Source organism: Pseudomonas sp. LP_7_YM (assembly GCF_004364435.1).
GTDB lineage: Bacteria > Pseudomonadota > Gammaproteobacteria > Pseudomonadales > Pseudomonadaceae > Aquipseudomonas.
This window is the reverse complement of sequence record NZ_SOCT01000009.1, coordinates 1-115,343: the sequence shown is the minus strand read 5'-3', so window position 1 is coordinate 115,343 and position 115,343 is coordinate 1. Positions and strand designations below refer to the sequence as shown.

Sequence of the window (115,343 nt, the reverse complement as noted above, 5' to 3'; positions counted from 1 at the left end):
TCCGGCCACACCGAGTTTCTGGCCGAACTGACCCGGACCGAGCAGGTAGTCATGATGCTCGCCACCGGCGACTTGCGCGTGGCACTGGTGACCACTCACCTGCCTCTGCGCAACGTTGCAGATGCCATTACTGCTGAGCGGCTGGAGCGGGTTACACGCATCCTGCATGCGGATCTGGTCAACAAGTTCGGCATCTCCCACCCAAGGATTCTGGTCTGCGGACTGAATCCCCATGCGGGCGAAAGCGGCCATCTGGGTCGCGAAGAAATCGACATCATCGAACCCACTCTGGAGCGTCTGCGCAGCGAGGGCCTTGATCTGCGCGGCCCGCTGCCCGCCGATACTCTGTTTACCCCCAAATATCTGGAGCACTGCGATGCAGTGCTGGCGATGTACCACGACCAGGGCCTACCGGTGCTCAAGTACAAAGGCTTCGGCGCCGCCGTCAATGTCACGCTCGGCCTGCCGATCATTCGCACGTCTGTGGATCACGGTACTGCGCTGGATCTGGCCGGCAGCGGCAAGGTCGACACCGGCAGCCTCAAGGTCGCTCTGGAAACCGCCTATAAGATGGCTGAGACCCGTAAATGACTGAGCAATACCAACACAAGGCGCGTAAGCGCTTCGGCCAGAATTTTCTGCACGATGCGGGGGTGATCGACAAGATCCTGCGCTCGATTCGTGCCAAGGCCGATGACCGCCTGCTGGAAATCGGCCCGGGTCAGGGTGCCTTGACCGAAGGCTTGCTGGGCAGCGGCGCACAACTGGATGTCGTGGAGCTGGACAAGGACCTCGTACCCATCCTGATGCAACAGTTCGGCAGCATGCCGAATTTCAACCTGCACCAAGGCGACGCGCTCAAGTTCGACTTCACTAGCCTAAACGCAGCGCCCAACAGCCTGCGCGTGGTCGGCAACCTGCCCTATAACATCTCCACGCCGTTGATTTTCCATCTACTGCAAAACGCACACCTGATTCGCGACATGCACTTCATGCTGCAGAAGGAAGTGGTTGAGCGTCTGGCAGCAGGCCCGGGCGGTGGCGACTGGGGGCGGCTGTCGATCATGGTTCAGTACCATTGCCGCGTCGAACATCTGTTCAATGTCGGTCCCGGCGCGTTCAATCCACCGCCCAAAGTCGACTCGGCGATTGTCCGGCTAGTCCCTCACGAGACCCTGCCCCACCCGGCCAAGGACCACCGCACGCTGGAACGCGTCGTTCGCGAGGCGTTCAACCAGCGCCGCAAAACCCTGCGCAACACCTTGAAAGCGCTGCTGACCAGCGAAGAGATCACGCAAGCAAGCGTGGACGGCAGCTTGCGCCCCGAGCAGCTGGATCTGGCTGCATTCGTGCGTCTGGCTGACACGCTCACCGATAAACCTGTCGTCGGTTGATACCCTCAGGACATGCCCGGCCGAAGCACCAATTGGTTGTTAAGCCGTCACATGTCCTAGACTCATTCTTCTCCGGGCTTTTCCGGCTTTTTCCGCCCCCGCTTTTAAGGCCTCTTGCATGTCCGATCCTCGTTACCAGGTCGACGTCAGCGTCGTCACCCGCTTCCTTACAGAACAGTCAGAGCCGGAGCAAAATCGTTTTGCCTTCGCCTATACCGTCACGGTTCACAACAGCGGCGAGCTGTCGGCCAAGTTGTTGTCGCGCCACTGGGTGATCACCGATGGCGACGGAAATGTCGAAGAAGTTCGCGGTGAGGGTGTGGTGGGCCAGCAACCGCTGATTCAAGCGGGACAAAGCCATACCTACAGCAGCGGCACAGTCATGACCACCAAGGTCGGCAACATGCAGGGCACGTATCAAATGCTCGCCGAAGACGGTGAACGCTTCGACGCGATCATCGCGCCTTTCCGGCTGGCTGTACCAGGGGCGCTTCACTGATGTCAGTGTACGCAGTCGGCGATCTGCAAGGTTGTCTCGAACCGCTGAAATGTCTGCTGCGACACGTGTCGTTCGATCCGGCGAAAGACAAACTGTGGCTAGTGGGCGATCTGGTGAACCGAGGACCACAGTCTCTGGAAACCCTGCGCTTTCTTTACGCCATGCGCGACTCCATTGTCTGCGTGCTCGGCAACCATGACCTGCACCTGCTCGCCGCTGGCCGCAATATCGAACGCCTGAAGAAAGGCGATACGCTGCGGGAAGTACTCGAAGCTCCTGACGCCAATGAATTGCTCGAGTGGCTGCGCCATCAAAAGCTGATGCACTACGATGCCGAGCGCGATATGGCCCTCGTGCACGCCGGCATCCCGCCGCAATGGACCCTGAAAAAGGCCCTGCGCTGCGCCGAGGAAGTCGAAGAAGCCTTGCGCGATGACAACCTGCTCAAACCATTCCTGGACGGCATGTACGGTAACGAACCCGCCATATGGGACAAGGATCTACAGGGCGTCACCCGGCTGCGCGTGATCACCAACTACTTCACGCGCATGCGCTTCTGTACAAGCGACGGCAAGCTCGACCTCAAGAGCAAGGAAGGTCTGGACAGCGCACCTGCCGGATACGCGCCCTGGTTCAGCCACCAGGATCGCAAGACCAAGGGCTTGAACATCATCTTCGGGCATTGGGCTGCATTGGAGGGTCGCTGCAGCGAGCCCGGCGTTTACGCGCTCGACACTGGCTGCGTATGGGGTGGCGCGATGACGATGCTCAACGTCGACACGCGAGAACTGATTCATTGCGATTGTGATGGACAGGGCAACCTCGCCTCCCCTGCAGCGTATGACTCAACGGCTAAGGACCGTGCCGACCCGCAACGTTAGAATATTTCTTCCCGTTCTCGGCAATCCGGGAACATAACGGCCCAGGAGCCCACCTCATGACCGATTTCAAACGCATTCCGCCGGAGCAGGCCCAGGCCCTGCGTGAAAAAGGAGCCGTGCTGGTCGACGTCCGCGATGCACAGACCTACGCCAGCCACCACATCCCGAATTCGCACCATCTGGACAACCACTCCATCGCCGACTTCATTCGCCAGGCTGACCTCGACAAACCGCTCGTCGTCCTTTGCTACCACGGCAATTCAAGTCAGAGCGCAGCGGCCTATCTTGTCGGCCAGGGCTTCTCCGAGGTCTACAGCATGGATGGTGGCTTCGAACTGTGGAAAAACACTTTTCCGGACGAAACCGCGCAAGGCTGATCGAAAAATATTTTTTCGATGCGCGGAGCCGCGTCCTGTGCGGCCTCGCGCATACAACTGTCGCACGGTACCCCCACATTCATCCGCCTTCCTTCTTTCTGTGCGCGAATCCGAACTATCCTTAGCCTCAGGCCATCCGAATCAGGGGAGAGCCGGTACACCGGCGCGTGGGTCATCGGTAGCTACTTTTAGGGTGTTTGGGGGGTAAATGACCGCTGAGTCATCAGCGGTCATCCAGCATCGACTGACGATCCGCCGCCGGCTCAACGTATCGAGCGAGGTGACGTCATGAGTATTTTTAGCCACTTCCAACAACGCTTTGAATCTACACGCCAGGAAGAGCTCTCGTTACAGGAGTACCTGGAGCTCTGCAAACAGGATCCCAGAACCTATGCCTCTGCGGCAGAACGTCTTCTGCTGGCCATTGGCGAGCCTGAGTTGCTCGACACGTCGACCAATTCGCGTCTTTCCCGAATTTTCTCCAACAAGGTGATCCGACGCTATCCAGCCTTTGCCGATTTCCATGGCATGGAAGAGTGCATCGAGCAGATCGTTTCATATTTCCGCCATGCCGCTCAGGGTCTGGAGGAAAAGAAACAAATCCTCTACCTGCTTGGTCCGGTCGGTGGCGGTAAGTCTTCCCTGGCCGAAAAGCTTAAACAGCTGATTGAAAAAGTCCCTTTCTATGCCATCAAGGGTTCGCCGGTCTTCGAGTCACCGCTTGGGCTGTTCAACGCCACGGAAGACGGCGCGATCCTCGAAGAAGACTTCGGCATCCCCCGTCGCTACCTGAGCACCATCATGTCGCCCTGGGCGACCAAACGCCTGGCAGAATTCGGTGGCGATATCAGCCAGTTCAAGGTAGTCAAACTGTATCCGTCGATCCTCAATCAGATTGCTGTCGCCAAGACCGAGCCGGGTGACGAAAACAACCAGGACATCTCCGCGCTGGTGGGCAAGGTCGATATCCGCAAACTCGAAGACTATTCACAGAACGACGCCGACGCTTATAGCTATTCCGGCGCGCTGTGCCGGGCCAACCAGGGCCTGATGGAATTCGTGGAGATGTTCAAAGCGCCGATCAAGGTGCTGCACCCATTGCTCACCGCCACTCAGGAAGGTAACTACAACAGTACCGAAGGCCTGGGGGCTATCCCGTTCAACGGCGTTCTGTTGGCCCACTCCAACGAATCGGAATGGCACAGCTTCCGCCACAACAAGAATAACGAGGCCTTCATCGACCGGATCTACATCGTCAAGGTGCCGTACTGCCTGCGTGTTAGCGATGAGATCAAGATCTACGACAAGCTGCTGTTCAACAGTTCCCTGTCCAAGGCCCACTGCGCCCCGGACACCCTGAAAATGCTGGCGCAGTTCACCACCCTGTCGCGCCTCAAGGAACCGGAAAACTCGAACATCTATTCCAAGATGCGGGTTTACGACGGCGAGAATCTCAAGGACACCGATCCGAAGGCCAAGTCGATTCAGGAGTACCGTGACAGCGCGGGCGTCGACGAGGGCATGAATGGACTGTCCACCCGTTTTGCGTTCAAGATCCTCTCGAAAGTCTTCAACTTCGACCCACACGAAATCGCAGCCAACCCGGTGCACCTGCTGTATGTGCTCGAACAGCAGATCGAGCAGGAACAGTTCCAGGCAGAAACCCGCGAGCGGTACCTGCGCTTCATCAAGGAATACATGGCCCCTCGCTACATCGAGTTCATCGGCAAGGAAATCCAGACGGCATACCTGGAGTCCTACAGCGAGTATGGGCAGAACATTTTTGATCGCTACGTCTTGTATGCCGACTTCTGGATTCAGGATCAGGAATACCGCGACCCGGAAACCGGCGAAATTCTCAACCGCGTCGCACTCAACGAAGAACTGGAGAAGATCGAAAAACCGGCAGGTATCAGCAATCCAAAGGATTTCCGTAACGAAATCGTCAACTTCGTCTTGCGTGCACGCGCCAACAACAATGGGAAGAATCCAACATGGCTCAGCTACGAGAAGCTGCGCGTGGTGATCGAGAAGAAGATGTTCTCCAATACCGAGGACCTTCTTCCCGTCATCAGTTTCAACGCCAAAGCCAGTAAAGAGGATCAGCAAAAGCACAACGACTTCGTTACCCGGATGGTCGAGCGGGGCTACACCGATAAACAGGTACGTCTGCTGTCCGAGTGGTACCTGCGCGTCAGGAAGTCGCAATAAAGCAGCTGTAAGCTACAAGCTTCAAGCTTCAAGCTTCAAGCTTCAAGCTTCAAGCAGCAGGCTGAAGGGGTCAGCGTCCGAATACCTGGCCAGGATCAGCTTGCAGCTTGTGGCTGTTTTTTTCTTGTAGCTGCCCGGAGGGCCTATGAGCTATGTGATCGACCGACGTCTCAATGGCAAGAACAAGAGCACGGTAAATCGGCAGCGCTTTCTGCGTCGTTACCGTGATCACATCAAGAAAGCAGTCGAAGAAGCAGTCAGCCGCCGTTCTATCACTGACATGGAGCATGGCGAACAAATCAGCATCCCTGGCCGCGATATCGACGAGCCAGTGCTGCACCATGGTCGCGGCGGTAAACAAACCGTCGTTCACCCCGGCAACAAGGAATTCACCAGCGGCGAACATATTGCCCGCCCGCAAGGCGGCGGCGCAGGTAAAGGGCCCGGTAAGGCGAGCAATTCCGGCGAAGGCATGGATGAGTTCGTGTTCCAGATCACTCAGGAAGAATTCCTCGAGTTCATGTTCGAGGACCTGGAACTTCCCAATCTGGTCAAACGCAATCTGGCAGGCACCGAAACCTTTAAAACCGTACGTGCAGGCATCAGTAACGAAGGCAATCCCTCGCGGATCAATATCGTTCGTACGCTGCGCTCGGCACACGCCCGACGTATCGCGTTATCGGGCAGCAGCCGCGCCAAACTCAAAGAGATACTCACCGAAGTTGAGCGACTGAAGCGCGAAGAACCCGACAATTTTGGCGACATTCAAGCCTTGGAGCTTGAGGCACAACGCTTGCAGGCGCGAATCAAGCGCGTTCCTTATCTGGACACGTTCGACCTCAAGTACAACCTGCTGGTCAAACAACCCAACCCCAGCTCCAAGGCAGTGATGTTTTGCCTGATGGACGTCTCTGGCTCCATGACTCAGGCCACAAAAGACATCGCCAAACGATTTTTCATTCTGCTTTACCTGTTTCTGAAGCGAAATTACGACAAGATCGAAGTCGTGTTCATCCGCCACCACACCAGCGCGCGCGAAGTCGACGAGGAGGAGTTTTTCTATTCGAGGGAAACCGGCGGCACAATCGTGTCCAGCGCTTTGAAACTGATGCAGGAGATCATGGCCCAGCGCTATCCGGCCAACGAATGGAACATCTATGGGGCGCAGGCATCAGACGGTGACAACTGGAACGACGACTCGCCCATCTGCCGCGACATCCTGATCAAACAGATCATGCCCTTCGTGCAGTACTACACCTACGTCGAAATTACCCCGCGCGAGCATCAGGCGCTGTGGTTCGAATACGAACGCATCGGCGATGCTTTCGCTGACACGTTTGTCCAGCAGCAGCTGGTCTCTGCCGGTGATATCTATCCGGTTTTCCGTGAACTCTTCCAGCGCAGGTTAGTGACATGACCGCCAGAGAGCATAAACGCCAACCCCTTTCCACGGGTTCAGAGTGGACATTCGAACTGATCCAGGCGTACGACCGGGAGATAAGCCGCATCGCCGAGCGCTACGCCCTGGACACTTACCCCAACCAGATCGAAGTGATCACCGCCGAGCAGATGATGGATGCCTACGCATCGGTCGGCATGCCGCTGGGTTATCACCACTGGTCTTACGGCAAGCATTTTCTCAGCACCGAAAAATCCTACTCACGCGGTCAGATGGGACTGGCATACGAGATCGTCATCAACTCAGATCCGTGCATCGCTTATCTGATGGAAGAAAACACCATTTGCATGCAGGCGCTGGTCGTGGCGCACGCCTGTTATGGCCATAACAGCTTCTTCAAGGGCAATTACCTGTTCCGCACCTGGACCGACGCCAGTTCGATTATTGACTACCTGGTGTTCGCCAAGCACTTCATCATGCAATGTGAAGAACGCCACGGCATCGACGCCGTTGAAGACCTTCTCGACTCCTGCCATGCGTTGATGAATTACGGCGTGGATCGCTACAAACGGCCCTATCCGATTTCGGCGGAAGAAGAGCGCCAACGGATGAAGGACAGGGAAGAGCACCTGCAAAAGCAAATCAACGATCTATGGCGCACCATTCCCAAGAATGCCAACAAGAACGACAGGGAAGACAACGCCCGCTTCCCTCCCGAGCCTCAGGAAAACATCCTTTACTTCATCGAGAAGCACGCTCCTTTGCTGGAGCCATGGCAGCGGGAAGTCGTGCGCATCGTGCGCAAGATCGCCCAGTATTTCTATCCGCAACGCCAGACCCAGGTGATGAACGAGGGATGGGCCACCTTCTGGCATTACACGTTAATGAATGATCTGTACGACGAAGGCCTGGTGACTGACGGATTCATGCTCGAATTCCTGCAGTCGCACACCAGCGTGGTTTTCCAGCCCGGTTTCGACAGTCCCTATTACAGCGGCATCAATCCCTACACGCTGGGTTTTGCGATGTATCAGGACATTCGACGGATGTGCGAGCACCCAACCGATGAGGATCGCCAATGGTTTCCGGATCTGGCGGGCACCGATTGGCTCACGGCAATCAAATTTGCGATGAGCAGCTTCAAGGATGAGAGCTTCATCTTGCAGTACCTGTCGCCTAAGGTGATCCGCGATCTCAAGCTGTTCAGCATTTTGGATGATGATCAGAAGGACGATCTCATGGTGCCTGCCATCCACGACGAAACAGGCTACAGGACGATCCGGCAGACCCTCGCTGCGCAATACAACCTGGGCAACCGCGAACCTAACGTGCAGATCTACAGCATCGACCGCCGTGGTGATCGCTCGCTGACCCTGCGCCATCAGCAACACGACCGTAAGCCACTGGGTGATTCAACCGACGAAGTGCTCAAACACCTGCACCGCCTTTGGGGCTTCGATATCCATCTGGAGACGCTACAAGGCGATCAGGTGATGAAAACCCATCACGTGCCACCGAAAAGCGAGCATGCCGACAGTGACTATCCCCGGCTCGATATGGCGGTCGTTCACCTATAGAGACCAAAGCGGGACCTGAGAAAAATGCACCTCCACAGGCGCGACGTTAGGTTTATCCTGTCGCGCTCACGGAGGTTTTTTATGCAGATCTATAAAGTTGGCGGCGCCGTTCGCGATCGCCTGCTTGGTAAAACGGTTGCGGACACTGATTGGGTCGTGGTCGGCGCGACGACCGATGAAATGCTGGTCAAGGGCTATCGCCCCGTAGGGACGGACTTTCCGGTATTTCTGCATCCTCTGACCGGCGAGGAATATGCGCTAGCGCGCACAGAGCGCAAGACCGGACGCGGGTATGGCGGGTTTGTGTTTCACGCCTCCCCAGACGTTACCCTGGAACAGGACCTGATCCGCCGCGACTTGACGATCAATGCCATCGCCGAAGACAAAGAGGGTCATCTGACAGACCCCTACCAAGGGCAGCGCGACTTGCAGGAACGCATCTTGCGCCACGTTTCTCCAGCGTTCGCGGAAGACCCTTTGCGAGTGTTGCGGGTCGCCCGCTTTGCAGCCCGGTATGCACCCGAAGGTTTCATCATCGCCCCCGAAACGCTGTCCTTGATGCGCCAGCTCAGCGCATCGGGTGAGCTGGAAGCGCTGACCCCGGAGCGCAGCTGGAAAGAGATTTCCCGCGCACTGATGGAACGGGAGCCGCAGGTGTTTATTCAGGTTCTGCGCGAATGCGGGGCGCTCAAAGTGCTGATGCCGGAAATCGATGCGCTGTTCGGCGTGCCTCAACCCGAAGCCCATCACCCGGAAATCGACACCGGCCTGCACGTGCTTGGCGTTGTGCATCAGTCAGCGCTGCACCACCAGCCGCTTGCGGTCCGCTGGGCCTGCCTGCTGCACGACCTGGGCAAAGGACTGACTCCTGAGGAGGAGTGGCCCCGGCATATCGCACACGAGCAAAAGGGACTCAAAGCCATCAAGGCCGTTAGCCTGCGCTTCAAGGTGCCAAGGGATTGCCAGGAACTGGCGCTACTGGTCGGCGAATATCACACCCACGGTCATCGCGCGCTGGAATTGCGGCCTTCGACCTTGCTCGACCTGTTGCAAAGTTTCGACGTCTACCGCCGTCCCCAGCGTTTCGAGGAGTTCATCGTCGCGTGCGAAATGGACGCGCGAGGCCGTAGGGGATTCGAGTATCGCAGCTATCCACAGGCTGAATACCTGCGAGGCGCGGCCGATGCAGCCAGACGAGTATCCGTGCAGCCGCTGCTGGACAAGGGTTATCAAGGGCAGCAACTGGGCGAGGCGCTTAAACGGGAGCGGCTGGATACGCTGACGGTTTATAAGGCGACATATCAAGCTTGAGTGCATGACACTGCGGGATTTCGCGGCCCCGTGTGGCAGTGACCTCACTGCCAAGGTGAACGGGGGATGCCGGCTAAATCGGGGGCAACATCGCAGCCGGCGTCAGCTGCTCACCTCGCCACTCAAACCCGACCGGCCAAAGCTGCTGGTCAATTTGAGCGTTTTCCCACAAGCGGGCGACCGTCATGCCTGCTGCCGGGTGCACTTGTTCAGGCGCGATCAGAGACAAAGGCCACAGCACGAAGGCATTCTTCAGAATCTCCGCACGCGGCAGAATCAATCCGTCGAAGTTGCCCACCTGGTCGCCATACAGCAACACATCGATATCCAGCGGCAAACCCTTACGGGCCGGCGCATAGCGACCATTGTCGGCTTCGATGAATTTCAGGCGACGATCCAGTTCGATCAATGGCAGATCAGTCAGCGCCGATACCACCAGATTGATAAAGGGCCCACTCTTGATCCCCACCGGATGACTCTCGAATACCGGCGAGCAGGACATATCGGTGAGGATCTCGGCTAGCGCATCGAGTCCGGCACACAGGTGCTGGTGACGGTCGATATTGCTACCCAGGCCCAGAAAAATTCGTGTCAGCGACATCCGCGCTCAATCTCCACGCCTACACCCTTGGCCGCTGGCACGGCTCCGGGCTTGGTCAGCTTCAAGTGCAGCCAGGGGATATTGAATTCACTCATCAACACCTCGGTCAGACGCTCGGCAAAGGTTTCGACCAACTGGAATTGCGAGACCTCGGCAAAAGCCTGAATCCGCGTGGAGACGCTGGCGTAGTCAAGTGCCTTGCTCAGGTCGTCACCCGCCGCTGCCGGCCGAATGTCCCAGGCAAAACTCAGGTCCAGACGCAGGCACTGACGAATGCCGCGCTCCCAGTCGTAGGCACCGATCACCGTATCGACCTCCAGACCCTCAATGAAAACTCTGTCCAAGCCTTTCTCTCCGCTGCACGACAAGGGCGCAATGCGCCGTTAGAATCAGGGCATCCCCGCCCGGAATGGTTAGCATGTTTTGGTTACTGGCGATCCTCGCCTACCTGCTCGGCTCGCTGTCCTTCGCCATCCTGCTCAGCCGCATCACTGGCAGTCCGGACCCACGTGTCAGTGGCTCGGGCAACGCAGGCGCCACCAACATGCTACGTCTGGCCGGCAGGAAGCTCGCTATCCTGACCCTGATCGGCGACGCCTGCAAAGGTTTGCTCCCGGTGCTGATCGCCGCAGCAGCCGGGCTCGACCCTCGTCAGCAAGCCTGGGTCGGACTTTATGCCGTGCTCGGCCATCTCTTTCCACTGTACTTTCGTTTCCGTGGCGGCAAAGGCGTCGCCACCGCTGCAGGCATGCTGTTGGGTCTTTACCCGCCTGCCGCCTTGCTTGCGATCACGACCTGGCTGCTGACCTTTTATCTCACTCGAACCAGTTCTCTGGCATCGCTGATCGCCACGCCGTTAACCCTGCCGCTGCTGGCCTGGCAGGAGCCTCATGCGCTGATGCCCATGAGTCTGCTGACCTTGCTGATCGTATGGCGCCACCGCGGCAATCTACGCGACCTGTTTGCCGGGCGCGAACGGCATTTCTGAATGCAAAAACTGAAAAAGGCTCATTCGAGCCTTTTTTCATCACACTGTTATTCATCAAAGACCTGGCAATTGCTCCATCGGCCAGCGAGCCTGAACGCTGATGCTCAGGCTTTCTTTCTGCCCCGCCTGCAGGCGCTGGCACCCAGCGAAGGCGATCATCGCCCCGTTGTCGGTGCAGAACTCGGGCCGGGCGTAATACACATTGCCACCAAGGCCACCGAGCATCTGCTCAAGGGATTGACGCAAAGCCTTGTTCGCGCTTACGCCCCCGGCGATTACCAGACGCTTGAGCCCAGTTTGCTTAAGGGCACGTTTGCACTTGATGGTCAGAGTCTCCACCACCGCCTGCTGGAAGGCCAGCGCGATGTCGCAACGGGTTTGCTCGCCGTCGTCCCCAGCGCTTTGGCATTGCTGCCAGGTGTTCAGCGCGAAGGTTTTCAGACCGCTGAAGCTGAAATCCAGACCGGGGCGATCGGTCATGGGTCGCGGGAAGGTAAACCGACCAGCCACTCCGCTGAGCGCCAGCCGGGAAATCTCGGGACCACCAGGGTAATGAAGGCCCATCATCTTCGCGGTCTTGTCGAACGCTTCACCGGCAGCGTCATCCAGTGTCTCGCCCAAAAGCTCATACAGGCCGATGCCATCGACCCGCACCAGCTGTGTGTGACCACCTGAAACCAACAAAGCGACGAACGGAAACTCAGGTGGTTGCGCTTCCAGCATGGGGGCCAGCAAATGGCCTTCCATGTGGTGAACGCCCAGCGCCGGAATATCCCAGGCAAAGGCCAGCGCCTGGGCACAGGAAGCCCCAACCAGCAGCGCTCCGACCAGGCCAGGACCTGCTGTATAAGCAATCGCATCGATCTCGGTGGCGGCACAGTCGGCCTCGGCCAAAACCTGACGAATCAAGGGCAGCATGCGTTTTACGTGATCGCGGGAGGCCAGTTCAGGCACCACACCGCCATAAACGCGGTGCAGGTCGATCTGGCTGAATAATGCATCGGCGAGCAGGCCGCGTTCGCTGTCGTACAGCGCAACGCCGGTCTCGTCGCAGGAAGTTTCCAATCCCAGTACTAGCATGGGGTACGCCTTGTAGAGGCTAAATTCGAAGGCGCGCATAATAGTCGCCGCTCAGGCCTGCGACCAGCGGTTTTCGATCAGAGGCTTTGCATTCCTCGCGCCGAGGGGTTAACATCCGCAACCCTTAAAACCGGCGTACTTAGTGCAAGTGTTGTGCGAGGCGTCGACCCCGGTAATGAATGAAGGTAGCTCTGGATGCCAGCCGTCAAAGTTAAAGAGAATGAACCCTTCGACGTAGCTCTGCGTCGTTTCAAGCGCTCCTGCGAGAAAGCCGGCACTCTGGCCGAAGTTCGTAGCCGCGAATTTTACGAGAAGCCAACTTCCAAGCGTAAGCGTATGGCAGCTGCTGCTGTTAAACGTCACGCCAAGAAAGTTCAGCGCGAACAGCGCCGCGCCGTTCGTCTGTATTAATACAGGCGTCCGTTGCAAGCTTCTGCCTTGCCCGGTCTTAAAGCCGGGCTGTCGGCAGTTGCAGTTTTAGCTCCACGCAGCACAGATAGAGACTGTCGATGTCGCGGATGCGGCAAGACAAAATCCGTCTAACTCTTTCAGCCTGATTCAGGCAGCGTTAACCGTCTACACTGACCAAGCACCGTCGTTACGCTTTGGATTCGCCATGATCTTTCTGGCGGGGCGCCTGATGATGAGAACGCCATGGCCGGACTGATTCCCCAAGGTTTTATTGACGACCTTCTGAACCGCACCGACATCGTCGATGTTGTCAGCTCTCGCGTTCAATTAAAGAAAACCGGCAAGAATTTCAGTGCCTGCTGCCCTTTCCACAAGGAAAAGACACCCTCGTTCAGCGTCAGCCCTGACAAGCAGTTCTACTACTGTTTTGGTTGTGGCGCAGGTGGCAATGCCCTTGGCTTCATCATGGACCACGACAATCTGGATTTCCCCCAGGCAGTCGAGGAACTGGCCAAAGCCGCTGGCATGGAGGTACCCCGCGAACAGGGCGTCAGAGGCCAAAAGCCCCGACAGCCTACTGATTCGCCGCTTTACCCGCTATTGACTGCTGCCGCCGACTTTTACCGTGCCGCACTGAAAAGTCACCCGACACGCAAATTCGCAGTGGACTACCTGAAAGGCCGTGGCCTCTCGGGCGAAATTGCCCGCGATTTCGGGCTGGGGTTCGCCCCGCCCGGCTGGGACAATCTGTACAAGCATTTGAGCAGCGACACTCTTCAGCAAAAGGCCATGATCGATGCCGGCCTGCTGATTGAGAATGCCGAAACCGGCAAGCGTTACGACCGCTTTCGCGACCGAGTGATGTTTCCCATTCGCGACAGTCGGGGTCGGGTCATTGCTTTTGGCGGTCGCGTACTGGGTGACGACAAACCGAAGTATCTGAACTCGCCCGAGACGCCGGTATTTCACAAGGGCCAGGAGCTGTACGGCCTGTTCGAGGCGCGCAAATACAATCGCAACCTTGACGAAATCATCGTTGTTGAAGGCTACATGGACGTCATTGCGCTGGCGCAGCAAGGCTTGCGCAACGCTGTCGCAACATTGGGCACCGCCACCAGCGAAGAGCACCTTAAAAGGCTGTTTCGCGTAGTGCCAAACGTTCTGTTCTGCTTCGACGGAGACCAGGCAGGGCGCAATGCCGCATGGCGAGCGCTGGAGGCAACACTTACCAGCCTTCAGGATGGTCGCCGCGCGCGCTTTCTGTTTTTACCCGAAGGTGAAGACCCGGACACGCTGGTTCGCGCCGAAGGTACCGATGCGTTCAAGGCAAGGATCAACCAGCACGCGCAACCGCTGGCCGACTATTTTTTCGAGCAGTTAACCAAAGAAGCAGATCCACGCTCGCTGGAAGGCAAGGCGCATATGGTCACCCTGGCTGCGCCACTGATCGAAAAAGTCCCGGGCGCCAACTTGCGCGAGCTTATGCGTCGCCGGCTTAAGGAAATTACCGGGCTGGACACCGCAGCGGTAAATCAACTGGTGCAAAGCGCTCCGCCGGAGACACAACCGGTTTACGATCCGGGCTTCGACTACGATTCGGTGCCTGATTACGGCGACTATCAACCCCACGATGCGTATGAGTCGCAGCAGCAATGGACACCTGGCGCAACGGGTGGGCAACAGACGAAATGGGATAAAAAACCGTGGGACAAGCGCAAGAAGTGGGACAGGAACGGTAAACGCCCGGACTACGAACCACGTGCCCCGCGGACACCGGCAACCGTCGAACCTCCTACACTGACAGCACTCAGGACGTTGCTTCATCATCCTGACCTGTCGCAAAAGGTGGAAGATACCAGTTACTTTGCGGCCGAAGACAACGTTTACTCGCAGTTGCTGGTGGCATTGCTCGAAGCGTTGCAGAAAAACCCCAAGCTGCGATCGCTGCAATTGATCGCTCGCTGGCATGGAACCGATCAGGGACGATTATTACGACAACTTGCGGAAAAGGAATGGCTTATCTCGGCCGATAACCTTGAACAACAGTTTTTCGACACTATAACTAGCTTGTCCGCCCGCCAACGCGAGCGAAGCCTGGATCAATTGATCAGGAAGGAACGGCAGACCGGGCTGAGCGCAGAGGAAAAAGTTCAGCTGCTCAACCTGTTAAATCGCAAAGTTCCTGCACAAACCCCGACCTCAACTGGCGCGTGAGGTCCGAGCTCGGGTATAATCCTCGGCTTGTTTTTTGCCCGCCAAGACCTTCAGTGGATAGGGTGTTATGTCCGGAAAAGCGCAACAACAGTCTCGTATCAAAGAGTTGATCACCCTGGGTCGTGAGCAGAAATATCTGACTTACGCAGAGGTCAACGACCACCTGCCGGAAGATATTTCTGATCCGGAGCAGGTGGAAGACATCATCCGCATGATTAATGACATGGGGATCCCGGTACACGAGAGCGCTCCGGATGCGGACGCCCTTATGCTTGCCGATGCCGACACCGACGAGGCGGCCGCTGAAGAAGCGGCCGCAGCGTTGGCGGCGGTTGAAACCGACATCGGCCGTACGACGGACCCGGTGCGCATGTATATGCGCGAAATGGGTACTGTCGAGCTTCTGACACGTGAAGGCGAGATCGAAATCGCCAAACGTATCGAAGAAGGCATCCGTGAAGTCATGGGTGCGATTGCGCACTTCCCTGGCACGGTCGAGCATATTCTCTCCGAATACACTCGGGTTACCACCGAAGGTGGCCGGCTGTCCGACGTCCTGAGCGGCTATATCGATCCGGACGACGGCATCGCACCGCCTGCCGAGGCACCGCCACCTGTCGATCCGAAAGCCGAAAAAGCTGATGCAGCTGACGACGACGATGACGAATCTGACAGCGATGACGAGGAAGAGGCCGAAAGCGGCCCGGACCCGGTCATTGCAGCTCAGCGCTTCGGTGCGGTCTCCGATCAGATGGCAATCGCCCTCAAGATCCTGAAAAAGCACGGTCGCGGCAGCAAGCAGGCCAACGAAGAGCTACTGGCTCTGGCCGAGCTGTTCATGCCGATCAAGCTGGTTCCTAAACAGTTTGAAGGTCTGGTCGAACGCGTTCGCGGTGCTTTGGAGCGTTTGCGTGCACAAGAACGCGCCATCATGCAGCTATGTGTGCGTGATGCCCGCATGCCGCGTGCCGACTTCCTGCGCCATTTCCCGGGCAACGAAGTCGATCAGAGCTGGACCGACGCGCTGGCCAAAGGCAAAAGCAAATATGCCGAAGCCATTGGCCGCCTGCAGACCGATATTCAGCGTTGCCAGCAGAAGCTGACCGCACTGCAAGAAGAAACCGGCCTGACCGTGCTGGAAATCAAGGACATCAACCGTCGCATGTCGATCGGTGAGGCCAAGGCCCGCCGCGCGAAGAAAGAGATGGTTGAAGCGAACTTGCGTCTGGTGATCTCGATCGCCAAGAAGTACACCAACCGCGGCCTGCAGTTCCTGGATCTGATTCAGGAAGGCAACATCGGTTTGATGAAGGCGGTGGACAAGTTCGAATACCGTCGCGGTTACAAGTTCTCGACTTATGCCACCTGGTGGATTCGTCAGGCGATCACTCGCTCGATCGCGGACCAGGCTCGCACCATCCGCATTCCGGTGCACATGATCGAGACGATCAACAAGCTCAACCGTATTTCCCGCCAGATGCTGCAGGAAATGGGTCGCGAACCGACGCCGGAAGAGCTGGGCGAACGCATGGAAATGCCTGAGGACAAGATCCGCAAGGTATTGAAGATCGCCAAAGAACCGATCTCCATGGAAACGCCGATTGGTGACGACGAAGATTCGCATCTGGGTGACTTCATCGAAGATTCGACCATGCAGTCGCCTATCGACGTCGCCACCGTTGAGAGCCTGAAAGAAGCGACGCGTGAAGTTCTCTCGGGCCTTACCGCCCGTGAAGCCAAAGTGCTGCGTATGCGTTTCGGCATCGACATGAATACTGACCACACCCTTGAGGAAGTCGGTAAACAGTTCGATGTAACCCGTGAGCGTATTCGTCAGATAGAAGCGAAGGCGTTGCGCAAGCTACGCCATCCGACGAGAAGCGAACACCTGCGTTCGTTCCTCGACGAGTAAGCTTAACGCGCCTACCACAAGATCCCCGGCATGCCGGGGTTTTTTGCATTTCAGGGAACACGTATTTGGCAGTGTGCCACCTTCCTGAAGCACAGCTACACTCGAGGCTGAGCTGCCGCAGGTGGACTCTGAAAAACCGGCGATAAGATCGCGCTTTCGAACCGACCCGATTCTGGCGGGCGCTCGTGATTTACGAGCTTGCAGGGCTGCTGCTAGCGACCGTTCTGGCGGTGGTGGTCCGAACCAATCGCGGGCTCATCGAGAGCACGGCCGAAGGGGTACTATCACCGACACGCGTCAACATCAACGCCGTTAATCGTGCTACCAGTGAAATCACTGGCTACAGCGAGGCCGAAGCCCTCGGTAAGACTCCCCACCTGCTCGCCTCCGGACTGCACGACAGCGCATTTTACGCTGCCATGTGGTATCAACTGACTGCAGAAGGCCACTGGCAGGGAGAAATCTGTAATCGTAGTGAAGAACGGTGAAATTTACCCTAGCTGGCTAACCATCAGCGCGGTGCGCAACCGCGACAGGTTCATTACTCATTTCGTCGCAGTCTTCACCAATATCTCAAGCCTTAAACACGCTCAAGCGCAGCTCGACTATCAAGCGCACCACGACCCACTGACCGGTCTGCCGAACCGCACACTGTTCGAGAACCGCCTGCAGGCAGCCCTTGCTCACAGCACCGAATCGCAAAGCGTCGGCGCAGTGCTGTTTCTTGATCTGGACCGTTTCAAGCACATCAATGACAGCCTTGGACACCCGGTCGGGGACTTGCTGCTCAAGGGCATCGCCCAACGGTTGAAGGAAAACCTGCGCGATATCGACACCGTCGCCCGACTGGGCGGCGATGAATTCATTATCTTGCTCCCGGGCCTGCAAAGCGGCAGCGACTCCAAAGCCATTGCCACCACGCTGCTGAACAGCTTCTCGGCGCCCTTCCAGGCCGGCGAGCACGAGTTTCCATCAGCACCAGTATCGGCACCGCGCTGTTCCCCTCTGACGGCGCCGAAGTCGCCACGCTCATCAAAAACGCCGATGCCGCGATGTACCGCTCCAAGGCAAAAGGCCGCAACCGCGTCGAAAGTTACACCCGTGATCTCACCGCCAAGCCAGCGAGCGCATCGCGCTGGAGCATGAACTACGACGCGCCATCGAGCGCAACGAATTCACCCTCTCCTACCAGCCTAAAGTCAGCCTGCTGACACAACGTTTGGTCGGGGCTGAAGCGCTTATTTCGCTGGACCCATCCCACGTTCGGCGAAGTCTCACCCGAGCGGTTCATTCCTCTGGCAGAAGAAAACGGCATGATCCTGCAGATCGGCGAATGGGTGCTGGAAACAGCCTGTCAGCAACTCCATCAGGGGAACCGGGCCTACGACGTCTTCGGCTCGCTCTCGGTTGACCTGGCAGGGGCCCAGCTGCGTCAGCCCAATCTGCTCAACCGTATCGAGCAACTCCTTACCCGGTACGAATTGCAACCCGAGTGCCTGCAACTGGAAATCACCGAAAACTTCATCATGTCCCAGACAGAAGAAGCACTCTCGGTGCTGCACCGCCTCAAAACACTCGGCGTGCAACTGGCAATCGATGACTTCGGCACCGGCTATTCTTCGCTCAGCTACCTCAAGCGCCTGCCATTGGATAGCCTCAAGATCGACCAGTCATTCGTGCGAGGCTTGCCGGAAGACCCTCACGACGTCGCCATCGTGCGCGCCATCATCGCGCTGGGTCGCAGCATGCAACTGACCGTCATCGCCGAAGGCGTGGAAACCGTCGAACAACAGCAATTTCTCGCCGACGAGGGCTGCGAACAGATCCAGGGCTACATCGTCAGCCTGCCCTTACGCCCCGAAGAATTCTGCTCGACGTTTCTTCGTATGACCGTTTCAGACTTTTCGGATAGCACAGCACGCAAACCATCGTTATAATCCGCCGCCTGACTGAGGGCCTATAGCTCAGTTGGTTAGAGCAGAGGACTCATAATCCTTTGGTCCACGGTTCGAGTCCGTGTGGGCCCACCACCTTCAAAAGCCGCGCATTGCGCGGCTTTTGTGTTTCTGGGTGGTTCTCCACAAATACAGTCCTATGGTCCAAAGGTACAAAATCGGTACAGTGCTGGTGTGCCAGTACACCTTTGGAGTCCTTTCAGATGGCAACACTAGTCAACCCCCCTTCCGGCACACGGAAGACACTCATTCTCAAAACTGGCTGGCCCACCCTGTAGTGGTCGACTAATCCCGGACACGACGTTAAGTTTTTCCTCGGCCCGAGCTGGCGCCAGCCCACCGTTGAACTGGTGAGGCCGAATCCAGTTGTAACGATGCATCAAGAAATGGCTGATATCCCGCTGGGCTTCTTGAGCAGTTCGATACCCCAGGGTCGGTATCCATTCTGTTTTCAAGCTGCGAAATACCCGCTCCATCGGAGCATTATCCCAGCAATTTCCTCGGTGGCTCATGCTCTGGCGCATGCGGTAGCGCCACAACCGTTGGCGAAATTGGCGGCTTTCGTATGCGATCCTTGATCCGAGTGAAACAGTAACCCTTGAGGCTTTCCACGTTGCTCGTAAGCGACGTCCAGTGCCTTGACCACTAGGTTTGCATCCGGCTTTTCTGATAACGCCCAGCCCACCACTCGGCGGGCGTAAAGATCCATAACAACCGCAAGGTAGTACCATTTTCCCTGTGCCCAGATGTAGGTGATATCGCCGCACCAAACCTGGTTCGGCGCTTCGACGTCAAACCCCCGGTTCAAGACATTTGGTATATCAGGCCGCTCCACTGTCGCCTTTTTATAGGCGTGTGATCCCGGCTGTTTGCTGACTCCAGTTCACGCATCAGCCGGCGTACCTTGAAACGTCCAATTTGCTCACCCTCTTCTTGCATCATTAACATGATGCTTCGACTGCCCGGAGCACTTCGTCCCTGAGTGAACAACTCGTTTACTCGGCTACGCAGCCTGAGTCGCTCAATGTCTGGTGTTCGCCGCCTTAGACGATGCGCGTAGTACCCCGAGCGAGCGACCTCAAACGCCTCGCACAAGCAGTCAACAGGCTCATGGACACTTAGCTGATTGATCAGCGCGTACGCTCGAGATCTTCCGACATCAAGAGCGCGGTAGCCTTTTTTAATATTGATTTCTCGCGTTCAAGGCGAGCAATCCGAGCTTCCAACTCCTGGATTTTTTGCTGCTCTGGTGTCAGGGCCTTGCTTTGGGCCGTGACGCCGGTGCGCTCTTGCTGAAGCTGGTCGACCCAACGACGCAGCGCCGACTCACCCACGCTCAGTGAGCGACTGGCTTCGATGAAACTGTAGCTTTGCTTGAGCACGAGGTCGGCAGCCTCGCGTTTGAATTCAGGGGGAAAAGTACGGCGTTGTTTGCTCATTTGACACCTCAGTCTGGCGGGTATTCTCGCCTAAATGGGTGTCCGGTTTCATTAGACCACTACAGAGCCACCCGATCAGCCACAGTAGGAATACCCAGCTTGCATTTGCCTCCTGATTGCTTCGGAATCTCTACCTGCCGAACCGGCGGCGGTAAGTAGGAACCTGATGACATCCGATTCCACAGCTTGTAGAGGTTCCGTTGCAGCTTCTGCTCGAACTGGGCAATAGATTGTTCGTCTATCCCAGCGGCTCCTCGATTGGCTTTCACACGCTGGTAAGCCTCCCAAACTGTCAGTTTGGAAATGCTGTACGACTTTGCTGTACTCATGCCACTCCTCCCCACCAAAGCGGGTTGATGGCATGAGCCAGCTGGGCAACGCCATCCCTTCGCTCCATTCTCATTACAAGAATTTCATCACTACTACGAATGGCTCCGCCCCTCGGCCTTTGCATCGGTATTCTTCCTTGCGGTGGTAGCCGCTTGTCATTTCCCTTGGCATCAAAGGCGAGGTTCTCACGTTCCGAATCAAAGCCTGTATTGAGTTCATGCCGCCTATACACCGGCTGCCATCTGGACAGTAGACAGGTAGCTTCCAGACTGATCCCGAGGCTACTGGGCGACCTCGGCTTTGACAGCATTTGAATACTTAACGATGCGTCTTCGGACGGTTTGCTTTCGCTCATCTTCTCAATACGTACCTGACACTATCATTGGCGCCTTTTCCAACGGTCGCTCACCACCACGCCTTTTGAACGCAGCAGCACCGGGTGGTTTGAAGCCAGCTCCTGCAAGCAGACTCCGGGAGACCTACTCCCATCTTTGATACAGCATCGCTGACTGACGTCAGCGTTCGTGACACACCCCAATACAGCACTTTGACTCGGTTGCGGTGGCGATTCAGGAAAACGAAAAGTACGGGGTCAAACACCGCCACTTTAATATCGAGTTCGACCAGCGCAGCCAAGCCGTCGATGGATTTTCTAAAGTCGACGGGTTTCGGGTAGAGGTACACTTTTTCGACTTTGGCGTCGGGTCGCATCATGGCGGATGAGCTCCTGAGAAAAATCAGGAGTACAGCATCCGGCATTAGCCAAGCGGATTGAATGTGGGGTTCATGGAGCGCTTACGTTTCTACGCTGGCTGTGAGCGGGTATTTTGCCCTGATCTAGTTAAAACGCCGATCGTTGTACTGAGTAATAATGACTCATGTGTAATTGCCCGCAGCTGCGACGCCAAGCCCCTCGTGAAGAGGTCGCACCCGCGTGTCGAGAGCCGATTCATCGAGTCGGCTCTCGACAATCACAGATACGCTGGAAAAGTCCGGGGCTGCAGGATACTTGGAGTTAGACCTATTCAGACATGTTTCTTGGAGGCCCCGCCGTCGAACGTGGGGCCGAGCCGTAGGAGAGACGCGGTTTTGCGTCCATTGAGCGAGAGAACGATGATGCGAGTTTTGATTTCGATTGTTAAGGCGGTACTCGGAATTTCAGGAGTGATTGCCTATGCCGTTGGTTTTACCGTCTTGCTGAACTCGATAGCAATTGTTGCTCACCTTGCGGATGGATTCTGGTTCGGTAAGAACATGATCGGGAGTGTAAAGGCAATAGCCGGTATTTTTACTGGTGTAGCATGCGCTTGTTTTGCTTGGGTCGTGTGGCATGCTGACCGGCTAATAAAACCGAAGATTATTGAGCATCAGACCAGATAGGAAATGCTCATCTACGCGAAATACAGCGACAAAGCGCAGCTCCATAGCGATGGGCCACTCGGTTTTCCTGATGCTACGCGATAGCAAAAACGGGCGATTTGCAGCCGCAGGCTGCCAATTTCTTAAACCAAGGCGATCGCCATTCTGGCTTGAGTACGTTTTTAACGCCACCTTTGTTGCGCTCTTTGCGGAACTCCAAGTCCAGCGCGACCACACACCATGCTATTCCAGTGTTTCAGGATATAGTCATGATCAATTCAGCATCGCGTTTCAACCCCGCTCAAATGCCGACGCTCGCAGTCCCTGTCAATGCCGAGGGGCAGGAGCCAAAACATGCCAGCGCTGGCGCCACGAACGTTTTATCTGCGCCTGCGGCAGCAGTGGAGCGCAATCCGGAGCGTGCTCGTTTGGGCAAGATGGTTTACAGGCTCAAGCATCGTGATCACGGTGAGATGACATTGACACGCCGGCCCAAAGATTCGGCAAGCAAGGCAGTGACATTCGACCTGGCGTTATGCAGTCCGTCGGGCAAGAAGAGTCGAGCGACGCAGTCTGTTTATGTCACAGAGCAGGATGATGATCACTCTGGCCAGTCGACCATCGGTTACGGTGATATATGCTTCCCTTCCCAAATGCAAGGCAAGGGCATGAGTTACGCGTTTCATCGAGCCCTTGCTGATGCGGGCGAGTTGCTGGGGGTGGATAAGGTAGCGATCGACAGCGTCGTGTCGCCCCATCTCGAGGCCGCCTGTGACAAGATGCGCATGGGATATGGCGACAATCCAGGCAGTTATAATCTGTCCCCAGAACAGTTGAAAAAGAACTGCGACGCTATCCTGTCGGAGAAAAACTGGAGCACTGAGCCTGAACAGGCATCACGCACACGGCTGTTGCCGAAATCCATCGCGGCACTGGACGACCTTTTCGCAGACCTGGACGCGAACCGCGGATGACCACAGTTCGCCAACCCGCCACTTCAAGGTGTGGAGTCAGGGCTCCAGTGGCGCGCTGACCCAACCTTGAACTCCGCACATAATTGCAGGTGCTATGCGCTCATCAGGCGCTTGATATCGCTTATCTTGAGGTCAGCAGGTGAGTCGCGATTCAGCCGGGCGAGCAGGACTTGCACGATTTTGTTCGCCCGAAGGGTCATTTCGGCCGGTTCAAGTCCGCCTAATTCGTAGATGCGTCCTGCAATGGCATGCGCAAGATTGCTCGCGCCGAAGCCGTCATAGCCCCACGCATGGCCACCCTGGCATTGGAACAGATCACGTCGGGTTGGCAGTAGCTCAGCCGCGGTGGCTTCCGACGATACACGGCGACGCCTGCACCCTTGAGAATTTTCTGGAGGATCACACGCCTATAAAAAAGCGACAGTCGAGCGGCCTGATATACCAAATGTCTTGAACAGGAAGTTTGGTATCGAAGCGCCTAACCAGCTCTGGTGCGGCAACATCACCTATATCTTGGCAGGGGGGGAAATGACACTACCTTGCGGCTGTCATGGATCTCTACGCTCGCCGAATGGTGGGCTGGGCGTTATCGGAAAAGCCGGATGCAGACCTGGTGATGAAGGCGCTGGACGTAGCTTACGAGCAACGCGGCATGCCTCAAGGCCTGCTATTTCACTCCCACAAGGGATCGCAATATGGCAGCCGCAACTTTCGCCAACGGCTGAGGCGCGACCGCATGCGTCAGAGCATGAGTCGCCCAGGAAACTGCCGGGACAATGCGCCGATGGAAAGGGTGTTTCGCAGCTTGAAAACAGAATGGATACCAGCCACCGGCTACATGACCGGCTAGCAGACTCAGAGCGACATCAGCCAGTACTGATGCATCACTACAACTGGATCAGACCGCATCAATTTAACGATGGGTTGGCCCCGGCGAAAACTGAAGAAAAACTTAAAACCGTGTCTGGGATCAGTTGACCACTACAGGCTTTCAAATCGTCGGCCGTGCAGCGCTTGCTTTCGCTGTACTCCCGCGATCCCATTGAAAGCAGCTTTACGAGAGCGATTGCTTCGTCGCGGCTTTTGCGTTCGGCGAAAGATTCCACGACATAGGCCGGAATGCCGTTCTGAGTGATCACCATGGGCTCTTCCAGATCGAGATCGGCAGCATGGCCTTTCAGGTAGCCAATGGTCTCAACTCTCATTGGCCGGTACCGCATTTTCTTCGAGATCTATGAAGAGCAGCGCGACGTCGTCGTCCACTTGGTACTCAGGCATAAACAAAGCTCAGGACAGGCATTGATCCGCTACTGCCTCATCGGTCCCATCTTCTGGTAACTGCCCGCTCGCCGTGGTTCGTGCAATGCAGCGTTGCACACTAGGCGGCGAGCATTTGCATTTGTCACGCGACGGTGTAGGCCTCAACTGGAAAAAACTTGCAGTGCACATAAGGAGCTTTCAGGTTCGAGACGTCCGTTCGAAAGCGGCGAGCGAAATTGAACACCTGACCCTCGCTAGCGAGGCGTGGGGCACTTCTACAGACGCAGCATACATACCGTGTATCGACGTGTGGGCGAGATCGTCGCACCAACGAAATAGCCCTCGGCAATCGCAGAATTTTGGAGCGCGTCCATTAATTTCGGAACGCCGCCCCGTTGGACGCGAGGCAAAGCCCAAACGCCAGAAACGAAAAAGCCCTGAAAAATCAGGGCCTTGACGTACAAAATATGGCGGAGGCGCAGAGATTCGAACTCAGGGACCTGTTACAGTCGGCAGTTTTCAAGACTGCTGCCTTAAACCACTCGGCCACACCTCCATTGCGTTGCGGGCGTCATAATACCGGAATGAAACAAGCTGTCAAACTCTCTGACTCGCGTCTGAGTGCAGCTCTGTTATGATCTTTGCAACTTGAGATTTCAGACCACCCTTTCAGTCATCAGGAGTAGCGCCATGCGCGAACAGGATTACGCAGTTAACAACCGCGTGCAGGTCGAGCAGCTAGAGGTTAGCCGCGTCCTGCGCAACACGTACGGCCTTCTGGCCCTTACCCTTGCTTTCAGCGGGATCATGGCGTTCGTCGCGCAGCAGATGCACGTGCGCTACCCGAACGTCTTCGTGGTGCTGATCGGCTTTTACGGCCTGTTCTTCCTCACCAACAAGCTGCGCGATTCGGCGTGGGGTCTGGTCTCTGCATTCGCGCTGACCGGCTTCATGGGTTTCATCCTCGGTCCGATCCTCAACCGCTACCTGGGCATGCAGGGCGGCGCAGAAGTCGTTGCTTCGGCCTTCGCAATGACGGCTCTGGTGTTCGGTGGCCTATCGGCTTACGTGCTGATCACCCGCAAGGACATGAGTTTCCTGGGCGGCTTCATCACCGCAGGCTTCTTCGTCCTGCTGGCGGCAGTGTTGGCGAGTATGTTTTTCCAGATCAGCGGTCTGCAACTGGCGATCAGCGCAGGCTTCGTGCTGTTCTCTTCGGTGTGCATCCTGTTCCAGACCAGCGCCATCATTCAGGGCGGTGAGCGTAACTACATCATGGCGACCATCAGCCTGTATGTATCGATCTACAACCTGTTCATCAGCCTGTTGCAGATCTTCGGCATCATGGGTCGCGACGACTGATAACGGTCACAGCCTTAACAAAAAGCCCGCTTCGGCGGGCTTTTTGCTGCCTCGTGCCTTTGAATTCTTTATCATTGGCCACATTCACCCTGTCACCCTGCTGAACGAGCCGCCCCATGAAGTTCGCCATTGTCCTCCATTCACCGGCCCACGCGCCCTCTTCGCGCCGCGCGTTGCTGTTCGCGCAGGCCGTGCTGGCAGGTGGGCATGAAATCGTACGGTTGTTCTTTTATCAGGACGGGGTTCACAGCGCGTCGACCAATGTCGTCACACCTCAGGACGAACTGGACATCCCTGCACAGTGGCGAGACTTTGTTGTCTCTCATCACCTCGATGGCGTGGTTTGTATTGCCGCTGCCCTGCGTCGCGGGGTGCTGGATGAAACGCAAGCCGAGCGCTACGCCCGTCCTGCGGCCAATATCGCTGCTCCGTGGGAGCTGTCGGGCCTGGGGCAATTGCACGATGCGGTGCAAACCGCAGACCGTTTGATCTGCTTCGGAGGGCCTTGAAATGCCCAGGTCATTACTGATTATCAGCCGCCAGTCGCCTTGGTCCGGGCCGAGCGCACGCGAAGCGCTGGACATCGCACTGGCCGGTGGCGCATTCGATTTGCCTTTGGCCATGCTGTTTCTGGACGACGGTGTTCTGCAGTTGTTGCCCGCCCAGAGCGCCATCCAGTTACAACAGAAAGACATCACGGCCAATCTGCAAGCGCTGTCGATGTTCGGGGTCGAAGACCTCTTCGCCTGCCGCACGAGCCTCGCCGAACGCGGCATGCTGCCGGACGAACTGAGCATGGAGCCGCTGCACGTCTTGCGCGATCAGGAAATCGCTGCGCTCATTGACCGATACGACCAGGTGATCACGATCTGATGTCGACCTTGCATGTGTTATCTCACTCCCCCTTCGCAGATTCACGCCTTAGCAGCTGCTTGCGCCTGCTCGGCAGCCAGGACGCCGTTCTGCTGTGCGGCGATGCGACTTATGCATTAACAGCATCCACAGCTGCGCGCCAGACCTTGGACACCCAGGCCGACCACCTCAAGCTATTCGTACTCGCTGAGGACCTCAAGGCGCGAAACCTGACGCTGCCCCACTGGGTGGGCAGTGTTGATTACACAGGATTCGTAGAATTGTCAGTGCACTACGACAAGGTCAACACCTGGCTATGAAGCAGCTGATCGTCAACGAGCGAATCATCGTACTGGACAAAGACGGCTACCTCACAGACCTGCACGAATGGTCCCACGATGTCGCCGGGGCTTTGGCGCTTGGAGAAGGAATCGCCCTGACCCCTGAACATTGGGAAATCCTCGAACTGCTTCGGGCGTTCCATGCTGAATTCCAACTGTCTCCAGCGACCCGCCCGCTGGTGAAATACACGGCTTTGAAGCTCGGTACGGAGAAAGGCAACAGCCTGCACCTGAATCGTTTATTCAACGGCACTCCTGCCAAACTTGCCGCCAAGCTGGCGGGCCTGCCAAAGCCGACCAACTGCTTATGACCGACTACATTCCCCTCGTTACCGAAACCCCTGCCGAGCACCCGTTTGCACAGTTCGTGCGCATTCTAGGCAAGGGCAAACGCGGCGCTCGCAATTTGACCCGCGAAGAAGCCCGCGAGGCGATGGGCATGGTGCTTGATGAGCAAGTTGAGGACACCCAGCTAGGTGCGTTCCTGATGCTGCTGCGCCACAAGGAAGAGAGCCCTGAGGAGCTGGCAGGCTTTACCGAAGCAGTGCGTGAGCGTTTGACTGCACCGCCCATGGTGGTGGATATCGATTGGCCCACCTATGCGGGCAAGAAAAGGCATCTGCCCTGGTATCTGCTGGCCGTCAAATGCCTGGCGAACAATGGGGTGAAAGTACTGATGCACGGTGGCGGCGCGCATACTGCCGGACGGCTTTATAGCGAACAATTGCTGGGGTTGCTTGGCATCCCCCTCTGCCGCACCTGGCAATCAGTGGGTGAAGCGCTGGATCAGCACAACCTTGCGTTCATCCCGCTGGGATATTGGGCGCCACAGTTACAGCGGATGATCGACCTGCGCAATACCCTGGGGTTGCGTTCGCCAATTCACTCTCTGGCCCGGATTCTCAATCCCTTGGGCGCACGATGCGGTTTGCAAAGTATTTTCCATCCGGGTTATCAATCCGTGCATCGCGACGCCAGCAGTCTGTTGGGCGATCACGCCATCGTGATCAAAGGCGATGGCGGGGAGGTGGAAATCAATCCTGACACGATTAGCCACCTGTACGGCACCACCGAGGGACAGCCCTGGGATGAGGAATGGCCAGCACTGTCGGACCGCCGCCACGTCAAACCGGCGACCCTCGATCCTCAACAGCTCGTCGCCATCTGGAAAGGCGAAATCGTGGACAGTTATCCGCAGCTCGCGTTGATCGCCACCATGGCCCTCGCGTTGCGCGGTCTGGGAATGTCCCGCGAGGAAGCCTTCCAACAGGCCGAGCAATACTGGGCCACCCGAAACCGATCTATTTAGCCGATCATTACTCCCGAGTCTTTGCGTTAGTCGCTCGAACGATTGCCTTTACACTGACCTCCAACGCACGAATGAACACCTTCTGGAGTCGGAAAATGGGCCTTCTAGTCGAGGGACGCTGGCAAGACCGGTGGTATGAAAGCAGCAAAGACGGGGCATTTCAGCGCGAGCAGGCCCAACGCCGCAATTGGGTAACCCGCGACGGTAGCCCAGGCCCTTCAGGCGAAGGCGGCTTCAAAGCCGAGGCCGCTCGCTACCATCTCTATGTTTCGCTGGCATGCCCCTGGGCGCACCGCACGCTGATTGTGCGCAAGCTAAAAGGCCTTGAAGGGCTGGTCGACGTGTCAGTCGTTAGCTGGCTGATGCGCGAAAACGGCTGGACGTTCGACACCCAGGCCGGCTCGACCGGTGATCCGCTCGACAGCCACAGGTTCATGTACGAGCGTTATCTGGCGGACACCCCCACCTACACGGGTCGTGTGACCGTGCCGGTGCTGTGGGACAAAAAGCTGCAGCGCATTGTCAGCAACGAGTCTTCGGAAATCATTCGGATGTTTAACTCGGCGTTCGACGATATAACCGGAAATCGTCTGGATCTCTACCCTGAAGCGTTGCGTTCCGAGATCAACCGCTTGAATGATGCGATTTACCCAGCGGTGAATAACGGCGTATACCGCGCAGGCTTTGCGACCTCGCAAGGTGCCTATGAGGAAGCCTTCGACCAGGTGTTTGCCGAGCTGGACAGCCTGGAAAAACTATTGAGTGCAAAGCGCTATCTGACCGGCGAATACCTGACCGAGGCCGATGTGCGCCTGTTCACCACACTGATCCGCTTCGACGCCGTCTACCACGGCCACTTCAAGTGCAACCTACGCCGCATCACTGACTATCCAAATCTTAGCAACGGGGTGCGAGAGCTGTATCAGTTGCCGGGTGTGGCCGAGACTGTGGACTTCGTGCATATCAAGCACCACTACTACGCCAGCCATGCCACCATCAATCCAACCGCAATCGTGCCCAAAGGGCCCGCCCAGGATTTCAATGGTGAGCATGATCGCGAGCGTTTGAACGGGGGCGGGATTTGGCAGAACGCCTGAGCAAGCCCCTCTGCGACCTGCTTCTGCCAAAGGCGGGAGCCTGGCTTGCTGCGAACCGGCACAGCGCAAACAAGCTAGCTCCCACGGCCCGAATCAAAACGACCTGCACCCTACCGTGTCAACGACCGTTATGATCAAACGCTCGCCTGAGCCCCTTCGAACCACGCCAGCTTGTCCCGCAACCTCACCACTTCGCCCACGATTACCAGGGTCGGCGCATGAACCTCATGCTCCGCCACAAGCTGCGGCAGGTTGGCCAGCGTGCCGGTGAAAACGCGCTGGTTCATGGTAGTGCCTTGCTGAATCAGCGCCGCAGGGGTGTCAGCCGAACGTCCATGCCTGATCAGCTCACTGCAAATGATCGGAAGACCAATCAGGCCCATGTAGAACACCAGGGTCTGGGCCGGAGAAACCAGATCTTGCCACGGCAGATCAGTGGTGCCGTTTTTCAAATGCCCGGTCACGAATCGCACTGACTGCGCGTGATCACGGTGGGTCAGTGGAATCCCGGCATAAGCCGCACAACCACTGGCCGCAGTGATGCCAGGCACCACCTGAAACGGAATCCCGTGGGCCGCCAGCTCTTCGATTTCCTCGCCACCACGGCCGAAGATGAACGGATCGCCCCCCTTGAGCCGAACCACGCGCTTGCCCTCTTTGGCCAGCGTAACCAATTGCTGGTTGATCTGCTCCTGGGGCAACGCATGATCCGCGCGCTGCTTACCGACATAGATCCGATCAGCATCGCGCCGACACAATTCGAGAATCGCTGGCGCAACCAGCCTGTCGTAGAGCACAACATCCGCCTGCTGCATCAGACGCAAGGCCTTAAAAGTCAGCAGATCCGGGTCACCAGGCCCCGCACCCACAAGGTAAACCTCACCCGCATCGCTCGGTGCGTCGCCTTCGATCTTGGCCCTGAGCAGACGCTCGGCTTCGCCGCCCTGCCCCGCCAGTTGACGATCGGCGATCGGCCCCTGGAAGACGTCTTCCCAGAATGCTCGGCGCTGCCGTACGTTTGGAAAAAGGTTTTTTACCTGATGCCGGAAGCGTGCCGCCAGCCCGGCCAGATGACCATAGGTCGGCGGAATCCAGGTCTCCAGCTTGGCCCGGATCAGGCGTGCCAGCACCGGCGCATCGCCGCCGCTGGACACTGCAATCACCAAGGGCGAACGGTCAACAATGGCCGGGAAGATCACGCTGCACAGGGCGGGCGCATCCACCACGTTCACTGGCACGCCGCGCCGACGAGCGTCAGCGGAAACCTGAGCATTGAGCGATTCGTCATCCGTGGCAGCTATGATCAGCACGCAGTCGTCAAGATCCACTTCGCTGTAGCCCCGTAGAATCTGTTCGCCACCGCTGCTGTTAATCAGCTCGCGCAGTTCTGTTCCGATCGCGGGTGCAACCACCCGCAGCACCGCACCGGCATCGGCCAGCAGGCGAGACTTGCGCAAGGCAATCTCGCCGCCGCCCACCACCAGCACCCTGGCACCGCGCAGGTTGTGGAACAGTGGCAGGAATTCCATTTAGCCGATGACCTCGATGCCGCCCATCCAAGGTTTGAGTACTTCCGGCACACGGATCGAGCCGTCGGCCTGCTGGTAATTCTCCAGCACCGCGACCAGCGTACGACCGACCGCCAGGCCAGAGCCGTTAAGGGTGTGAACCAGCTCAGGCTTGCCGGTTTCCGGATTACGCCAGCGAGCCTGCATGCGGCGTGCCTGGAAGTCGCCGCAGTTGGAGCACGACGAGATCTCGCGGTATTTGTCCTGGCTTGGAATCCAGACTTCCAGGTCGTAGGTCTTCACCGCACTGAAGCCCATATCACCTGTACACAACGCCAATACGCGGTACGGCAGCTCCAGCAGCTGCAGGACACGCTCGGCGTTGCCGGTCAGGCTTTCCAGCGCTTGGAGGGATTTTTCCGGCGCGACGATCTGCACCATCTCGACCTTGTCGAACTGGTGCTGACGGATCATGCCGCGGGTATCACGACCCGACGCTCCGGCCTCGCTGCGGAAACACGGGGTGTGCGCGACGAACTTCAAGGGCAACTGTTTGGCATCGAGGATCTCGCCAGCGACGATGTTGGTCAGCGACACCTCTGCAGTGGGGATCAGATACAGGTCGGCTTCGCCTTCGCGAGCGATCTTGAACAGGTCTTCTTCGAATTTTGGCAGCTGGCCGGTGCCTTGCAATGCAGGCGCCTGGACCAGATAAGGCGTGTAAGCCTCTTCGTAGCCATGCTCATTGATGTGCAGGGTGATCATGAACTGCGCCAGTGCGCGGTGCAGGCGGGCGATGGGGCCACGCAGCAGCGCGAAACGGGCACCGGACAGCTTGGCGGCGGTTTCGAAATCCAGCCAGCCGAATTTCTCGCCCAACGCAACGTGATCCTTGACCTCGAAGTCGAACGAAGCAGGCGTGCCCCACTTGCGCACTTCAACGTTTTCTTCTTCGTCAGCGCCAACCGGCACCGACTCGTGCGGCAGGTTCGGCATGCTCAGGAGCATGGCGTCCAGTTCGGACTGAATGGCGTCGAGCTCTTTCTTGCCAGTGCTCAACTCTTGCGCCATGCGGTCGATGTCAGCCATCAGCGGGGATATGTCTTCGCCGCGCTGCTTGGCCTGGCCAATGGATTTGGAACGGGCGTTACGCTCGGCCTGAAGCTGCTCAGTGCGGGTCTGCACGGTTTTGCGCTGGTTTTCCAGCGCTTCGATGCGAGCCACGTCCAGTGTGAAACCACGGGAAGCCAGGCGATCCGCTACGTCCTGAAGCTGGGTACGTAACAGTTTGGAATCGAGCATATCGTTCTCTCGTCTATTAAATTCGGGTCAAAGACAGGCCGGCCCAGGTTGCGAGCAGCCCGCCAACCACACTGATGGCTGCGTAGCCGATGGCCAGTGGTGCCTGCCCGCTTTCCAGCAAGCGCAGCGTATCCAGGGAAAACGACGAAAAGGTCGTCAGTCCGCCGACAAAGCCGACGATCAGACCGGCTCGAATTTCAATCGGCACTTCCGGGCGCAAAAGAAACCAGCCATACAGCAGTCCGATGATCAGGCAGCCAACCAGATTGACTGCCAGCGTCGCCGTGTAGAAATATTTTGGCCAATTGGCAGACACCCAGGTGGCTGCCGCAAAACGCAATAATGTACCAGCGATGCCCGCAAGCGACACCGCAAGAATGGTCTGAATCACTATTTTCTCCGCTGACGGGGACTGGCACGATCGAGGGAGGCCAGATGTTTGAGTTTTTCGCCGATCTTTAGCTCAAGACCGCGAGGCACCGGCTGGTAATACTGGCGCGGCTCGAGCTCGTCAGGAAAGTAGTCTTCGCCCGCAGCGTAGGCATCCGGCTCGTCGTGGGCGTAACGGTATTCTTCGCCGTAACCGAGTTGTTTCATGAGCTTTGTCGGGGCGTTGCGCAGGTGCAGAGGCACCTCCAGCGAACCGTGTTCGGTCGCTTCGCGCATGGCCATTTTGAAGCCCATATAAACCGCATTGCTTTTCGGGGCACACGCCAGATAGACGATGGCCTGGGCGACGGCCAACTCCCCTTCCGGGCTACCCAGTCGCTCCTGAACGTCCCATGCGGACATGCAAAGCGGCAACGCACGCGGATCGGCGTTGCCGATGTCCTCACTGGCCATACGCACCACACGCCGAGCCAGATACAAAGGGTCGCAACCGCCATCAATCATGCGTGCGAACCAATATAGCGCTGCGTCAGGGTTCGATCCGCGAATGGATTTGTGCAACGCGGAAATCTGGTCGTAGAACGCTTCGCCCCCCTTGTCGAAGCGACGCCGACTGTCGCCTAGCAGGCTCTGCAACAGCGCGGGCTCGATTTCGCTGCCATCCTCGGCCAAATCCGAAGCGTTCTCCAGCAGATTGAGCATCCGACGCCCGTCGCCATCGGCAGCAGCAAGCAGGGTCTTGAAGGCTTCATCGCCCAATGTGAGATGACGATTGCCCAATCCGCGCTCTTCAGTCAATGCGCGGTCGACCAACTGACGCAAAGCCGCCTCATCCAGGCTTTTGAGGACATATACCCGCGCGCGGGAAAGCAGCGCGTTGTTCAGTTCAAAGGAAGGGTTTTCAGTGGTCGCACCGATAAAAATCAGCGTGCCATCTTCGACGTAAGGCAGAAACGCATCCTGCTGCGACTTGTTGAAGCGGTGCACTTCGTCGACGAACAGGATCGTACGGCGACCGTATTGCCCTGCCTGCTGCTTGGCGATTTCCACCGCCTGCCGGATCTCTTTCACCCCCGCCAACACCGCCGAAACAGTCTCGAAGTGCGCGTCCGAAACTTTCGCCAGAAGCCGCGCCAGCGTGGTTTTACCGACGCCGGGCGGGCCCCAGAAAATCATCGAGTGCAGCGCACCTTGCTCCAACGCCTCGCGCAGGGGCTTGCCGTGAGCGAGCAAGTGCTGTTGACCTACGTATTCATCCAGATTGGCCGCCCGCAATCGGGCTGCCAGGGGCTGGGCAATCGGCTCACTGCTGAACAGGTCCATGCTGGACTCTCGAACCTCTTATTCCTGAATGACGTCAGCGCCCTTCGGGACCTGGAACTGGAATTTGCTCGCCGCGACGGGCTCGTTGGCCTTGACGCCAGTGAACAGGATATTGGTGCGCTGACCGACGCTGTCGATCAGTTGCATGTCGTTGATCATGCCGTTACGGAAGGACAGGCGCAGATTATCGAACAGCGTGTCCTTGGATTTGGGCTTGAGCACGAAATCAATTACGCCGCCCGCTTCCTTGGCGCTGATATCGAAGCTTTCACTGATTTTCGACACGTCGCCGGACAGCAGCAAGGCTGGGGTCTGGGTCAGGCGCTGATCGAGGGTCTTGATGGTGACCTGTTCAAGATCCGGGTCCCAAAGAGTGACCTTCTTGCCATCTGAGACCATCGTTTGTTCCTGAGGCGCGTTGGTGTGCCAGTAGAACAGACCGGGACGCTGCAAGGTCATCTCACCCGAGGTCTCCTGCAACTGTGTGCCGCCACCATCGAGCGTCAACTGCGAGAAGTTACCGGTGAGGGTTTTCGAGTTTTCGAGAAGCTGAGTCAGGCGCGCCACGTCCTTGCTGTCGGCGTGGGCCGGGAGAGCGGAAATAGCCAGTGCAGATACCAACAACATGCGGATAAGACGCATGGGATTCCTCTTTGAGTTCGGTTAAGGCCGAATAGCGCCTGTTCAGGCGCCATCGGCCCATGAACGCGCAAAAACCACTACGCGAGTGACGTTTTTACACGCGCTGGTCCATATAGATGAAGTGTCAGTCACGCATCGGGGCTGGCGCAATGACTTCCCGCGAGCCATTGGTGTTCATCGCGGTCACAACCCCGGCCATTTCCATGGATTCAATCATCCGCGCTGCGCGGTTGTAGCCAATCTTGAGCTTGCGCTGCACGGCCGAGATTGAGGCGCGGCGGCTTTCCAACACGAATTTGACCGCTTCGTCGTACAAGGCATCGCTTTCGCTTTCTTCGCCATCGCCACCGCCCCCCTCAAAGCCGCTGCCAGCCTCTTCGACGCCTGCGAGAATGTCATCGTTATAGTTCGGCGTGCCGCGCAATTTCCAGGCCTCGACGACACGGTGAACCTCGTCATCAGACACGAATGCGCCGTGAACCCGGATCGGCAGGCTGGTGCCCGGAGGCATATAGAGCATATCGCCGTGGCCAAGCAGTTGCTCGGCGCCACCCTGGTCGATGATGGTCCGAGAGTCGATCTTGCTCGACACCTGGAATGCCATACGGGTGGGAATGTTGGCTTTGATCAAACCGGTGATGACGTCGACAGACGGACGCTGGGTCGCGAGGATCAGGTGAATACCCGCGGCCCGAGCTTTCTGTGCGATACGGGCGATCAGCTCTTCGACCTTCTTGCCCACGATCATCATCATGTCGGCGAATTCGTCGACCACCACGACAATGGTTGGCAGCTTGGTCAGCAGCGGCGCTTCGTCGTGAATGCTTTCGCGGTGATAGAGCGGATCCGAGAGTGGCGTCCCGGCCTCCTCGGCCTCCCGGACCTTTTGGTTGAAGCCAGAGAGGTTACGCACGCCCATCTTGGCCATCAATTTGTAGCGCCGCTCCATTTCGGCCACCGACCAGCGCAAGGCATTGGCGGCATCCTTCATGTCGGTCACTACCGGACAGAGCAGATGCGGAATGCCTTCATAGATCGACAGCTCAAGCATTTTCGGGTCGATCATGATCAGCTTGGCGTCTTCCGGACCAGACTTGAACAGGATCGACAGGATCATCGCGTTCACACCCACCGATTTACCGGAACCGGTGGTACCGGCCACCAACAGGTGCGGCATCTTGGCCAAATCGGTGATGACCGGCTTGCCACCGATATCGTGGCCCAGGGCCAAGGTGACCGGGGATTTGGCGTCATCATACTCGGGCGTCGACAGGACCTCCGAGAAGCGCACGATCTGCCGGTCCTCGTTGGGAATCTCGATGCCTACGGTGGTCTTGCCCGGAATCACCTCGACCACCCGCACGCTGGTCACCGCCAGAGAGCGCGCAAGGTCTTTGGCCAGATTGGAAATGCGGCTGACCTTGACGCCAGCGGCCGGCTGGATTTCGTAACGAGTGATCACAGGGCCCGGATGGATCGAGTCAACCGAAACCTCGACGCCGAACTCCTTGAGCTTGATCTCCAGCAGATGCCCGACAGCCGCCAGGGATTCAGGCGAATAGTTGAGTTGTTTCTTTTCTGCAGGATCGAGGATGGAGATCGGAGGCAATGTGCCTTCCACGGCGCTGTCGACGAACAACGGAGCCTGTTTCTCCTTCTGCACGCGCTTGCTCGGCTCAGGCGCCTTGGCTGGAGCGGGAGCAATCACCGCCGGAACATGCTTCTCACGAGCGCTCATGTGCTCGCTCAAGGCCTGTTCGCGCTCGATCAAACGCTCCTTCGCTCTGGCCTGCTCACGGCGATCCGGCACTACCGGTGCAACCACTTCATCGACACGCATATCGACTTCGCGCAGTTGGGCAACCATTTGCTTGCGTTCGCGACGCTCGGTCCACCACCGATTGAGGGCACCCTGAAATACCTCGAAAAGGTCCAGAGTGATTTTGCCGGTAGTGTCCATGACCTTGAACCAGGACAAATCGGTGAACACCGTCAGGCCGAACAGAAACAAGGCAATGAACAGCAAAGTGCTGCCCTGTACGTTCAGTGCACGTTTGGCCAGGTCGCCAAGTACCTCGCCCAGCACGCCGCCCGCAGAGCCCGGCAGGCCCGTAGCGGAATGGAAGTGGATATGCGCCAGCGCGGCACCGGCCAGAATCAGGAACACCAGACCGATCATTCGCCAGGAAAACAGCCAGCCGCTCCACTGCCACGGCTCATGACGATGCCGGAATACCTGGTACGCCTTCACGCCCAACAGGATCGGGAATATGTAAGCAAAGTAGCCCAGCACCATGAACAGAATGTCGGCGGAGAACGCCCCGGCACGCCCGGCGGCGTTCTGCACCTGCACAGAGCTACTGGTGTGGCTCCAGCCCGGATCGGCCTGGTCGTAGGTCACCAGGGCCATCATCAGGTACAGACACAAGAAACCAAATGCGATCAGGGCACCTTCCTTGAGTCGGTAGTGCAAATGCTGCCGCCAGAGCGGTACGGGGCTGGGTGCTGCGGTGGATTTCTTCAAAACGCTTCAATTCCTGCGCGCTAGCGCGAACATCTGATGGTGATTGACTATGTATGACTGCATCGACAAACAGGGCCGAGTGATTCCTGATCATCGCGAAACGCGAACCAGGTTAAACGCACGCTCGACAGGTGACTTGAAATGAGGTTAAACAACATCGGGCATTGTACGGATTTGCACGCTGCGCGCCACGATAGTCTGGCGTGGAGCTTGCAGATCTTCAAGTATCGATGAAAACAGGTAATTTCATCACGTATTCTGTTTTCTGACAAAAGCTTATGAGCTTTTCTTCTCGCACCCTATAACTGTCGAATGGCCATGATTCCATTGAAAAGATTCCATCTGCCCCGCGCACTCCGTTGCTGCAATGGTCAGCGGCTTGTGACCACGTTAACGGCGCGTAGTTGCACCTGCGCCGGCACTCCCCTCCCCTCTTGGAAAGTCGGAACGCCATGCTGACCTGGTTACAACGCGACACCCTGGATTTTCCGCCGCTGGACAAGGCTATGCGCGAACCCAATGGACTTCTGGCAGGGGGCGGTGATCTTTCGGCGGATCGACTTATCCGGGCTTACCGTCACGGCTGCTTTCCGTGGTACCAGCAAGGTCAGCCCATTCTCTGGTGGTCACCGGATCCACGCACAGTGCTGTTTCCGGACGAATTGCACGTTTCTCGCAGCCTGGCAAAAGTACTGCGCCAGCAGCGTTACCAGGTGACCTTCGATCAGGATTTTCCGACCGTGATACGCGCCTGCGCTGAGCCGCGCGCCTACGCCGATGGCACCTGGATCACCGGCTCGATGCAAGCGGCTTATATCGAACTGCACGCGAGGGGTCACGCCCACAGTGTCGAGGTTCGGGAAAACGGAGAACTGGTGGGCGGTCTGTATGGCCTGGCCATGGGGCAGCTGTTTTTTGGTGAGTCCATGTTCAGTCGGGCTGACAACGCCTCCAAAGTCGGTTTTGCGATACTGGTCGAACATCTCAGGGACTGGGGATTCGTCCTGATCGATTGCCAAATGCCTACTCAGCACTTGCAAAGCCTCGGAGCCCGTTCGATTCCCAGGCAAAGCTTTGCAGCCTACCTGCACAATCACCTGGATCTGACAAACTCAGCCGACTGGTTACCCAGGCGAGTTTGATTGGGCTGGCATACACTCTTATCTATAGTTTTCCTCGAGGGTTGATCATGACCGAGCTGGCGCGGCTTAAGTTTTATGCCACTCAACCCCACTCCTGCAGCTACCTGCCCGAAGAGCAAGCCACAACGCTGTTCCTCGATCCCAGCCAGCCAATGGATGTCGAAGTCTATGCCGACCTTTCCGACATGGGGTTTCGCCGTAGCGGCGATCATCTCTACCGCCCGCACTGTCAGAACTGCAGTGCCTGCGTACCTGCCCGGATCCCGGTAGGCATCTTCGCCCCCGACCGCCAGCAAAAACGTATCGTCAAGAAGAACACCGACATTGAAGTCACCAGCGTCAAGCCTCACTTCAACGAAGAATATTTTGACCTGTACCAGCGATACATTGAACAGCGGCATGCAGACGGCGATATGTATCCACCGAGCCGCGAGCAGTTCTCGACCTTTCTGGTCCGCGACCTGCCCTTCTCCCGTTTTTACGAGTTCCGCCTGGAAAACCGGCTTCTCGCGGTCGCGGTAACCGACTTGCTACCCAATGGCCTGTCAGCGGTGTATACCTTTTACGAGCCAGGCGAAGAACGGCGCAGCCTGGGACGCTATGCCATCCTCTGGCAAATAGCCGAAGCGGCACGCCTGCAGCTGCAAGCGGTGTACCTGGGTTACTGGATAAAGAACTGCAAAAAGATGAATTACAAGACCCAATATCGCCCCATCGAACTGCTCACTAATCAAAGATGGGTCACTCTTTACTGAATCCCTTGGCTTGAACCCCATTTTTCGGGCACAATGCAGCCCGCTTTTGCCTGGCTGCCGTTTGCACCGGGCCATTCACTGGATACCGAGGGCTTTACTGCATGTCGAAAGAAGACAGCTTCGAAATGGAAGGCACTGTCGTCGACACCCTGCCCAACACCATGTTCCGTGTGGAGTTGGAAAATGGGCACGTCGTAACCGCGCACATCTCCGGCAAGATGCGCAAGAACTACATTCGTATTCTTACCGGCGATAAGGTTCGGGTTGAACTGACGCCCTACGACTTGAGCAAAGGGCGCATTACTTACCGCGCTCGCTAACAGGTCTTAACAAAAACGCCCGGCATCTGTCGGGCGTTTTTGTTGCTGCAATTTATTGGGCGCTTGAGTTCACTCCAGTATTTCAAGTGCTTGCAGATAGTGACAGGCAATAAAAAGGCGCCTGAATCGGCGCCCTTTTATCGTGCTTCAATGAAACGTCAGGCCATTTCCGCCGTGGTTTCATAGTCGAACGTGATCTCGCCATCCTTCAGGTCGATGTGTACGACACCGCCATGTTCGGACAACTCGCCGAAGAGAATCTCTTCAGCCAGTGGACGCTTGATCTTGTCCTGAATCAGACGTGCCATTGGGCGAGCGCCCATCTGCGCATCGTAACCACCTTCCGCCAGCCAGCTGCGCGCTGCATCGGAGACTTCGAGCAATACCCGCTTGTCCTCCAGCTGCGCCTGGAGTTCGGTGAGGAACTTGTCCACCACACTCTTGATAACCTCGTGGCTGAGACGACCAAATTGAATGATAGTGTCCAGACGGTTGCGAAACTCCGGCGTGAAGCTCTTCTTGATGACTTCCATGGCATCGGACGAATGATCCTGATGCGTGAAGCCGATCGAAGCGCGCGCTGCGGTTTCTGCACCGGCATTGGTGGTCATGATGACGATCACATTGCGAAAGTCCGCCTTGCGGCCGTTGTTGTCGGTCAAGGTGCCATGGTCCATCACCTGCAGCAGCAGGTTGAAGACCTCCGGGTGCGCTTTTTCGATCTCATCGAGCAGCAACACGCAGTGAGGCTGCTTGGTGATGGCTTCGGTCAGCAGACCGCCCTGATCGAAACCTACATAGCCCGGTGGCGCACCGATCAGACGCGATACGGTATGACGCTCCATATACTCGGACATGTCGAAACGCACCAGCTCGATGCCCAGCGCCTTGGCCAACTGACGCGCAGCCTCAGTCTTGCCAACGCCGGTCGGGCCTGCGAACAGGAACGAGCCTACAGGCTTATCCGGCGATTTGAGGCCTGCACGGGACAGCTTGATTGCAGTGGACAACGAATCGATCGCCGCGTCCTGGCCAAACACGGTCAGTTTGAGGTCGCGTTCAAGGTTACGCAGCAGCTCCTTATCGGAACTGTTGACGTGCTTCGGCGGAATCCGCGCGATTTTCGCGACGATATCTTCAACCTGGGGTACTTCTATACGCTTGACGCGAAGCTCAACTGGCTGCAAACGCTGGTAAGCACCCGCCTCGTCGATGACGTCAATTGCCTTGTCCGGCATATGGCGATCATTGATATAGCGTGAGGCAAGTTCAGCCGCCGCACGCAGCGCTTCATCACTGTATTCAATGCTGTGGTGCTGTTCGAAACGACCTTTCAGACCACGCAGGATGCCGATGGTGTCTTCAACCGAGGGCTCAGATACATCGACTTTCTGGAAGCGACGAGCCAGCGCACGGTCTTTTTCGAAGATCCCGCGGAATTCCTGGAACGTGGTCGAACCGATGCAACGGATATCACCCGAGGACAGCAGCGGCTTCAGCAGATTGGAAGCATCCATCACACCACCCGACGCCGCCCCGGCACCAATGATGGTGTGGATTTCGTCGATGAACAAAATGGCATGCGGACGCTTCTTCAACTCACCGAGCAGCGCCTTGAAGCGCTTCTCGAAGTCACCGCGGTACTTGGTACCGGCCAGCAAGGCACCCAGATCCAGGGAATAGACGACGCTGTTAGCCAGCAGGTCGGGCACCTGATTGTCGACGATACGCTTGGCCAGACCTTCGGCGATGGCGGTTTTACCGACACCGGCCTCGCCGACCAGCAGAGGGTTGTTCTTGCGACGGCGCGCGAGAATCTGAGCAACGCGCTCGACTTCCAGCTCACGACCGACCAGAGGATCGATGCGGCCCTGACGGGCCAGCTCATTCAGGTTGCTGGCATAGGCATCCAGAGGATTGCCCGAAGAAGATGACTCACCGCCCTCATCATCCTGCATATCTTGCTCACCTTCAGAGTGATCGCCATGCCCAGGCACCTTGGATATGCCATGAGCGATGTAGTTGACTACATCGATACGAGCAACGCTCTGCTGCTTGAGCAGAAACACCGCCTGACTCTCCTGCTCACTGAAAATAGCCACCAGAACATTGGCACCGGTGACCTCACGCTTGCCGGAACTCTGCACATGGAACACGGCACGTTGAAGCACACGCTGAAAGCCCAAGGTCGGCTGGGTCTCGCGATCCTCGTCGTGTACGGGAATCAGCGGCGTGGTGGAGTCGATGAACTCCTGAAGGTCGTGTTTAAGTTTGTCGAGGTTTGCGCCGCAGGCACGCAGAACAGTGGCGGCAGCCTCATTGTCCAATAGGGCGAGCAAAAGGTGCTCTACGGTCATGAACTCATGACGTTTGGAGCGGGCCTCCTTGAAAGCCAAATTGAGGGTGACTTCGAGCTCACGGTTTAACATAGCTTCACCTCATACCCAAGTGTCCGGCGTTAACCGTCCTTCTCGATCTCACAGAGTAGCGGATGCTGGCTTTCCCTGGCGTATTGGTTGACCTGCATTGCCTTGGTCTCGGCGATGTCGCGGGTAAACAATCCGCAGACTGCCCGTCCCTCTGTATGGACGGCCAGCATGACCTTGGTTGCCAGCTCACGATTCAGGTTGAAGAACACCTCGAGCACTTCGACCACAAAATCCATCGGGGTGTAGTCATCGTTGAATAAAACCACCTTATACATCGGTGGCACCTGCAATGTCGGCTTGGCTTCCTGTACAGCGATGCCCGCAGCTTCGTCCTCATGGGATTGCGGATCATCCTGATTGAATGTTAGTCGAATCTTGCTGATTGCATGCATGGTAAAGAAGGTTCGTAGGGGACGTAATTGAAATAAGTAGTCACGGCCATGCAGGTTTTCAACTGGACCGCCGCGAGACCTTGACTATCGGCTAATCGGTGTTACAAAGAATAGAACCCACATTGGGTAAAAAGGGTCCGCGCAGTCAACCAAAATTTTTTAGGTCCGGCGGATGAGAGTTGATGATACTCCCCATCGGAGTCCTTTGCAGAGGGATGTGACTATGTCAAGCGGTAAGGTCAAGTGGTTCAATAACGCCAAGGGGTATGGCTTCATCAATGAGGAGGGCAAGACCGAAGACCTCTTTGCTCACTACTCGGCGATCAACATGGGTGGCTACAAGACGCTCAAGGCTGGCCAGTTGGTTAAATTCGAAATCATTCAGGGCCCGAAGGGACTGCACGCCGTCCAGATCGAGGAGGATAAGGATAGAGTAGCGTCCAGTCCGAATCAGGAAGCACCGTCCCCCCATCAACAGCAGCATGAGCATAGCTAAACTTTCCACCTGAGCCAGACCGTTCAGCGCGAGACCCGGGAAGCCGGTCATCACCTACCCTGTGCTGACCGGTTTTTTCTTTCTCCCTCTCCACTTCTACGTCTATGGGACGCGAACGAAGACGGATGCTATTCCCCGCTGACTCATCACAGGTTCAGGTCCGAGTACGCCTTTAGTCGAAATCCGACTTGTGATTCAGTTCCCCTTCGCCAAGCTCGAATCACTGCGACAGTCTGCCGCAGGCCCCATGGGACGCGGGCTTCAAGGATTCGCGGATTTTTCAAGGTGGCACTCAGGCCGATTAATCGCTCAACACGAGTGTCAAGCGTTCACGCTGCTATCGTATTAATGGGCGGGACCGGTGGTATACTTGCCGCCGGTGACCATTGGGTCATCGGGGGCCGAGCCATCTGAAACGAGACTTTCAGCCCTCGAAAGGCCGCACTCTCAACCGGAGTCCGGCCGCTTGATGCTCGACTGATGCACCCCATATCACGCGACGAAATTCTCGACTTTCGGCTCATCGATATCTTGGGCGAAAGTGCCTATTCTGCGCATCTCGAAATTTTGTGTACGCTCAGCAAAGAAGAGAGTTATCCCGAAAATGTCCAACCGCTCGAAGATCATCTATACCTTCACCGACGAAGCTCCTGCCCTCGCCACCTACTCACTGCTTCCTATCATCGAAGCGTTCACCGCCTCCGCAGACATCACCGTCGAAACCCGCGACATCTCTCTTGCAGCCCGTATCCTGGCCAGCTTTCCCGAGCGCCTGGGTGACAAGAAGGTTTCCGACGATCTGGCAGAGCTTGGCGAACTGGCGACGACTCCAGAAGCGAACATCATCAAGCTGCCGAACATCAGCGCTTCGGTCCCGCAATTGAAAGCGGCGATCAAGGAACTGCAGGCCAAGGGCTACGATGTCCCGGACTATCCGGATGAAGTCGTGACCGAAGCTGACAAGGTCGCTCGTGCTGGCTACGACAAGGTAAAAGGCAGTGCCGTAAATCCGGTTCTGCGTGAAGGTAACTCTGATCGCCGCGCACCGCTTTCCGTCAAGAACTACGCACGCAAGCACCCGCACAAGATGGGCGCCTGGGCTGCAGACTCCAAGTCCCACGTTGCTCACATGGACAACGGTGACTTCTACGGCAGCGAGAAATCCTCGCTGATCGAAGCTGCGGGCTCGGTCAAGATCGAATTGGTCGGCAACAACGGCAGCACAACCGTACTCAAGGACAAGACTTCGGTGCTGGCCGGTGAAATCATCGACTGCGCCATCATGAGCAAGAAAGCTCTGCGCGCATTCGTGGCCAAAGAGATCGAGGACGCCAAGAAACTGGGCGTACTGTTCTCCGTTCACCTGAAAGCCACCATGATGAAGGTCTCCGACCCGATCATGTTTGGCGAATTCGTTGCCGAGTACTATCAGGATGCGCTGAACAAGCACGCTGACGTCCTGAAGGAAATCGGTTTCAATCTGCACAACGGCATCGGCGATCTGTACACCCGCATCAAAGACCTGCCAGCCGATCAGCAGGCGCAAATCGAAGCGGACGTCAAAGCCGTCTACGCCACCCGCCCTCCTCTGGCAATGGTCAACTCCGACAAGGGCATTACCAACCTGCACGTGCCAAGCGACGTCATCGTCGACGCCTCGATGCCTGCGATGATTCGTGATTCCGGCAAGATGTGGAACAACGACGGTGTCCTGCAGGACACCAAGGCGGTGATCCCGGATCGCTGCTACGCCACGATCTACCAGGCGGTCATCGAAGACTGCAAGAAACACGGCGCCTTCGATCCGACCACCATGGGCAGCGTGCCGAACGTTGGCCTGATGGCGCAGAAAGCCGAAGAGTACGGGTCGCACAACAAGACCTTCCAGATCGAAACCGACGGCGTGGTCCGCGTCACCGATGACAAAGGTCAGGTGCTGATGGAGCAGACCGTCGATGCCGGCGATATCTGGCGCATGTGCCAGACCAAGGACGCGCCGATCCAGGACTGGGTCAAACTGGCGGTCAACCGTTCGCGCCTGAGCAATACGCCAGCTATCTTCTGGCTGGATCCGGAGCGGGCCCACGACGCCGTCATGATCAAGAAGGTCGAGCAATACCTGAAGGATTACGACACCACGGGCCTGGACATCACCATCAAATCACCTGACGACGCGATGAAGGTTTCCCTGGAGCGTATTCGCGCTGGCAAGGACACCATCTCGGTGACCGGTAACGTGCTGCGTGACTACCTGACCGACCTGTTCCCGATCATGGAACTGGGCACGAGCGCCAAGATGCTGTCGATCGTCCCTCTCATGAATGGCGGCGGTCTGTTCGAAACCGGCGCTGGCGGTTCGGCCCCCAAGCACGTTCAACAGCTCAACGAAGAAAACTTCCTGCGCTGGGACTCGCTGGGTGAATTTCTGGCGCTGGCGGCTTCGCTGGAGCACTTGGGCAACAACTACGGCAACAAGAAAGCACTGATACTTGCCACTGCCCTGGACAAGGCCACCGGCCAGTTCCTGGACAACAACAAGTCGCCATCGCGCAAAGTTGGCGGGATCGACAACCGTGGCAGCCATTTCTACCTGGCGACTTACTGGGCCCAGGCCCTGGCTTCCCAGACCGACGATACGGAACTGCAAGCCAAGTTCACCGAGCTGGCGAAAACCCTGGCGGACAACGAAGCGACCATCGTCGCCGAGCTGAACAGCGTACAGGGCAAGCCTCTGGACATTGGCGGTTACTATTTTGCGACGCCAGAACTGGCCAGCAACGCCATGCGCCCTAGCAAGACCCTGAACGATGCGATCAACGCGCTGAAGTAAGGCTTGCTGGATCGACGGTTAATGCCGCCGAACGCAACATGAAAGCCCCGGCCCTGCGCCGGGGCTTTCTTTTAATGTGTACACGACTACGGCCAACCTTGATCCTCGGTGCAGCTTGCACAGGTTACGACGGTGGCGAATGCACCCGGTCAGGTGAAAATCCGGTGACTGACCCGCCGCCTTCGCTGCCGTCGTAACCTCCGGTGTCTCTCCTACTAGGAACTGCGTCGGATTGGAGATTTTGCCGCCGCATACGATCCGCACGAGCACTCATGGAGATTTGCAATGACCTGGCAACCTCACATCACAGTCGCCACCGTTATCGAAGACAACGGCCTTTTTCTGTTCGTCGAAGAATTGAAGAACAACAAGCTGGTGCTGAATCAGCCCGCCGGACACCTTGAACCTGACGAAACCCTGCGCGAAGCGGCCATACGCGAAACGCTTGAGGAAACCGGCTGGGACGTCGAACTGACCGGCGTGGTCGGCATTTACCTGTACACCGCTCCGAGCAACGGCGTGACGTATCAGCGGGTCTGCTTTGCTGCCAAAGCCGTCAAACACCATCCCGAGCGCGCTCTGGACACCGGCATCATCGGCGCTCCGTGGCTCACCCGCGAGGAGCTGGCCAGCCAGCCCGAACGCTGGCGCAGCCATCTGGTTCTGGATTGCATCGACGATTACCTCGCAGGGCCCGTTCATAGCCTGGATGTCGTGCGCAAATGAATAGCTTTTAGCCTTGGGGCCGACACCCTGCTAGAATCGCGTCCTTTTCCAGGCTACCCATCGAATACCTATGTCTGATTCAGCCTTTTCCAATCCAGAGAAGAAGCGCGTCATCGTCGGCATGTCCGGCGGCGTGGATTCTTCGGTCTCCGCTCTTCTGCTCATCGAGCAGGGTTATCAGGTGGAAGGCCTTTTCATGAAGAACTGGGAAGAAGACGACGGAACGGAATACTGTACCGCCATGGACGACCTCGCGGACGCCCAAGCCGTGTGCGACCGGATCGGTATCACGCTGCACACGGTGAACTTCGCCGCCGAGTACTGGGATAACGTCTTCGAGCACTTTCTCGAAGAGTACAAGGCCGGGCGCACACCGAACCCGGACATCCTGTGCAACCGTGAGATCAAGTTCAAAGCCTTTCTGGATTACGCCTTCATGCTCGGCGCCGACCTGATCGCCACCGGCCACTATGTGCGTCGTCGCGACATTGATGGTTGTACCGAACTGCTCAAGGGTCTGGACCCGAACAAGGACCAGAGCTACTTCCTGCACGCTGTCGCTGGTGAGCAGATCGCCAAGACCCTGTTCCCGGTCGGCGAGCTCGAGAAACCCGAAGTCAGGGCGATTGCAGAGAAGTATGAACTGGCGACCGCCAACAAGAAGGATTCCACCGGAATCTGCTTCATCGGCGAGCGTCGCTTTACTGATTTCCTAAAGCAGTACCTGCCTGCGCAGCCGGGCGAGATCAAGACCACGACTGGCGAAGTCATCGGCCGTCACGCTGGCCTGATGTACCACACCATCGGCCAGCGTCAGGGCTTGGGTATCGGCGGGCTCAAGGATGCCGGCGATGAGCCGTGGTACGTGCTGAAAAAAGACCTGGCACGCAACGAACTGATCGTCGGTCAAGGCAATGAACACCCATGGCTGTTCTCCCGCGCCCTGCTGGCCTCGGAAATCTACTGGGTCAATCCCGTCGACCTGAGCACGCAGCGCGCGCTGACCGCCAAGGTTCGCTATCGCCAGGGCGACCAGAGCTGCACGTTGGAACGCACCGCCAACGGCTACCGCGCCACCTTCGATGAGCCGCAACGAGCCGTGACACCCGGCCAGTCGGTGGTGTTCTACGATGGGGAAATCTGCCTTGGCGGCGGCGTCATCGAAACTGCCGAACCTTGGCACAGCCAGGACCTTCACTGATGAGTCCGATCCAGGAGCAACTCACCGCGCTGGGCGGCGTCTTCCAGGCTGCCGTACTGGTGGACCGGATTGCCAAGACCGGCCAGGCCAGCGAAGCCACTGTTGGCTGCCTGCTCGGGGGGTTGCTGGTGATGGACCCCAAGGACACGCTGGACGTGTTCGGCGGCGACGACCTCAATCTGCGCGAAGGCTATCGCGCCCTCGCCAGCGCCCTGGAGCGCGACCCCGGCACCCTGCAGCGTGAGCCGCTGCGCTACGCTCTGGCGATGCTCGGCCTGGAGCGTCAACTGTCCAAGCGTGACGACATGCTCGACACCATCGGCAGGCGCCTGCCGCAGATCAAATCCCAGGTCGAACACTTCGGTATCGTTCACGAGAACGTTATCGCCGCCAGCGGTGCGCTGTATCAGGAAACCCTCAGTACCTTGCGCCAGCGGATTCAGGTCCATGGCGACATGCGCAACCTGCAGCAACCCAACAATGCCTCGAAAATCCGCGCCCTTCTCTTGGCCGGTATTCGCTGTGCGCGACTTTGGCGACAAGTGGGCGGTCATCGTTGGCAGTTGGTCCTCAACCGTCGCAAGTTATTGAAAGAATTGTATCCCTTGATGCACGGCTGATTGCCGAGCGCCCAGAAACAACGGATTTTACCCATCATGGCGCGGTGGATCTGGCTCAGTCGGTCTCGGCTGATCAGGATTTTCATGTATGATACGCGCCCCATTTCGTTGCCCGACTGTCCGAGAACACCCCATGCAGCTTTCTTCGCTCACTGCGGTTTCCCCTGTAGACGGCCGCTACGCCGGCAAAACCCAGGCCCTGCGCCCTATTTTCAGCGAATACGGCCTGATCCGTTTCCGCGCTATGGTAGAAGTCCGTTGGCTCCAGCGCCTGGCGGCTCACCCGCAAATTCCGGAAGTCCCAGCGTTTTCTGCCCAAGCCAATGCTCTGCTCGACATACTGGCCACAGACTTCGCGCTGGAGCACGCCGAGCGTGTGAAAGAGATCGAACGCACCACCAACCACGACGTCAAGGCCATCGAGTACCTGCTCAAGGAGCAGGCGGCCAAATTGCCGGAACTGGCCAAGGTCAGCGAATTCATCCACTTCGCCTGCACCAGTGAAGACATCAATAACCTGTCCCATGCGCTGATGCTGCGTGAAGGCCGCGACACTGTGCTGCTGCCGCTGATGCGTCAGATTGCCGAGTCCATTCGCGAGCTGGCGATCCGTTTCGCCGCCGTGCCGATGCTCTCGCGCACCCACGGTCAGCCTGCTTCGCCCACCACCCTGGGCAAGGAACTGGCCAACGTCGTCTATCGCCTGGAGCGCCAGATCGCGCAGGTCGCTGCCGTGCCGCTGCTGGGCAAGATCAATGGCGCCGTCGGCAACTACAACGCACACCTGTCGGCCTACCCGGATATCGACTGGGAAGCCAACGCCCGCGCCTTCATCGAAGACGAACTGGGCCTGGGTTTCAACCCCTACACCACGCAGATCGAACCGCACGACTACATTGCCGAGTTGTTCGACGCGATCGCCCGCTACAACACCATCCTGATCGACTTTGACCGCGACATCTGGGGCTACATCTCCTTGGGCTACTTCAAGCAGAGGACCGTCGCAGGCGAAATCGGCTCCTCGACCATGCCCCACAAGGTCAACCCGATCGACTTCGAAAACTCCGAAGGCAACCTGGGTATCGCCAATGCACTGTTTCAGCACCTGGCCAGCAAACTGCCGATCTCCCGCTGGCAGCGCGACCTGACCGACTCCACCGTGCTGCGCAACCTCGGCGTGGGCTTTGCTCACAGCGTGATTGCGTACGAAGCGAGCCTCAAAGGTATCGGCAAGCTGGAGCTGAACGAGCAGAAAATCGCTGCTGACCTGGACGCTTGCTGGGAAGTGCTTGCCGAGCCGATCCAGACCGTCATGCGTCGCTACGACATCGAAAACCCCTACGAGAAACTCAAGGAATTGACACGCGGCAAGGGCATCAGCCCTGAAGCGTTGCAGACTTTCATCGATGGGCTGGATATGCCGCCCGAAGCTCGCGCGGAGCTGAAAAGACTCACCCCTGCCAATTACATTGGCAGCGCAGTTGCTCAAGCCAAGCGCATCTGATCCTACGCATTTGCTCTGCACGCCCGGCTGAGCCGGGCGTTTTTATTCCAGTCTGGAAAATACGTTTTTTCAATAGGTTACACATGAATCCTGATATTCCTCTGCAGTTGCTTGGTGGCATTACGGCGCGCGAATTCCTGCGTGATTACTGGCAGAAAAAACCGCTGCTTATTCGTCAGGCAATCCCTGACTTCGAAAGCCCGATCGATCCTGACGAGCTGGCAGGCCTGACCCTGGAAGAAGAGATTGAATCGCGCCTGATCATCGAGAACGGTGTGCGTCCCTGGGAGTTGCGGCGCGGCCCTTTCGCCGAAGATGAGTTCAGCAAGCTTCCAGAGACCGAATGGACCCTGCTGGTTCAGGCCGTTGATCAATTCGTTCCGGAAGTCAGCGAACTGCTGGACAACTTCCGCTTTCTGCCAAGCTGGCGCATAGACGACGTGATGATCAGCTACGCCGCGCCAGGTGGCAGCGTGGGCCCACACTTCGATAACTACGACGTGTTCCTGCTGCAAGGCCACGGTAAGCGTCACTGGAAGATCGGCCAGATGTGCGACACCGACAGCCCGCTGCTGGAGCATGCGGACCTGCGCATCCTCGCCGACTTCCAGGGCAGCGACGAATGGACTCTGGAACCGGGCGACATGCTCTACCTGCCGCCGCGACTGGCTCACTGGGGCGTTGCGGTGGATGACTGCCTGACATATTCGGTAGGTTTCCGCGCACCGAGTGCCGCCGAAGTTTTGACCCACTTCACCGACTTCCTCAGTCAGTTCATGTCTGACGAAGAGCGTTACACCGATGCTGATGTGCAGCCGGTCAGCGATCCGCACCAGATTCAGCGCGATGCCCTTGATCGCTTGAAAGCGCTGCTGGCCGAGCACATGGGCGATGAGCGCTTGCTACTGACCTGGTTCGGCCAGTTCATGACCGAGCCGCGCTACCCGGAAATGGTAACCGGCCCGGAACTGGACGAGGCCGAACTGCTCGACAGCCTGGAGCAGGGTGCAATCCTGATTCGCAACCCGAGCGCACGCCTGGCCTGGTCCGAGGTCGACGAAGACCTGCTGCTGTTCGCCAGCGGCCAAAGCCGATTGCTGCCCGGTCGTCTGCGCGAGCTGTTGAAACTGGTCTGCGCAGCCGATGCACTGCATATCGATAATCTGGGCCAATGGCTGGCAAATGACGATGCTCGTAACCTGCTCTGCGAGCTGGTCAAACAAGGAAGTCTGGGGTTTGCTGATGAATAAGATCCATGTACGGGTAGCCGACTGGCAGAAAGAAATCGCCGATATCCGGCGTATTCGCGAAGCCGTCTTCATTGCCGAACAATCGGTACCGCCCGAACTGGAATGGGATGCCGAGGACGCGGGCGCCCTGCACTTTTTGGCCCTGGAAGGCGATTATCCGATCGGCACGGCACGCCTGTTGCCGGACGGTGAAATTGGCAGGCTGTCGGTCCTCAAGGACTGGCGCGGCTTGAATGTCGGTGATGCGCTGTTGCAGTTCGTGATCACCGAAGCGGAAAGCCGCAACCTCAAGCAGCAGAAACTCAGCGCCCAGGTATATGCCACTGCTTTCTATGAGCGTTTTGGCTTCACCGTCGTCAGCGAAGAGTTTCTCGAAGCCGGCCTCCCCCACGTGGACATGGTGCGTAACTCACCTTAAGCGATGGACCGCCACGCCATAGAACGCCCCGTCGTTATCGCCTCAGCGGGCTATGCTGAAACGAAGATGCCGGGGCGTTCTGCTGCCTGCGATTCAATTTGTTCATAGACAGGCCGACAAACTGGCACACTCAACGCTTTGACGCGCCCCTTTCGGAGATCACCCCGATGTCGTTACGCACCCTGCTCGCTTCTGTTCTGTTGGCTTGCAGCTTCACGACCGCTGCCGCCACCGAAGTCATCCCCTTGAACTACCGCACCAGCGATGATCTGATGCCTGCCGTCAAATCATTCCTGGGTAACGAAGGCAGCGTCAACGCCTACGGCAACAAGCTCATCGTCAATGCAGAGCCGGGAAAAATCAGTGAGCTTCACGATCTTCTGGCTCAACTCGATACCGCGCCCAAACGCCTGTTGATCAGCGTCGACACCAGCGATAACACCCTGCAGAGCGACCAGGGCTATTCGGTCAACGGCACGGTACGCTCGCGGAATGGCGGCGTCACTGCCGATGGCAATACCCGAATCATCAACTACGGCACTGCCAGTCGCGATGGCGGCGTGCAGCAGGTTCAAGCCAACGAAGGCACTCCTGCGCTGATTCAGGTCGGGCAGAGTGTCCCGATCACCAACGTACAGACCGACTCGTACGGTTATGCGCAAACCAACACCCAATACCGCAACGTCACCCGTGGCTTCTATGTCACCGCGAGCATTACCGGTGATGTCGTTCACCTGAACATCAGCACCAACAACGACCGCATGAGCCAGCAGCAGGCCGACGCGATCAAGGTGCAGAGCACCGACTCTCAGGTCAGCGGGCGTCTGGGCGAGTGGATCACCCTGGCAGGCGTGAGTGACCAGTCTCGCGCTGACGAACAGGGCGTAACCCGGCGCTATTCGACTCAGGGTCGCGATGACATGACGTTGCGGGTTAAGGTCGACAGCCTCGATTGAGGCGACCTAAAAGAAACGCTGCATCTTTGGGCGTGAGCTTGCCCATTCCCACAGATTCTCATTCCTCGCCAAAAAATGTAGTGCCCATACAAATCGCTACATATCCCGCATCCCTCCTGAACGAACAGTACCGCAGCTGACGTGCCCTTCCCTGGACCTAAAAGCCTGAAACTGACTGATGAGTCGGCCCAGACAAATATGTAGTGATCATAAATAACCACTACAAAATATTTGACGACGAAAAAAAGCCGAGGCATGATGGCCTCGCTCTCACTGATAGGCGCACCTGCAGAAAGACTCTAAATCGTGCGACAACGCTACCAAGTTGAGCCTATTTGATGCTTTTAAGCCCAAAAGGCAGTTTCAGCGTCTCATCATCGTGAGGCGTAAAAAATCCCGATCCGACGCAATGCTTTCCAATCCAGTGAGCAGCCTTAAGTGCGTCCTGGAAAACCCCAGGCGCCCGTACCGCGAACAGTTTCACCTCAAGACCCACAAGACCAAGCGACGAGGTTTACCCCATGGCACAGACACGCGAACAACAAATTGCAGCCATCGAGAAAGATTGGGCCGAGAACCCACGCTGGAAAGGCGTGACCCGCACCTACTCCGCTGCAGACGTCGTCCGCCTGCGTGGCTCGGTTCAACCTGAACACACCTTCGCCAAGCGGGGCGCTGAAAAGCTCTGGAATCTGGTCACTCAGGGCGCCAAGCCGTCTTTCCGTCCCGACAAGGATTTCGTCAACTGCATGGGCGCCCTGACAGGCGGGCAGGCGGTACAGCAAGTCAAGGCGGGCATCCAGGCAATTTACCTGTCCGGGTGGCAAGTGGCGGCGGATAACAATTCGGCTGAGTCGATGTACCCGGATCAGTCGCTATACCCGGTGGATTCGGTTCCGACAGTGGTCAAGCGCATCAACAACTCGTTCCGCCGCGCAGACCAGATCCAGTGGAAAGCCGGGAAGAATCCGGGGGACGAAGGTTATATCGACTACTTCGCGCCAATCGTGGCCGACGCAGAAGCCGGTTTCGGCGGCGTATTGAACGCCTATGAATTGATGAAGAGCATGATCGAGGCAGGTGCTGCTGGCGTGCACTTCGAAGATCAACTGGCCTCGGTGAAAAAATGTGGCCATATGGGCGGCAAGGTGCTGGTGCCTACCCAGGAAGCGGTGCAGAAACTGGTTGCAGCGCGTCTCGCAGCTGACGTCGCAGGCGTTCCGACCATCATTCTGGCGCGCACCGACGCAAACGCTGCCGACCTGCTGACTTCCGACTGCGACCCGTACGACAAACCATTCGTGACCGGCACTCGCACCCCGGAAGGCTTCTATAAAGTACGCGCCGGTCTGGACCAAGCCATCGCTCGCGGCCTGGCCTATGCGCCCTATGCCGATCTGATCTGGTGCGAAACGGCCAAGCCGGATCTGGATGAAGCCCGTCGCTTCGCCGAAGCGATCAAAAAGGAGTACCCGGACCAATTGCTGTCCTACAACTGCTCACCTTCTTTCAACTGGAAGAAGAATCTGGACGACGCGACCATTGCCAAATTCCAGCGCGAGCTGTCGGCGATGGGCTACAAGCATCAGTTCATCACCCTGGCGGGCATTCACAATATGTGGCACAGCATGTTCAACCTGGCGCACGACTATGCCCGCAATGACATGACTGCCTACGTGAAGCTGCAGGAGCAGGAGTTCGCCGACGCTGCCAAGGGCTACACCTTTGTGGCACACCAGCAGGAAGTGGGCACTGGCTATTTCGACGACATGACCACGGTGATCCAGGGCGGCAAATCCTCGGTCACCGCCCTGACCGGTTCCACCGAAGAAGAGCAGTTCCACTGAGTTTGCGCTTCTGCCAGAGGCCGCCTTCGGGCGGCCTTTTTGTCATTCAAAAGCCTTAATACCCTACCAAAGTAGTCGGTTATTGCCCGATAGGCGCCCTGAATCGACATGCGAATGTTAATTAAAGACGCTGCTTAATAAGTCTTTCTTTTGACAGCGTGCAATAACGCCAACTTCGTCACCTTCCACCGATATCCCCCAAACAAACTTTCAAATGATATTAATTATCATTTCTTCTGGGCGTTTTTCGTTACCGTTTAGAGGAAATATAATTAGTTAAAAGCGCCGTAATGCCCGCCTGGTAAGGGCTCAATCAAAGAAAGCGTGATCTGGCTCATTAATCCTGTGAATAAATTTCATGTAGAAAATTTACTTGCTCTTCTTTTGCACATAAAATCCCGGAATTGATCGCACTGCGACATATCGTCACTGCTTCTAATCTTTTCAAGCTCAGAGACCTTTGCTCTCTGTTAAGGACTGCCAGCATGCCCGAATCGACAGGTTTGATTGCCCACAACTGGGGCTTCGCCATTTTCCTTTTGGGCGTCATCGGCCTTTGCGCCTTCATGCTCGGCCTGTCCAGCCTGCTGGGTTCCAAAGCCTGGGGCCGGAGCAAGAACGAACCTTTCGAATCCGGCATGCTGCCCACCGGTGGCGCGCGCCTGCGACTGTCCGCAAAGTTTTATCTGGTCGCGATGCTCTTCGTGATTTTCGATATTGAAGCCCTCTTTCTGTACGCTTGGTCTGTGTCCGTCCGCGAAAGCGGCTGGACCGGCTTCGCCGAAGCGCTCGTTTTCATAGCAATTCTGTTGGCAGGTCTTGTCTACCTATGGCGGGTAGGGGCGCTCGATTGGGCTCCCGTTGGTCGTCGTAACCGGCAGGCGAAGCTAAAACAATGAGGCTTTGGCAATGCAATACAATCTCACCAGGATCGACCCGGATGCTCCTAACGAGCAGTACCCCATCGGCGAGCGGGAAACCGTTGCCGATCCGTTAGAGGATCAAGTCCACAAAAACATTTTCATGGGCAAGCTTGAGGACGTATTGAGCGGTGCTGTCAACTGGGGGCGCAAGAACTCCCTTTGGCCGTACAACTTCGGTCTGTCCTGCTGCTACGTGGAAATGACCACCGCTTTCACGGCACCCCACGACATTGCGCGCTTCGGCGCGGAAGTGATCCGGGCATCGCCGCGTCAGGCGGATTTCATGGTTATCGCCGGTACCTGCTTCATCAAGATGGCGCCGATCATCCAGCGTCTCTACGAGCAAATGCTTGAGCCTAAATGGGTCATTTCCATGGGTTCGTGCGCCAACTCCGGTGGCATGTATGACATCTACTCCGTCGTACAGGGCGTGGACAAGTTCCTGCCTGTGGATGTTTACGTGCCCGGCTGCCCGCCCCGTCCAGAGGCGTTTCTGCAAGGCCTGATGCTGTTGCAGGAATCCATTGGCAAGGAGCGTCGCCCTCTCTCCTGGGTCGTCGGCGACCAAGGCGTGTACCGCGCCGAGATGCCTTCGCAAAAGGAACAGCGCCGCGAACAGCGTATTCAGGTCACAAACCTGCGCAGCCCCGACGAAGTCTGATCCAGTTTTCTTTTACAAAAAGAAGCCTGAACCTGGGTTCATTCTGTACGTTGACCGATAGCGATCGAGACCTATGACTGCAGACACCGCTCTGTACATCCCGCCTTACAAGGCTGACGACCAAGATGTCGTCGTTGAACTGCACAACCGTTTTGGTGCAGAAGCATTTACCGCTCAACCCACTGTTACCGGCATGCCTGTGCTGTGGGTCGCTCGCGCCAGGCTGTTCGAAATCCTCAACTTCCTGCGCAACGTGCCAAAACCGTACTCGATGCTGTACGACCTGCACGGCGTGGACGAACGCCTGCGGACCAAGCGCCGTGGCTTGCCGGACGCCGACTTCACTGTGTTCTATCACCTACTGTCGATAGAGCGTAACAGCGACGTCATGATCAAGGTGGCCTTGTCCGAGAGCGACCTCAGCGTGCCGACCATTACCAGTATCTGGCCGAATGCCAACTGGTACGAGCGCGAAGTGTGGGACATGTTCGGGATCGACTTCCCGGGCCACCCGCACCTGAGCCGCATCATGATGCCGCCGACCTGGGAAGGTCATCCGCTGCGCAAGGACTATCCTGCTCGCGCTACCGAATTCGACCCGTACAGCCTGACGCTGGCCAAGCAGCAACTGGAAGAAGAAGCCGCGCGCTTCCGTCCGGAAGACTGGGGCATGAAGCGTTCGGGCACCAATGAGGACTACATGTTCCTCAACCTGGGGCCGAACCACCCTTCCGCTCACGGTGCGTTCCGAATCGTGCTGCAATTGGATGGTGAAGAGATCGTCGACTGTGTGCCTGACATCGGTTACCACCACCGTGGTGCCGAGAAGATGGCCGAGCGTCAGTCCTGGCACAGCTTCATTCCGTACACCGACCGCATCGATTATCTGGGCGGGGTGATGAACAACCTGCCGTACGTGCTTTCGGTCGAGAAGCTGGCGGGCATCAAGGTGCCGCAGAAGGTCGACGTCATCCGCATCATGATGGCCGAGTTCTTCCGTATCACCAGCCACCTGCTGTTCCTGGGCACCTACATCCAGGACGTGGGTGCGATGACCCCGGTGTTCTTCACCTTCACCGACCGGCAGAAAGCCTACACCGTGATCGAAGCCATCACCGGTTTCCGCCTGCACCCGGCCTGGTATCGCATCGGCGGCGTCGCCCATGACCTGCCGCGCGGCTGGGACAAGCTGGTCAAGGACTTCGTCGAGTGGTTGCCGAAACGGCTGGATGAGTACACCAAGGCTGCTTTGCAGAACAGCATCCTCAAGGGCCGTACCGTCGGCGTCGCCGCCTACAACACCAAAGAGGCCCTGGAATGGGGCGTCACCGGGGCCGGCCTGCGTTCTACCGGTTGTGACTTCGACCTGCGTAAGGCTCGCCCGTACTCCGGGTACGAGAACTTCGAATTCGAAGTGCCGCTGGCCGTCAATGGCGATGCCTATGATCGCTGCATGGTCCGCGTCGAAGAGATGCGTCAGAGCATCAGGATCATCGACCAGTGCATGCGCAACATGCCGGAAGGCCCGTACAAGGCTGATCACCCGCTGACCACGCCGCCGCCCAAAGAGCGCACCCTGCAGCACATCGAAACCTTGATCACGCACTTCCTGCAGGTTTCGTGGGGCCCGGTCATGCCGGCCAACGAATCTTTCCAGATGATTGAAGCGACCAAGGGCATCAACAGTTATTACCTGACGAGCGACGGCGGCACCATGAGCTACCGTACCCGGATTCGCACCCCAAGCTACCCGCACCTGCAGCAGATCCCTTCGGTGATCAAAGGCAGCATGGTCGCGGACTTGATTGCGTATCTGGGTAGTATCGACTTCGTTATGGCCGACGTGGACCGCTAAGCATGAACAGCACGCTTATCCAGACAGACCGTTTCGCCCTGAGCGAATCCGAGCGCTCGGCCATCGAGCACGAAATGCATCACTACGAGGACCCGCGGGCGGCGTCCATCGAAGCCCTGAAGATCGTTCAGAAGGAGCGAGGCTGGGTACCGGACGGCGCCATCTACGCAATCGGCGAAGTGCTGGGCATTCCTGCCAGCGACGTCGAAGGCGTTGCGACGTTCTACAGTCAGATCTTCCGTCAGCCAGTGGGCCGCCACATCATTCGCGTCTGCAACAGCATGGTCTGCTTCATTGCCGGTCACGAAGACATCGTCGGCGAAATTCAGAGCAAGCTGGGCATCGGCCTGGGCCAGACCACTGCCGACGGTCGCTTCACCCTGCTGCCGGCCTGCTGCCTGGGCAACTGCGACAAGGCGCCGGCGGTGATGATCGACGACGATACTTTCGGCAATCTGCAGCCTGCGGGCGTGGCCCAGCTGCTGGAGGGTTACGTATGACCATCACTTCCTTCGGCCCGGCCAACCTGATCCAGCGCGCGCCGGAAACCCATCCATTGACCTGGCGTCTTCGCGACGACGGCGAGCCGATCTGGTTTGACGAATATGTAGCCAAAGATGGCTATGCCGCTGCACGCAAGGCCTTCGCCCAGCAATCGCCCGATGAAATCGTCCAGGCGGTCAAGGACTCCGGCCTCAAAGGCCGCGGCGGTGCAGGCTTCCCTACTGGCGTGAAGTGGGGCCTGATGCCCAAAGACGAATCCATGAACATCCGCTACCTGCTGTGCAACGCGGACGAAATGGAACCCAACACCTGGAAAGACCGCATGCTGATGGAGCAACTGCCCCATCTGCTGGTAGAGGGCATGCTGATCAGCGCCCGTGCGCTGAAAGCCTATCGCGGTTATATCTTCCTGCGTGGTGAGTACGTCACTGCGGCCAAACACCTGAACCGCGCCGTGGCCGAAGCCAAGGCCGCCGGTCTGTTGGGCAAAAACATTCTAGGCACCGGCTTCGACTTTGAGCTGTTCGTCCACACCGGCGCCGGGCGTTACATCTGCGGTGAGGAAACCGCACTGATCAACTCTCTGGAAGGCCGTCGCGCCAACCCGCGCTCCAAGCCGCCCTTCCCGGCCGCTGTGGGCGTGTGGGGCAAACCAACCTGCGTGAACAACGTCGAAACCCTGTGCAACGTCCCGGCGATCGTCAACAACGGCAACGACTGGTACAAGTCGCTGGCCCGCGAAGGCAGCGAAGACCAGGGCACCAAGCTGATGGGCTTCTCCGGCAAGGTGAAGAACCCCGGCCTGTGGGAGTTGCCATTCGGCCTGCCCGCGCGTGAGCTGTTCGAGGACTACGCTGGCGGCATGCGCGACGGCTACAAGCTCAAGTGCTGGCAGCCAGGTGGCGCCGGTACCGGCTTCCTGCTCCCTGAACATCTCGATTGCCAGTTTTACGCCGGTGGCGTGGCCAAGGTTGGTACCCGGATGGGTACGGGCCTGGCAATGGCGGTGGACGACGAGGTGAACATGGTGTCGATGATGCGCAATCTGGAGGAGTTCTTCGCTCAAGAGTCGTGCGGTTTCTGTACCCCGTGCCGCGATGGCCTGCCGTGGAGCGTGAAGATTCTGCGCGCCATCGAGAAGGGCCAGGGTCAACCCGGCGACATCGAGACGCTGCTGGGCCTGGTCAACTTCCTCGGCCCGGGCAAGACCTTCTGCGCCCACGCACCGGGCGCAGTGGAACCTCTGGGCAGTGCCATCAAGTACTTCCGGTCTGAGTTCGAGGCAGGCATCGCACCGGTAAGTGCGGGCGACCTCTATCAGGTCAAGAGTCCGACGATAGCGGGCGCATAAAAAAGACAGACCGGTCGGTGGCCCTGAGGCCGCCGTCCAACGCTGCGGTTGCGCCGCAAGGCTGTTTGAACCGCAGCGGCACCGAGATTCCATTAGCCACGCCCGCTGACAACGGGCCAACGAAGACCTTTGAACCATGGCTACTATCCACGTAGACGGCAAAGCGCTCGAAGTCGATGGCGCAGACAACCTGTTACAGGCATGTCTGTCGCTGGGCCTCGACATCCCTTATTTCTGCTGGCATCCAGCCCTTGGCAGCGTTGGCGCCTGTCGCCAGTGCGCGGTCAAGCAGTACACCGACGAAAACGACACCCGTGGTCGTATCGTCATGTCCTGCATGACACCCGCCACGGATAACACCTGGATTTCCATCGACGACGCCGAATCCAAGGCGTTCCGCGCCAGCGTCGTCGAATGGCTGATGACCAACCACCCGCACGACTGCCCGGTCTGCGAGGAAGGCGGGCACTGTCATTTGCAGGACATGACCGTGATGACCGGCCATAACGAGCGCCGGTATCGTTTCACCAAACGGACTCACCAGAACCAGGATCTGGGCCCGTTCGTCGCGCACGAGATGAACCGCTGCATCGCTTGCTACCGCTGTGTGCGCTTCTATAAAGACTACGCCGGCGGCACCGACCTGGGCGTCTTCGGCGCCCACGACAACGTGTACTTCGGTCGCGTTGAAAGCGGAACCCTGGAAAGCGAGTTCTCCGGCAACCTCACCGAGGTCTGCCCGACCGGTGTGTTCACCGACAAAACCCACTCCGAGCGCTACAACCGCAAGTGGGACATGCAGTTCTCGCCGAGCATCTGCCACGGCTGCTCCAGCGGGTGCAACATCAGCCCCGGTGAGCGTTATGGCGAAATCCGCCGTATCGAGAACCGCTACAACGGCTCGGTCAACCAGTACTTCCTGTGCGACCGCGGCCGTTTCGGTTATGGCTACGTCAACCGCACCGACCGTCCGCGTCAGCCGCTGCTGACCCAAGGCAACGTCAAGCTGAGCCTGGACCAGGCGCTGGACAAGGCCGCCGAGATGCTACGCGGTCGCAACATCGTCGGCATCGGTTCCCCACGCGCCAGCCTGGAAAGCAACTACGCCCTGCGTGAACTGGTCGGTGCCGAGCATTTCTATTCGGGTATCGAAACCGGTGAACTGGAGCGTCTGCGCCTGGTTGCCCAGGTGCTCAGGGACAGCCCGCTGCCGATTCCGACCCTGCGCGAAGTCGAAGAACACGACGCTGTGTTCATCCTTGGCGAAGACGTCACCCAGACCGCCGCGCGCATGGCCCTGGGCTTGCGCCAGTCGGTGAAGAACAAGGCCGAAGACATGGCCGCTGCCATGAAGGTTCAGCCTTGGCTCGATGCCGCGGTGAAGAACATTGGTCAGCACGAGCTCAACCCGCTGTTCATCGCCAGCCTCACTGACACCCGCCTGGACGACATCGCCGAAGAGTGCGTGCACGCCGCTCCCGACGACCTGGCGCGCATCGGGTTCGCCGTGGCTCATGCCATCGACACAAGCGCGCCAGCGGTAACCGGGCTGGACAACGAGGCGCTGGAGCTGGCGGGACGCATCGCTACCGCATTGCTGCAAGCCAAGCGTCCACTGATCGTCTCCGGCGCTTCTCTGGGTTCGAGCGCGCTGATTGAGGCCGCGGCGAACATCGCCAAAGCCCTGAAGCTGCGCGACAAGAACGGCTCCCTCAGCCTGATCGTGCCGGAAGCCAACAGCATGGGCCTGACCCTGTTCGGTGGTGATTCGGTCGATGCTGCGCTGCAGCAGGTGATCTCGGGCAAGGCCGACGCCATTGTCGTGCTGGAAAACGACCTGTTCACCCGTATCAATGCCGCCACTGTCGAAGCCGCACTGCAAGCCGCGAAGGTGGTGATCGTTGCCGACCATCAGAAGACCGCGACCACTGACCGCGCCGACCTCGTGCTGCCCGCCGCCAGCTTCGCAGAAGGCGACGGCACCCTGGTCAGCCAGGAAGGCCGAGCCCAGCGCTTTTTCCAGGTCTACGATCCGACCTACCTGGACGCCAGCATCAAGATTCACGAAGGCTGGCGCTGGCTGCATGCCCTGCGCGCAACGCTGCTGAACCAGCCGGTGGACTGGACGCAACTGGACCACGTCACCGAAGCCTGTGCCGCGCACAACCCGCAACTGGCTGGCATCGTCGGTGCAGCGCCTTCGGCCAGCTTCCGAATCAAGGGTCTGAAACTGGCGCGCGAACCCCTGCGTTACAGCGGCCGTACCGCCATGCGTGCCAACATCAGTGTGCACGAACCGCGCACCTCGCAGGACAAGGACAGTGCGTTCTCGTTCTCGATGGAAGGTTACTCCGGCTCCGCCGAACCGCGCTCGCAGGTGCCTTTCGCCTGGTCTCCGGGCTGGAACTCGCCGCAAGCATGGAACAAGTTCCAGGACGAAGTCGGCGGTCACCTGCGCGCGGGCGATCCGGGCGTGCGCCTGATCGAAAGCACTGGCGACAAACTCAGCTGGTTCGCCAGCGCGCCTCGCGCCTTCTCCCCTGCTCAAGGCACCTGGCAGGTCGTGCCGTTCTTTCATCTGTTCGGCAGTGAGGAAAACTCCTCGAAAGCTGCGCCGGTTCAAGAGCGCATTCCGCAAGCCTATGTCGCACTGGCCAAGTCCGAAGCGGACCGCCTGGGCGTCAATGACGGTGCCATGCTCAGCCTCAATGTTGCCGGTCAGACCCTGCGTCTGCCCTTGCGCATCGACGAAGAGCTGGGCGCGGGCCTGGTGGCGCTGCCATCGGGTCTGGCCGGCATTCCTCCGGCGCTGGCCGGGAAAACCGTTGAGGGTCTGCAGGAGGCAGCACAATGACGTGGTTTACCCCTGAAGTGATCGACTCGATCATCGCTGCCCTCAAGGCCATCGTGGTGCTGCTTGCCGTTGTGGTCTGTGGCGCGCTGCTCAGTTTCGTCGAACGCCGCCTGCTGGGCTGGTGGCAGGACCGCTACGGTCCTAACCGCGTCGGCCCGTTCGGCATGTTCCAGATCGCTGCCGACATGCTCAAGATGTTCTTCAAGGAAGACTGGAACCCGCCCTTCGTCGACAAGGTAATTTTCACCCTGGCGCCGGTGGTGGCCATGAGCGCCTTGCTGATCGCCTTCTCGATCATCCCGGTCACCCAGACCTGGGTCGTTGCCGACCTGAACATCGGCCTGCTGTTCTTCTTCGCCATGGCCGGTCTTTCGGTCTACGCGGTGCTGTTCGCAGGTTGGTCGTCGAACAACAAGTACGCCCTGCTGGGCAGCTTGCGGGCGTCGGCGCAGACCGTGTCGTACGAAGTGTTCCTGGGCCTGTCGCTGATGGGCATCGTGGTGCAGGTCGGTTCATTCAACATGGGCGACATCGTTAACTACCAGGCCGAACACCTGTGGTTCATCATTCCGCAGTTCTTCGGCTTCTGTACCTTCTTCATAGCAGGCGTGGCCGTGACTCACCGTCACCCCTTCGACCAGCCGGAAGCGGAACAGGAACTGGCCGACGGCTACCACATTGAATACGCTGGCATGAAATGGGGCATGTTCTTCGTCGGTGAATACATCGGCATCATCCTGATCTCGGCGCTGCTGGTGACCCTGTTCTTCGGCGGCTGGCACGGCCCGTTCAACATTCTGCCGCACCTGTCGTTTATGTGGTTCGCCCTGAAAACTTCGTTCTTCATCATGCTGTTCGTCCTGCTGCGTGCTTCGATCCCTCGTCCACGTTATGACCAGGTGATGGATTTCAGCTGGAAGTTCTGCCTGCCACTGACCCTGATCAATTTGCTGGTGACCGCTGCGGTCGTCTTGGCGGCTCAGTGAGGATTTGACCCATGTTCAAATATATTGGCGACATCGTTAAGGGTACCGGTACCCAGTTACGCAGCCTGATCATGGTCTTCGGCCATGGCTTCCGTAAGCGTGACACCCTGCAATACCCGGAAGAGGCGGTTTACCTGCCGCCGCGTTACCGTGGCCGTATCGTGCTGACTCGCGACCCCGACGGCGAAGAGCGCTGCGTGGCCTGCAACCTATGCGCCGTGGCCTGTCCGGTTGGCTGCATCTCGCTGCAGAAAGCCGAGACCGAAGACGGCCGCTGGTACCCGGACTTCTTCCGCATCAACTTCTCGCGTTGCATCTTCTGCGGTCTCTGTGAAGAAGCCTGCCCGACCACTGCGATCCAGCTCACGCCGGACTTCGAAATGGCCGAGTTCAAGCGTCAGGATCTGGTGTACGAGAAGGAAGATCTGTTGATCTCCGGTCCCGGCAAGAACCCTGACTACAACTTCTACCGCGTTGCGGGTATGGCGATCGCTGGCAAGCCGAAAGGTGCTGCGCAGAATGAAGCCGAGCCGATCAACGTCAAGAGCTTGCTGCCTTAAGGAAGAAAGATGGAATTCGCTTTCTATTTCGCATCCGGGATCGCTGTTGTCGCCACCCTGCGGGTGATTACCAACACGAACCCGGTGCACGCCCTGCTCTACCTGATCATTTCGCTGATCGCCGTGGCCATGACCTTTTTCAGCCTCGGCGCACCGTTCGCCGGTGCCCTGGAAGTGATCGCCTACGCTGGCGCCATCATGGTGCTGTTCGTGTTCGTGGTGATGATGCTGAATCTGGGCCCGGCCTCGGTGCAGCAAGAACGCGCCTGGCTCAAACCCGGAATCTGGCTGGGCCCGATCCTGCTGGGAGGCTTGCTGCTGGCAGAACTGCTGTACGTGCTGTTCGCCAATTCCACCGGTGCCGGTATCGGTCACACCACGGTGGATGCCAAGGCAGTGGGCATCAGCCTGTTCGGCCCTTACCTGCTGGTGGTGGAACTCGCCTCGATGCTGCTGCTTGCGGCAGCCGTCACGGCGTTCCATGTCGGCCGCAACGAGGCGAAGGAGTAACCCCATGAATGCAGCAATTCCTCTGGAACACGGGCTGGCGGTCGCCGGCATTCTGTTCTGCCTCGGCCTGGCGGGCCTGTTGGTACGCCGCAACATTCTATTCGTGTTGATGAGCCTGGAAGTGATGATGAACGCAGCCGCCCTGGCTTTCGTCGTGGCGGGTAGCCGCTGGGCGCAGCCTGACGGCCAGATCATGTTCATCCTGGTGATCAGCCTTGCCGCAGCCGAGGCCAGCATTGGCCTGGCGATCCTGCTGCAACTGTATCGCCGCTTCCACACGCTCGATATCGACGCTGCCAGCGAGATGCGCGGATGAACCTACTCTTTCTGACTTTCGTATTCCCCCTGATCGGCTTTGTGCTGCTGTCGTTTTCCCGCGGCAGATGGTCGGAGAACCTGTCAGCCCTGATCGGTGTCGGCTCCATTGGCCTGTCGGCCATCGTCGCGGCCTATGTGATCTGGCAATTCAACGTCGCGCCACCGCAAGACGGTCATCTGACCATGGTGCTGTGGCGCTGGATGGCGGTCGATGGCTTCGAGCCGAACCTGGCCCTGTATGTCGATGGCCTGTCTATCACCATGCTCGGCGTCGTGGTCGGCGTGGGCTTTCTGATTCACCTGTTCGCGTCCTGGTACATGCGCGGTGACGAGGGCTACTCGCGGTTCTTCTCCTACACCAACCTGTTCATCGCCAGCATGTTGTTCCTGATCCTGGGTGACAACCTGCTGTTCATCTACTTCGGTTGGGAAGGCGTGGGCCTGTGCTCGTACCTGTTGATCGGTTTCTATTACAGCAACCGCAACAACGGCAACGCAGCACTCAAAGCCTTCATCGTGACCCGCATCGGTGACGTGTTCATGGCCATCGGCCTGTTCATCCTGTTCCACCAACTGGGCACGCTGAACATTCAGGAACTGCTGGTGCGCGCGCCACAGCACTTCAAGGTCGGCGACTTCTGGATTGTGCTGGCAACCCTGATGCTGCTGGGTGGCGCCGTCGGTAAATCCGCGCAACTGCCACTGCAAACCTGGCTGGCGGACGCGATGGCCGGTCCTACCCCGGTCTCGGCACTGATCCACGCTGCGACCATGGTAACTGCGGGCGTTTACCTGATTGCCCGTACCCACGGGCTGTTCGTCCTGGCGCCGGACATCCTGCACCTGGTCGGCATCGTCGGTGCTACCACGCTGGTGCTGGCAGGTTTTGCGGCACTGGTGCAGACCGACATCAAACGTATCCTCGCCTACTCGACCATGAGCCAGATCGGCTACATGTTCCTGGCGCTGGGTGTGGGTGCCTGGGACGGCGCAATCTTCCACCTGATGACCCACGCCTTCTTCAAGGCCCTGCTGTTCCTTGCCTCCGGTGCGGTGATCGTTGCCTGCCACCACGAGCAGAACATCTTCAAGATGGGCGGCCTGTGGAGGAAGCTGCCACTGGCCTACGCCAGTTTCATCGTCGGCGGCGCGGCGCTGTCTGCCCTGCCTCTGGTGACTGCGGGCTTCTACTCCAAGGACGAGATTCTCTGGGAAGCATTCGCCAGCGGACATGAGTATCTGCTGTATGCAGGTCTGGTCGGTGCCTTCATGACCTCGCTGTACACTTTCCGCCTGATCTTCATCGCCTTCCACGGCGAAGCGAAGACCGAAGCTCATGCCGGCCACGGGATCTCCCACTGGCTGCCGTTGGGCGTGCTGATCGTGCTGTCGACCTTCGTTGGCGCCTGGATTCATCCACCGCTGGCTGGCGTACTGCCGGAGAGTGCCGGTCATGCCGGTGGCGAAGCCAAGCACAGTCTGGAAATCGCTTCGGGCGCCATCGCCCTTGCCGGTATCCTGCTGGCCGCGCTGCTGTTTCTCGGCAAGCGTCGCCTGGTCACGGCCATCGCCAACAGCGGTCCGGGTCGTTTCCTGTCCGCCTGGTGGTTCGCGGCATGGGGCTTCGACTGGCTTTACGACATGCTGTTCGTCAAACCTTACCTGGCTATCAGTCACCTCCTGCGTGGCGACCCGCTCGATCACACGATCGGTCTGATTCCACGTCTGGTCAAAGCCGGTAACGGCTTGATGAGCCGTACTGAAACCGGTCAGCTGCGCTGGTACGCCGCTTCAATCGCCGCAGGTGCCGTACTGGTACTCGGCGCGATTGTGCTGGTCTGATGAGTCTATCTGACATGAACCTTGCGACTTTGCGAAAGGAATTGAGCCCGTCATGATTCTGCCTTGGCTAATCCTGATCCCCTTTATCGGCGGCCTGCTGTGCTGGCAAGGTGAGCGCTTCGGCTCTACCCTGCCGCGCTGGATCGCGCTGTTGACCATGTCTCTTGAGACGATTCTCGGCCTGTGGCTGTGGAGCACCGGTGCTTTTACCTACGCCCCTGCCCCCGGCGCCGACCCGACCTGGGCGCTTGAATTCAAGCTGCAGTGGATTCAGCGCTTCGGCATCAGCGTTCACTTGGCGCTTGATGGCCTGTCGCTGCTGATGATTCTGCTGACCGGCCTGCTGGGTATCCTCTCGGTACTCTGCTCCTGGAAAGAGATTCAGCGTAACGTCGGTTTCTTCCACCTGAACCTGATGTGGATCCTGGGCGGTGTGGTCGGCGTGTTCCTCGCCATCGACCTGTTCATGTTCTTCTTCTTCTGGGAAATGATGCTGGTGCCGATGTACTTCCTCATCGCGCTCTGGGGTCACAGCTCGGCAGACGGCAAGAAAACCCGTATCTACGCGGCAACCAAGTTCTTCATCTTCACCCAGGCCAGCGGTCTGATCATGTTGGTGGCGATCCTCGGTCTGGTGCTGGTGCACTTCAACCAGACCGGCGTGATCACCTTCGCCTATGCCGACCTGTTGAAGACCCAGCTGTCCCACAGCACCGAGTACATACTGATGCTGGGCTTCTTCATCGCGTTCGCGGTGAAGTTGCCGATCGTGCCGCTGCACTCCTGGCTGCCTGATGCTCACGCCCAGGCACCGACCGCAGGCTCCGTGGATCTGGCAGGTATCCTGCTGAAGACTGCGGCTTACGGCCTACTGCGCTTCGCACTGCCGCTGTTCCCCAATGCATCGGCAGAGTTCGCGCCAATCGCAATGATCCTCGGCCTGATCGGCATCTTCTACGGGGCCTTCCTGGCCTTTGCCCAGACCGATATCAAGCGCCTGATCGCCTTCTCCAGCGTCTCGCACATGGGCTTTGTGCTGATCGGTATCTACTCCGGCAGTCTGCAAGCGCTGCAAGGTGTGGTGGTGCAGATGCTGGCCCACGGTCTGTCGGCTGCAGCGTTGTTTATCCTCAGCGGCCAGCTTTACGAGCGTACTCATACCCGTGACATGCGTGAGATGGGCGGCCTTTGGAACAAGATCGCTTACTTGCCGGCCATCAGCCTGTTCTTCGCAGCCGCCTCCCTGGGCCTGCCGGGCACCGGTAACTTCGTCGGTGAGTTCCTGATCCTGCTCGGCACCTTCATCCACGCACCCTGGATCACTGCCATCGCCACTTCCGGTTTGGTCTTCGGTTCAGTCTACTCGCTGATCATGATCCACCGTGTCTACTTCGGCCCTGCAAAGACCGAAGAGATTCTCAAGGGCATGGATGGACGGGAATTGATCATGGTGCTGGGTCTGGCTGTGCTGCTGGTCCTGCTGGGCGTTTACCCGCAGCCAATCCTGGACACTTCCTCGGCGACCATGCATGGCGTGCAGCAATGGCTCGGCACCGCCTTCACTCAACTCGCTTCGGCCCGGTAAGAGCGCTATGGACCTGACGATTCAACACTTTATTGCGCTGGCGCCGCTGCTGATTACCAGCCTCACCGTTGTAGTGGTGATGCTGGGGATCGCATGGCGTCGCAATCACTCGCAATCGTTCCTGCTGACCGTGGCAGGACTCAACCTGGCTCTGTTGTCGATTTACCCGGCCCTCAAGGTCGCGCCGCTGGTGGTCACTCCCCTGCTGCAGATCGACAACTTCTCTTGCCTGTACATGGCGATCATCCTCGTCTCGACCTTGGCCTGTGTGACGCTGGCTCACGCCTATCTGGGTGAAGACAAGGTTGGCTATCCGGGCAACCGCGAAGAGCTTTACCTGCTGATCCTGATGGCCGCCGCCGGTGGCATGGTGCTGGTCGCCTCGCAACACCTGGCCAGCCTGTTCATCGGTCTGGAGTTGCTGTCGGTGCCGGTCTACGGTCTGGTGGCCTACGCGTTCTTCAACAAGCGCTCGCTGGAAGCCGGCATCAAGTACATGGTGCTGTCGGCTGCAGGTTCTGCGTTCCTGCTGTTTGGCATGGCGCTGCTGTACGCCGACGCCGGTAGCCTGGGCTTCAGCGAAATCGGCAAGGCCTTGGCGGCCACCGGGCTGCCAAGCCCGATTGCCAGCCTGGGTCTGGGCATGATGCTGGTGGGCCTTGGCTTCAAACTGTCGCTGGTGCCCTTTCACCTGTGGACCCCGGACGTGTACGAAGGCGCCCCTGCCCCGGTGGCGGCGTTCCTCGCCACCGCCAGCAAGGTCGCGGTGTTCGGTGTGCTGGTTCGCCTGTTCCAGATCTCGCCTGCCGCTACCAGCGGTGTGCTGACCGATGTCATGTCGGTCATCGCCGTAGCATCGATCATCATCGGTAACCTGCTGGCCCTGACACAGACCAACCTCAAGCGTTTGCTGGGCTACTCGTCCATCGCGCACTTCGGCTACCTGATGATCGCGATGGTGGCGAGCAAGGGTATGGCCGTCGAGGCGATCAGTGTTTATCTGGTCACTTATGTGCTGACCAGCCTGGGTGCCTTCGGCGTCATCACCTTGATGTCGTCGCCGTACAGCGGTCGTGATGCCGATGCGATGTTCGAATACCGTGGCCTGTTCTGGCGTCGCCCGTACCTGACTGCCGTGCTGACGGTCATGATGCTGTCGCTGGCGGGTATCCCGCTCACTGCTGGCTTCATCGGTAAGTTCTACATCATTGCCACGGGTGTCGAAGCGCATCTGTGGTGGCTGACCGGTTCGTTGGTGGTAGGTAGTGCGATTGGTGTTTTCTACTACCTGAGGGTGATGGTGACGCTGTATCTGCAAGACTCGAAGATCCAACGCCACGATGCGCCGTTCAACTGGGCCCAACGTGCAGGCGGTGTGATGTTGTTGGGGATTTCGCTGCTGGCATTCTTCTTGGGTGTTTATCCGCAACCGCTGTTGAATCTGGTGCAGCACGCCGGGTTGTAATGGTTCGTTGAGATGTGAAAAGCCCTGCTCTTTAGCAGGCCTTTTTATTGTCTGGGTCGCGCTAATGGGCCTGGCTAACGCCAGACCTGTTTCGCCTTCGGCGAGTTACTTTTGGGGCGTTTGCCAAAAGCGACCCGCTGTAAGAGCGCAACCGTAATCTGCGCCACAACCCATAATTGATTGTTCCCGCGCTCCGCGTGGTAACGCCTGACGGGACGCTCTGCGTCTGACATGCTGCTTGACGCAGCGCGTCAGGGAATACGTTCCCACGCAAGAGCGTGGGCACGATCAATAGCACTCATTGGCCCCCTTATGACTCCAGTAACTCGCCGAAGGCGAAACAGGGCTGGCGTTAGCCAGTCCCATATCGGTGCCAGGAGAGATAACGGATCCGCACGCGATACAAGCGCCACCACATACTCAGCGAAGCAAACTCACCCCGGCAATCTCACTGTCTTCTTGGCACTGGTAAACAATCCCCACGTCGACATGAACAGCGCCGCGATCATCGGCCCGATCACAAACCCGTTCAGCCCGAATACCGCCATCCCACCCAATGTGGAAATCAGAATCAGATAATCCGGCATCCGCGTGTCCTTCCCTACCAGAATCGGGCGCAGGACGTTATCCACCAGACCAATCACGAACACTCCGAACAGCCCCAGCACCACGCCCTGCCAGATCATGCCGCTGAGCAGGAAGTAAACCGCTACCGGTCCCCATACGATCCCTGCCCCCACTGCCGGCAACAGCGACAGAAAGGCCATGGCCACCGCCCAAAGCAGTGCACTCGGAATATCCAGCGCCCAGAAAATGAACCCACCCAGTGCACCCTGCGTGATCGCCACCACCACGTTGCCCTTGACCGTGGCCCGAACCACACGCGTGAACTTCAGTTGCAGGCGGCGCTTCTGCGGTTCGGCCAATGGTACGGCGATACGGATCCGACGGGTCAGGTCCTGACCGTCACGCAGGAAGAAGAACAGCAGGTACAACATGATGAAGAAGCTCACCACAAAATCGAAGGTGCCCTGACCGAAGCTGAATGCCTGCGTCGCCAGGTATTGGCTGCCTTGCATCGCCGCCTTGGAAATCTTGTCCTGCAGGCCGTTGAAGTCGCCCATGCCCAGATGGTCCAGCCAGTGTTGCGTAGCGTTCGGCAGCAGGGCTTTGAACTCGGCCAGGTATTTGGGAATATCCAGTTGGCCGCTTTCCACGTTCTTATAAAGCGCCGCGCCTTCCTGAACCATCAACATGCTGATGATGATCACCGGCAGGATCGCGATCAGCAGACAAATCGCCAGTGTGCACAGTGAAGCCAGATTACGCTGCCAGCCCAGGCGCGCCAGCAGTCGACGTTGCAGCGGCGCGAAGATGATGCCAAGCACTACGGCCCAGAACACCGCGCCGTAGAACGGCAACAGAATCCAGATGAATGCGAGGGTCACCAGCACGAGCAGCAGCATCAGGGTTTTGTTTTGTAGCGATGTTTCGTTCATGTTTCTTCCATCTCATTGAGCCACGCTGAGCGCATGGCCTGATGATTAGTCAGCCAATCATTACAGGAGTGCCTGTAACGCTGGCGAAACATGCCTGGAGCCGAAAAAGAAAGATCACGGCAGGCCATTGCGACCCGCCATGGAGGCAATGCCAAGCCTCGTCAAATGCGGAACTGCCCCACCAGTTGACCAAGACGTTGATTGAGTCCGGTCAGGCTGCGCGAGGTGTTGGCGCTGTGGCGGGTTTCGTCGGCAACGCTTTCCACCGCCACAGCGATCTGATGCACGCTGCGATTGATCTCTTCGGCCACGGCCGTCTGCTCTTCTGCGGCACTGGCGATCTGCGCGTTCATCGAGTTGATGGTGCCGATCAATTGACCGATGGTGTCCAGCGACGCACCCGCTTCGTTGGCGCGCGCCGAAGTACCGTCGCCGGCCTCGCTGGAACGACGCATTGCCGCCACCGCCCCCTGTGTGCCCTGTTGCAGGCGGTCGATCATGCCCTGGATTTCCTGGGTGCTCTGCTGCGTACGGCTGGCAAGCGCGCGAACTTCATCGGCCACGACAGCAAAGCCACGTCCCGCTTCCCCCGCCCGCGCGGCTTCGATGGCCGCGTTGAGGGCCAGCAGATTTGTCTGATCGGCGATGGAGCGAATGACCCCCAGTACGCCGACGATCGAGGTCACGTCTTTCTGCAGGCTGTCCAGCGACGTACCGCTATGGCGGATGTCATTGACCAGCGCATGGATCTGCTGAATGCTGCCATCGACCACGCGCTTGGCGGCCTGCCCTTCTTGATCGGTCTGCTGCGCAGCCACCGAGGCGCCTTGGGCACTCTTGGCGACCTCCTGCGCGGCTGCCGACATTTGATTGATCGCCGTCGCCACCTGATCGGTCTCGTGACGCTGACGCTCCATCGCGTGCTCGGAGCGCTGCGCCTGGTCCGTGACTTCACCAACGAGACCCGTCAGCTGTGAGGTCATCTCCGCAATCTGCCTGACCAGTCCATGGATCTTGTCGACGAAGCGGTTGAACGAGCTCGCCAGGTCGCCAAGTTCGTCCTGGGAGGTCACCACCAAACGCCGGGTCAGGTCGCCCTCACCTGCAGCAATGTCGTCCAGGTTGGCTTTCATCAAACGCAGTGGACGCAGGATACTGCCGGCGATCCACACGCCGATCACGGCAATGATCACCAGCACTGCCGCAGCCATACCAATAATCGTAATCAGCATCTCTTCCATGCGATCAATAACGCCCTGACGGACTTCGGCAACCGTGGCATCGATGTTGTCGATGTTCACCGAGGAGCCGAAGGCCATGTCCCATTTGGGCAGGTATTCGGTGTAGCCCAGTTTGGGCACCAGCTCACTGGTCCCCGGCAGCGGCGACGAATATTCGAGGAAGTGGGTGCCTGATTTCGCGACGTCGACCAGCCCACTGTTGACGTAAACCCCATTGGGATCGCGAGCATCCTTAAAGCTCTTGCCTATGCCATCCGGGCTGTCACCCTTGAACAGGCGCACGGCCTGAGAATCGTAGCCGAAGAAGTAACCGTCTTTGGCGTATTTGACCTGGGAGAGCAATTTGATGACTTGCGCGCGAGCCTCCATGTCCCCCGGGGCCGAGGCGTCATAGAGCGGCTTGATGGTGCCAAGCGCCACCGCAACGTAACTTTGCAATGTCGCTTTGGCTTCAGCCAGCAAGTGCTGACGGGTTTCTTCGACCTCTCGGTTGGCCTGCTGGCGCAACATAAAGACGGTACTGACGCTGATGATCAGCGCGAACAACAGCACCGGAAGCACCGCCAGAGCGAGGACTTTGGCTTTCAGATTTAGCCGCATAGGTATCGTGACCTTTTTTATTGTGTGCGTTACGCCGTAGGGCTCCTTTTCGGTTAACGGCGCGCGTCGACAAAAGTTGAGGTCACCAAGATTTTTCTACCGGCTACTGGACCCCTTGCTGCACAGCCTGCCGGTCAGGCAAGTCGATACGCACCTGCAAACCGCCCAGTGCACTGTCCAGCAACTGAATCTTTCCGCCCCAAGCTGCGACGATATCCTTGACGATGCCAAGGCCCAGCCCGTGCCCGGTGACCTGCTCGTCAAGGCGGCTGCCGCGCCCGAGCACTTCAGCGCGCTGCCCCTCGGGGATTCCGGGACCGTCATCTTCAATCAGCAGGCAGTAACCACCAGGCGGCTGGGTGACAGACAGGCACACCAGGCTGTCAGCCCATTTGCAGGCGTTGTCCAGCAAATTGCCCAGCAACTCCAGAAGGTCTTCCCTGTCCCAGGGCAGGATCAGTCCCGGAGCAGCACGGTTACTCAATTGCAGATGTTCGCCGTGAATCATCCGCAACGTGGAAAACAGCCCCGGTAGCTCCGCATCACAGTCCAAACGTGCCCCCGGCAAAGCATCGCCCGATAAACGCGCGCGGTTGAGTTCACGCTCCAGACGCTGCTGAATCTGCTGCAGTTGCTCGCGTAATGTGGCTCGCAGTTGCGGGTGCTGGTCGAGCGTCTGTCCTTCGGCGAGGCTCAGCAATACGGCCAGTGGGGTCTTCAGGGCATGGCCCAGATTGCCCAGTGCATTGCGCGAACGCTTGAGGCTGTTTTCGGTGTGAGCCAGCAGATGGTTGATCTGAGCGACCAGCGGCTCAAGTTCCAGCGGCACCTGTTCATCGAGCTGCGAGCGTTGACCCTGTTGCAACTGGAATATCTGCTCGCGCGCCCTGTCCAGTGGGCGCAGCGCCCGGCGAACGGTTATCCGTTGCAGCACTAGAATCAGAATCAGACCGGCCAGCCCCAGACCAAGGCCGATGCGCTGCACAAGGGCGAAACTGGCCTGCACCGGGGTGTAATCCCGAGCGACCGTGATAGAGATTTGCTGCCCGAACTTGCGGTATTCGGAATGCAGGAGCAGTAGCGACTGATTGCTCTTTTCCAGCTCAAGGTCGGCGTGCAGACCGGTTTCTTCGGGCTGTGGCAATTCAAGGTCCCATAACGATCGCGAACGCCAGTGCCCGCCGTCGAAGTCAATCCGGAAGTAATGGCCAGAATACGGACGCAGATAGCCTGGAGACAATCGATGCTCGTCCAGTTGCAGGCCGTTGGGGCCGCGGACGATGGCCACCAGCAGCAATTCGGCATCGTTGCGCAACCCCGATTCCAGATAGCGCTGCAGGCCGACTTCGAACAGCCACAGACTGATCTGTGCCAGCACCAGCCCGATAATCAGCAGAACGCTGATCAGACCAAGGCTCAAACGCCGCTGAATCGACCTCACCCGCCGCTCCCGCCGAATCGGTAGCCCTGACCGCGGCGTGTCTGGACGACAGTGCGCCCCAGCTTGCGACGCAGATGATTGACGTGCACCTCGATCACATTGGAGCCACGCTCGTTTTCACCGTCGTACAGATGTTCGGCCAGATGGCTCTTGGAGAGGATCTGTTCGGGGTGCAGCATGAAATAGCGCAGCAGACGAAATTCGGCCGCAGTGAGCGGGATGTCTTCACCGTCACGACTCACGCATTGACGGCCCTCATCCAGATGCAAGCCCGCCGCTTCGAGCTTCGGCTGATTGGCCAGTCCGCGAGCCCGACGCAGCAGGCCCTGAATGCGCAGTTGCAGTTCTTCGGGGTGAAAGGGCTTGGTCAGGTAATCATCCGCCCCGGCCTTGAGCCCCTCGATCCGCTCAGCCCAGGAGCCGCGAGCCGTCAGAACCAGCACCGGCGTCGACAGGCCGCCAGCGCGCCACTTCTGCAGAACCTCAAGCCCTGGAAGACCGGGCAGCCCCAGGTCGAGCACGATCAGATCGTATGGCTCGCTCGCCCCTTGATGAATCGCGTCACGCCCGTCCGCCAGCCAGTCCACGGCATAGCCCTGGCGGTTAAGCGTGCCGACCAGCTCATCCGCCAGAGGGACGTTGTCTTCAACCAGTAACAGACGCATCAATCATCTTCCTTGTCTTCGAGCAGATGGCTGTTGCGGGCATCGAACTTCAACTCACGCACCACGTGATCCGAGGTCAGCAACTCGATCTCATAGACCAGCACATCGTGTTTTTCCTCCAGCTCCGCTTCCAGGAGCCTGGAGCCGGGGTAACGTCCCAATGCCTGTTCGATGAATTGCTCCAGCGGCAGGATCACACCCTGCTGCCGGAGCCTGAGTGCCTCATCCTGGTTCAGGTCTCGCGCCCAAGACGCAGCGCAGGCCATGACGGCGCAAGTCCCGAGCAGGCAGTAAACGAAACGTTCGGCGAGACGCTTACTGGCAATCATCAGGTGTCCTGATGATCTTTGAGTATCTGGCCTTGGGTGGCATCGAGTTCGACGTCCCACTCGACGCCTTTGGCATCGCGCAGTTCGACCTGATAAACGTATTTGCCATATTCCTGTTCCAGCTCGGTCTCGGTGATGGTCGAACCCGGGTGTTTTGCCAAGGCCGTCGTGTTGAGTCTTTCGAAAGACTGGATAGTACCTGCATCTCGCAGCCGGAGCGCTTCATCCGGGCCCAGATCCTTGGCGTGTACGTAACCGGCGGTGACGGCGAAGGCGGATGCAGCAATAAGGGCAGTCAAGGTTTTCATGGTGAATCTCCGTTGTGGTGTCTTGTGGACGCAAACAACGATACCCAGCCCAACTTAATTGAAACTGAAATGCTCAGGCCACATGCCATCATGATTGGCAGGGCACCCGCTTTCTGATTGCTCGCCAGCGGATATAATTTGCCCCTGTTCAATCCCGGAGCCTCCATGAGCGTCATTCAGATCAAGACCTCCATGCTGACGATCAAGGCCGGCAAGCGTGCACTGGCACGTATTCGCGATCACGGCTTGGCCCCGGCAGATGTCGGCATTATTCCCGGCGCCGCAGGCGGGCCCAAGGCCCTGGGCATTCAAGGCCTGGACCTGGCGCTATTTGGCGAATGGCTGCCGCGCTTCGAACGCGAGCGCTCGTTGATTGGCGCGTCCATCGGCGCCTGGCGCTTCGCCAGCGTCTGCCTGCCCGATCCAGTGGCAGGCATCGAGTTGCTGGGCAAGCTCTACAACGAGCAGAGTTTCGCCAAGGGCGTGACCATGGCCGAAGTCAGCCAGAGCTGCATAAAGATGCTGGACGACCTGTTGCAGGGCCGCGATGCCAGCGTGCTGAGCAACCCGCATTACCGCCTCAATATCATGATCGTCAAAAGTCACGGGTTACTGGCACTGGACCACAGAGGCGGCCTGGGACTGGGGCTGGGATCGGTCATCGCCAACAACCTGTTGGGGCGGGCACGACTATCGCGGCATTTCGAACGGTTGATCATGCACGACGCGCGACTGGCGCCCCCGCTTTCAACGTTAACGGATTTTCCATCCCGTTGCGTGCACCTCGATACCGCCAATCTGCGTCAGGCCTTGCTGGCCTCCGGCTCGATCCCGATGGTGATGCAAGGCGTAATGGATATTCCGGGCGTCGGGCCGGGCACATTCCGCGACGGTGGACTGCTGGACTATCACCTCGACCTGCCCTACAGCGGCAGCGATATCGTGCTGTATCCACATTTCACCGACAAAATCGTCCCCGGCTGGTTCGACAAAACATTGCCTTGGCGACGCGGCGATCAGGAGCGGTTGCAAGACGTCTTGCTGCTGGCACCCTCCCGGGACTACCTGGCGACCCTGCCGTTGGGCAAGCTGCCGGATCGCAGCGACTTCAAACGTTTCCTCGGCAAGGATCAGGAGCGTCAGCGTTATTGGCGCACCGCCATGGAACAGAGCCGACGGTTGGGCGATGAATTTATCGATCTGGCAGACGGTGGACGTTTGGCCGAAAGGCTTGAGGCGCTGGTTTAAGAGAAAGGGGTCAACCTGACGGGCTAGGCACCGACTTCAGCGGCTACCGCCTTGATATAGGACTTGGTGTCATTCTCCACTCCGAGCGCCCACCGCTGATCATCTCTCATACAGTGTCGATCCCGAGACCATCTGCACCATCTTTTCCACCGTAGACCAGCAGAGTTTGGCCAGCGCCCGGATTTCCCGTCAATAGAGGAATGGCGAGATTTATAATCGACGCCACCCTCGCGACGAATCTATATCCAGAGGGGGCGTCGGCCACTCCACAGATACCGGAAAGCCAGATTGCATGTGAATTCTATTTAGCGCTATGCGGTATCTTTTCCACAACACCAGCATTTTTCCCTCCTCCTCACTGGCATCATCAAAATCTGCCGCATCTTGAAGCGGCGAGATTCGGACAGCTGCTACTCCAAGTAAATAGTCCCGATGCTTCAATGCCAGAGTAGCAAGCTCATCGTACGTTAGCGGTGGAGGGTCCATTAAGATTGGCCTTCCGCGCACATCCGGACAAATCACCTTGCCCATCGACTGGCCATCAAGCAGTCGCATATGCTCATCATCAGTCACCTCGACTGCGTCAACAGGTAGAGATGCTGAAACTTCAGAATCATAAAAGAGGCCAGTCTGCGCGCTATACAAAATCATGTCCGTACCCCTCATGTCCCAATCGCAATCCAGTTGAATGCTAACGAGGCTGCTACGCCCGGGCTGCCAGAAGATCCTGAAGTGGTGTAAGCACGAAAGGATCCGTTGCTCACAATGTTGAATCCGAGGGAGACGTTACTTGCTGCTGAAATAGCCAAGGCCCCTACAATGCTTTTAGGGGGTGCGGAGAATGAAATCGGCATGGATACCAGCAAGACGCCACTGGCATTTGTAGTGGCGGCGCCCCATTGAATAATCAATCCACCTGGCAGCTTCTGGAATCCGTTAGCAGTGAGCTGCTGTCCTACTGTGAATTGCTGCGCGATAAAAGCAGCTGTCGCCTCGGCCGCAACGTCCCATTTCGAAACCCCATCTGAAACCAACATGATTGAATCGTTGGTCGCAAGCACAGCGGTATTGCCACCAGCCCCCGCGGAGCCGCCGATGGTGTCAGAGCCATTCCCCTTGATGATATTGCTTGAAGCGAGTGAATTATTTGCGCGCAGCCCAATCAACGCACCCGCCGTTACGGAACTTGCGGCCGGCAGAATCAGCGTACCACCGCCAGAGCCCGTGATGCCTATGATTGATCCGGCGTCTGCGCTCACAAGACTGACAGTGGCCCCGCTGAGTGCAATGTTTCGAAAATTGTTAGCCTGCACCCCTGCCGCTTTTAGAGTGTTCGCATTCACCAGCGCGTCACCTACGGCGAAGCGCGTGAGGTCAGGTGCAGTGGGCTTGCCAGTCATTGCAGGTGAATTAAGGGCTGCAAACTCTCGCCACGACGACCAGGTGCCGCCTGCTTGAGATCTGTAGAAAATCCTGACCGTATCTACGCTGCCACCCGCCAAAATCGCGCAGATCTGGAGGCACCCGCCGTTGTTGTACGGGGCGGTCATAACCGAAAGATTGGAGGATGCTGGCGTATTCAGCGTCGCGCTGGTTGTCCGGTAAAAACCTCCATTGGTCGCCAGATTCAGATCATTGGAGGGCGGCAACGGGCCCAGGAGCGTACCAACACCAAATGTGGCCAATGCACTCTGAACAAATGAAGTGTTCGCAATAGAAAGATCGTTATCCCCAACAGCCGCCGTTGGGGCTTTTGGATCGCCAGTGAACGAGGGCGAGTCCAGCATTGAAAACTCTTTCCAGGCATTCCAAGACCCGCTGGATTTGGTCCGATAGCAAATGCGCACTGGTGGCGACAAAGCGCAGCAGATCTGGAGTGCAGCACTCCCGTCGCTATAGGGAATATGGATTAACGAGGAGTTTGCTGAGATGGGCAGATTCAAGGCAGTCGAAATTGCGAAATACATCCCACCGTTACTCACCGCGTTCAAATCGGTGACTTGCGGACCGTTGACGGCGCCCAAGCCAAATGCTGCCATGCCCTGCAGGATCGACATCATGGTCGCGACTTGATTGCTGTTGGTCCCCACGGCAGCAGTCGGGGCCTGTGGTGTGCCAGTCAGTACGGGACTGATGAAGTCAGTCTGTTGCAGCGATATGTTTGAGCCATCGCAGAAGATGTTCGTCGTGGTCCCGCGAGTCACCGTTACTCCATTGCCGTTTGCCGTTTTGAGGGTAACGGTGAACGCGCCGGTGGTGGTGTTGATGACCTGCCAGTGGCCGGATATTGCCGGGAAAATGACCGATTTGTCCGCAGTGAGCGCACCGGTCAGGGAGATGATGGCCATACCATACTGAGCTTGAGTTAAAGTAGTGGCGGCCGAGCCAGCGATGTTGACGTTAACCATCCCGTTCACAGCGGTCTGAACGAACGCGTCAGTGGCTAACAACGTAGAACTGTCGCCGGCCGTCTGGGTTGGTGCCCTTGGTGTCCCTGCCAGACTGGGCGAGTCGATGGGCGCAGCGCCAAGGTTGCTGAGAGCGCCAGGCGCGGTATTCGACCCGGTTCCGCCTTTGAGGATCGGCATCACCCCGGATACATGGTCCACTGTGGTTGGCCATTGCCCCGGACGAAGCAGGCTCCAAATGCCAACATCTCCCGCGCCTTGGGGTGTAATGCCAGTGTTGGCGGAAATGGCCTGGAACAGATTACTGGCATAAAAGACAAAGGCGCCTGCCCTGTATGCCACATCGCCACGCCACGACAGGCACCCTTGGCGTTCAAGTTCCTGCAGGCCCAGGTCAACCCTGATCTGCCAGTAGTTCTGCATCCGCGCAGTGGGCGGCTCCGCTGTTGCACTGCCAACCCATCCTTCCTCGATAACGCTCTGGTCAGCAGTGGCGGACTCTCCACCCATTTGGTCTGCGGCAGCATCTTCTGCCCATACGCGGTTGTAACTTGCAGGACGAGTCATTAACTGCCTCCATTGATAGAAGTGATTTCAACGCCCATCGGTTTCGGGATGAGGTCGTAGTTGACGGCGAGGTAGTAAAGAACACTGCTATAGCTGGTTGTGTTCAGATTGATGGTCATGGTCATGTCCTTGTTATCGATGACCGTGCACGAGATGCCGAAGATGTCGTCTACGGCTTGCTTGACCGAGTCGATGGTGCAAAGAATCGAGTTTTTGTAAATCTTGCCCTTGATCACCGATCTGAACGCGTAGTCGGGAATAGGGATGGTCTGGGTGGCGGCCGAGGCGTCGTAATACGGCGCCTGGTTGTAGCCCTTGGCAATGAGGTCTCCCCGATAGCCAAAATACTCAAGCGCCCCCATCGAGATGCGCGGCCGCTCGGTGATGCCCACGATGCGACCGACGATGTCGAGCATGACGCCTGAGACATTCTGGTAGTCGAGGATGTAGTTCAGAATCTGAAGCGGGTTTTCCAGGCTTGATGCAACGAGAGACGGGATGGTGTCGATCCAGCGGACCAGTTTCGGCCCCCTCTGGTACCACCCGTATATGCGCGACTCAGCCTTCGACACGTAATCGAAATTGGCGTCCGGCATTGGGTTTTACTCGTAGTCGATGTTGATATTCGCAGCGGTAATAACCGCGAGCTGATTGAAGGCGATGGGCACCGTCAGCAGGTTGATCGCGCTGAGGCTTGTCCCGATGTAAAGCGAGTTGATCATCCCTGCCCCAGCAACAACGAAATTGGCCGGTGTATAGAGGCGACCGGCGGTAACGCTCTCGCCGATCTGGAACCCGCGCTTGATGAAGCCACTGGTCTGAGTGAAGCCTTCCAGGGAGTAGGAGACGGTTTGATTTTTGATCGTGGCTTTGTCGGTATCGGAAAGCGTGGTGCTTGTGATCGACATGTGTTCGTAGATCGTGACCAACTGCGGCCTGTAGAAACTCAACGTGATCGGATTTCCGGCGGGTGTAGCAGTCAGCCCTGTCACTCTGTAGGCCATCAAGTCCGTACGGTCCGAGTTATCGCCGCAACCTGGCGATTTTACGGAGGCGAAGGCCTTGAGGATGTCAGCGTCCGCTCCACCATCAACGATCAGCATGATCGACTTCGGCATCAGGCCGTTACCGTCCGTGACGGTACGCGTGTTTTCGTAGATCCTGACCTGCTTGACCCCCGTCACCAGGTAAACCACCGAGTACAAAGCGTCGATGACATTGCTTGATCGGGTAGCCACCGCCACATTCCTTCGGAAACGGTAGTCGGGGTCGCCTTCCTGAGCATCGCCCACCGAGGCAGCTACAGGGTTTGTCACGCTGGTTACGCCCGCTGGCACTGACCCGTAGATGGCCGATAACTCCCCCACATTCGCTGGCTGTGCACCCGACGTGGTACAGGTAACGCCGACAGTGCCGGTGCCACTGCTGTCCAGCTTTATCGCTCCGTCTGTCGCCCACAATGTGTCGGTCAGGGTGTTGCGGATGGTGGTCCCCGCCGGCACCGTCGCGCCCGTGTTTCCCTTGAAGGCTGCGGTGCACGTCGAGTAAGTGGCCACTGCGCGAGGGATATTGCTGATCGCGCCGATCCGGTCCAGTTGCAAGCCAACCGCGCTATTGGGGTCCAGCGTGTTATAGACCGCCGTTACCAACTCATCCAGGTTGGCAAGGGTCTCTGACCATATCTGCAACGCCATACCGTCAGGCGCGGACGAATCCAGATCCCACGCAGAGTCGATACCCCGGTACTTGGACTTGAGCGCGGTGAGATATTCCTGCGTGGTGGTCAGAGTAACGCCGCTGCTGGTTACTTCTGCCATATGTTTACTCCGATGTTGTATAGGTGACAGTGGCAACGATGCCGGATTCATTGGTTACGGTCATGGCCACGCTGTAAGTGCGCGTGGCCTTGTCCACGTTGAGGGTGAAGTCGGTGATCTGCGTGACCTTCGCCGATTGCAGAACCGACTGTTTGAGCAGAATTTCCACCATTGCCGGATCGGTCTTGCCCAGCAGTCCATCAAACCAAGGCGTACCTTTGGACTGGTTCAGAAAATCCTCTGTAAGAATCTGGCGCAGCAGGTAAACAACTCCCGCTGCTAACTCTTCTTTGTCAGACAGAAAGACACCGGGGCCGCTCGTCACGAGGTCGGTCCCGTCAAATGTTCGAATCATGGGAGTCTCGATCGGTTTAAGGTATTGGCGGTCCAGAGATCGCATTGCCTGCCATGACGCCGCTGTGGGTGTGCGTGGCGCCGATGTTCACACCGTTATGAAAGAGTCCGGACGCCGATAGCACGAGCGTCTGCCCGCCGACAGTAAGCGTCACATCATTGTTGGTTGAAACAATTGCGGTGCCGCCGACCTTCAGATCAATCGCGCTATCGGTGGCCGTGATGGAGACATTACCGCTTTTGTTGGCCAAACCTGCGCCGGCGCTGGGCATGGGAGCGAACGCTGTAACGGCTGATCTCAGGCCGGGCTGGAACATCGCATCGGTGGCGTTGAACATGCGCAGGCTGGATGGCTGTACCGATGCGCCAGCGGCCAGCCAATCATCAATGCATCGTTGAGAGAAATGCGCCCACCCCTCATCGCCTTGACTCAATGCATAAAAAAAGGCCCACGATTGTGAGCCTGGGAACACGACCGGAACATCGACAAGGACTGATAGGTCCTTCCACACTCCCTGCTGCTTTCTTTTCACTCCAAGCTGGATCTGAGCTCGCTGCGTAGCTGGATCAAAAGCGATCAGCGTAGCGGGCATACTCGTGTAGATCTTCGCGAGACCGCTCTTGAAAGACATTTCGAGCATATCGCTGACATTCAGATGGCGATCAACCATTGGCGTCCCCCTTGGTGACTGGATTCCAGCCTACTCCACGGGAATCACCCTGAATGGAGGTGGACCATGCATCCGAGTAGAAATCTCCGGTATGCATGATCGAGCCGACGTAATACTTGCCTGATTTGACCTGAGTGAGCTGTGACTGGTCGGAGAAACTAGCGTCTTGGGCCGAGGCCACGCTATAGCGACTCTTCACCACAATTTCATCACCTGGGAGGATCTTGGTGTTAATACGTGTCACCACATTGACCGTTGACCCCGAGGTGAAAAGCGGCGAGCCTTCCATGCCGTTTTCTGCCGAAATCTCATGGCTGTTTCCACTCCCCCCGCCGGACACAGGAATGATCAGAACCTTGTTGACCAAACGGTAAACGACGAAACCGAAAGACCTTCCCAAATCGTCGAGAACTGCATACGGCGGCGCTGCCGCTGATAGCTTCGCCACTCGCCCCAACGAGGGCCAGAAGTTGTTGCTTGTGGAATCTATCGCAGGAGCGAAGACATAGGGCACCCCCAGGTCTGCAGCGACCTCTTGAACAATGTCACAGACCCTGGTACCACTCCCCCACGTCTTGTTGATACGTGCGTCGGTTTCCACCTGGCTGATCATCGAGCAATGGAGAAGCAGATACTGCTCAGGCCCTGACCTGCCCTTGCTAGGGATGAAAACATTGCCGTCGAAAATCGTGTCAAAGCTGTCGTTGTATCCGGCCACCAGCTTGACCCGATCATACTTACTGATGATCTGGTCCATGGACGTGACATTCAGTCCATATATCGTGATCTGTGCTGTGCCCTTGATTGAGCCCGTTCCAGAGTAATAGCTGACCTCAAACTTCACTTGCACAGGCGCCGTGATCTTCAAATATTCGCTGCTGAACCGGGAGTAGAGTGTCAACTCGTAATAGCGTCCATAGAGAACTCCCATATCAATACTCCCAAGTGAGAACGTTAGTCATACCAAGGTTGGCAACGGTGGCGGGCTCGCCAACCAGGTAAAGCCTCCCCAAGCCAAGCTGCAGCCCTGAAAGCAGATCCATACCAGGATGCAAACCGCGCCCCTGAAAAACGGGTGTGCCTGACGAGTCATACAGGCTGACCACGTAATAGGAGAACCGGGTAAGCCACCGAAAACTGAATGTGTAGGCATTGCTGCCGAGCGAGGACTGAAAGGTGAAGTAGCTATAGCTGCTGGGTAGCGAAAGCGTCTTGGTCGTCATGACGGCACCACCGTCCCGGCGTTCACCGAACTTTGCCCCTGCGTAGACTCAGTACCATCACCGAGGGTTGTAATGACTGAGCCAGTACCGGTATTGGACATGATCATGGGCTGAGCCAGGTCAATCTGAAAAGTGGCTCCAAGCTCTGATTCTTTGTCGAGCACCGAGCGCACGCCGATGACGACCACATTTTTATAGGTCTCCCTGGTGCCTACGAAATTGATCAATGCGCCGCTGACCTTCAGATAATGAAGTGCGTTTTTGACTGTCGTAGAGCGGGTGGATGAAGAACTGGAGAGAGTTGCCCCCATGCCAAGCCCCAGCAATGTCAGTGCAGTACCACTGAACTTTGCCACGACCGCGCCTGCCGCCGCCCCCATTAACGCGGCCCCCGCCGTCGACGCCGCAACAGAACTCGATGCCGTGAGCACCTTGAATGGATTGTCACTCACACCAACAGTCACGCTGAGCACGTTCGGATTCTGAATGGAGTGATCGGAGGCAATGGCTCCGCTTTCCAACGGGTACTGCGACATCTTGGCAGAGACATGCTGCGTCTCGGAAATGATCGCATCGAAGATGATCGGCGCGAATCCATTCCCGCCGAGGGTGGGCACTTTGTTGAGGAAAATTGCTGCAAGGCTCATTGATCAAGGTCCGTGCTGAAGTGAGACATCGCGACCGTCATCTGCCCTTGAAAGTAATCGCTGGCAGCGCGCATCGCTTCGCTGGTGATGTGGTGAACATCCGTCGAACCGCGAGCGTCGATGTGCACAATATTCCCTTCTGAACCGGCGGGCTGGGCCTGCGCGGCATCCGCCGAGGGCGGAGTCGGAGGGTTGGCAACCATGTTGTAAGCCTCTGGCGTGTCGGCCGGTAGAGCATCCGATGATGGAAGGAGATAAGGCAGGGTCGAGTGCGTCCTATCTACTGACAGTCTCTGCGACTGTTCAGCAACCGCCTGAGTCTTGATCAGCAATGCATCTAGAGTTTGCTGATCAAAGCGTTTCTCTGTCGCGCGCTGCTCTTCATTCCTTTGCTGGAGTGAGGGCGCAGCAGGTAGAACTTCTGATGCCAGCGCTGCGACCTTTGGAACATCGCCTCGATCGTTCAATGCGGAGCCCTTTTGACCAGCAGTAGCGGTGCTTTGAACAGGTTCGGGAAGCATCTGATAAGAGACTCTCCCAGCCGCTAGAGCAGGCTCAGATCTACCGGAAAGCACCGGCAACTTTTGCTCAATCTGCCGAACCTGATCATGTTGAGTCGTCTCTGTTTTCGGCTCATGCCGATCACCAAGTTGCTCGGAGAGCTGATTACGCCGATCAGCATTTTCAGGGTTGTCTGCCGGTCGCTCGTACATTTGGCGGAAGACATCAGAGGCCCTTCGCGCCGTCTTTGCCTTGGAAAGTGCGTCCCCCGCTGCTCTCTCCTTGTTTCGCAACTCGAACAGCACGAACTCAAGCTGCTCTTTTTCATTGGACTGGTGAATATCCTTACCATATTCAGCCTCAAAATCCTGCTGCCGTTCCGGTTGCCATTGGGCCAGACCGTATGCTTTTCCATTACCACCCACGGCGTCCGGCCGCATTCCACTTTCAGCGCTCAGGTTCGCCACGATGCCGTAGGATTGCGGGCGGGTGTAGCCATTTTCAGTGAAGAATTTAATCGCGCGCTGATGAGCATCAAGCTTGTTGTTTCCGAGCCGACGGAGGTCTTGTTTAGTTTGACTGTTGTCGGTATCAGGCCTCTGTTGCTTACCGAGTTTTTTTTCGATCTCGGGGCGCAGAGGTTTTTCGGGGTCATCGTCGATATGGGCGCTCGGCATTTTTTCGTAAAACTGGCGCTCGGCGGCGTCAAAACCCTCACCGAGCAAGCTTTTCGCAGTTGGAAATTGCTCTCCAATACTGCCGAAGTAACCCTTGACCGCTCCTGTGTACGCGCTGACCACACCACCTTTATCCCACCCTTCGGTTGCTCCAAGATAAGTCCCCTTGACAACCTCCAGCATCGGGACATGGTCATGAACGAAGGTCGAAACTGCACTTTTGACATCCGGGTCCTTGAGTGCATCAGCAGTCCCTTTGAAGTCGCCTTTACCCACCGTCTCAGCAAAATGCATGACCTTGTCGGCGATCCCATTCTGTACAAGAAGCCCGTCTACGCGCTTTATGAAGCCATCCAAAGAAGGCAGGAATTCAGCTCCCAACTTATTGCGCAACCGCTCAAAGTCGATAGTCAGATCAACCAGCGAGTTCTCGAACGCTCGAGCATTGGCTACATCCTGATCGGTGTAAGTCGAACCCGGCTTGTCAGACTGCTTGATGCCAGTGCGGTAATCCTCGCCCAACGTCACGATTGCCGACTGACTGAGTCCGAGGGAGCTCCCGATACCTTGTTTTATCAGGGGATCGGGCGCGCGCACTAACTGCTTCTGGAAAGTATCGACCACATCCATGGTTGGACGCTCAAAGGCGTCCGTAAAGTCAGAGGGCACGCCGCCATAACGCGCAATATCGGTCGGAGTTTTGCCTAGTAAGGAATCGGCCTTGACCTTCTGGGCTGCCTGGAGAATCTGCGTTCCGACATCGTCATCACCGGTAATCTTCTTACCGAACCTGTTGAGGTTCTGGAAATCAGCTTTGGAGACGCCGTAAGCGCCAGCACTTACCTCGGTCTTAAGCGCCCCACTAGCATATTTCATGGAGTTTGACGCAAGTCCTTCAATACCCGCAGTTGCAAGAGCCAGAGGGCTGCCGCCAGCCAGCATATTGGTTACGCTGCCAGATAAAGGGCCAAGGCCCGCTGCTGAAGCGCCGCTTGAAAGCAGTCCTACAACCGCTTGCATCTCACTTCGCAAGCTTCCCATTTGCTGCGTGGCAGACCCCAACCGCGCCTGCAGCGCACTCATGGATTGAGGGACGCGGATCAAGGTTTTGTCGAGCTGGCCCATATCCTGTTCGAGATGACGTGCGGTAGCACCAGCTTCAGCCAGGTTTTTGCTGATCCTATCAAGGCTGATCTTTTCTCGATTGCGCATGACCTTGTTGATAGCGTCGTCCAAGTCAGTGACCGCTTGAGCGCCCTTTTCCAAACTGGCTTCATCGACTGTGACGCCAAGCCTGAGCAGCAGCGTATCGATTACTTTTTCCGACATTTTTTCTCCAGAGAGCAAATAGCTATCAGATTGGCATGCTGCTCGATTCAGGAGAGTTCGAGGCTAAACATGGCTTTGATCAATTGCGACGAGTGTGGTGGGAGGCTATCTACCGGGGGTAAAAAGCTGCCCTCACTGTGGCGCAGTCAGGGAAAGGCGACAGATCGAAATCCGCCATGTAGAAGCTGGCGGAAGAGTCTGTCCGGCAAGAGGAAAGTTCTCATTGTTAATGGATGAGTGACCATATTTTCGGTCTCTATGAATGATTACTTAGTTAACTTTTTATAGGAGATGCCCTGAAGTAAAAAACATATACTGCGCTTATAGGCGCAGTAAGCATGAATGTGACTTTGACTCTCGAACCAACTCCATACTTAACGTAGATGTTTCTGAAGGGCGGCTTTAAGGGCTTTAACGGCGCGCATTCATCGTCCGTGTGTACATCGCTTCCATTTCGTCCATGACAACATGCATCTGCATGACGTCGCCCAAATCAAGCGTTCCATCAATCATTTGCTCATAGCGCGCCAGCGGCGCCGTGCAAGCAGCCGACGCCAGGCATGGTCGCCAGAGAAACCAGTTGACCCCGCTTACGCTGCGTCCTGCTGCTCTCCGGCGCTTTGAGGGAGCAGCTCGAAAAAACCCTTAAGGTTCTCGCGAAGAACGTATGCCACCAGAAGGTAGTAATACTGGATGTTGTCCTGAAACAGATTGGGCCCGATCGGAAGGACAATGTTGCCTTGGCCGTCGTCGCGCATGATCAGGTCGGCGGCACCGTTACGTAGCGCCAACGCGGCGAGGCGTTGCAGTGCTTCGAACGGGGCGCGGAGAAGCGCTAAAACAAGCTCGGCATCACCTGAAGGGTTTTTTTCACTCAAGAAAGAGATCAGGCCCACGTTGACGGACAGATGCAGCATCTCTTCCTGGGCCTTGGCTGGGGCAGTAGTGCCGCCATACTCCACATTGGCAATCTGGAATTTAAGTTGACGAGCCATGGTATTCCTCGGGAATTTGGCCGCCGGAGCGGCCAGTGGATGGATGTCAGATTTCTTCGGAATCGTTGAATTCGAAGATGAACTGATCGTCGGACACACTTGTTTTACCGCCACGACCGATCGGGCCGCGCTTGGTGAGGATGCCGCCATAGAACACCAGAGACTCACCCGATCCAGACTGGTTGAACGCCCCGTAGAAATCGACGCGGGCCTTGTCCAGAGCGATGATCTGCCGTGCTTCATCAGATCCCGGAAGCAGGTTTACGGTTAACTGCTTTGCACGGGTCACATTGTCGAGGCGTATGGAACCGCCGCTCGTGCCGCGCTTTAGCGCGGCACGAGGCTCAATATCTTCGATTACGATCGGCGGATCGGTGTCGCCAAATGAGCTGATCGTTATTCCGTTGAGGGACAGGTTCGATCCAGCAGGTCCGTAGTTGAACATTGCCATGTGTATTACTCCACGTAGAGGCTGACAGGGATGAGGTGCGCCGCGCCATTGCGCAGCACGTAAACGTTCAGCACCGGATAGGTACGCTGCTGACGCTCTGCGGTGGTAAGACTCTCCACATCGGTAGGGTCGTTATTGATGTAAAAACCGTTGGCCAGATACAGCTCCTTTCCCGTGTCCGGATCGACGATGCTGCCCGCCCCCAGAAAACCGTTATCGAAGTATTGCTTACAGACATTCCCGGCCTCGGTGATCGCACCTGAGAAATTCTTTGCATCCAGCCCGCGCTTGGTCTGCGGCTGAACCAGCCAATTGAACAGGCCTACCTGCAGTGCATTGGCCAGCATGTCTACACCGATCACGTCATCGATCCATTCGCCGTAAGCGGAGGGTGACTGCGTGTTCATTGCCATGCAGCCAGTAGCGCTACCGCTGGAGACAACCTTGGAGAAATATGCGCATTTCTTGGCCCTGAGGATTCCGATCGCAGTAGGCGACAATCCATCGGCAGTAACGCTGGCCAGGTTCTGGTACTCGCCGGTGATAGCCGTGTTGGTGCCCGCAGGGTTCCACTTTGTAAACTTGCCCGCCAAGGCGTTCATCGGGTAACCCTGAGTGACGTCAGCGGCCAGGGTAGAAGGTGCGCGGAAGCCCTGGAACACGTGGCGAGCGCCAAGCTCGGAGATGACAGATGCCAAATCCGTCGTGGAGCCCGCAGTAATAGCGGCGGCATCGCTGACGGTTACCCATACAGCACGGTTTGAGGCATCCGCCCAGCTCGCGAGTGCCGGAACGTTGTCTGTTTTGATATCAGAGTTCTTGAAGAAGTGGTTGTATCGCCATACGCCGGATGCGGCGACTTGCGATGCCGCAGCAGTTGGGTCGACCGAAGCGCTGGATTTCATGAAGACCGTGAACACCGGGGAGCGTGTCTTGTTCGCGAAGTACGAGGACGCGAGATAGTAGATCTCGGAACTGGTGCCAAACGTAGTGACGATGTCGGTGAGCGTGGTGTAATCCCGGTATGTGTTCACCGGGAAAGTCACGCCAGCGGCGAGGTCAGTGAGGTCAGCAAATGCCACCGAGCTGGTGAAATCTGCATCTGCCAGCCCTGCCGATGAGATCGAAACCGAGATGGGAACGATGTTGGATATATCAACTGCCATAGTATTTTCCTGATTGGAGTGTGTGTTGAGTCACGGCGTCGGACACTTCGAACTTGAAGCCAGCGGCGCGCAAGATGGTGTAAGTAGTCACGACCTCGGCATAGAGCGTGAGATCGCATTGATGACGAGACTGCAGACTGACGTCTTGTAAGGCACTCAAGTCGCCAGACTGATTCGTTTGAAACCATCCAACTTTATTTCTACGCAAGAGCGAGGCAATGTCAGGACGAAAGTTACCGTTGGGGATCATCATCGCCGCTGTCGCCGCTCCTTCGTTAAACAGGTTTACTGAAAGCTGGAAAATCATTGTGGAATTCATCGCGACTTCGTAGTCGGTCGAGTACATAAAAGTGCGATCAATGGGCTCTAAAGCCGGAGCGTCGATGTAATCGAAGTTAGGGCAGCCATAAGCGCGAACGGGAGTCAGTGAGTATGACGCCGAGAGATCTGTTCCATCCGGCATAGATCGCCCTTGATTAGCAGCGATTACGCGGTCAGGCGCCACACCCGTCAGGGAGCAGATCATCTGTTCCCAGATAGGGTTGAGTTCATCGATATTCTTCATAGGGTACCTCTGTGGCGCTCAACTGTTGTTTGGCAACAACCACGCCACGGTCTGTTATTACGCCGGCAGAACCGCCATCGATACACGGCCGATCGTCTAACAACTCGAGTAGACCAATAAGCACGCCTGATTTATCCTGATAATGGTTGCCCCCTGAATATGTGCATGATTCTCAGATTCTGTGAGTTAGAAAACCCAAAGCCGATTGCCACGGCCTCCGCGTTTGAAAAATATTACCGAGTTTTTAACAGTGCTAATTAACTGCATGAGTCAATGTTGGATTGCAGCTATCAACGCCGCACCCGTTATATTCTTGGATATTTGGCAGCAGCATCAGAGGAGGCAAGAAATGTTTCATAAGTTGAGTTCCACGTACCCGAGGCACAAAACACGACTGTGATATCGGAAACCATCGTAGGCTGCAGCTGCTGCGCGAGGATTTTGTAACCCGTGCCGTACATATTGAAGTTATCGAAGGACTGAATAGCGGCTTCCAGAGTCGTGGCCACTGCTGAGAGTCTACGCCGTTTTCCAGCAAGTAACTCTTCGGTAGGCGCCCAGTAGACATACCAGTTTTCTTGGCCTTTCCAATTCCAACCATTGCTCATAGTTTCTCCAGGCACATAAAAATAGCCCTTTCGGGATATGAATCAATCTTGGTTTTGATCTTCCCAGTCAGAACGCCGTTTGCAAGTGCAGCCAACAGGGTAAGCGTGCTCATGAATCCCAGCGACACGACGCACGCAACTGTAACTCTTCCAAACCGAACGTATGCCGATCGGTGAAGCTGCTCGATGAGCCGGGTTTTCTAACTGCCTATCGGTCGTGCCCTTTAAACGATTCCCTCGACGATTTGGCGACGGACCTCGTTAATTTTTTCCAAGTGATAATGCTCACGCACGTGCTCGGCCAACTGCTGCCCCCGCTCTAAGCGATAACCCTCGTCATATATCAATCGGGCGGTGCGCTTTCGCCATTCACTACCATCTGATGCGTATTCAACGACGTCATAGTCAGTGCAATTCTGATAGGGGTGAACATTGGATACCACAATGGGAATGCCCTTCGCACCGGCCTCAAGCACCTTGAGGTTCGACTTGCACCGATTGAAGCTGGTATCCACAAGCGGTGCCAAAGCCAGCGCATGACCTTCGTACAGGTTCATGTACTGGTCAATCGAGGTTTCTGCCTTGTAGTTAATGTTGGGACCAAACAAGGCCTCGATCTTGCGCCACTCTTTGCGCTCAGGGTTATGCCCGGCCACAGTGAGGTGTTGTTCGTCTACGTGGCCTGCGAACAGCATTATGTCGTGCCGGTGGGTCGTGCCAGCCACATACACGATGGGACGGTCACTCTCGGTGTCCTGAGACAACGTGAACTGACCTTGATCGAATGGCAGCGCGTTGGGCAGAATCTCAACGCGCTTGGCATACGGGGCTATGGCCTTGGCAAGTTCCGTGTTGGTGCAGGTCACCAGATCGGCCAGCATCATCGATTGCTGGATGATCTCGGCGACCTTGTTGCGCTTGAACAGCTCATAGAGCACGTGGTCCGGACCCACTTCGAAGTGGTCGTCCAAATCACAGATGATCTTGATCCCGGCCTGCTTCATTGCCACAAGCGAGCGGATGCCATGGGATGGCTGGCGGTTGAAGACAAACACTGGTGCCTTTGGGTCCGCCTTGAGGTGGCCGTAGGGCATGATGATTCTGTGGAAGTCGCATGAGGTATGCGGCCGGATGTCGAGCATCAGATTACCGCGACGCGCGACTGGGCTGATCGAGGCGTTCATTCCGCGTCCTGGGCAAAGGGGTAGTAAATTTGGTCGCTGTTCAGCTCGGCTTCGAGGACCACGCGGTTAACTTCGATGTAGGCACCCTTCTCTTCCCAGGTCAGATTGTGCATGGCCGTCACGCCATACACGTCCTCTGAATGGATATAGCCAAGGGTGCGGATCGGCGACGGAAAGCCAGTCTTGTTCCCAGCCAGTCCCGACCGCAGGGCGCGAAACGTGTACCCATTATCTTCGTGGCCGTACCGGTCATACCCGGTGTTGTAGAACCCCACCTGTTCGAGCAGCGTTCGGGTGTACATCGCGAACTGCACAAGCATGCCATTCCAATAGACCACCTCACCCTCCGTGCCATTTACCTCTGCGTTGAAGATGTCCGGCAGCCCGAACAGATGAATCCCGGTCTTCAGGTGTTGCTCAACGAAATATGACTCCCATCCATGACGGGTTGGGTAGCAGTCATCGTCAAACACGAACAGCAGGTCACAGCCGTCATCGCTCATGGCTTTTAGCACCCGATTGCGTGCGAAAGCAGGCCCTTTGCGCTCAACGTCGGTATAGACATGAAAGTGTGTTCCAGAAGCCAGCTTGTAATCTTGGATGGGCCTCACACCCATAGTAATGACGCCAACACCAATTCGCATTGCTTACCTGCGCTTCGTTATAAATGCTTCAGTTGATGAATTGTCTGGCTGTACAGCCGCGGCTTACTCACCCGGTCACATTCAACGCGCCCACAAAAAACCCAGCGGTCAGACTGGGCTTTGATGAAAGGCTTGTCCCGGGCAAAAGCAATAGCTCGGGGATCGTGGTATTACTAAATTACTTGCAATAAAGAGCTCCGAATTCGTCGGCAATGCTGTTCGCTTAAGCCGCTGACCGAAGGCTTTTGTTTCGGTGTTGCGGCGAAACCTAAAAAAATGGCGCTTTCTCATTTCTGGGTAAGCGCCGTTTTTTCTTAAGTGAACAGCATTGCGAATTCGTCATTGCCGGGTGTGTAGAGGACTTTCACCTCCAAGCGCCCGCTTGACCACCACAGCCAAGCTGGATGCGCTAGCGCACAACGCGCCATGCTTGGTGCACCCAATAAAAAGCCCGACACAATGGCCGGGCTTTGACGTGTCAATCTTCAACGTTCGCAGAAATGACAGGATGACGTGAATAATGATGCTGTGATGGGAGCTTGTCAATAGGCATTACGCAGTTGATGCAAAAAACGTATCCCTGCTCCTAGATGACATCGTCCGCACTCAACGCCCATTCACCGTCTTGCTGAGAATGCCTGAATCTTGCGCCACCACTCACGGCGGGCAGGCTTAAAACCAGCTTCCGTTGTCCCATGTGGTCATGTCCTAGAACTCGGCGGACAGCATGATCATATTGGTGGATAGATTGATGGAGCTTTGTCTATCGCCCCATTCGCCGCCATGACTCTTTTCAATGTGTATTTGCTTTATGAACGCCTTGAGTTCCGCATCCGCCCTGGCGTATCGGCTTGCAAGCTCATGCCTGAACGATTCTGCTGCTCCCGCAGCGATTGCGCTGATGAGGTGCTTTACATTGGCCTGAGTCAGAACATGTTGCATCGAAGAATCAGGAAGGGCACATTTCGAAACAGGTTAGAATACGCCCCAACTCGGTCGTATGGCGTCAGTCCGCTATCCTCTCAGTGGATGACGAATCTGGCGCTCGGCAACGACCAATCAGTACACCGAACACGGGGCTTTTACTGGAAGCCCCCGGTTTTCCAGATATACAGGTCAAACATTGGAAATCTTCAAAGAATTTACCTTCGAATCCGCCCACCGCCTCCCCCACGTACCGGAAGGCCACAAGTGCGGGCGCTTGCATGGGCACTCCTTTAGGGTCGCGATCTATCTACAAGGCGAGCCTGATCCGCATACCGGCTGGATCCGCGACTTCTCCGAGATCAAAAGCATCTTCAAGCCGCTTTACGAGCGCCTGGATCATAACTACCTCAACGACATTCCGGGCCTTGAAAACCCGACCAGTGAAGTGTTGGTGAAGTGGATCTGGAACGAACTCAAACCGCTGCTGCCAGAGCTGTCGGCTATTCGCATTCATGAAACTTGCACCAGTGGCTGCGTTTATCGCGGCGACTGACCTGTTGTGGATTAAAAGGCAGCCTGCCTTGAAGGTCGCGTGAACACACTAAGCGCGCGACCAAAACAAACGCCCCGCTCTGTCGGGGCGTTTGTTTTTGCTTGGTCAGCTCAACGGGCGTTGAGGCCGATCAATCTTCCGCGCTTGAGACATTGCTTCGCGAACGAACTCGCTCCAACAGTTGGAGCCTGCAGTTACCGGTAGATCGGGCGGACCTTTCGATAGCTGCGTCAGACCGCGCCGAGCTCAGCTACGTCGCTCTCCAGCCAGACAATTTCAGCCATGCGATGCGCGCCGTATATATGTGTGTGGGGCGCATACGACGGCAGTCCGTGCGAGGCACAAAAAAGGGCCGCCTGCATGTGCAGGCAGCCCTTCTATTCAAAAGCCCGCTTGCATCAGGCCAGGCTTTTGCTCACCACCTCAAACACATCAGGCGACAACTGCCCCGAGGCCCGAATGCGCTCCAGTTCGCCCTTCATCAACGCCTGACGCTTATCGTCATACTTGCGCCAGCGAGTCAGCGGTGCCAATTGACGAGACGCAATCTGCGGGTTGAACCCGTTCAGTTCGATCACAAGATCCGCCAGGAAGCGATAGCCCGATCCGTCTGCCGCGTGGAAGTTGATCAGGTTTTGCCCCGCGAATGCACCCATCAGTGCACGCACCTTGTTCGGATTCTTCATCGTGAACGCCGGATGCTGCATCAGTGCTTTCACCCGCTCAAGACCGCCGGGCAAGGTGCTGCCAGCTTGAACGCTGAACCACTGGTCCATGACCAGCGCGTTGTCCTTGAAGTTCTCGGCAAACACGGCGAGTGCCTTGGCTTTCTCGTCTTCGAACGGCGAGTTGACCAGCACCGCCAGCGCGGTCAGACGCTCGGTCATATTGTCGGCGCTGTCGAACTGCTCGATGGCAGCAGCCAGCACCTGCGGTTTGCCGGTGAGCATCAAATAGGACAGCGCGATGTTCTGCAGGGCACGGCGAGCAAAGTGCTCGGACTCGGCCACGTATGCGGTCTTCTTCGACAGCTCGCGGTTAGTCTGATAACGCTTCCACAGCGCGTCATGCAGGCTGTTGGCCAGTTGTAGACGGGCGAACTCGCGGGCCGCGTGAATGGCATCGACATCGGCCACTTCACTGATCTCGGTGAGGTAGGCCTCACCGGGAAGCGAGAGCATTTCCGCGACCATGGCCTGGTCCAGACGCTCGTCGGCCAGCACCGTGCCCAGCGCCGTCACCAGACGTTGATCCAGCACCAGCGGCTCGCCTTGCTGATGCTGAGCGATCAGCTCCTGCAACACCTGAACCGACAATTGCTGACCGGCATCCCAGCGATTGAAGCCATCGCTGTCGTGCTGCATCAAAAACATCAGTTGATCACGGTTGTACGCAAAGCTCAGTTTCACCGGCGCCGAGAACCCGCGCAGCAGCGATGGCAGTGGATGTTCGGCCACGTCAACGAAGGTGAAGGTCTGGTCGGCTTCGGTCACCGCAATCACACGTGAAGTACCGGTTGCCGAGGACTCGCCCTGCAAACGCAAGGCAATTTCCTGACCTTGCTTGTCCAGCAGGCCCAGCGAAACCGGAATGACGAACGGCTTTTTCGCATCCCCTGGCTGCCCAGGGGTGGTCGGCGCGCTCTGGCGGAAGGTCAGGCTATAGGTTTTGGCCGGCGCGTCGTAGGCCTCGGTCACGGCCAGACGCGGGGTGCCGGCTTGCGAATACCAGCGCTTGAACTGGGTCAGGTCGATGCCATTGGCGTCTTCCATGGCCCTGACGAAGTCGTCGCAGGTCACGGCCTGACCGTCGTGGCGCTCGAAATACAGGTCGCTGCCTTTGCGGAAACCTTCGGCACCCAGCAGGGTATGAATCATGCCGACGACTTCCGAGCCCTTTTCGTACACGGTGAGGGTGTAGAAGTTGGAAATCTCGATGAAGCTGTCCGGGCGTACGGCGTGAGCCATGGGACCGGCGTCTTCGGCGAACTGGTGGGTGCGCAGGTAGGCGACGTCCTGAATGCGCTTGACCGTGGCCGAGTTCATGTCGGCCGAGAAGCCGGAATCACGGAATACAGTAAAGCCTTCCTTGAGCGACAGCTGGAACCAGTCGCGGCAGGTCACGCGGTTGCCCGACCAGTTGTGGAAGTACTCGTGGGCAACGATGGCCTCGACCCGCTGGTGCGCGGCGTCGGTGGCGGTTTCGGCGCGAGCCAGCACGGCGCTGGAGTTGAAGATGTTCAGGCCCTTGTTTTCCATGGCGCCCATGTTGAAATCGTTGACCGCCACGATCATGAAGATGTCCAGATCGTACTCGCGACCGTAGACCTCTTCGTCCCAGCGCATGGATTTTTTCAGGCTGTCCATGGCGTGCTGGCATTTGTCGATGTTTTCCGGTTCGACGAAGATGCGCAAGGTCACCTTGCGCTCAGTCATGGTGACGAAGGTGTCTTCGACACACCACAGATCACCGGCCACCAGTGCGAACAGGTAGGCGGGCTTCTTGAACGGGTCCTTCCAGGTCACCCAGTGGCGATCATCGCCTTCCGGCCCGAGGTCGATCAGGTTGCCGTTGGACAGCAGAATCGGGAAGTCCTGCTGGCTGGCAATGACCGTGGTCGTGAAAGTGCTCATCACGTCCGGGCGGTCGAGGTAATAGGTGATCCTGCGGAAACCCTCGGCCTCGCACTGCGTGCAGAACATACCGCTGGACTTGTACAACCCCTCAAGCGCGGTGTTGGTCTCCGGGTGGATCTTCACGCTGGTGTCCAGGGTGAATGTGGCGCAGTTCGGCTGGACGGTGAGGCTGTCCGGGGTCAGCTGGTAATCGCCTTCAGCCAGATCGACGTCGGCCAGCTTGACCGAAAGCAGCTCCAGCAGCTGGCCGTCCAGCACCAACGGCGGCAGGTCAGCACCGCGCTCGGGATTGCGGCGCATGACCAACTGCGCATGGACCAGGGTGTGATCGTCAAACAATTCGAAGGTCAGGTGCGTCTCGTCAATGAGGTACTCAGGCGCCTGATAATCCTTCAGGTAAATCATTTTCGGCTGTTCGGTGCGCATGATGCTGTCCTTATCCTTTGAGCTACTCGCTACGAAATAAAACGGCTACTCGCTACTGATGCACGGCGAGCTGATACGCCGTGTATTTGCGGATATTGATCACGCCGGTGTCGAAGATCAGATATTGACCCTTGATGCCCAGCAACGTGCCCTCGGCAATAGGGTCTTTGTCCAGGTTGAAACTGACGATCTTGGTCGGATACGCCTGAACCGGATACTTGATCTCGATGGGTTCGACATCGTTCAGCAACTGAATCGCTTGCAGCCCAAAACGCGCTTGCAGCGCGGCGAGGCCCTCGGCGCAGGATTCGAACAGTTGCTGACGGATGGCTGCCAGGTCAACCGCCGGCGCATCGCCCTTGAGCAGCGCGCGCCAGTTGGTGCGGTCGGCGACCTGACTGCGAAACAGATCCTCCACGAAGCCCGATTGCTGACGGGTTGCCACGCGTACGATGGGCAGCGCCTGACTTGCACCCTGATCCAGCCAGCGGGTCGGCAGCTGAGTGGCACGGGTAATACCGACTTTCACACCTGACGAGTTGGCCAGGTAGACAATGTGATCGGTCATGCAAAACTGCTGACCCCAAGAAGGATCCCGGCAGGTGCCGTGCTCGTGATGGCATCTCTCCGGGCTCATCATGCAGATGTCGCACTGCGCCAGCTTCTGCATGCAGGGGTAGCAATACCCCTGGCTGAAGCTGGTCTTGGTACGGCGGCCGCAATGGTTGCAGTGAATCGCGCCCAGATACTCAAGGCGTACGGTCTTGCCGATCAGCGGATTGACCGGGATTTCCGAATTGCCCAGGCGAAATGCATATTCAACCCGCGTGGCATCAAGTCGTGTGGACATCTTATTGACGCAGCCGCGAGCAATCTCGATCAATGGATGGCATCCGATTTGAACAGAATATTAGGCACTGGCTCCGATTTGGAAGCGCACTCCTGCGGGCCCATGTAGCCAATGCGCTGCTCCTCGGGCACGTTGCGCACTTCCCAGGCAATCAGCGCCTGCAGCGACAGTTCGCGTTGCTCCTGAGTCAGCTTGCGCCCATCGGACCATTTGCCGATTTCCACGGCCAGTTTCAGGCTCTCGTAGATGTCTGGCGTGATGTTTTCAATCATTTCGACAAAAGAGGACATTGGGCTCTCCCAGAATTAAGCGGGCAATTTTAATGTTTACGGCGCGCTATTGCACCGCCCACAAGGCCGGTTGCACAACCGATGATCAGACCGCCGACGTGAGCGCCGTTGGCGATTTCGCCAAAACCCAGCAGGCTGATCAGACCAGTCATGCACAGCACCAGCCACCCCAGCATCATCACCAGTACGCCGCGTGGCAGACGGTAAATGGGGTTGGGCGCCAGTAACTGGAAGATCCAGCAATGACCGAGCAAACCATAAAGCACACCGGACAGGCCGCCGAACAGGCTCGGGCCGCTCCAGAAATACTGGCCGTAGTTGGAAAATGCGCTGATGGCCAGGGTCAAACCCAGTAATTGCCAACTGCCCTGGCGCATTTCGATACGCCGCCCCAGCTCCCAGAACCACAGGGCGTTCATCACCAGATGCAGCACACCGAAGTGGATCAGCATCGGCGAAATCACGCGCCACCACTGCCCCGCTGCCAAGGTCGTCTCGACCGGGGTAAACATGACGTAATCGCCATTGACCCGAAAATCATTGAAGGTCAGCCAGCTCAGCGCCTGATAATTGTCTCCCAGCAAGGTCACGCCCGCGACGATCAAGCACAGCAACAGGACGATGCTGGTCACCGGACTGCTGCGCACCTGCACCAGAGGGCTGGGGCGCGTCACGGCCAGTACTTCGCGGCCTGGGGGCAATTGCGCGGTGGGATCGCCGTCGGGGTATTGCTGATACAGGTGGCGGATGTCGTCGGCCAATTGAGGCGCATCCGGTACCCACAGCACTTGTTCGCCCGCTTCTTCGCTGACCCGGTGCGGCACGTTGAGGCGTCGCAGCAAGTCGACGAAGCCGCTCAGATCGGTGTTCAACGGCAGGCGCAATACGGCAACCGGGTTCATCGGGCTGTCTCCGGTCGAGTGACATCAACCCAGACGAACTTGCCCGGATCTATTTGAGTTTCCTGATCGAGCCGGTACGCCACCAGCTTGCCGTACAGTACGGCGCTGTAATCAAGGCACGCCAGGTTGGGTCGGATCGCTGCGGGAATTCCGCTGCGCCAGTAATGCCCGACAAACAACAACGGCTCATCAGCGCCATAGCGCAGCAAGGCATTTTTCTCGCTGTCTGACAGCGGCCGTTTGGCCACCGGTTCCGGCAGGGCGTCAGGCTGGAAGACCACGTCGCCGTAGGTCTGCGGGTTGTCTTCCCAGAATTTGGTGCGGAACGACGCCCGCGTCAGCCCGTCGCCACCGGTGAGCGTCATGCCATGGGGCAAGCGCATGTCGGTGCCGCGCAGCAGCCTGTCGAACACGGCGCTGGCAAAACTGCCCTGTTCAGCGGAGACCTGCACGAAGTGCTGGTCGATCCGGCCATCGCCATGCGCACTGCGCAGCGCTTCGATGAGGTTGGCGTCCCAGCAGGCATGCACCAGGCGGAAGCGCTCGGCATCAATGAACAGTGGCAGTTCATAGAACCACTTGAGGAAATCGTTCCAGTCACCGGGATGCTGCTCGAATTGCGCCAGGGTTTCGCCCAATAGCCGGGCATGTCGCGGCGTGTGTTCGCGCACGAACTGCTTGCCGCTTTCCTTGGCTGCGGGCGTGCTCCAGCCCAGCGCGTTGAATTCATGGTTGCCCATGATGCAGAACGCCTGCCCGGCCACGACCATATCGTGAACGATATGCAGCGCCTCGCGAATGCGCGGGCCGCGGTCAATGATGTCGCCCAGAAACAGGGCGATGCGCTCGGGGTGGCGCCAGACACCGGACACAAAGCGATAACCAAGGGTGTCGAGCAAGTGCTCAAGGGTCTGGGCACACCCGTGCACGTCACCGATCAGGTCGTAGCTACGCGCGGGATCGAGCATCAGTCGCCCCTGCCGCCAAGCCGACTGCCCCAACCGAGTTTGGTCCGGCAGACTTCGTAGTAGTTGTGGTCGAGCGGGTGAATCAGACGCAGTTTTTGCGGTTTCTTTTTCACCGTCACGGTGTCACCCGGCGCGCAGGTGAAGTGGTTTTGTCCATCGCAGGAGACCTGTGGATAAATCGTCATATCCTTTGAGACAACGATTTTCAGCTCGCTGTTGCCGTCAACGACAATCGGCCGCCCCGACAGGGTGTGCGGGTACATCGGCACGATGACGATGGCGTCCAGTTTGGGGTGCATGATCGGCCCGCCTGCCGACAATGCATAGGCGGTGGAACCGGTCGGCGTCGCGACGATTAGTCCGTCAGCCTTCTGGCTGCAGACGAATTGCCCGTCAATATAGATCTCGAATTCGATCATGCGCGTGGATTTGCCGGGGTGCAGCACCACGTCATTGAGTGCGTCGCCCTGCCCGATGGCTTCGCCGTGACGACGGACCTCCGCTTGCAGCAAGAAGCGGTTTTCCACCAGATAGTGGCCGTCCAGCACCTCGGCGACCTTCACCTCCAGCTCGTCCGGGCGGATGTCGGTCAGAAAACCCAGACTACCCCGGTTGATCCCCAACACCGGCACGTTGTGCTTGGCCAGTGCACGGGCGGCGCCCAATAAACTGCCATCGCCACCGACGACGATGACCATGTCGCAGACTTCCCCCAGCATCTTGCGCGAAGAGGTCTGCATGCCGTGGCCAGGCAGTACTTCGGCAATGGTGTCTTCGAGGATCACATGCAGATGCCGCGACATCAGGAATTTCTTGAGTCGGCGAACGGTCTCGAGCGCTTGAGTACTGCCGAGGCGACCAATGATGCCGATGTTACGAAATTGCTCCATGGGGCTCCCGCAGGGTTCATGCATGTAAAGAACGCGATTATGGGCGAAGGGGTCGGCAGCGGCAAACGCGCAGCGACGACCATGCGCTTCAACCCGTGAGCACTGCTCAACGAGCATGATCTTTTTACGAGGGCCAGTCAGTCAAAAAACTCCATCTGGCTATAAGGATGGATGCGGCATTTCGCCAACCGTGATTTCAGATCACCCACATGCGCCTCCAGTTGATGACCATCTGGATCAAGGAAGTAGAGAGAGTCACCTTCACTTTTGTCTTGCTTCCACAGCGGCACGTTCAGCCCACGCAGACGTTGCGCGAACTCGGCGAAGTTTTGCTGATCGATGGAAAAAGCATAGTGCGTGTAATGACGCTGCATGTCTTCGGCATGCAAGGTATCGCTGGACAGGCAAAGCCAGAGTTCGCCCAGGCTGAGGTAGGCCCCGGTCTTCCAGCGCGCCGAGAGTTTGAAGCCTAGGGTCTGCTCATAAAAGACAATGCTGCGTGTCAAACAGCCTACAGCGAGGGTGAGATGGTTGAAGCCAGTCAGCATAAAAATCGCCTGAGACAAATCGACGGAGGGAATGTAGATCAGACCTTATGAATTCGCTCACACAGAAAAACTGCGGAGGCGAAACTTCAAGGCCATTGCAAAAGTGCCACTGCGTCACTGCTATTCTCAGCCAATGAATCCATTCCCGACCCTCACCGCCCTGCCCCGTCAACTGCGCACGCCTGCGGTGCGCGATCTGGCGTGGATAATTCTATCGCCGCCCATGCTGGCGGTGACCGCATGGCCGCAACGCCATCCCTTGAGCGGCAGCGATTGGGTGCAGAGTCCCCAGGCGCTGGAGGACTTTTTACAGCGTCTGGACCGTGACAGCAGCACTCTGGATGAATGGCTATCGCGCAGTTCGATTCGCCGCCTGGGGCTGTACTACGAGCGACTCTGGCAGTTTGCGATCCAGCACGCGCCTGGCGTGGAGATGATCGCCGCCAATCTGCCAATCCGGATCGGGGGTCACACATTGGGTGAACTGGACATGCTGCTGCAAGACAACGATGGCGTGCACCATGTGGAGCTGGCGATCAAGTTTTACCTCGGCCTGCAGGCTACAGATGGCAAGGATCCGGCAAACTGGCTGGGCCCTGGCAGCCTCGACAGGCTGGACTTGAAACTGGCTCACCTCACTCAGCATCAATTGCCGATCTCGGCGTGCGAGCAGAGTCGTGAGGCATTGGCGGCGCTGGGAATCGCGTCTCTGAACGCCGAGTTATGGCTGGGCGGCTATCTGTTTTATCCCTGGCAAGGTGCGGCTCCGTCACCGCAAGGTGTTCACGATGATCATCTGCGTGGGCTTTGGGTGCATCGTAAAGACTGGCCTGCCTTCGCCTGTCAACGCCCCGCAGGTCGCTGGCACGTGCTACCGCGCCATGCCTGGCTGGCGCCGGCGCGATATGAGCACATCTGGAGCGACGATGAATTCCAGCTGTGGCGCCGGCAACTCGATCCCAAGACACAAGCACAATTACTGGTGCGCCTGATGCAAAGCCCCGAGGGGTATTGGGAAGAAATTGAACGGGTGTTTCTGGTACCGGACCTGTGGCCGGCAGTCGCGGAAAACAGCGACGTCAGATACTCAATCGCACCACCAGCGCCGCCAGCGTGATCAACAGCACCGGCAACGTGAGCACAACACCCACGCCAACGTAATAGCCCCAGCCGAGGGTGACGCCCTTGCCCGCCAGAACGTGCAGCCACAGCAGGGTGGCCAAACTGCCGATCAGAGTGATTTTCGGCCCCAGGTCGCTGCCGATGACGTGGGCGTCAATCATCGCTTCCTGCCGTTGACCGTGAGCCTGGCTGGCGTCGATAGACAGCAGCCCCCGATCAACGCTGATGACGATCAACGCGATGAACGTGCCCGTGGCGTTCCAGATGATACGCCAGACCTGAGGGGTGTCCCCCAGGTTTACCACCCCGAAAAGCAATGCCAGAACGGCGCCGAACGTTGCGCTCCAACCCACTCCCACACCCTTTGACCGCCAGATGACCAGGGTGATGGTGAACAGGAAAATCAGCGCGGCTGTAAGCATTTAACGATGGGTTCTGGGGAGCAGGATGGCCAGGACGCCCAGCAACGGCAGGAATGAGCACAGCGTGTAGACGTAGACGATGCCGCGAAGGTCCGCCAGGTGGCCCAAAAGCGCTGCGCCAATCCCGCCGAAGCCGAACATCAGGCCGAAAAAGATCCCGGCGATCATCCCGACGTTACCCGGCACCAATTCTTGCGCGTAAACCACAATGGCCGAAAACGCCGAAGCCAGAATGAAACCGATGATCACGCTGAGCACACTGGTCCAGAACAGGTCGGCGTAGGGCAACGCCAGGGTGAACGGCGCCGCACCGAGGATCGAGAACCAGATCACCGCCTTGCGCCCGATCCTGTCGCCGATCGGACCACCGAAGAAGGTGCCCGCCGCCACCGCACCAAGGAAGAGAAACAGATGCAGTTGGGAGCTGGCGACCGAGATATCGAAGCGCTCGATCAGGTAGAAAGTGAAGTAGCTGGTAATGCTGGTCATGTAGAAAAACTTGGAAAACACCAGAAACGCCAGCACCGACAGCGCGACGATGACACGGGTCTTCGACAACCCGTGGGTCGCTGCGTGACCGGCCTTGAGCGTGAACAGACTCAGGTGCGATGTGTACCAACGGCTGATGGCGTACAGCAGGCCGACGGAAAACAGCGCGAACAACCCGAAATACGCGACATGGCCCTGGCCGAACGGAATGATGATCGCCGCCGCGAGCAATGGGCCAAATGCCGACCCCGTGTTGCCTCCGACCTGGAACGTTGATTGCGCTAACCCGAAACGTCCGCCTGAGGCCAGTCGGGCGATGCGCGAGGCTTCAGGGTGGAAGGTCGAAGAGCCGACGCCGATCAGCGCGGATGCCAGCAGAATCATCGGAAAACTGCCCACCATGGACAGCATCAGGATGCCGATCAAGGTGCAGATCGAGCCTACCGGCAGCACCAGCGGATTGGGATGGCGATCAGTGTAATAACCCACCCAGGGCTGCAACAGGGAAGCGGTGATCTGAAACGTCAGGGTGATCAGCCCTACCTCTGTGAAGGTCAGGCCGTAGTTGGCCTTGAGCATCGGGTAGATCGACGGCAACACTGATTGGATAAGGTCATTGATCAAATGCGCCAGAGCCACAGCCCCAATGATGCGCATGACCAAAGGGTTGGATTGAGAGGTCGCGGTCGAAGGGCTGGTGACGGCCATTTGAGTTCATCCATCGAACAGTGGGGTGTGCCGCCCGCAAATTCATTGCATGAGATTTCAGCGGCACAATGGGGTCGCCAATGTGCCAGTTTTTGGGGCAGTGGTGCCATGTTTTGTTGCGAACTCAGGCCATCGTTTGAAGCGCAGAACGACGCCCTGAGGAACCCTGGACCTCATGCAGTGACACCTTCGACGTTTCTGGCAACGCCAGCCCGCCCACCAGCCCCAGCACCGCCACCACGATCAGATACAAGGCAGGCGACAGGTTGCTACCGGTCATGCCGATCAGCCAGGTCGCCATGAGTGGCGCGGTACCGCCGAAAATCGTGTAAGCAATGTTGTAGGTGATCGCCGAGGCGGTGTAACGGGTGCGCGTCGGAAAGGTTTCGGATAACAACGCTGCAGTGACCACGTTGCACAGCACTGCCCCGGTCGCCAGCAGCATCACCCCGACGATGGAACCTGCGAACGAGCCGGAACTGGCCATCAGGAACGACGGATAAACCATCACCGCCAGCAGGACACATGCCGTGACGACCGTCGCTCGACGCCCGACCCTGTCGGAAAATGCTCCCGCCACCGGACACAGTGCCGAGGCGAAACACAGGGCGATCAGCGACACCAGCAAGGCCGTTGCGCGGTTCAGGCCCCCGGCTACTTGCAGGTAAGTCGCAAAGTAAGTGGTGAACATGTAGAACGACAGTGCCGTGAGTGAGATGAACGCGCCCAGTGCGAGGATGGCCCGGCCATGATCGCGCAGGGTGTCCTTGAGGGACGAGTGAGCAACCGTGTGCTCTTCGGCGACGGCCTGGAACGCCGGGGTTTCATCCAGTTTCCAGCGCAGATACAAGCCGATAAGCCCGAGGGGCGCTGCGACCAGAAACGGCAGGCGCCACCCCCAACTGCTCATGGCCTCAGTTGAAAGCGAGGCCTCCAGCGCATAGGCAAAGATCGCTGCCGACGCGAAGGCCGCAAAGGTCGACACCGGCACGAAGCTGCCATACCAGGCGCGTTTGCCACGCGGTGCGTGTTCCATGAGGTACGCGCAGGCACCGGCGTACTCGCCTCCGGCCGAAAAGCCCTGAGCACAGCGGATGATGGTCAGCAGCACAGGCGCGGCCACGCCGATCGCAGCGTAAGTGGGTAACAGCCCGATAACGGTGGTCGCTCCAGCCATTAGCAGGATTGTGAAGGCCAGGGTGCGTTTGCGTCCGATCCTGTCGCCTAGCATCCCGAAGAACAACCCGCCCAGCGGCCTGAAGGCAAAGGCCACCGCGAACACGGCGAAGGTCTTGAGCAACGCCACGCTGGCGTCACCGCTGGGAAAGAATTGCTGAGCGATGGTGGTGGCGAGAAAGCCATAAACCGCGAAGTCGAACCATTCGACGAAGTTGCCGATACTGGCCGCGACGATGACTTTTCTCAAAGTAGCAGGATCGACCTGCTCGATGGCTGGGGTGGTCATGTTGAACCTCGGCGCGCAGGGGAAGACCCAATTATCGGTACAGCGCCTGAGCGACTTCACTCCAGAAGTGTCGTCGACGTGCTCAGGACCGACCTGTCGGGTATTCAGGCGGCAGGATTCATGCCAGAGGCACAGAGGCGCCGCGCCTTCTTCGTATAAAGAAAGTTCGCCGATAGCCCGCCACCACGTTCCCTATGACAGTGAGCTTGCTCACGAAATCGGTGTTCCAGCCCCGGAAGCTTTAGCGGCTGTACTCATCTTTTCGTGAGCACGCGCACTCCAAAGAGAACCGCGTTTGCTGCGCGACAACCCGACACGTCAGCGACGGGACACCGCATAAAGTCCTCATGCGCGCCGGTCGGTTTTAATCCAACATCGCGCCCGATGCCCGCTTACCTTGCAAGCCGCCGGTATGAACAAAGATCATCCGCGAGCCTTTGGGGCAGTGACCAACCTCGACAGCCTGTTGCAGCGCCAGCAGGGCCTTGCCGGTATAGAGAGGTTCCAGCGCAACGCCGCTCTGCGCTTCGCACGCTGAGATGAACGCGAGCAACTGGGCATCGGTTTTGGCGAAACCACCGCGGCTGGCATCGAGCAATTGATACCTGCAGGGGCAATCGGTCCCGACAATATCAGCGACGTTTTCGGCCACCCCATGCCCCGCAGGCACTGCCATCGCCCCATACACCTTGTGCCGCCCTGCCTCGGCCAATACCAGGCCGGCCAAGGTGGTGCCGGTGCCACACGCCAGCCACCAGCCGTCGTAATCGTCCCAGCCGACGTCAGAAAGCTGGGCACGGGCTTGATTGACGATTTCGGCACAGCCCAACGCGCCGTCCAGCCCACCGCCGCCTTCGGGCACTGGATGAAGCCTTGGATAGCGCTCCAGCCAAGGTGCCCAAAACCCGGGCTCATGCCGAGTACGATAGCCGGCGTACCCCAACCACTGCAGCTCCATGCCAAAGGCCTGGAGGTCCAGCACCGTCGGGGTTTGCACAGGATGCCCGCGCAACAGCCCGACCGTGGAAAAGCCAAAACGCTTACCCGCCGCGGCCATCGCATGCAGATGATTGGAGTGCGCCCCGCCCAGGCTGATCAGCCCCTCGGCCCCGGCGTTTCTGGCGGCAGCAAGGTGATGGGTCAGCTTGAACCACTTGTTGCCGCTGATCAGCGGGTCGATCAGGTCCAGCCGCAGGATAGCCACTTCGACGCCTGCTGCGATGAGCCAGCGGAGATTGAGGGGTTGCAGGGGGGCTTGAGGGAGCATGGCGCAGGGCATGAGGCAAGGGACGCAAAGTCTAACCTGCCCGCCTGCAATGCGCTAAACCCTTCGGGAACGAATGCATTCCGAGCGGCCTTGCGACCAAAAGCAGTGCAGGCGGCAGCGCTTTATCGGCTGCACAACCCATCGCGAACGCATTCGCTCCCACAGAGATCACTTCCTGACAACCGCTGACAGGCAGTACTCCCCTTACAGCTCAGCTGCCAATCGCGACCCCTGACTGATCGCCCGCTTGGCATCCAGCTCTGCCGCGACGTCTGCGCCTCCGATCAAGTGCACGCTCTGCCCCGCCGCTTGCAAGCCGTCGTAGAGCTCGCGCAGCGGATCCTGCCCGGCACAGATCACGATGTTGTCCACCGGCAGCAGTTTTTCTTCACCGTCGGCGCCAATCCGTATGTGCAGCCCCGCATCATCGATCTTCAGGTACTCGACACTGTTAAGCATCTGCACCTGTTTGTTCTTCAGGCCTGTGCGATGAATCCAGCCAGTGGTTTTGCCCAACCCGTCGCCGACCTTTGAAGTCTTGCGCTGCAGCAGGAAGACCTGACGCGCCGGCGCGTGAGGATGCGGTTTGATCCCGGCCACACCGCCACGCGCCCGCAGCGCCGCATCGATGCCCCATTCGTCCCAGAACGCATCGCGATCGAGGCTGGTGGCCACGCCCTGGTGCACCAGAAACTCCGAAACGTCAAAACCGATACCGCCTGCGCCGATCACCGCCACTGACTTGCCAACCGGTTTGCGCTCCAGAATCACATCCAGATAACTCAGCACCCTGGCATTCTCGACGCCGGGAATCGCTGGCGTGCGCGGTGCGACGCCGGTGGCCAGAAGCACTTCGTCATAGCCTTTGCCCAGCAAATCCTCCACAACCACACGCGTGTTCAGGCGCAGATCTACGCCCGTGGTCTGCAACTTGCGACCGAAATAGCGCAGCGTTTCAAAAAACTCTTCCTTGCCCGGAATACGCTTGGCGATGTTGAACTGGCCGCCAATTTCGCTGGCCGAATCGAACAGCGTCACCTCATGCCCGCGCTCGGCGGCCACCGTGGCCGCTGCCAGTCCCGCAGGGCCAGCACCAATAACGGCAATTTTCTTCACCTGCGTAACCGGCAGGTAATTGAGTTCGGTTTCGTGGCAGGCGCGCGGGTTGACCAGACAGCTGGTGAGTTTGCCGCCGAAGGTGTGGTCCAGACACGCCTGGTTGCAGGCGATGCAGGTGTTGATCTCATCGCCGCGACCGGCAGCGGCTTTATTGACGAATTCAGGATCGGCGAGGAAAGGACGCGCCATCGACACCATGTCTGCATCGCCTTCGGCCAGCACCTGCTCGGCCACTTCGGGGGTATTGATACGGTTGGTGGTGATCAGAGGAATCGACACCGAGCCGCGCATTTTGGCCGTGACCTTGGCGAACGCCGCACGCGGGACCTTGGTGGCAATGGTCGGAATCCGTGCTTCGTGCCAGCCGATGCCGGTGTTGATCAGGGTCGCGCCCGCCTGCTCGATGGCCTGGGCCAGTTGCACCACTTCTTCCCAGGTGCTGCCACCTTCGATCAGGTCAAGCATCGACAGGCGATAAATGATGATGAAATTCGGGCCCACGGCTTCACGCACGCGGCGCACGATTTCCACTGGCAGGCGCATGCGGTTTGCGTAGCTGCCGCCCCATCGGTCGGTGCGGTGGTTGGTGTGAGCGACCAGAAACTGGTTAATGAAATAACCTTCCGAGCCCATGATCTCGACGCCGTCATATTCGGCGGTCTGGGCCAGGGTCGCGCAGGTGACGAAATCCTGAATCTGTTTCTCGATCCCCTCCTCGTCCAGTTCCTTGGGCTTGAACGGGTTGATGGGGGCCTGAATGGCACTGGGTGCGACCTGTTTCGGGCTGTAAGCATAGCGACCGGCGTGAAGAATCTGCAGGCATATCTTGCCGCCCGCCTCATGCACGGCTTGGGTGACAACCCGGTGCTGCTCAGCTTCTTGCGCAGTGGTCAGTTTGGCAGCGCCGGAGTAAACGCCACCCTCGGCATTGGGTGCAATGCCGCCGGTGACCATCAGACCGACTCCACCACGGGCACGCTCGGCGAAATAGACCGCCATACGCTCAAAGCCCCCGGGCTTTTCTTCAAGACCGGTGTGCATGGACCCCATCAGGGTACGATTGCGCAGCGTGGTGAACCCCAGGTCCAGCGGGGCCAGCAAATGCGGGTATTGGACGGCGGCCATTTTGAAACTCCATCAAGCATCATCACGTAGGCGCGAGCGCTCTTGGGCACTCATCGATTTATTCAGGGAAGGCAAGCCTGATCCCTCTTCATGATGCAGACAGTAAACAGCATCGCAGCCACGCTCAATGACCGGATATGACAAGTTAATGATCGTAACGCGCAGCGTGACGACGCAATATCGTTGAACGACGGATTTGCGCGTCGCTCTGCTTAACGGCAACGGCTTGCCCGCGACGGCGATCCAACCCCTCGCCCTCGCCAGCATGCCTTGCTGCTAAAGGGGATGGTTGCAATGGCGCCGCTGCTAACGGCGCCGAAGCGTTTCCCCCGCCGTCAGAAGTTGTAAGTGACCTTGCCGTAGTAAAACGCGCCACTATAGCCGTAAGGCGAGAACGTACTGTAGGCCAGGTTGCCGCCGCTGGAGGCGTAGGCATCAAGCTTTTCGGGGTATTTGTCGGTCACGTTGTCGCCGCCGAGGGTAAATACCCAGTTCTTGAGTGTGTAATCGACAGCCAGGTCCAGCAGCCACGCGGCACTGAAAGTCTGGTCGTTGACCTTGTCGGCCTGATAACTGGTGTACTCGCCGTAGCGCACCAGATTGGAGTGCAGCGCCCAGTTACCGTATTCGAAATCGTTGGCAAGGCTGAGTTTGTGCTGCGGCGTCGTATCGCCCAACAGGCCGATGCGTTCGCGACGATCCACGCGAACCAGATTCACACCCAACTGATCGAGAATCGCCGGGTTGGCTTTTACATCGGTCACTTTGGTGTGGTTGTAGTTGTAGCCCACCGTGCTGTTCCAATGCACGCCGTTATCGAACGCGTACCGATAGTTGGCCACCAGATCGACACCGTCGGTGCTGGTATCGGTAGCGTTAGTGAAATACCGGGCGCTGGTGTAATTGATATCACCGACGCCATTGGCCTTCAGGTGATTGATGGCCGCAGTGTTCAGCACCAGGTTGGAGGACAACGACACGCGGTCGCGAATGTCGATGCGATAGACATCGGCGGTGACCGTCAGGTGATCCAGCGGCTTGAGCACCAGACCCACGCTGTAGTTACGCGACTTCTCGGCCTGCAGATCATCCGCCCCCAGCAGCTTGGCGACCTTGCTGTTAGCCGGGAAGGTGCCGGACTCCTGAATCGTGCTGCCGATCAATTGCGAAGAGGTAAATGCAAAGTTCTGCTGGGCCAGCGAGGGTGCTCGGAAACCGGTGGATACACTGCCGCGCAAGGCCACTTGCGGTGTGAAATCATAACGCGCCGACAACGAGCCACTGACGTTGGAACCGAAGTCGCTGTAGTCCTCGTGACGCACCGCCGCCGAGACACCCAGCTTTTCGGTCAGGTTGGTTTCCAGGTCCAGGTACTGGGCGAAGTTGTGCCGTGAGGTGCTGCCAGCGTCCGAATCGCGGAACCCCCCCAGTCCGGAGCTACCGGTCTGGTAGTAGGACTCGGCTTGGCCGGCCTCGATCTGGTAACCCTGACGCAGGTACTCGGCCCCGAACGCCACCGAAACCGGGTACGGCAGAATGCCAATGTTGAACTCGCGGGAAAGGTCCAGCGACAGTTGCCGCTGATCGTTGGTCAGGGTGCCGTTATCGAACGACAGCGGCGTATTCAGGCCCAGCGAGGTGTTGAGCGTACGGGTGTGGATCTCGTAGGAGTTCTTGCCGTAGTTGGCCGACACGTCGTAGTGCCAGTCATTGCTCAGCTCACCGCGCAGACCGGCGACCAACGAGGTGTCTTCCAAGGTGCCGCGAATCAGCGGCAAATAGCCGTTGGGGTGAATCGCTGCAATGTTGTTGGAAGCATTGCTTGGCCGGTAGAACGCCGCAGTTTCGCCGCGCCGCTTGCTATAGCCCCCGAAGGTGTAGAACTCTGCCGCGTCGTTGAAGCTGTATTCGGAGTTGAATTGCAGCTTGCCTTCGTCGGTGGCCGGTTCGCCTTGGCGAAACACATGCTGACCGTAGGTGGTCGAGCCGACGCTCGATGCGCGGTAATCGTCCCCCGCCCGGTCGGTGTAATCATTGTTGGCGCCCTCGCCCGAAAGGTTTATGAAACCGTTGGAACCCAGCGCGAAACCTGTATTGCCTGCCACCTGGCGTTGAATGCCATCGCCCTTTTTGTACTCCCCCCACTTGGTCGATATCGACCCGCCGTGGTCGGCGGTCTTGAGGATGATATTGATCACCCCCGCAATTGCATCGGAGCCATAGCGGGCCGAAGCGCCATCACGCAACACCTCAATGTGATCGATCGCCGACAGCGGGATGGCGTTGAGATCCGCAGGCGCGGAGCCACGTCCCACTGCACCACCCAGATTGACAAATGCAGACGTGTGGCGACGCTTGCCATTGACCAGCACCAGTACCTGATCGGGCGAAAGGCCCCGCAGTTGCGCAGGACGGGTCAGCTCGGCGCCGTCCACCAGACTGGGTCGTGGAAAGTTGATCGACGGGATGAGGCGCGCGAGCACGGTTCCCAACTCGTCCGAACCACTGCTGCGCAGGCTGTCGCCGGAGATGACATCAATCGGTGAGAGTGAAGCACTGGCCGTGCGTTCTTGAGCGCGCGTACCGGTGACGATGACAGTGTCCAGTTGCGAGTCGCTGCTTTCGGTCGACTCTTCTGCAATGGCCCGGCCACTCCAAAGAGCGAAACCTGCAACGTTGACCAAAACGATTGCCCTGGATAAAAGATCCCTTTTGTAATTCCCCATACCGCTTCCTTAACGTTGAATCCATGGCACGGCCATGGACTCGGACGAGCGATCCGCGTGGCAGACGGTGGCGATCATCAATCTTATTAAAGGGGGTCCAGCTGTCCGGTCATATACTCTAATAGCGCATAACAAAAAAATTTAAATACCGATATGGAATATACGGAGGTATATGGCCCTGTCCACACACGCCAAAGCAGAAAATGACGTTAACCGGGCACGCATGAAAAACGACTGCCTGCAGCTAAAATACTTCGGTAAGTTACTGTTTTCCCGTAGCCTTGGTGTTATCCACTCCAAGTAATACAGGCTTATCAAGGCAAGCTCCTCATCCCTCATGCGCAAAGTCCTAGGCTCACTCACCGCGGTCGTGCTGGTAATTCTTCTTACTAGCTATGGCCTGTGGACAAGCAAGCGCCATGTCGGCCACTACCTCACCGATCTGCGTATTCAACTGGTCATCAATGACGGTGAGCCGGGTGATCGCGGCAACCTGCTGGGCATTCAGCCGGAGCTGTTTGCGTCGGATTATTCAAGCGTCAAGCGCTTGCATCGCAAACTGGCGGCGTACCTGCAACAGGCTCACGACCGCGGTCTGATCAATGACAAGACCATCGTTGTCCTGCCGGAGCACATCGGCACCTGGTTATTTGCGGTAGATGAGAAGTCGCAGTTCTATCAGGCGGCGACCATTGAAGAGGCGATGAACTGGCTGGCGTTCAGTAACCCGCTGCTGTTCCTCGACGCGATGCTGCATGCCCGGGGTGAAAAACGTCTGGAGGATGCGCACCTGCGCATGAAGGCGCAAAGCATGGCCCGGAACTATCAAAGCCTGTTCGGTGGGCTGGCCAGGGAATTCGCAGTGACACTGGTGGCCGGGTCGATCGTGCTCCCAAGCCCTGAGGTGCGCGACGGGCAATTGCAGGTCGGCAAAGGTGCGCTGTACAACAGCAGCCTGGTGTTCGGCCGCGAGGGGATTCCCCTCGGACAACCGCAGCGTCAGCTGTTCCCTTCCTGGTATCAGCGTGGCTATATCCGCTCTGGCAAAGATACGCCGTTGAATGTCGTCGACACGCCGGCCGGCCGGCTGGCCACGCTGATTGGCAGCGACAGTTGGTACCCGGACAACTACGTGCGACTGAACGCAGCCGGTGCAGAGCTGATCGCCGTACCCGCTTTCGTCGCCGGTAACGGCAGTTGGTCGCAGCCGTGGCGCAGCGACAAACATCAACAGCTGTCCAGCCGTCTGGATCTGGGGTCCAAGCCATTGACCCAGGGAGAAGCCTGGCGGCGTCTGGCGCTGGGGCCAATCAGCACAGCCAGGGCGGGCATCAGCGTGTTCATGCGCGGCCAGCTCTGGGATCAGGGCAGCGCCGGGCATAGCTTCGCCAGCCGTGGCGGACAAAGCGTTGCCGAACAGTCCATCAGCGCGGCCCCCAAAGGCGCCAAACCCGGTCACGGGGCGCGCCTGATCAATCTTTGGTTGTGATCGATGAGCGCGCCTAGGGTACGGCTGGGCGATCTGTCGGTGGGCTTTGTCCACAGCCTGGTCGATGCCGTGCGCAGTCTTGGTCAGGATCCGCAACCCTTGCTCGATCAGTACGGCCTGGATGCCGCACGCCTTGCCGAAGCCGGAGCACGACTGTCGATCCCGCGCTACATGCGCCTGGGCCATGCGGCGATTCAACTTTCAGGAACACCGGGCCTGGGCTTGCGCATGGGTCAGCTGAGCCGCTTGAGTCAAGCGGGGATTGCCGGTATGACCGCAGCACAGGCGCCTAACGTCCGAGAGGCGGCGCGCACGCTGATTCGCTTCGAAGCGCTGTACGGCTCCAATTATCGCGGGCAATCGAGTTTTCACGAAGACAGTGAAGGGGCATGGCTAAGGTTTTACTCCATTAGCCCCTACAACGACTACAACCGATTTGTTGTCGATTCGATTCTCGCCGGGTGGGTGCATCAGCTTTCGACTCTTGCGGGCGCAAGGGTGACGCCCGAGCGGGTCGACATCGAATTCGAAGCCCCGCCGTATGCCGCCGACTATGCAGTGCTGAGCGAGCAAGCGGTGAACTTCGGCGCGGGCGTCAACCAACTGCGTCTGACTCAGCAGAGTCTCGGGCTGCGCAACCCCGATCATGTACCGAGCACCTGGCGTCATCTGCTGCAACTGTGTGAACGGGAACTGGAACAGCTGACGCGCACCCGCAGCCTGCGTGAACGTATTACCCGGTTGCTGGGGCCTTTGCTCAATGGCGGGAGGGAACCGGATCTGGAGGAAGTGGCGGCCCGGCTGAAATTACCAACCTGGACCCTGCGGCGCAGGCTGGCAGAGGAAGGGACGCGCTTTCGCGCAGTCCTCAACGACACTCGCCGGGACCTGGCGATGACCTACATCCGCGACACGGAACTGGCGTTCGGAGAGATCGCCTATTTGCTGGGTTTTGCATCGGCCGAAGCCTTTCAACGTGCCTTCAAACGGTGGAACGGACAGACGCCTGGGGAGTACCGCCGTAGCCATCGTCAGTCAGTCTGATACGCCCAAACCAGGCGCTGTACGAAAAGTGGCTGCGCTCGGGATGCCGCGTTAAAAACAGGCTCGCAATGCTCATTTAAAACACGTAGCGTCGAACGCGACTCCGACCTTTCCTCGCTGTTTTTGCCTTATCTGGCCTTCGTTCGCCGACTTTTCGTACAGGGCCTACAGCTCGGTCGCATCCTCCGCAGGCTCGAGCGGGTCAAGTTCGTATGCCTGATATTCCAGTAGTTCTTCCTGATAATCGTCCATCACTCATTGCCCTCATGGCTTCTTGCGCTGCGGGAAACTGTTCCGTCGATTCAGCGACTGGTTCACTGACCACGACCTTCACCCTAAAGTGCCCTCATGAATGAAACATGAAGGCTTCTTGAACAATCAACGAAGGTGAATTCGGAAAAATGACCGACGCATCCTTGTCAGCGCTCTGGGGCGAGTCCGTAGCGAGCTTTTGAATATTTAGCGCAGGCGTAAGACATGTGCACATCGTCGGCGCAGCCCGCAGGAGTCAGCTTGCTCAAGAAAACTGGGCATCAGGCTCGCAAAAAAGCCGGGAATATCAGCGTCTGTTTGTACAACTTCAGTGCCGAGGATAAGCAGGTGGCTCTTGACGATCACCGTCGCCTCACCATAGTCTTCGATCCATGAACGTAATCAAACATTTCTTCGGCCAGATAATTATTACCGCCATTCCAGTCATGGCGGGTTAGCCGACGTTTGCACCGAACCCGCCCTAGAGGCGGGTTTTTTCTTTCTGTCTCCCGGGCCCCGAACCTCGACCAGGAGTCAGACATGTCCATCATCCGCCCTTCCTTCACTGCCGTTGCTCCCTGCCTGATCGTCATCACCTCTGCGACGGGGACGACACGATGAGTCATACGTCCCACGACACTCCGGTTAGCAGCCAGCAGTTGCTGAAGTTCTACGCCAGAAAAATCCTCACCTCCCGCGTCTACGACATCGCCGTGGAAACCCCGCTGCAGGGCGCGCGTCAGCTGTCCGAACGGCTGGGCAATCAGGTGCTGCTCAAGCGCGAAGACCTGCAGCCGGTGTTCTCCTTCAAGATTCGTGGCGCGTACAACAAGCTGGCGCAACTGAGCGCCCAAGAACTGGCCCG

General features: G+C 57.9%; 105 protein-coding genes, 2 tRNA genes and 6 pseudogenes (1 of these 113 running past the window's edge). 59 read left to right on the top strand and 54 right to left on the bottom strand.

All coding sequences use genetic code 11. The features are described from left to right. The 9 genes from pdxA to EC915_RS19275 all read left to right on the top strand — a co-directional run. Positions 1–591 carry the 3' portion of a 4-hydroxythreonine-4-phosphate dehydrogenase PdxA gene (gene pdxA, locus EC915_RS19315; protein ID WP_133752114.1) on the top strand. 399 nt of this gene lie to the left of the window's left edge, so only the last 591 of its 990 coding nucleotides appear in the window; the start codon falls outside the window, past its left edge; it ends in the stop codon at positions 589–591. Beyond that, positions 588–1,394, top strand: a complete 807-nt coding sequence (rsmA, locus tag EC915_RS19310; RefSeq protein WP_133752113.1) for a 16S rRNA (adenine(1518)-N(6)/adenine(1519)-N(6))-dimethyltransferase RsmA — start codon at positions 588–590, stop codon at positions 1,392–1,394. The genes pdxA and rsmA overlap by 4 nt, the downstream gene beginning before the upstream one ends. Positions 1,395–1,512: 118 nt before the next feature. Further along, the gene (apaG, locus tag EC915_RS19305) at positions 1,513–1,893 is read left to right on the top strand and encodes a Co2+/Mg2+ efflux protein ApaG (protein WP_133752112.1); all 381 of its coding nucleotides are present in this window, start codon (positions 1,513–1,515) and stop codon (positions 1,891–1,893) included. Continuing rightward, positions 1,893–2,774 (top strand): symmetrical bis(5'-nucleosyl)-tetraphosphatase, encoded by an 882-nt coding sequence (locus EC915_RS19300; protein ID WP_133752111.1) that lies wholly within the window; start codon positions 1,893–1,895, stop codon positions 2,772–2,774. Before apaG ends, EC915_RS19300 begins: the two co-directional genes overlap by 1 nt. Before the next feature lie 56 nt (positions 2,775–2,830). Continuing rightward, complete coding sequence (glpE, locus tag EC915_RS19295) at positions 2,831–3,151, top strand: thiosulfate sulfurtransferase GlpE (RefSeq protein WP_133752110.1); 321 nt, start codon at positions 2,831–2,833, stop codon at positions 3,149–3,151. 288 nt (positions 3,152–3,439) lie between these two features. Next, complete coding sequence (locus EC915_RS19290; protein ID WP_133752109.1) at positions 3,440–5,362, top strand: PrkA family serine protein kinase; 1,923 nt, start codon at positions 3,440–3,442, stop codon at positions 5,360–5,362. A gap of 145 nt (positions 5,363–5,507) precedes the next feature. Next, entirely contained in the window at positions 5,508–6,779 is a 1,272-nt protein-coding gene (locus EC915_RS19285) for a YeaH/YhbH family protein (protein ID WP_133752108.1), read from the top strand. Further along, positions 6,776–8,338 carry a SpoVR family protein gene (locus EC915_RS19280; RefSeq protein WP_133752107.1) on the top strand — a complete coding sequence of 521 codons (1,563 nt, stop codon included), beginning with the start codon at positions 6,776–6,778 and terminating at the stop codon, positions 8,336–8,338. Before EC915_RS19285 ends, EC915_RS19280 begins: the two co-directional genes overlap by 4 nt. An 81-nt stretch (positions 8,339–8,419) precedes the next feature. Continuing rightward, positions 8,420–9,649 (top strand): multifunctional CCA addition/repair protein, encoded by a 1,230-nt coding sequence (locus EC915_RS19275; RefSeq protein WP_133752106.1) that lies wholly within the window; start codon positions 8,420–8,422, stop codon positions 9,647–9,649. A gap of 73 nt (positions 9,650–9,722) precedes the next feature. On the opposite strand, the gene folK is transcribed toward EC915_RS19275, so the two are convergent. Further along, the gene (folK, locus tag EC915_RS19270; RefSeq protein ID WP_133752105.1) at positions 9,723–10,250 is read right to left on the bottom strand and encodes a 2-amino-4-hydroxy-6-hydroxymethyldihydropteridine diphosphokinase; all 528 of its coding nucleotides are present in this window, start codon (positions 10,248–10,250) and stop codon (positions 9,723–9,725) included. Continuing rightward, positions 10,241–10,594 (bottom strand): dihydroneopterin aldolase, encoded by a 354-nt coding sequence (folB, locus tag EC915_RS19265; RefSeq protein ID WP_133752104.1) that lies wholly within the window; start codon positions 10,592–10,594, stop codon positions 10,241–10,243. Before folB ends, folK begins: the two co-directional genes overlap by 10 nt. Before the next feature lie 74 nt (positions 10,595–10,668). Here folB and plsY point away from each other — a divergent pair, with 74 nt between their 5' ends. Then, positions 10,669–11,238, top strand: coding sequence for a glycerol-3-phosphate 1-O-acyltransferase PlsY (plsY, locus tag EC915_RS19260; protein WP_166651037.1), 570 nt, complete (start codon positions 10,669–10,671; stop codon positions 11,236–11,238). A gap of 54 nt (positions 11,239–11,292) precedes the next feature. On the opposite strand, the gene tsaD is transcribed toward plsY, so the two are convergent. After that, positions 11,293–12,318, bottom strand: a complete 1,026-nt coding sequence (gene tsaD / locus EC915_RS19255; RefSeq protein WP_133752102.1) for a tRNA (adenosine(37)-N6)-threonylcarbamoyltransferase complex transferase subunit TsaD — start codon at positions 12,316–12,318, stop codon at positions 11,293–11,295. Between the two features lie 195 nt (positions 12,319–12,513). Here tsaD and rpsU point away from each other — a divergent pair, with 195 nt between their 5' ends. The 5 genes and pseudogenes from rpsU to EC915_RS19230 all read left to right on the top strand — a co-directional run bounded on the left by rpsU (position 12,514) and on the right by EC915_RS19230 (position 18,885). Then, on the top strand, positions 12,514–12,729 hold the full coding sequence (gene rpsU / locus EC915_RS19250; RefSeq protein WP_110951580.1) for a 30S ribosomal protein S21: 216 nt from the start codon (positions 12,514–12,516) through the stop codon (positions 12,727–12,729). Between the two features lie 243 nt (positions 12,730–12,972). Next, a complete protein-coding gene (dnaG, locus tag EC915_RS19245; RefSeq protein ID WP_133752101.1) occupies positions 12,973–14,943 on the top strand; it encodes a DNA primase in 1,971 nt (656 codons plus the stop codon). A 67-nt stretch (positions 14,944–15,010) separates the two neighbouring features. Beyond that, complete coding sequence (rpoD, locus tag EC915_RS19240; protein ID WP_133752100.1) at positions 15,011–16,855, top strand: RNA polymerase sigma factor RpoD; 1,845 nt, start codon at positions 15,011–15,013, stop codon at positions 16,853–16,855. Positions 16,856–17,109: 254 nt separating this feature from the next. Continuing rightward, a pseudogene (locus EC915_RS19235) lies at positions 17,110–18,792 on the top strand (putative bifunctional diguanylate cyclase/phosphodiesterase); the annotation flags it as partial. Positions 18,793–18,808: 16 nt separating this feature from the next. After that, a tRNA-Ile gene (locus tag EC915_RS19230) sits at positions 18,809–18,885 on the top strand. A gap of 209 nt (positions 18,886–19,094) precedes the next feature. Here EC915_RS19230 and EC915_RS19225 read toward each other — a convergent pair. The 3 genes and pseudogenes from EC915_RS19225 to tnpB all read right to left on the bottom strand — a co-directional run. Next, a pseudogene (locus EC915_RS19225) lies at positions 19,095–20,249 on the bottom strand (IS3 family transposase); the annotation flags it as partial. Positions 20,250–20,314: 65 nt separating this feature from the next. Then, positions 20,315–20,578, bottom strand: a pseudogene (locus EC915_RS19220) (group II intron reverse transcriptase/maturase); the annotation flags it as partial. Positions 20,579–20,984: 406 nt separating this feature from the next. Beyond that, entirely contained in the window at positions 20,985–21,293 is a 309-nt protein-coding gene (gene tnpB, locus EC915_RS19215; RefSeq protein ID WP_256658787.1) for an IS66 family insertion sequence element accessory protein TnpB, read from the bottom strand. 72 nt (positions 21,294–21,365) lie between these two features. Between tnpB and EC915_RS25490 the strand changes: the two are divergent. The 4 genes and pseudogenes from EC915_RS25490 to EC915_RS19195 form a co-directional block, all read left to right on the top strand. Beyond that, a pseudogene (locus EC915_RS25490) lies at positions 21,366–21,512 on the top strand (DNA polymerase V subunit UmuC); the annotation flags it as partial. A 180-nt stretch (positions 21,513–21,692) separates the two neighbouring features. After that, a complete protein-coding gene (locus EC915_RS24890; RefSeq protein ID WP_166651031.1) occupies positions 21,693–21,959 on the top strand; it encodes a hypothetical protein in 267 nt (88 codons plus the stop codon). A 248-nt stretch (positions 21,960–22,207) separates the two neighbouring features. Beyond that, positions 22,208–22,912 (top strand): hypothetical protein, encoded by a 705-nt coding sequence (locus EC915_RS19205; RefSeq protein ID WP_133752099.1) that lies wholly within the window; start codon positions 22,208–22,210, stop codon positions 22,910–22,912. A gap of 396 nt (positions 22,913–23,308) precedes the next feature. Beyond that, positions 23,309–23,890 (top strand): annotated as a pseudogene (locus EC915_RS19195) (IS3 family transposase); the annotation flags it as partial. Here EC915_RS19195 and EC915_RS19190 read toward each other — a convergent pair. After that, entirely contained in the window at positions 23,821–24,117 is a 297-nt protein-coding gene (locus EC915_RS19190) for a type II toxin-antitoxin system Phd/YefM family antitoxin (RefSeq protein ID WP_256658786.1), read from the bottom strand. The pseudogene EC915_RS19195 and the gene EC915_RS19190 overlap by 70 nt on opposite strands. A gap of 523 nt (positions 24,118–24,640) precedes the next feature. Further along, positions 24,641–24,728: transfer RNA gene (locus EC915_RS19185), tRNA-Ser, on the bottom strand. A gap of 134 nt (positions 24,729–24,862) precedes the next feature. On the opposite strand from EC915_RS19185, the gene EC915_RS19180 reads away from it, so the two are divergent. From EC915_RS19180 to EC915_RS19150, 7 genes are all read left to right on the top strand, one after another. Next, complete coding sequence (locus tag EC915_RS19180) at positions 24,863–25,534, top strand: Bax inhibitor-1/YccA family protein (RefSeq protein WP_133752098.1); 672 nt, start codon at positions 24,863–24,865, stop codon at positions 25,532–25,534. A 116-nt stretch (positions 25,535–25,650) separates the two neighbouring features. After that, positions 25,651–26,043: a sulfurtransferase complex subunit TusD gene (gene tusD, locus EC915_RS19175; RefSeq protein ID WP_133752097.1), complete on the top strand. Its 393-nt coding sequence runs from the start codon at positions 25,651–25,653 to the stop codon at positions 26,041–26,043. Between the two features lies 1 nt (position 26,044). Further along, complete coding sequence (gene tusC, locus EC915_RS19170; RefSeq protein WP_133752096.1) at positions 26,045–26,407, top strand: sulfurtransferase complex subunit TusC; 363 nt, start codon at positions 26,045–26,047, stop codon at positions 26,405–26,407. Then, positions 26,407–26,706: a sulfurtransferase complex subunit TusB gene (tusB, locus tag EC915_RS19165; protein ID WP_133752095.1), complete on the top strand. Its 300-nt coding sequence runs from the start codon at positions 26,407–26,409 to the stop codon at positions 26,704–26,706. Before tusC ends, tusB begins: the two co-directional genes overlap by 1 nt. Then, positions 26,703–27,038, top strand: coding sequence for a TusE/DsrC/DsvC family sulfur relay protein (locus EC915_RS19160; protein WP_133752094.1), 336 nt, complete (start codon positions 26,703–26,705; stop codon positions 27,036–27,038). Before tusB ends, EC915_RS19160 begins: the two co-directional genes overlap by 4 nt. Next, positions 27,035–28,036, top strand: coding sequence for a glycosyl transferase family protein (locus EC915_RS19155; RefSeq protein ID WP_133752093.1), 1,002 nt, complete (start codon positions 27,035–27,037; stop codon positions 28,034–28,036). Before EC915_RS19160 ends, EC915_RS19155 begins: the two co-directional genes overlap by 4 nt. A 95-nt stretch (positions 28,037–28,131) precedes the next feature. Continuing rightward, the gene (locus EC915_RS19150; RefSeq protein WP_133752092.1) at positions 28,132–29,133 is read left to right on the top strand and encodes a glutathione S-transferase family protein; all 1,002 of its coding nucleotides are present in this window, start codon (positions 28,132–28,134) and stop codon (positions 29,131–29,133) included. 134 nt (positions 29,134–29,267) lie between these two features. Here EC915_RS19150 and cysG read toward each other — a convergent pair whose 3' ends face one another. From cysG to ftsK, 6 genes are all read right to left on the bottom strand, one after another. Beyond that, entirely contained in the window at positions 29,268–30,662 is a 1,395-nt protein-coding gene (cysG, locus tag EC915_RS19145) for a siroheme synthase CysG (protein ID WP_133752091.1), read from the bottom strand. Next, positions 30,663–31,943, bottom strand: a complete 1,281-nt coding sequence (gene serS, locus EC915_RS19140; RefSeq protein ID WP_133752090.1) for a serine--tRNA ligase — start codon at positions 31,941–31,943, stop codon at positions 30,663–30,665. A 16-nt stretch (positions 31,944–31,959) separates the two neighbouring features. Then, positions 31,960–32,334, bottom strand: coding sequence for a fluoride efflux transporter CrcB (gene crcB, locus EC915_RS19135; protein WP_133752089.1), 375 nt, complete (start codon positions 32,332–32,334; stop codon positions 31,960–31,962). Continuing rightward, positions 32,334–33,656, bottom strand: coding sequence for a replication-associated recombination protein A (locus EC915_RS19130; RefSeq protein ID WP_133752088.1), 1,323 nt, complete (start codon positions 33,654–33,656; stop codon positions 32,334–32,336). The genes crcB and EC915_RS19130 overlap by 1 nt, the downstream gene beginning before the upstream one ends. Positions 33,657–33,674: 18 nt before the next feature. Then, the gene (gene lolA / locus EC915_RS19125) at positions 33,675–34,298 is read right to left on the bottom strand and encodes an outer membrane lipoprotein chaperone LolA (RefSeq protein WP_133752087.1); all 624 of its coding nucleotides are present in this window, start codon (positions 34,296–34,298) and stop codon (positions 33,675–33,677) included. Between the two features lie 124 nt (positions 34,299–34,422). Continuing rightward, positions 34,423–36,822, bottom strand: a complete 2,400-nt coding sequence (gene ftsK, locus EC915_RS19120) for a DNA translocase FtsK (protein WP_133752086.1) — start codon at positions 36,820–36,822, stop codon at positions 34,423–34,425. Between the two features lie 452 nt (positions 36,823–37,274). On the opposite strand from ftsK, the gene aat reads away from it, so the two are divergent. The 3 genes from aat (at position 37,275) to infA (ending at position 39,039) form a co-directional block, all read left to right on the top strand. After that, the gene (aat, locus tag EC915_RS19115; protein WP_133752085.1) at positions 37,275–37,964 is read left to right on the top strand and encodes a leucyl/phenylalanyl-tRNA--protein transferase; all 690 of its coding nucleotides are present in this window, start codon (positions 37,275–37,277) and stop codon (positions 37,962–37,964) included. Between the two features lie 47 nt (positions 37,965–38,011). Continuing rightward, the gene (locus EC915_RS19110) at positions 38,012–38,719 is read left to right on the top strand and encodes an arginyltransferase (RefSeq protein ID WP_133752084.1); all 708 of its coding nucleotides are present in this window, start codon (positions 38,012–38,014) and stop codon (positions 38,717–38,719) included. 101 nt (positions 38,720–38,820) lie between these two features. Continuing rightward, on the top strand, positions 38,821–39,039 hold the full coding sequence (infA, locus tag EC915_RS19105) for a translation initiation factor IF-1 (protein ID WP_002553999.1): 219 nt from the start codon (positions 38,821–38,823) through the stop codon (positions 39,037–39,039). A 158-nt stretch (positions 39,040–39,197) separates the two neighbouring features. Here infA and clpA read toward each other — a convergent pair whose 3' ends face one another. Then, positions 39,198–41,468, bottom strand: coding sequence for an ATP-dependent Clp protease ATP-binding subunit ClpA (gene clpA / locus EC915_RS19100; RefSeq protein ID WP_133752083.1), 2,271 nt, complete (start codon positions 41,466–41,468; stop codon positions 39,198–39,200). 29 nt (positions 41,469–41,497) lie between these two features. Then, positions 41,498–41,860 carry an ATP-dependent Clp protease adapter ClpS gene (clpS, locus tag EC915_RS19095; protein ID WP_110950555.1) on the bottom strand — a complete coding sequence of 121 codons (363 nt, stop codon included), beginning with the start codon at positions 41,858–41,860 and terminating at the stop codon, positions 41,498–41,500. Between the two features lie 223 nt (positions 41,861–42,083). Here clpS and cspD point away from each other — a divergent pair, with 223 nt between their 5' ends. The 23 genes from cspD (at position 42,084) to nuoN (ending at position 69,122) form a co-directional block, all read left to right on the top strand. Then, positions 42,084–42,356: a cold shock domain-containing protein CspD gene (gene cspD, locus EC915_RS19090; RefSeq protein ID WP_133752082.1), complete on the top strand. Its 273-nt coding sequence runs from the start codon at positions 42,084–42,086 to the stop codon at positions 42,354–42,356. A 604-nt stretch (positions 42,357–42,960) separates the two neighbouring features. Then, positions 42,961–45,186, top strand: a complete 2,226-nt coding sequence (locus EC915_RS19085) for an NADP-dependent isocitrate dehydrogenase (protein ID WP_133752081.1) — start codon at positions 42,961–42,963, stop codon at positions 45,184–45,186. Between the two features lie 285 nt (positions 45,187–45,471). Further along, positions 45,472–45,912 (top strand): NUDIX hydrolase, encoded by a 441-nt coding sequence (locus EC915_RS19080; RefSeq protein WP_133752080.1) that lies wholly within the window; start codon positions 45,472–45,474, stop codon positions 45,910–45,912. Between the two features lie 70 nt (positions 45,913–45,982). Further along, positions 45,983–47,113 (top strand): tRNA 2-thiouridine(34) synthase MnmA, encoded by a 1,131-nt coding sequence (gene mnmA / locus EC915_RS19075; RefSeq protein WP_133752079.1) that lies wholly within the window; start codon positions 45,983–45,985, stop codon positions 47,111–47,113. Continuing rightward, positions 47,113–47,733 (top strand): high frequency lysogenization protein HflD, encoded by a 621-nt coding sequence (hflD, locus tag EC915_RS19070; protein ID WP_133752078.1) that lies wholly within the window; start codon positions 47,113–47,115, stop codon positions 47,731–47,733. Before mnmA ends, hflD begins: the two co-directional genes overlap by 1 nt. Before the next feature lie 133 nt (positions 47,734–47,866). Then, positions 47,867–49,237: an adenylosuccinate lyase gene (purB, locus tag EC915_RS19065; RefSeq protein WP_133752077.1), complete on the top strand. Its 1,371-nt coding sequence runs from the start codon at positions 47,867–47,869 to the stop codon at positions 49,235–49,237. A gap of 83 nt (positions 49,238–49,320) precedes the next feature. Next, a complete protein-coding gene (locus EC915_RS19060) occupies positions 49,321–50,487 on the top strand; it encodes a cupin domain-containing protein (RefSeq protein ID WP_133752076.1) in 1,167 nt (388 codons plus the stop codon). Further along, positions 50,480–50,905 (top strand): GNAT family N-acetyltransferase, encoded by a 426-nt coding sequence (locus EC915_RS19055; RefSeq protein ID WP_133752075.1) that lies wholly within the window; start codon positions 50,480–50,482, stop codon positions 50,903–50,905. Before EC915_RS19060 ends, EC915_RS19055 begins: the two co-directional genes overlap by 8 nt. Before the next feature lie 167 nt (positions 50,906–51,072). Beyond that, positions 51,073–51,861, top strand: coding sequence for a secretin N-terminal domain-containing protein (locus EC915_RS19050; protein WP_133752074.1), 789 nt, complete (start codon positions 51,073–51,075; stop codon positions 51,859–51,861). 521 nt (positions 51,862–52,382) lie between these two features. Beyond that, positions 52,383–53,708, top strand: a complete 1,326-nt coding sequence (aceA, locus tag EC915_RS19045; protein WP_133752073.1) for an isocitrate lyase — start codon at positions 52,383–52,385, stop codon at positions 53,706–53,708. Between the two features lie 485 nt (positions 53,709–54,193). Further along, entirely contained in the window at positions 54,194–54,607 is a 414-nt protein-coding gene (locus EC915_RS19040; protein ID WP_062380742.1) for an NADH-quinone oxidoreductase subunit A, read from the top strand. A gap of 10 nt (positions 54,608–54,617) precedes the next feature. Next, positions 54,618–55,292: an NADH-quinone oxidoreductase subunit B family protein gene (locus EC915_RS19035; protein ID WP_133752072.1), complete on the top strand. Its 675-nt coding sequence runs from the start codon at positions 54,618–54,620 to the stop codon at positions 55,290–55,292. A 73-nt stretch (positions 55,293–55,365) separates the two neighbouring features. Next, positions 55,366–57,147, top strand: coding sequence for an NADH-quinone oxidoreductase subunit C/D (gene nuoC, locus EC915_RS19030; RefSeq protein WP_133752071.1), 1,782 nt, complete (start codon positions 55,366–55,368; stop codon positions 57,145–57,147). Positions 57,148–57,149: 2 nt separating this feature from the next. Continuing rightward, positions 57,150–57,647, top strand: coding sequence for an NADH-quinone oxidoreductase subunit NuoE (gene nuoE, locus EC915_RS19025; RefSeq protein ID WP_093466804.1), 498 nt, complete (start codon positions 57,150–57,152; stop codon positions 57,645–57,647). Continuing rightward, the gene (nuoF, locus tag EC915_RS19020; RefSeq protein ID WP_133752070.1) at positions 57,644–59,002 is read left to right on the top strand and encodes an NADH-quinone oxidoreductase subunit NuoF; all 1,359 of its coding nucleotides are present in this window, start codon (positions 57,644–57,646) and stop codon (positions 59,000–59,002) included. Before nuoE ends, nuoF begins: the two co-directional genes overlap by 4 nt. Before the next feature lie 136 nt (positions 59,003–59,138). Beyond that, complete coding sequence (nuoG, locus tag EC915_RS19015) at positions 59,139–61,856, top strand: NADH-quinone oxidoreductase subunit NuoG (RefSeq protein ID WP_133752069.1); 2,718 nt, start codon at positions 59,139–59,141, stop codon at positions 61,854–61,856. Then, positions 61,853–62,842, top strand: coding sequence for an NADH-quinone oxidoreductase subunit NuoH (gene nuoH, locus EC915_RS19010; RefSeq protein ID WP_133752068.1), 990 nt, complete (start codon positions 61,853–61,855; stop codon positions 62,840–62,842). Before nuoG ends, nuoH begins: the two co-directional genes overlap by 4 nt. Before the next feature lie 11 nt (positions 62,843–62,853). Next, positions 62,854–63,402: an NADH-quinone oxidoreductase subunit NuoI gene (gene nuoI / locus EC915_RS19005; RefSeq protein WP_062380730.1), complete on the top strand. Its 549-nt coding sequence runs from the start codon at positions 62,854–62,856 to the stop codon at positions 63,400–63,402. A 9-nt stretch (positions 63,403–63,411) separates the two neighbouring features. After that, a complete protein-coding gene (gene nuoJ, locus EC915_RS19000) occupies positions 63,412–63,912 on the top strand; it encodes an NADH-quinone oxidoreductase subunit J (RefSeq protein ID WP_062380728.1) in 501 nt (166 codons plus the stop codon). 4 nt (positions 63,913–63,916) lie between these two features. Continuing rightward, positions 63,917–64,228 carry an NADH-quinone oxidoreductase subunit NuoK gene (gene nuoK, locus EC915_RS18995; protein ID WP_133752067.1) on the top strand — a complete coding sequence of 104 codons (312 nt, stop codon included), beginning with the start codon at positions 63,917–63,919 and terminating at the stop codon, positions 64,226–64,228. Beyond that, positions 64,225–66,072 (top strand): NADH-quinone oxidoreductase subunit L, encoded by a 1,848-nt coding sequence (nuoL, locus tag EC915_RS18990; RefSeq protein ID WP_133752066.1) that lies wholly within the window; start codon positions 64,225–64,227, stop codon positions 66,070–66,072. The genes nuoK and nuoL overlap by 4 nt, the downstream gene beginning before the upstream one ends. 52 nt (positions 66,073–66,124) lie before the next feature. Beyond that, entirely contained in the window at positions 66,125–67,657 is a 1,533-nt protein-coding gene (gene nuoM / locus EC915_RS18985; RefSeq protein ID WP_133752065.1) for an NADH-quinone oxidoreductase subunit M, read from the top strand. A gap of 7 nt (positions 67,658–67,664) precedes the next feature. Next, positions 67,665–69,122 (top strand): NADH-quinone oxidoreductase subunit NuoN, encoded by a 1,458-nt coding sequence (gene nuoN / locus EC915_RS18980; RefSeq protein ID WP_133752064.1) that lies wholly within the window; start codon positions 67,665–67,667, stop codon positions 69,120–69,122. A gap of 434 nt (positions 69,123–69,556) precedes the next feature. Here the strand turns inward: nuoN and EC915_RS18975 are convergent, their stop codons facing one another. The 7 genes and pseudogenes from EC915_RS18975 to EC915_RS18950 form a co-directional block, all read right to left on the bottom strand. After that, entirely contained in the window at positions 69,557–70,621 is a 1,065-nt protein-coding gene (locus EC915_RS18975; protein ID WP_133752063.1) for an AI-2E family transporter, read from the bottom strand. 161 nt (positions 70,622–70,782) lie between these two features. Beyond that, complete coding sequence (locus tag EC915_RS25710; protein ID WP_372237930.1) at positions 70,783–71,538, bottom strand: methyl-accepting chemotaxis protein; 756 nt, start codon at positions 71,536–71,538, stop codon at positions 70,783–70,785. A 102-nt stretch (positions 71,539–71,640) separates the two neighbouring features. Beyond that, positions 71,641–72,372 (bottom strand): annotated as a pseudogene (locus tag EC915_RS25705) (cache domain-containing protein); the annotation flags it as partial. Positions 72,373–72,565: 193 nt separating this feature from the next. Continuing rightward, positions 72,566–73,903, bottom strand: coding sequence for a sensor histidine kinase (locus EC915_RS18965; protein WP_133752061.1), 1,338 nt, complete (start codon positions 73,901–73,903; stop codon positions 72,566–72,568). Further along, on the bottom strand, positions 73,900–74,568 hold the full coding sequence (locus EC915_RS18960) for a response regulator transcription factor (RefSeq protein ID WP_133752060.1): 669 nt from the start codon (positions 74,566–74,568) through the stop codon (positions 73,900–73,902). Before EC915_RS18960 ends, EC915_RS18965 begins: the two co-directional genes overlap by 4 nt. After that, positions 74,568–74,834: a PepSY domain-containing protein gene (locus EC915_RS18955; protein ID WP_133752151.1), complete on the bottom strand. Its 267-nt coding sequence runs from the start codon at positions 74,832–74,834 to the stop codon at positions 74,568–74,570. The genes EC915_RS18960 and EC915_RS18955 overlap by 1 nt, the downstream gene beginning before the upstream one ends. A 62-nt stretch (positions 74,835–74,896) precedes the next feature. After that, a complete protein-coding gene (locus tag EC915_RS18950) occupies positions 74,897–75,205 on the bottom strand; it encodes a PepSY domain-containing protein (RefSeq protein WP_133752059.1) in 309 nt (102 codons plus the stop codon). 165 nt (positions 75,206–75,370) lie between these two features. On the opposite strand from EC915_RS18950, the gene EC915_RS18945 reads away from it, so the two are divergent. Then, a complete protein-coding gene (locus EC915_RS18945) occupies positions 75,371–76,453 on the top strand; it encodes a patatin-like phospholipase family protein (protein ID WP_133752058.1) in 1,083 nt (360 codons plus the stop codon). Between the two features lie 210 nt (positions 76,454–76,663). On the opposite strand, the gene EC915_RS18940 is transcribed toward EC915_RS18945, so the two are convergent. From EC915_RS18940 to EC915_RS24885, 18 genes are all read right to left on the bottom strand, one after another. Next, a complete protein-coding gene (locus tag EC915_RS18940; RefSeq protein WP_166651036.1) occupies positions 76,664–77,104 on the bottom strand; it encodes a tail fiber assembly protein in 441 nt (146 codons plus the stop codon). An 11-nt stretch (positions 77,105–77,115) separates the two neighbouring features. Next, positions 77,116–79,428 (bottom strand): pyocin knob domain-containing protein, encoded by a 2,313-nt coding sequence (locus EC915_RS18935; protein WP_133752056.1) that lies wholly within the window; start codon positions 79,426–79,428, stop codon positions 77,116–77,118. Beyond that, entirely contained in the window at positions 79,428–80,024 is a 597-nt protein-coding gene (locus EC915_RS18930; protein WP_133752055.1) for a DUF2612 domain-containing protein, read from the bottom strand. Before EC915_RS18930 ends, EC915_RS18935 begins: the two co-directional genes overlap by 1 nt. Before the next feature lie 6 nt (positions 80,025–80,030). Continuing rightward, positions 80,031–81,245: a baseplate J/gp47 family protein gene (locus EC915_RS18925; protein ID WP_166651035.1), complete on the bottom strand. Its 1,215-nt coding sequence runs from the start codon at positions 81,243–81,245 to the stop codon at positions 80,031–80,033. Between the two features lie 4 nt (positions 81,246–81,249). Beyond that, the gene (locus tag EC915_RS18920) at positions 81,250–81,600 is read right to left on the bottom strand and encodes a hypothetical protein (protein WP_133752053.1); all 351 of its coding nucleotides are present in this window, start codon (positions 81,598–81,600) and stop codon (positions 81,250–81,252) included. A 16-nt stretch (positions 81,601–81,616) separates the two neighbouring features. Continuing rightward, the gene (locus EC915_RS18915; RefSeq protein WP_133752052.1) at positions 81,617–82,270 is read right to left on the bottom strand and encodes a Gp138 family membrane-puncturing spike protein; all 654 of its coding nucleotides are present in this window, start codon (positions 82,268–82,270) and stop codon (positions 81,617–81,619) included. Then, complete coding sequence (locus tag EC915_RS18910; protein WP_133752051.1) at positions 82,263–83,201, bottom strand: hypothetical protein; 939 nt, start codon at positions 83,199–83,201, stop codon at positions 82,263–82,265. Before EC915_RS18910 ends, EC915_RS18915 begins: the two co-directional genes overlap by 8 nt. A gap of 1 nt (position 83,202) precedes the next feature. Continuing rightward, positions 83,203–83,493 carry a hypothetical protein gene (locus tag EC915_RS18905; RefSeq protein ID WP_133752050.1) on the bottom strand — a complete coding sequence of 97 codons (291 nt, stop codon included), beginning with the start codon at positions 83,491–83,493 and terminating at the stop codon, positions 83,203–83,205. Next, a complete protein-coding gene (locus tag EC915_RS18900) occupies positions 83,490–84,140 on the bottom strand; it encodes a phage baseplate protein (RefSeq protein WP_133752049.1) in 651 nt (216 codons plus the stop codon). Before EC915_RS18900 ends, EC915_RS18905 begins: the two co-directional genes overlap by 4 nt. After that, positions 84,137–86,647: a phage tail tip lysozyme gene (locus EC915_RS18895; protein ID WP_133752048.1), complete on the bottom strand. Its 2,511-nt coding sequence runs from the start codon at positions 86,645–86,647 to the stop codon at positions 84,137–84,139. Before EC915_RS18895 ends, EC915_RS18900 begins: the two co-directional genes overlap by 4 nt. Positions 86,648–87,237: 590 nt before the next feature. Continuing rightward, the gene (locus EC915_RS18890; protein WP_133752047.1) at positions 87,238–87,642 is read right to left on the bottom strand and encodes a hypothetical protein; all 405 of its coding nucleotides are present in this window, start codon (positions 87,640–87,642) and stop codon (positions 87,238–87,240) included. A gap of 46 nt (positions 87,643–87,688) precedes the next feature. After that, positions 87,689–88,093, bottom strand: a complete 405-nt coding sequence (locus EC915_RS18885; RefSeq protein WP_133752046.1) for a hypothetical protein — start codon at positions 88,091–88,093, stop codon at positions 87,689–87,691. Positions 88,094–88,098: 5 nt separating this feature from the next. Continuing rightward, positions 88,099–89,259 (bottom strand): DUF3383 family protein, encoded by a 1,161-nt coding sequence (locus EC915_RS18880; protein WP_133752045.1) that lies wholly within the window; start codon positions 89,257–89,259, stop codon positions 88,099–88,101. After that, a complete protein-coding gene (locus EC915_RS18875) occupies positions 89,249–89,824 on the bottom strand; it encodes a hypothetical protein (protein WP_133752044.1) in 576 nt (191 codons plus the stop codon). The genes EC915_RS18880 and EC915_RS18875 overlap by 11 nt, the downstream gene beginning before the upstream one ends. A 305-nt stretch (positions 89,825–90,129) precedes the next feature. Then, positions 90,130–90,432 (bottom strand): hypothetical protein, encoded by a 303-nt coding sequence (locus EC915_RS18870; RefSeq protein WP_133752043.1) that lies wholly within the window; start codon positions 90,430–90,432, stop codon positions 90,130–90,132. A 224-nt stretch (positions 90,433–90,656) separates the two neighbouring features. Then, the gene (locus EC915_RS18865; protein ID WP_133752042.1) at positions 90,657–91,616 is read right to left on the bottom strand and encodes a glycosyltransferase family 1 protein; all 960 of its coding nucleotides are present in this window, start codon (positions 91,614–91,616) and stop codon (positions 90,657–90,659) included. Then, a complete protein-coding gene (locus EC915_RS18860) occupies positions 91,613–92,119 on the bottom strand; it encodes a hypothetical protein (RefSeq protein ID WP_166651034.1) in 507 nt (168 codons plus the stop codon). Before EC915_RS18860 ends, EC915_RS18865 begins: the two co-directional genes overlap by 4 nt. Positions 92,120–92,968: 849 nt before the next feature. Further along, positions 92,969–93,202 (bottom strand): hypothetical protein, encoded by a 234-nt coding sequence (locus EC915_RS24885; protein ID WP_166651033.1) that lies wholly within the window; start codon positions 93,200–93,202, stop codon positions 92,969–92,971. Between the two features lie 181 nt (positions 93,203–93,383). On the opposite strand from EC915_RS24885, the gene queD reads away from it, so the two are divergent. Next, positions 93,384–93,740 (top strand): 6-carboxytetrahydropterin synthase QueD, encoded by a 357-nt coding sequence (gene queD, locus EC915_RS18850; protein WP_133752040.1) that lies wholly within the window; start codon positions 93,384–93,386, stop codon positions 93,738–93,740. Between the two features lie 398 nt (positions 93,741–94,138). Here the strand turns inward: queD and pepN are convergent, their stop codons facing one another. The 7 genes from pepN to EC915_RS18815 all read right to left on the bottom strand — a co-directional run bounded on the left by pepN (position 94,139) and on the right by EC915_RS18815 (position 101,250). Next, on the bottom strand, positions 94,139–96,802 hold the full coding sequence (gene pepN / locus EC915_RS18845; protein ID WP_133752039.1) for an aminopeptidase N: 2,664 nt from the start codon (positions 96,800–96,802) through the stop codon (positions 94,139–94,141). A gap of 52 nt (positions 96,803–96,854) precedes the next feature. Next, positions 96,855–97,685 carry a DUF2797 domain-containing protein gene (locus EC915_RS18840; RefSeq protein WP_166651032.1) on the bottom strand — a complete coding sequence of 277 codons (831 nt, stop codon included), beginning with the start codon at positions 97,683–97,685 and terminating at the stop codon, positions 96,855–96,857. Continuing rightward, positions 97,682–97,942, bottom strand: a complete 261-nt coding sequence (locus EC915_RS18835) for a YeaC family protein (RefSeq protein ID WP_133752037.1) — start codon at positions 97,940–97,942, stop codon at positions 97,682–97,684. The genes EC915_RS18840 and EC915_RS18835 overlap by 4 nt, the downstream gene beginning before the upstream one ends. Positions 97,943–97,971: 29 nt before the next feature. Continuing rightward, positions 97,972–98,844, bottom strand: a complete 873-nt coding sequence (locus tag EC915_RS18830; RefSeq protein WP_133752036.1) for a rhomboid family intramembrane serine protease — start codon at positions 98,842–98,844, stop codon at positions 97,972–97,974. Beyond that, complete coding sequence (locus tag EC915_RS18825; protein ID WP_133752035.1) at positions 98,841–99,812, bottom strand: metallophosphoesterase; 972 nt, start codon at positions 99,810–99,812, stop codon at positions 98,841–98,843. The genes EC915_RS18830 and EC915_RS18825 overlap by 4 nt, the downstream gene beginning before the upstream one ends. Beyond that, entirely contained in the window at positions 99,812–100,702 is an 891-nt protein-coding gene (locus EC915_RS18820) for an NAD(+) kinase (RefSeq protein WP_133752034.1), read from the bottom strand. Before EC915_RS18820 ends, EC915_RS18825 begins: the two co-directional genes overlap by 1 nt. Before the next feature lie 137 nt (positions 100,703–100,839). Continuing rightward, positions 100,840–101,250, bottom strand: a complete 411-nt coding sequence (locus EC915_RS18815; RefSeq protein ID WP_133752033.1) for a VOC family protein — start codon at positions 101,248–101,250, stop codon at positions 100,840–100,842. Positions 101,251–101,383: 133 nt separating this feature from the next. On the opposite strand from EC915_RS18815, the gene EC915_RS18810 reads away from it, so the two are divergent. Further along, the gene (locus EC915_RS18810; RefSeq protein ID WP_133752032.1) at positions 101,384–102,367 is read left to right on the top strand and encodes a DUF1853 family protein; all 984 of its coding nucleotides are present in this window, start codon (positions 101,384–101,386) and stop codon (positions 102,365–102,367) included. Here the strand turns inward: EC915_RS18810 and EC915_RS18805 are convergent. From EC915_RS18805 to EC915_RS18780, 6 genes are all read right to left on the bottom strand, one after another. Beyond that, positions 102,330–102,794: an ArsB/NhaD family transporter gene (locus EC915_RS18805; RefSeq protein WP_133752031.1), complete on the bottom strand. Its 465-nt coding sequence runs from the start codon at positions 102,792–102,794 to the stop codon at positions 102,330–102,332. The genes EC915_RS18810 and EC915_RS18805 overlap by 38 nt on opposite strands. Then, positions 102,795–103,991, bottom strand: coding sequence for an MFS transporter (locus EC915_RS18800; protein WP_133752030.1), 1,197 nt, complete (start codon positions 103,989–103,991; stop codon positions 102,795–102,797). A 124-nt stretch (positions 103,992–104,115) separates the two neighbouring features. Continuing rightward, positions 104,116–105,456 (bottom strand): MFS transporter, encoded by a 1,341-nt coding sequence (locus EC915_RS18795; RefSeq protein ID WP_133752029.1) that lies wholly within the window; start codon positions 105,454–105,456, stop codon positions 104,116–104,118. 364 nt (positions 105,457–105,820) lie between these two features. Continuing rightward, positions 105,821–106,723 carry a 1-aminocyclopropane-1-carboxylate deaminase/D-cysteine desulfhydrase gene (locus tag EC915_RS18790; RefSeq protein WP_256658785.1) on the bottom strand — a complete coding sequence of 301 codons (903 nt, stop codon included), beginning with the start codon at positions 106,721–106,723 and terminating at the stop codon, positions 105,821–105,823. A gap of 204 nt (positions 106,724–106,927) precedes the next feature. Then, the gene (locus tag EC915_RS18785) at positions 106,928–108,967 is read right to left on the bottom strand and encodes an NADPH-dependent 2,4-dienoyl-CoA reductase (RefSeq protein WP_133752027.1); all 2,040 of its coding nucleotides are present in this window, start codon (positions 108,965–108,967) and stop codon (positions 106,928–106,930) included. Between the two features lie 335 nt (positions 108,968–109,302). Next, on the bottom strand, positions 109,303–111,693 hold the full coding sequence (locus EC915_RS18780) for a TonB-dependent siderophore receptor (RefSeq protein WP_133752026.1): 2,391 nt from the start codon (positions 111,691–111,693) through the stop codon (positions 109,303–109,305). A gap of 337 nt (positions 111,694–112,030) precedes the next feature. Here EC915_RS18780 and EC915_RS18775 point away from each other — a divergent pair, with 337 nt between their 5' ends. The 4 genes from EC915_RS18775 to EC915_RS18765 all read left to right on the top strand — a co-directional run. After that, entirely contained in the window at positions 112,031–113,182 is a 1,152-nt protein-coding gene (locus EC915_RS18775; RefSeq protein ID WP_133752025.1) for a carbon-nitrogen hydrolase family protein, read from the top strand. Positions 113,183–113,185: 3 nt separating this feature from the next. Further along, complete coding sequence (locus EC915_RS18770; protein WP_133752024.1) at positions 113,186–114,226, top strand: AraC family transcriptional regulator; 1,041 nt, start codon at positions 113,186–113,188, stop codon at positions 114,224–114,226. A gap of 513 nt (positions 114,227–114,739) precedes the next feature. Further along, positions 114,740–114,874, top strand: a complete 135-nt coding sequence (locus EC915_RS25345) for a hypothetical protein (RefSeq protein WP_256658784.1) — start codon at positions 114,740–114,742, stop codon at positions 114,872–114,874. A gap of 221 nt (positions 114,875–115,095) precedes the next feature. Then, on the top strand, positions 115,096–115,343 hold a 248-nt coding region (locus tag EC915_RS18765; RefSeq protein WP_133752023.1), incomplete at its 3' end, for a pyridoxal-phosphate dependent enzyme.

Excerpts from the sequence above, each read along its gene's own strand:
- EC915_RS18775 (WP_133752025.1), top strand. The coding sequence starts at position 112,031 with ATGCGCAAAGTCCTAGGCTCACTCACCGCGGTCGTGCTGGTAATTCTT.
- nuoM (WP_133752065.1), top strand. The coding sequence starts at position 66,125 with ATGATTCTGCCTTGGCTAATCCTGATCCCCTTTATCGGCGGCCTGCTG.
- EC915_RS18810 (WP_133752032.1), top strand. The coding sequence starts at position 101,384 with ATGAATCCATTCCCGACCCTCACCGCCCTGCCCCGTCAACTGCGCACG.
- dnaG (WP_133752101.1), top strand. The coding sequence starts at position 12,973 with ATGGCCGGACTGATTCCCCAAGGTTTTATTGACGACCTTCTGAACCGC.
- EC915_RS18925 (WP_166651035.1), bottom strand. The coding sequence starts at position 81,245 with ATGGCAGAAGTAACCAGCAGCGGCGTTACTCTGACCACCACGCAGGAA.
- EC915_RS19280 (WP_133752107.1), top strand. The coding sequence starts at position 6,776 with ATGACCGCCAGAGAGCATAAACGCCAACCCCTTTCCACGGGTTCAGAG.
- EC915_RS19085 (WP_133752081.1), top strand. The coding sequence starts at position 42,961 with ATGTCCAACCGCTCGAAGATCATCTATACCTTCACCGACGAAGCTCCT.
- EC915_RS18870 (WP_133752043.1), bottom strand. The coding sequence starts at position 90,432 with ATGAGCAATGGTTGGAATTGGAAAGGCCAAGAAAACTGGTATGTCTAC.
- glpE (WP_133752110.1), top strand. The coding sequence starts at position 2,831 with ATGACCGATTTCAAACGCATTCCGCCGGAGCAGGCCCAGGCCCTGCGT.
- EC915_RS18940 (WP_166651036.1), bottom strand. The coding sequence starts at position 77,104 with ATGATTTTGTATAGCGCGCAGACTGGCCTCTTTTATGATTCTGAAGTT.
- EC915_RS19080 (WP_133752080.1), top strand. The coding sequence starts at position 45,472 with ATGACCTGGCAACCTCACATCACAGTCGCCACCGTTATCGAAGACAAC.
- EC915_RS18910 (WP_133752051.1), bottom strand. The coding sequence starts at position 83,201 with ATGGGAGTTCTCTATGGACGCTATTACGAGTTGACACTCTACTCCCGG.
- plsY (WP_166651037.1), top strand. The coding sequence starts at position 10,669 with ATGTTTTGGTTACTGGCGATCCTCGCCTACCTGCTCGGCTCGCTGTCC.
- EC915_RS19155 (WP_133752093.1), top strand. The coding sequence starts at position 27,035 with ATGACCGACTACATTCCCCTCGTTACCGAAACCCCTGCCGAGCACCCG.
- lolA (WP_133752087.1), bottom strand. The coding sequence starts at position 34,298 with ATGCGTCTTATCCGCATGTTGTTGGTATCTGCACTGGCTATTTCCGCT.
- EC915_RS18835 (WP_133752037.1), bottom strand. The coding sequence starts at position 97,942 with ATGTCCTCTTTTGTCGAAATGATTGAAAACATCACGCCAGACATCTAC.
- EC915_RS18895 (WP_133752048.1), bottom strand. The coding sequence starts at position 86,647 with ATGTCGGAAAAAGTAATCGATACGCTGCTGCTCAGGCTTGGCGTCACA.
- nuoL (WP_133752066.1), top strand. The coding sequence starts at position 64,225 with ATGAACCTACTCTTTCTGACTTTCGTATTCCCCCTGATCGGCTTTGTG.
- folK (WP_133752105.1), bottom strand. The coding sequence starts at position 10,250 with ATGTCGCTGACACGAATTTTTCTGGGCCTGGGTAGCAATATCGACCGT.
- EC915_RS25710 (WP_372237930.1), bottom strand. The coding sequence starts at position 71,538 with ATGGAGCGTCAGCGTCACGAGACCGATCAGGTGGCGACGGCGATCAAT.
- EC915_RS18820 (WP_133752034.1), bottom strand. The coding sequence starts at position 100,702 with ATGGAGCAATTTCGTAACATCGGCATCATTGGTCGCCTCGGCAGTACT.
- EC915_RS19130 (WP_133752088.1), bottom strand. The coding sequence starts at position 33,656 with ATGGACCTGTTCAGCAGTGAGCCGATTGCCCAGCCCCTGGCAGCCCGA.
- EC915_RS18875 (WP_133752044.1), bottom strand. The coding sequence starts at position 89,824 with ATGAAGAATATCGATGAACTCAACCCTATCTGGGAACAGATGATCTGC.
- clpA (WP_133752083.1), bottom strand. The coding sequence starts at position 41,468 with ATGTTAAACCGTGAGCTCGAAGTCACCCTCAATTTGGCTTTCAAGGAG.
- nuoF (WP_133752070.1), top strand. The coding sequence starts at position 57,644 with ATGACCATCACTTCCTTCGGCCCGGCCAACCTGATCCAGCGCGCGCCG.
- rpoD (WP_133752100.1), top strand. The coding sequence starts at position 15,011 with ATGTCCGGAAAAGCGCAACAACAGTCTCGTATCAAAGAGTTGATCACC.
- tusB (WP_133752095.1), top strand. The coding sequence starts at position 26,407 with ATGTCGACCTTGCATGTGTTATCTCACTCCCCCTTCGCAGATTCACGC.
- aceA (WP_133752073.1), top strand. The coding sequence starts at position 52,383 with ATGGCACAGACACGCGAACAACAAATTGCAGCCATCGAGAAAGATTGG.
- EC915_RS24885 (WP_166651033.1), bottom strand. The coding sequence starts at position 93,202 with ATGCAACATGTTCTGACTCAGGCCAATGTAAAGCACCTCATCAGCGCA.
- mnmA (WP_133752079.1), top strand. The coding sequence starts at position 45,983 with ATGTCTGATTCAGCCTTTTCCAATCCAGAGAAGAAGCGCGTCATCGTC.
- EC915_RS18880 (WP_133752045.1), bottom strand. The coding sequence starts at position 89,259 with ATGGCAGTTGATATATCCAACATCGTTCCCATCTCGGTTTCGATCTCA.
- rpsU (WP_110951580.1), top strand. The coding sequence starts at position 12,514 with ATGCCAGCCGTCAAAGTTAAAGAGAATGAACCCTTCGACGTAGCTCTG.
- aat (WP_133752085.1), top strand. The coding sequence starts at position 37,275 with ATGCTGACCTGGTTACAACGCGACACCCTGGATTTTCCGCCGCTGGAC.
- EC915_RS18945 (WP_133752058.1), top strand. The coding sequence starts at position 75,371 with ATGAGCGTCATTCAGATCAAGACCTCCATGCTGACGATCAAGGCCGGC.
- nuoJ (WP_062380728.1), top strand. The coding sequence starts at position 63,412 with ATGGAATTCGCTTTCTATTTCGCATCCGGGATCGCTGTTGTCGCCACC.
- rsmA (WP_133752113.1), top strand. The coding sequence starts at position 588 with ATGACTGAGCAATACCAACACAAGGCGCGTAAGCGCTTCGGCCAGAAT.
- EC915_RS19035 (WP_133752072.1), top strand. The coding sequence starts at position 54,618 with ATGCAATACAATCTCACCAGGATCGACCCGGATGCTCCTAACGAGCAG.
- hflD (WP_133752078.1), top strand. The coding sequence starts at position 47,113 with ATGAGTCCGATCCAGGAGCAACTCACCGCGCTGGGCGGCGTCTTCCAG.
- EC915_RS19205 (WP_133752099.1), top strand. The coding sequence starts at position 22,208 with ATGATCAATTCAGCATCGCGTTTCAACCCCGCTCAAATGCCGACGCTC.
- apaG (WP_133752112.1), top strand. The coding sequence starts at position 1,513 with ATGTCCGATCCTCGTTACCAGGTCGACGTCAGCGTCGTCACCCGCTTC.
- tsaD (WP_133752102.1), bottom strand. The coding sequence starts at position 12,318 with ATGCTAGTACTGGGATTGGAAACTTCCTGCGACGAGACCGGCGTTGCG.
- purB (WP_133752077.1), top strand. The coding sequence starts at position 47,867 with ATGCAGCTTTCTTCGCTCACTGCGGTTTCCCCTGTAGACGGCCGCTAC.
- EC915_RS19150 (WP_133752092.1), top strand. The coding sequence starts at position 28,132 with ATGGGCCTTCTAGTCGAGGGACGCTGGCAAGACCGGTGGTATGAAAGC.
- EC915_RS18915 (WP_133752052.1), bottom strand. The coding sequence starts at position 82,270 with ATGGTTGATCGCCATCTGAATGTCAGCGATATGCTCGAAATGTCTTTC.
- clpS (WP_110950555.1), bottom strand. The coding sequence starts at position 41,860 with ATGCATGCAATCAGCAAGATTCGACTAACATTCAATCAGGATGATCCG.
- EC915_RS19290 (WP_133752109.1), top strand. The coding sequence starts at position 3,440 with ATGAGTATTTTTAGCCACTTCCAACAACGCTTTGAATCTACACGCCAG.
- EC915_RS19040 (WP_062380742.1), top strand. The coding sequence starts at position 54,194 with ATGCCCGAATCGACAGGTTTGATTGCCCACAACTGGGGCTTCGCCATT.
- nuoC (WP_133752071.1), top strand. The coding sequence starts at position 55,366 with ATGACTGCAGACACCGCTCTGTACATCCCGCCTTACAAGGCTGACGAC.
- EC915_RS18885 (WP_133752046.1), bottom strand. The coding sequence starts at position 88,093 with ATGGCAATGTTCAACTACGGACCTGCTGGATCGAACCTGTCCCTCAAC.
- tusD (WP_133752097.1), top strand. The coding sequence starts at position 25,651 with ATGAAGTTCGCCATTGTCCTCCATTCACCGGCCCACGCGCCCTCTTCG.
- infA (WP_002553999.1), top strand. The coding sequence starts at position 38,821 with ATGTCGAAAGAAGACAGCTTCGAAATGGAAGGCACTGTCGTCGACACC.
- EC915_RS19285 (WP_133752108.1), top strand. The coding sequence starts at position 5,508 with ATGAGCTATGTGATCGACCGACGTCTCAATGGCAAGAACAAGAGCACG.
- EC915_RS18950 (WP_133752059.1), bottom strand. The coding sequence starts at position 75,205 with ATGAAAACCTTGACTGCCCTTATTGCTGCATCCGCCTTCGCCGTCACC.
- EC915_RS18830 (WP_133752036.1), bottom strand. The coding sequence starts at position 98,844 with ATGAACCCGGTTGCCGTATTGCGCCTGCCGTTGAACACCGATCTGAGC.
- EC915_RS18935 (WP_133752056.1), bottom strand. The coding sequence starts at position 79,428 with ATGACTCGTCCTGCAAGTTACAACCGCGTATGGGCAGAAGATGCTGCC.
- EC915_RS18865 (WP_133752042.1), bottom strand. The coding sequence starts at position 91,616 with ATGAACGCCTCGATCAGCCCAGTCGCGCGTCGCGGTAATCTGATGCTC.
- pepN (WP_133752039.1), bottom strand. The coding sequence starts at position 96,802 with ATGCGCACCGAACAGCCGAAAATGATTTACCTGAAGGATTATCAGGCG.
- EC915_RS18790 (WP_256658785.1), bottom strand. The coding sequence starts at position 106,723 with ATGCTCCCTCAAGCCCCCCTGCAACCCCTCAATCTCCGCTGGCTCATC.
- EC915_RS18955 (WP_133752151.1), bottom strand. The coding sequence starts at position 74,834 with ATGGCCTGCGCTGCGTCTTGGGCGCGAGACCTGAACCAGGATGAGGCA.
- EC915_RS19060 (WP_133752076.1), top strand. The coding sequence starts at position 49,321 with ATGAATCCTGATATTCCTCTGCAGTTGCTTGGTGGCATTACGGCGCGC.
- EC915_RS18975 (WP_133752063.1), bottom strand. The coding sequence starts at position 70,621 with ATGAACGAAACATCGCTACAAAACAAAACCCTGATGCTGCTGCTCGTG.
- EC915_RS18890 (WP_133752047.1), bottom strand. The coding sequence starts at position 87,642 with ATGGCTCGTCAACTTAAATTCCAGATTGCCAATGTGGAGTATGGCGGC.
- EC915_RS18905 (WP_133752050.1), bottom strand. The coding sequence starts at position 83,493 with ATGACGACCAAGACGCTTTCGCTACCCAGCAGCTATAGCTACTTCACC.
- cspD (WP_133752082.1), top strand. The coding sequence starts at position 42,084 with ATGTCAAGCGGTAAGGTCAAGTGGTTCAATAACGCCAAGGGGTATGGC.
- nuoG (WP_133752069.1), top strand. The coding sequence starts at position 59,139 with ATGGCTACTATCCACGTAGACGGCAAAGCGCTCGAAGTCGATGGCGCA.
- EC915_RS18930 (WP_133752055.1), bottom strand. The coding sequence starts at position 80,024 with ATGCCGGACGCCAATTTCGATTACGTGTCGAAGGCTGAGTCGCGCATA.
- EC915_RS18860 (WP_166651034.1), bottom strand. The coding sequence starts at position 92,119 with ATGAGCGATGACGGCTGTGACCTGCTGTTCGTGTTTGACGATGACTGC.
- EC915_RS18785 (WP_133752027.1), bottom strand. The coding sequence starts at position 108,967 with ATGGCCGCCGTCCAATACCCGCATTTGCTGGCCCCGCTGGACCTGGGG.
- nuoI (WP_062380730.1), top strand. The coding sequence starts at position 62,854 with ATGTTCAAATATATTGGCGACATCGTTAAGGGTACCGGTACCCAGTTA.
- nuoN (WP_133752064.1), top strand. The coding sequence starts at position 67,665 with ATGGACCTGACGATTCAACACTTTATTGCGCTGGCGCCGCTGCTGATT.
- nuoE (WP_093466804.1), top strand. The coding sequence starts at position 57,150 with ATGAACAGCACGCTTATCCAGACAGACCGTTTCGCCCTGAGCGAATCC.
- EC915_RS19190 (WP_256658786.1), bottom strand. The coding sequence starts at position 24,117 with ATGAGAGTTGAGACCATTGGCTACCTGAAAGGCCATGCTGCCGATCTC.
- EC915_RS19160 (WP_133752094.1), top strand. The coding sequence starts at position 26,703 with ATGAAGCAGCTGATCGTCAACGAGCGAATCATCGTACTGGACAAAGAC.
- serS (WP_133752090.1), bottom strand. The coding sequence starts at position 31,943 with ATGCTCGATTCCAAACTGTTACGTACCCAGCTTCAGGACGTAGCGGAT.
- EC915_RS19110 (WP_133752084.1), top strand. The coding sequence starts at position 38,012 with ATGACCGAGCTGGCGCGGCTTAAGTTTTATGCCACTCAACCCCACTCC.
- EC915_RS19300 (WP_133752111.1), top strand. The coding sequence starts at position 1,893 with ATGTCAGTGTACGCAGTCGGCGATCTGCAAGGTTGTCTCGAACCGCTG.
- nuoK (WP_133752067.1), top strand. The coding sequence starts at position 63,917 with ATGAATGCAGCAATTCCTCTGGAACACGGGCTGGCGGTCGCCGGCATT.
- EC915_RS18800 (WP_133752030.1), bottom strand. The coding sequence starts at position 103,991 with ATGGCCGTCACCAGCCCTTCGACCGCGACCTCTCAATCCAACCCTTTG.
- EC915_RS18770 (WP_133752024.1), top strand. The coding sequence starts at position 113,186 with ATGAGCGCGCCTAGGGTACGGCTGGGCGATCTGTCGGTGGGCTTTGTC.
- EC915_RS18815 (WP_133752033.1), bottom strand. The coding sequence starts at position 101,250 with ATGCTGACTGGCTTCAACCATCTCACCCTCGCTGTAGGCTGTTTGACA.
- tusC (WP_133752096.1), top strand. The coding sequence starts at position 26,045 with ATGCCCAGGTCATTACTGATTATCAGCCGCCAGTCGCCTTGGTCCGGG.
- tnpB (WP_256658787.1), bottom strand. The coding sequence starts at position 21,293 with ATGATGCGACCCGACGCCAAAGTCGAAAAAGTGTACCTCTACCCGAAA.
- EC915_RS18805 (WP_133752031.1), bottom strand. The coding sequence starts at position 102,794 with ATGCTTACAGCCGCGCTGATTTTCCTGTTCACCATCACCCTGGTCATC.
- EC915_RS18795 (WP_133752029.1), bottom strand. The coding sequence starts at position 105,456 with ATGACCACCCCAGCCATCGAGCAGGTCGATCCTGCTACTTTGAGAAAA.
- EC915_RS19050 (WP_133752074.1), top strand. The coding sequence starts at position 51,073 with ATGTCGTTACGCACCCTGCTCGCTTCTGTTCTGTTGGCTTGCAGCTTC.
- cysG (WP_133752091.1), bottom strand. The coding sequence starts at position 30,662 with ATGGAATTCCTGCCACTGTTCCACAACCTGCGCGGTGCCAGGGTGCTG.
- EC915_RS18900 (WP_133752049.1), bottom strand. The coding sequence starts at position 84,140 with ATGAGCCTTGCAGCAATTTTCCTCAACAAAGTGCCCACCCTCGGCGGG.
- nuoH (WP_133752068.1), top strand. The coding sequence starts at position 61,853 with ATGACGTGGTTTACCCCTGAAGTGATCGACTCGATCATCGCTGCCCTC.
- EC915_RS19180 (WP_133752098.1), top strand. The coding sequence starts at position 24,863 with ATGCGCGAACAGGATTACGCAGTTAACAACCGCGTGCAGGTCGAGCAG.
- EC915_RS24890 (WP_166651031.1), top strand. The coding sequence starts at position 21,693 with ATGATGCGAGTTTTGATTTCGATTGTTAAGGCGGTACTCGGAATTTCA.
- EC915_RS18960 (WP_133752060.1), bottom strand. The coding sequence starts at position 74,568 with ATGCGTCTGTTACTGGTTGAAGACAACGTCCCTCTGGCGGATGAGCTG.
- EC915_RS19275 (WP_133752106.1), top strand. The coding sequence starts at position 8,420 with ATGCAGATCTATAAAGTTGGCGGCGCCGTTCGCGATCGCCTGCTTGGT.
- EC915_RS19055 (WP_133752075.1), top strand. The coding sequence starts at position 50,480 with ATGAATAAGATCCATGTACGGGTAGCCGACTGGCAGAAAGAAATCGCC.
- EC915_RS18920 (WP_133752053.1), bottom strand. The coding sequence starts at position 81,600 with ATGATTCGAACATTTGACGGGACCGACCTCGTGACGAGCGGCCCCGGT.
- EC915_RS18825 (WP_133752035.1), bottom strand. The coding sequence starts at position 99,812 with ATGCTCGATCCCGCGCGTAGCTACGACCTGATCGGTGACGTGCACGGG.
- EC915_RS18780 (WP_133752026.1), bottom strand. The coding sequence starts at position 111,693 with ATGGGGAATTACAAAAGGGATCTTTTATCCAGGGCAATCGTTTTGGTC.